A 115,343-nucleotide genomic window follows, 5' to 3' on the forward strand; every position below is an offset into this window, starting at 1 on the left:
TTCTTTTTGTCATTTAACACCTCAATAATTGGATTATATTCCATTATTAAAGTGTCCTGTTTAATTAAAGCAGATCATTCACAAAGATAATTATCAGGGTTGGCATTTTCATTCGTAAAATTACAACGCCCACCGCCTGAGATCAGAATTTTACGTCCTGGCTTTTTCCCCATATCAACTACCGTAACTTTTTTGCCTCGATAGCCAGCTGTTGCTGCGCACATTAAACCTGCTGCGCCGGCGCCAATGATTAAAACGTCAGTATGTATCAAGTTATAAGCCTTAGAGTAAATCAGGCAAGCATTATAAAAATATTTTGCTTTTATCACCAGTGTATTTACTGCGGCTTGTGTAACAGACTGCTGAGAATTACCAAAAAGTGTCAGTATTTTGTAAGGAAATACAAAGATAAAGTAAAGAAACGCAAAGCTCGAGTAAAGAAGTGCAAAGATTGAGTAAATCGTTGAACGAACAGTAAGAAGTCGCCTCTATATGCAGACTTTTGATATCAGCTTGATATCGATTAACGATGAATAAAAATGAGATGAAAAATGCTGAATTGTACGAAACAACGTAATGAAAAATTATCCTATAACAGCTTAATGATACTTTTATTATCAAGTGTGATGCTAATTATGGCCGGTTGTGGCTCTAGTGATAGTAGTGATAATAAAGTGGGTTATTTAAAATTTTATAATGCTTCTACGAATGCGCCGTCACTGTTTTTGACTGTTGATGAAAATCTAGATGAAGATGAAGACGATGAAGTTGAAATTACTTTTAGCGCTACAGCATATGGTACTGCTGATACGCGCAGAGAATTGCCAACAGGTGATTATTTTTATGAATTAGCGTGGCAAGATGAAGACAGTGCAGCACGTGCTGATTTAGAAATGATATTCCAAGATCAAATCTCGATTGAACAAGACACTATCAGGTTCGTAGTGGCTAGTGGCGATATCAGTCAACCTCAAGTAAATGTGTATGATATTCCCTTAGTGGATGATGAAGATGACTCAACGCTATCGTTATTTAATCTTCGGGTGTTGAATATGCACGGTTCTAATCAAGCGGTAGATATATACCTTTCTCAAACCGATGAAACGTTTAATGAAGCAACAATGATTGGTAGCTATACGTTTCAAGAGCTTTCGGAAAACCAAAAATTCGATCAAGATCAATATGTGTTCTATATTACCCACGCAGGTGAAGATGAGGTGTTGTTTCAATCGAACAATGTAAGCTTTTTATACCCGTCGCAATATGTCATGGTTATCCGTGAAAACTTAGGAAATAGTGACTCACCTTATATTATGGATAAAGTGTCGTCTTCGTACACTGAAACCTTTCTTGATTACAACGCAGAAGCACATTTTCGCGTATTTAATGCCATTGACCAGCATGAGCTGATTGCAGACTACAATGATGTTATTGATGTTGAAATAACCGGTGGTAATACAACATCTTCTTTATCATCGCTTGAACGCGGAACGTTTAGTGATGAAATCGTAAAAGATAATGGCGATTTTAGTGTTAAGGTGACGGTCAGTGGCAGCGAAAGCATTTTGCTTAATAATCATTTATTATCGCTACCTGAAAATGCTAATAAAACGCTCTTTTTATATTTAACAGAAGATAATGTTGATCATGATGGCGATGGTGATGTAGACGAAAATGGTGACGGCATTGTTGATGAAATTGAAATTTCTATTAACTCGTTGGTCGTTGATAACAGCGTAAGAGAAAGTATTTATGATCATCAATTACAACTCGTTAACTTAGTTGATAGTGATGATTTTGGGGTAGTTGAGTTTTATTTTGTACGTAGTGATGAAACAATCGCAACGGCTTACTATTCAAGTGCTGTTTCTTATGCAAATGCCGAATCAATTATTTTGAGAAATAATACTTACCAAGTTTTTGCCGTGGCAAAACATAACAGTAGTGAAATAGTGTTGGCTAACTTTGAGTTAACCTTAGATGAAAGCAGTGATGAATTGTTTTTAATTATTGAACAAGATGACACTTCCGCTAGCGGTTATCGGGTTACAACAGAAGAACAGCTATAGCTTAAGTACTGATGAATCAGTTATAAGAAAGGGGCTTTTTAGCCCCTTTAACATATACGAATATAATGATTATGCGGTGGGCGCATTTGTCATAATGCTAGAAGAGCCTGTTTTTGCTAGCTCTGCTAAGTCTTTATCAACAAAAAATAGTGCGTGGCCATCATGGCCAACTAAGTTAATTTTATCTAACACACTTTTAAAGAGGGTTTCTTCTTCGTGTTGTTCAGCCACATACCATTGTAAGAAATTAAAGGTAGAATAATCTTGGTTAGTAAATGCTTGATGCGCAAGTGAGTTAATGCGTTCAGTAATTTCACATTCATGCTGATAAGTTTTTTCAAAAACATCGGCAAGAGACTCAAACTCATGTGGTGGAGCATCAATGGCTCCTAAAATTGGCAAAGCACCGGTTTCACTCACATAGGTGAATAATCGAGTCATATGATCCATCTCTTCAGCAGCGTGTTTACGCATAAACTCAGCTGCGCCTTCAAAGCCTTGCTCCTCACACCAAGCACTCATCTGTAAATATAAGTTAGAAGAGTAAAACTCTAAGTTAATTTGCTCATTGAGCTTTACGATCATGTCTGATTTCAACATATTACACCTCGATAAAATAGTTTGCGCATTATCACGTATCAATCAGAGTTTTGCAAATAAAACTCAATAAAATCAATGGCATATCAATGATAATTATTTCCATTTGTGTTTGTTATAAGTTTTGTAATATTGATTCGCCACCACTGACAGATAATTCGCCTGCTTCTTCAGTCGCTAAATGAACAACCGTGCCGTTATCGATAATCATCGCATAACGTCTAGAGCGAAAACCGCCTAGTGGCTCCATATCTACCCCTAACCCTAATGAACGTGTATAGCTGCCGTCAGCATCTGAGAGCATGGTAATATGTTCAGCGTTTTTAACGTCTTGCCACGCCTTCATAACAAACACATCATTAACAGCAATACAGATAATTTCATCAACACCTTTAGCTTTAATTTGATCTGCTAAAGCAATGAAGCTAGGTAAATGGTTGTCAGAGCATGTAGGAGTAAACGCGCCCGGAACGGCAAACAATACAACTTTTTTACCTGCGAATAAATCAGGTAATTGATGAGTGATAGTATCGTTATCGGTACGTTGGTGAAGTTTTCCGCTTGGCATTTGTTGATTTACGTTAATCATAATTTTCCTTTTCGATATGAGTAAAAGTGAGTTTTATCGGTTTACATAAAAAACTTTTTGAATGAGCCGAACGCGCACAGTCTTTACATGCAAAGCGCGGCGTAAACACAATTTGTGCAATAATGTGTATATTTTTTTCTATGTCTTTTTTCTTCCATTTACAAAGCGACTTAGTCATACACTTATACCCAAAAAGTCTTGCTGTTGTTAGTCTAGTTGATACTAGCATCGAAAGCACGGTAGCTTCGCTTAACAAATCATTTTTTTAAAATGAAGGAGAATATTTGGCTCGGTATTGAAAGCTATTGTGATGCATTACAGACAATGATTAAATGCAGCTTAATTTAATTCAGCAGGGAATATTATGATACATAGAGTTAATCAGTTTTATGCCGCAGACAACCAAACACAAGCATTAAAAGAATTTTTCCAAGCGCTTGTTGATTATATTAATCAAAGTGAAGGATGTATAGGTTGCCAACTTTTACAAGATGAGCAGGATGACTCACATTTTGTGATATTAGAGCAGTGGCAAACTAAAGAAGCTCATCAGGCATCGTTAAGTCAATATCCTGCAGATAAAATGCAAGCTGCTATGTCGCTTTTTGGCAAGCCACCAAAGGGCGATTATTATACTTTGATTAAAGATTAAAGATTAAAGATTAAAGATTAAAGATTAAAGATTAAAGATTAATGAGATCTTGTCACTATCTATGATGATTTTAGACGCTGTAATATTAATAAAAGGTAAAAACTTATCAAAGTATGAATAATAAAATTGTTTTAAAAGGTATTCATCACGTAGCGATTATTTGCGCTGACTATCAACGTTCTAAAGCCTTTTATGTTGATATACTTGGGCTTGATATTATTGCGGAAAATTATCGTGCAGAACGCCAATCATATAAATTAGATCTAGCGCTACCTGATGGTAGCCAACTCGAAATATTCTCATTTGCCAATGCGCCGAAACGCCCTAGTTATCCTGAAGCTCAAGGACTAAGACATTTAGCTTTTCAAGTAGATTCTGTTGAACAAACAGCATTATTACTGACAAAAAAAGGCATTGATGTTGAGCCGATTCGTGTTGATGAATTTACTGGAAAACACTTTACTTTTTTTAGTGATCCCGACGAATTGCCAATTGAAATATATCAAACATAACAGGGTATTTTATGTATAAAGGAAGCTGCCTATGTGGCAAAGTACAAATAACGATTAAAGGTGCTATAAGCGATATTATTCATTGTCACTGCTCTTTGTGTCGTAAAAATAGCGGTACGGCTTATGCCACGAATGGCTTTGTTGATCGAGAAGACTTTGCCATTATCGCTGGCGAGCATGAACTCAGTCAATTTTCGTATAAAGCTAAACGAGTGCGCCACTTTTGCAAACATTGTGGTTCTCCTGTTTATAGTGAAAACCTAGAAGATATTCAACGAATTAGATTACGTTTAGGCCTGTTAGACTCACCGATTTCTGAAAGACCTATTTCACATAATTTTGTGACTTCTAAAGCAAATTGGGAAGAAATGGATGCAAAGCTTCCTCGCTATGAAGCGTTTGAACCTGAGCGACAAAAATAGCAGTATTTAACTATCTTCGTGAAGTTGAATTCAATACAGTAAAAAGCCGTTTTGTGCGTAACACGAAACGGCTTTTTTACTGTTAAAACTTGCTATTTACTAGCATATTATTTTTTTAGTGTTTCAAAGGTAAACTCTTTAGGTGGTGTTACCCCTTTTAAGTGTTCAACGAAATAGTCCCAACGTTTACGCAACATAAACGGTTCACGTGCAAAGCCGTGACCGCGATTCGGTAGCATGATCATGTCGAAATCTTTATTGGCGTCAATTAATGCTTCAACAACAACTAAGGTATTGTAAGGCGGTACATTGGTGTCTGTCGTGCCGTGAGCAATTAATAATTTACCTTTTAAACGATCTGCAATCAGTTGATTCGCTTGGCTGTCGTAGTTCGTAGTACCGTCTTCATTGTTCACTAACATACCATGCCATTTTTCACCCCATTCATCCGCATAGTTACGGTTGTCATGATTACCTGCTTGAGAAACAGCGACACTATAAAAATCTGGATACATTAATAACGCGCGAGTAGAGGCAAAACCACCACCTGAGTGCCCCCAAATACCTACTTTACTGTCATCAATCCAATTGTGTTTACTGGCAAGTTGTTTGATGGCAGCTACTTGGTCTGGTATGCCACTATCGCCCATGTTGCCGTAATAAAATTCATGAAACGCTTTTGAACGACCTGGCGTACCTAATGCGTCAATTTCAATGACGATAAAACCAAGTTCAGCAATGGCTTGATTATCGCCTCGTGATGCACGGAAATGACGACCTCGAATAGAGCCTACTTGCGGCCCAGGGTATAAGTAGTTTACAACAGGGTATGTTTGTTTCGGGTCAAAATTGCTTGGCTTATACATTAAGCCGTAAATATCGTGTTCACCGTTTCTATCTTTGACAATAAACGGCTTTGGTGCGACCCAGTTGTTCGCTTTTAATTGTTCGATATTCATGGTTTCGATGGCAAAACCTTTACCGTTGTTGGTGTTTCGAACATAACTTTTTTCTGGTGTAACATACGTTGAGACGCGATCGACAAAGTATTTACCGTTTTCACTTAAGGTGATGCGATGGTGTTGTTTTTCTGGCGTTAACAGCGTTAAATCTGAACCATCAAGGTTTACGCGATAAAGGTAGTGAAAATATGGGTCACCGCCTTCACGCCCAGCACCGGTAAATAAAATTTTGCCGTTTTCTTGGTCAACATGAAGTAATGAAATTACCGTCCAGTCACCTTGGGTAACTTGTTTCTTTACTTTTCCTGTATTTGCATCAATTAAATAGAAGTGACCCCAATTTGAACGTTGAGAAAACCATAATATTTCATTGGTTTTATCAAGGTACTGCCAGCTAACCCCTTGAACACCCGATTCAAAAAAGGTGTCTTCGGTTTCTGTAAACACAGTTGTTACTTTACCTGAACTAGCATCTGCAAAACGTAACGTTGCTTTTTTATGGTCACGAGAAGAAGAAACAAAAGCAAAGTGAGAACTATCACTAGACCAATCAATATCAAGTAAGCTGCCATCTCGTGCGGCAACATGGTCAGTGATAGTAGAGCGATGCTCGTCAGGCGCCATATCTAATGGAATAACCTTCGCTTTTTCTACGTCGATAACTACACGATGAATTTTAAAAACATGCTCATCGCCAGGTAATGGATATTTCCAAACATCAATTTTTGGGTGACCAACAGCCGTGGATACAATGCCCATATCGCCAACCTTACGGCCGTCATGCTTGAAGGTGGTTAGCTTGCTTGAATCAGGTGACCAGGTCACAACAGGTTTGCTACTACGTACCCAGCCAGCATTGTTTGTTGCATAGCCGAAATTTTCAATGCCATCAGTGGTCAGTTGAGTTTCTGTATTATCAGTAAGGTTTCGAAGCCATAAGTTATGCTCACGAATAAATACTGACTTGTTACCATCAGGCGAAACAAACTCACTACGCTTTATTGATGTTTCATCTTTTTTACAAAGGTAATTGCTTAATGGGCACTGGTAATTAGTACCTTTGTAGCTCACGTTGAGTACGTTATCGTCACTGATAGTTACTTGATAAAAAGGCAATTTATTATGGTTTACTTCACTTTCAGAAATACGTGCAAGTGATTCAGCAAGCTTTTGATGATCAAAGGCAGGTACTTTCGTTTGCTTGTTAGCATCTACTTTAAAAAATCGTAACCCTTCAGGGGTTTGGCTACGATAAATTAAGGTATTGTTGTTAGACCATTTTGGATAGTCGACGGTACCAGTAACCAGCTTTGTGGTGGTGGTTGATAATTGTTGTTCTGCGCGTTGATAATCGGCTTTCGTTACGTCAGCGTGTGCAACGCTTGAAACCGATATTATCGCTGCAGCCAAAGACACATATTTGTTCATGGTGAGGAAACCTGCATTTTAGTTGTTATAAATCACGATAGTTAAGCGTAATTTTCGCTGACAAAGAGCTTAGCATACATTAGGCAGAAAAAGGCTGGCACACTCGACCAAAGGTCATGAATACACGATAAAAAGTAGCATAATATTATCGATTAATAATCTATTATTCGAAAGTAAATCTCTTTTAGTTACGACTAAAGTCTAATGAGAAATGTTGCTCTTATAGACTTAGGTCTAATTTCTAAATGGCTGATTAGCCTCTACGGTTATACCCAGAAAAAAAATAACAGTTTAAAAATAACGATAAATAGCTGACAGATTGTTAAGTTTTCTTTCTCAGGCTATATACACGAAACATGGGGAAAGTAGAGATGAAAATTTATAAAGCCGGTTTACTGGCGACAGGCTTATTAACACTCGCAAGTTCAGCACACGCAGGATATGAAATTAAACTAACTGAAGATGATAAAATAACCTTCGGAGGTTTTATACAAGGAGATATTCGTTATATTGATGGTAATGCATCATCAACGTTAACCAATGATGATTTTTGGATCGGCCATGTCGTAAACGATGATATTTCAAACACTCGCTTTTCTGCCAGTTCAACACGCTTCAATACAAAATATCAGCATGGTGATATAACCGGCTTCATTGAAATGGACTTTTATGGCGGTGACGGTAACGAGCGCTTAACTAATTCTCGTCATCCTCGTTTACGTCATGCGTTTATTAAATATAAAAATTGGACCGTTGGTCAAACATGGTCAACGTTTGTCAATACTAGTGCTTTAGCTGAAGCTGCTGACTTCGGTGGCCCTTTAGTTGCAGCGGCATTTATTCGTCAAGATTTGATCCGTTATACCAACGGTAACTTTCAGGTTGCGATTGAAAACCCAGAGTCTTACGGAGGCTATACTGGTGCAGGTGGTTATGGCTCACAAGATTCAGTGCCTGATGTTATTGCTAAATACACCTTCTCGGGTGATTGGGGTAATGTGTCAGTTGCAGGTGTCGCTAAACAATTAGAAACAGTTAGTGGCGAATCAGAATCAGGGTTTGGCTACGGTATTGCCGGTAGAATCAAAACTGTGGGTAAAGATGATTTTAGATTTCAACTGCATGGTGGCAATACGGGTCGCTATGTAGGAGCGGCTGCCGCGACAGACCTTGTCGGTGAAGAAGTCGAGGAAACAAAATCTATTTCTGTTGCTTATCGCCATTTTTGGACAGAAACATTAAGAACGAATGTTTTTTATGGTCGAACAGAAACAGAAGAATCAGATCGTGAACGTACACACTGGGGCGTAAACCTGTTTAAAAGCATAACGCCAAAACTATCGTACGGTGTTGAGTTTGGTAATTTTGATGCAGAAGACCTCGCTGCTGATTCTAATTACGCACAACTTTCTGTGAAATATGTTTTATAACGTTACTGTGTTAACACGTTTTTGCGTTAGTTAGCCTCACTGAGGTTATCTTTATAGGGAAGCAATGCTTCCCTTTTTTTATAGGTAAATAATCACGTTAAGTCATAGAAATATTGGATATACGCCAATTTAATTCAGTCACTCTAAATATTCCAGAGCTGCATGTTTTACGTTAATCACAATATCAAGCGAATCGCATTAATCTCCTTTCTATGGCTTATATATCGTTATTATCCCGTAAATATTTTGTGGTTATTTTGTAAACCGTTAAAAATTTTATATTTTTTTAACAATTTGGATTTTTTGCCGATATAATCTTTACTTAGATAGACCATTAACCACAACTTCAATACGGAATTTAAAACCTTAATGAATACCACAACGAATGAAGTTACATTTTCGCCTTCTGAACAGCTTGTTTCGATTACCGACACTCAAGGTGTGATTTTATATGCTAATGAAGATTTTTGTCGAATAGCGGGATATTCACAATCTGAACTAGAAGGGCAGCATCATAATATTGTTCGTCACCCTGATATGCCTAAGGCGGCTTTTGCTGACTTATGGCAAAAACTTAAACGGGGAGACTCTTGGCGAGGCATGGTTAAAAACCGTTGTAAGAATGGTGATTATTATTGGGTAGATGCCTACGTTACTCCTTTATACGAGGGGAATAATATTGTTGGCTACCAATCTGTTCGTTGTTGTCCTACGGCCGAACAAAAACATAAGGCACAGGCGCTGTATCAACAGATAAATCAAGGGAAATCGATAAACGAATTTTCTACGAATGTGTCTTTAAAACGTAGCTTGGCTGCTGCGCTTGTATGTTCAGTTACGATATTATTAGCATGGCTTGTTTCTATGTACGCAGCAGGCGCGTTACTTCTGACGGTTGCGTTACTGGTTATTATTTTTAAAGATGAGTTTATTGATATCTCTAATCAAATTTCACAATATAAACAAGAATTCGACAGTCCATCTAGGTTCGTGTTTAGTGGTAAAGGCATTGCCGCGTTAATGCGATACCCGTATTTAATGCAGCAAGCAAAAATAAGAACAATTTTAGGAAGAAGCCGTGATTCAGGTGAAGGGCTTGTTAATCTTGGAGTAAAATTAAAAGATACCTCTGCTCGTTCTTTGGAAGGTCTATTTAATGAAAACTCGCAGCTAGATCAATTAGCAACGGCAATGACAGAAATGTCTGCCACCGTTCAAGATGTCAGTCAAAGTACTACAGATGCTTACGACAAGGTCGTGGTAATGCAGTCTGAATGTAATCAAGCAATTAGTGTAATTGATCATAGTCAGAAAAAAATCACCGTATTATCAGGTGAGGTAGAATCTGCTGCAAATACTGCAACTAACCTTGTTACAGATATCACCCGTATTTCAGATATCATGACTGAAATTCAAGGCATTGCTGATCAAACTAACCTATTAGCTTTAAATGCGGCTATTGAGGCTGCTCGTGCTGGTGAACAAGGACGAGGTTTTGCTGTTGTTGCAGATGAAGTGCGAACCCTTGCTGGCAGAACGCAATCTGCAACCGAGCAAATACAAGGTTCAGTGGTAGAGCTTCAACAAACGCTACAGCAATGGAGCGCAACCATGGTTTCAAGTCAAGGTGAAGCAGAATCATGCGTAGAAGATGCAACAGAAGCAAAAGCTGGAATGGATCGCATCAAAGGTATGATGGATGAAGTAACAGATATTGCAGGGCAAATAGCAACGGCAACCGAACAACAAAGTGCCGTCGCGGCAGAAATGACCCAAAGCGTGCATAGTATCGATGGTATTTCAAAAGAAAACACCGAAATTGCTGAGCAAGTTAACCGTTATGGTATTGAGGTGAACAAAAGTGCGGAAACGTTAGAGTCGTTAAGCTCAACGTTTCGATAATGAAAATGTTAAGCACCTTATTGATAATGGGATAGGGTGCTTTTTTATATCGAAATTACACCGTTATGACTTCAATTAATTTTATTTAAATCTGCTGCAGTGAAGTTACTTTTAAAGCTAAATGCATAGGGTGAATCCCCTCGTTTTCTTAAATGCATCAAACGCTCAATTGCCTCTTCTACTGTAGGTATATGATTAACCGGTACCCACCATAATACGTAAGAGTCTTCGGGGATGCGATGAAACCACTCTTGCTTTCTTTTGAGAAAATCAATGTGATGGGTTCTGAACATAAAATTCTTTAATGACTCAATATCTTGCCAAACAGACATGTTTACGATGATATCTGGGTCATCCATGACTTTGATATCTGTGGCGTCACCACTGTCATCTTTTAAGCGCCAAACAAAGCCATTGCTTGTTTCTGCAATAGCATTGATCGGTTCCAGGTTGTTGATAAATTCTGCTATTTCTGGTGCGTCTAGCGCGTATTTTGCTTTCGCAATATTAAGTTGTGCAAGATTCATTGTGCCTCCAGTACTAAGCAGTACGCTCTAGTTTATTTTTTTTAAGCTATTATTTTTTCAACTTTGCAAAGGCATCAGCAAAGGCATTTCCCATGGCGGCATTTTCTACCGGTTTTGGTTTTTTGTTGTGATGCTGCGGCCTGGCTTGCTGCTTACCTTTGGGGTTACTTTTGGGTGTATGGGTTGGTTGATATTTTTGTTTTGTAGGCGCTGATGCTTCATCTGTTAATCGCATTGTAAGACTAATGCGCTTTCGTTCAACATCTACTTCCGTTACCTTAACTTTGACAATATCACCTGCTTTTACCACATCGCGAGGGTCAGAAATAAACTTATTGGTGATCGCAGAAATATGCACTAAACCGTCTTGGTGAACACCTAAATCAACAAAGGCACCAAAATTTGCTACATTAGACACCACGCCTTCAAGCACCATACCAACGTTTAAATCTTTGATTGATTCGACGCCTTCGGTAAAGGTCGCTGTTTTAAATTCAGGACGAGGATCTCGAGCCGGCTTTGCCAGTTCCTGCACCACATCTTTTACGGTAATATCACCGAATTTATCATCAACGAGCGACTGAAAATCAACTTTATTCGCTAATGTTTCTTCATTAAGCACTTGGTCTATTGAGGCACTTAGCTGGGCTACAATTTTATCTACAATAGGGTAGGTTTCGGGATGAACACCAGATGCGTCTAGTGGATTAATACCATCAGAAATTCGTAAAAAACCAGCGGCTTGTTCGAAAGCCTTAGGGCCTAAACGTTCAACCGATTTGATTTCTTTTCTACTGTTAAAACGACCGTGCGCATCTCGGTAACGAATCACATTATTAGCAATGGTTTTATTTAATCCGGCCACTCTGGTAAGTAATGCCGCAGAGGCGCTGTTGATATCAACACCAACTGCATTTACACAGTCTTCAATGACATTATCGAGGGCTTTACTTAATTTACTTTGACTTACATCATGTTGATATTGTCCTACGCCAATGGCTTTAGGGTCAATTTTAACTAACTCAGCCAAAGGATCTTGTAACCGACGAGCAATGGATACCGCGCCACGAATAGACACATCAACATCAGGAAATTCTGTCGCGGCAAGTTCAGAAGCTGAATAAACAGAAGCACCTGCTTCGCTGACAATAATTTTTTTGACTTTTCCTTCGCATGCTTTTACAACTTCACCCGCTAACTTATCGCTTTCTCTTGAGGCTGTGCCATTGCCGATAGCAATAAGGTCAACCTTGTATTGGCGCGCTAAATTAACCAGAGTACGAATAGATTTATCCCAGTTATTTTGCGGCTCATGTGGAAAAATAGTAGCCGTTTTTAGCAACTTGCCGGTTGCGTCTACCAACGCTATTTTACAGCCAGTTCTAAAGCCTGGATCGATTCCCATTGTTATTTTTGGCCCAGCAGGCGCAGCCATTAATAAGTCTTTCAGGTTTTTAGCAAAAACAATAATGGCTTCTTGTTCTGCTTTTTCACGTAAGGTGCCTAAAAACTCAGTTTCTAATGATTGACTAAATTTTACTTTCCATGCCATATGTACCACTTTGGTAAGAAATTTAGCGGCTGGCTGCGAAGACAAGTTGAGCTGATAATGCTCGGTAATCATTTGTTCTGCTGAAGAATAGTGGCTATTATCTTGCTGCGGATCTACGTCAAGCGATAAGCTTAAAAAGCCTTCGTTTCTACCTCGCAATAATGCTAATGCTCGATGTGAGGGAATTTTTACAATTTTTTCAGAATATTCGAAATAATCACGGTATTTAGCACCTTCTTTTTCTTTTTTCTTTAGCACCTTACTTTTTAAGTGCGCTTGTTTGGCAATTAATCTACGTAGTTTTGCTAATAGTGATGCGTCTTCGGCGAAGCGCTCGATTAGAATGTAAATGGCCCCCTCTAACACCTTATCGGTATTTTCAAAGCCTGCGGGAATATTAATGTACTGCTCAGCTTCTATTTCAGGCACGAGTTGCCATTGCTGAAACAATGCCGTAGCTAAAGGTTCGAGGCCAGCTTCTATGGCGATTTGTCCTTTAGTTCTTCGTTTTGGTCGATAAGGGAGGTACAAATCTTCAAGGCGTGTTTTATTGTCTGCCTCAAGAATGGATTGTTTTAATTGTGGCGTTAATTTTTCTTGCTGTTCAATGTTCGTTAGTACAACGTGTCTGCGTTCTTCTAGCTCGCGTAAGTATTCAAGTCGTTGTGATAATGTTCTAAGGTGGCCATCGTCTAACCCTTGCGTAGCTTCTTTTCGGTAACGGGCAATAAATGGTACTGTAGATCCTTCATCAAGTAATGAGATTGCAGCGGTTACTTGATGAGTGTTTACATGGAGTTCTTGGGCAATTTTTTCAGCAATTGCAGACATTATGTCGTGTCCTATAAGGTAATTAGCGCTTTTTTCTATATATATGGGTGCAAATAACAATTTCTAGGCTATTGAGTGAATATCATTGAATTTATAAATGTCGACATGTGAAGTGATATAGCCTAATAGCTCTTATAATCGATAACTATTAGGCTACAAAGCTAGCCGTTATTCCATCATATTATTATCAAGGGCTTTCACGGGAAAGCTTTTTGCAAAGGCTAACACAGCATCTTTATTTGCTGAATTTGATTCAAACGCTAACATGCCACCGCTTTTTAATGAAACGGTTAGCTTTGTAGAGCCATCAGTGTGTTCTAAGCTTGCGTTACGTCTTTGAATACGCACTTTATTGTTACTAGAGGTCATACCAAATTGTGCCAGAGCAGCAAAAGCAGAAGCGGCAGCGCCTGTATTTCCTGTTGTTAATGTTACTTGTATGTATTGATCGTTGTGATGATATTCACGCTCAATAATATTCATTCCCATGGCAGATTGATGGGAAAGCTCATTACCCGAAAAATCGTTGATTTTATCTTTGAAAAAACTGCTAATTTGATTGTTTTTTAATTGCTCAAGTTGTGTAACACACCAACGAGCCTCTTCTAGCGCACCTTCAATATCTCCGCTTTCAAATAAATTAGCGGCATTTTTGCAAAGCTTTGCTGGATCTTCATCGTTGGCCAAGGTGCCAAATGTGGTCACACAAATTAGTAATGAGAGTATGAGTTTCATAGTCAATATCCTTATAAATTAATAATGGCAAATAGTATAAAAAACACACAAAAATTAATAGTGCTTTGGTGAATTTATTTTGGTAAATGTCACTTGACGAAAATTGATTAAATTAATGAGTGGTCTTTATTTAGCTTGTTATCGTTTGCTATTTTTAATAGAAATGTAATCGTTATCATTAAAAGTCACATACCTTGAGTAATTACACTATTTCACTAGAAAACAATCAAGATATGGGTATAATCAAACGATTAATAATCACACAGTGTCACCTTGTATTTGTGGCATGAAGGTAATAAAAATGCGCGCTAAAGAGTATTTATTTCATCATCCTGTTGCTTTTTGGCTGGGTTGTGTGTTGATCACTCTAGGTGTGCTGTCTCATATTCCAATGTTTATTCATGCTGCTCATATGAATTACCGTATGGCAGGCATGGCTATGGATAACACCATGCTTATTGGCATGGCGTTGATTCCATTTGGTTTAGCATTAGCTTGCTATGGTTTGATGCCCCGCTTAGCAACGTTACGACTCAATAACAGCACTGAAGAAATTCAGTTTCATGTTGCTGACAATAGCCCACTCAACACAGAACATATTAAATTAGTTATTGCGTTATTAATTGCTGTGATTGTTGATGTAATGAAGCCTGCTACGTTAGGGTTTGTTATGCCAGGGATGACTGATGAATACCAAATAAATAATGAAACAGTAGGGGTTGTAGCACTTGTTGCCTTGACGGGAACAGCTATTGGTTCTGTTTTATGGGGCAGAATGGCAGATCTACTGGGTCGTCGGGCTGCTATCCTACTCTCAGCATTAATGTTTATTGGTACTGCAATTTGTGGAGCGATGCCGAGTTTTCAGTGGAACCTTATTATGTGTTTTTTAATGGGGTTATCTGCAGGTGGTCTATTACCCATAACCTTTACCTTAATGGCTGAAATGGTACCCGCTCATCACCGAGGTTGGTTGCTTGTTGCATTAGGTGGTATTGGAACCTCAGCAGGTTACTTGCTGGCGTCAGGTGCTGCTGCACTGCTTGAACCGTTATTTAGTTGGCGAGCACTTTGGCTATTAGGCTTACCTACAGGTTTAATTGTTATTATCTTGAATAAATATATCCCTGAATCACCGAGATTCTTAGCAAATATGGGATTAGTAAACCAAGCAAAAGCGGTATTAACTAAATACAATGGCGAACTTGATGACCCCAAAATTCAGCAAACGCTGCCAGTAACCTGTGAAGAAGTTGAGCCGAGTAGTTTATCTCAAATGATGAAAGGGCCATATGCTTTAATTACACTAGCACTTATTGGCACAGGCGTAGCGTGGGGGGTTGCCAATTTTGGTTTTTTATTGTGGTTACCAACCAATTTGCGTGAAATGGGTATGAGTGCTCAAGCCACTAATCAGTTGTTAGCACAGTCAGGCTTATTTGCGCTTCCAGGCATTCTGATGGTTGTATGGTTATATCACCGTTGGAGCAGTATCAAAACGTTAGTTCTTTTTGTTGCGTTAACGGCGCTTAGCTTAAGTTTGTTTATCATTGGCGATTTACTTGGGCAACTTAATAGTACTGTGATCATTACTTCTACAGTGTTGCTGTTAATCAGCAGTAGCGGCGTTATCGCCATGTTAATTCCCTACGCAGCGGAAATTTATCCCGTACAGCACCGTGGTATAGGGGCTGGCCTAATCGCTGCAAGCTCTAAATTTGGTGGAATAGTTGGCGCATTACTCGGTGTAATGGGGTTATTTGAACAAATAGGGGTATCTGCTTTCACGATTGCAGTACCATTAGTATTGTGCGCTATTGTTCTTGCTAAAAACGGCATAGATACCCGCGGGCGCCGTCTAGAAGATATACATTTAGCGTTTGTTAATCGCACTTAGATGTCTTTATGCCAGTGCAACCTCAACAATCAAAATTGATGTAGATTAGTGAAGCATCAAAACAAACAGGTTTATCAATTAAAGCTATTCCATTTTATCGAGAAAAGGGCTGTTCATAAAACCTAGCAGGAACGGATGATGTAGAGTGAATGACGCCATTGATATTGACGTTTTAATCTTGCTTATAGAAGCCAAAGCGTCAAGCGCATCCTTGTCGATTCTTAAGGGAGTTATTATTTGCTTTCAATGTTCAAACCACTCTATTCATGATAATGCTCTACTTGCAATACTATCGTAACGTGTTAATTTCTATTCTTAATTGACCGGTCTATTTGTTGGTGGAGCTGCTAAACGCTTACTCGGCTTCACTGTCTACATTAGCATTGTAAGCACATACTGATCCGCTGTCGCGGTGTTATATAAGGATATCAAGTGAAAAAACGTTTAGTACTACCATTAATATTATGTACCTTGTCATTGCCTACCATGGCACAAGAAAAACCCATCGATGAACTTTTCAGTGTTATGGCGATGGAAAAGCAAATGGCAGGTGGGTTTGAAGCAATGCTACCTGTGATCGATCAAATGACTGCTAAGTTTAAATTAGATAGTAAAGGCAAAGCAGAGCTAAAGGATATTTTTCGTACTTGGTATAACGAAGATATTGATCGTACAAAGATGATAAATGAAATGAAAAAGCTGTATTCGCAAGCATTTACCGTCGATGAACTTAGCGAAATTATCAGCTTTTATAAGACGCCTATCGGCCAAAAATTTTTAGAAACATCACCAAAATTAATGCAACTTGGCGCTCAAATTGGTATGCAAGAAGCACAGTCTAAGCAAATTAAACTGATGGAACGTGTGAAACCTTTTCTAGAAAAGCACGGTATCAAACAGTAAAAAACCTTTTCTGATTAAAAAACGATTCGCTATCTAGTTTTCCAAAGAATATGGTTATATAAAGCTTTCGAGTAGGCACTTTAAGCCTTCGTGTCATTGAGATGCTTAAGGTGCTTTTATCTTATTGATTTATAACAAATGTCGTGTATATGTCATGTAAATGTCGTCGTTAAAATACAGCTTGTAATTGATAATTACTCTCAAACTTCAGCAAAGAGTGTATAAATGATTGTTCGAAAATTAAGAATTCAGCGTGGTTGGTCTCAAGATCAACTTGTTCAATTTAGTGGGTTGAGTGTACGCACTATTCAACGGATTGAAAGGGGGCAAAATGCTGGCTTGGAATCATTAAAATCTTTAGCTGCTGTTTTTGAAGTTAATATTCAAACATTACAACAAGAGCCTGTTATGAATGCCGATAGAGAATTATCAAATCAAGAAATCGAAATCATTGAACATGTTAAAGACATCAAAGACTTTTATACGCATCTAATTAACTATGCGATAGTGGTAGGAGCACTCTTCATCTTAAACTTTATCATGAGTCCTGGTTACATTTGGGCTTGGTGGGTGGCTTTAGGTTGGGGAATTGGTGTCATTTCACATGGCTTGAGTGTTTTCGAGGTTGTTAATTTTTTCAGCGCAGATTGGGAAAAAAAACAGATAGAAAAAAGACTAAATAAAAAATAACATCGTATTACAACGCGTATTATTGAAAGGGATTTCAGTGTATGCAACCTTTGCTTGTTTGTAATGTCTTTGGCGCAGCCAACTTGAGCCTAACCAATAAAATGCACACACATTCTAATTAGATTAGAGATTATCACATTAAAAATGCCTGTAATCACATAAGCGTTGTCGTTTATTTTGTTAGACGTTATTTTTAGGTGAAATAAATCAACAAATTGATAAGTCTAAAATGCATTCAATACATATTTTATCTTTTCTAATCGCTTGTACGATATCATTAACGGTTACAGCTGATGACGTAAGTCCGGTTACCGTTAATAAAACAGCCAATTTTCCATTGCTAGATGGCCACTGTGATAGTGCTGAATGGCGAGGAGCGACTCTGTTGCAATTACCTGCCAATATCAATATTCATATAATGCACAATGAGCATTCGGTCTTTATATGTGCTCAAGGAAAAGCAGAAGATTATACTGTGCTTGATTTGTATATTGAGCACGGTGACACGAAAACACTTTATAATTTACACGCCTCAGCCCAGCTTCTAGAGCGTAGATTAATTGAACAACAGTGGAGCAAGTCTGATTTTTGGAATCATAAAGAGTGGGGTGGGTTTTGGGTGCCTTATGCCGGTGAAGAATCTTCTGAAAGTGGCAAACGAACAAAATTTCTCACCGGATCATCGAGAGAAATTCAAGTGCAAAAGAAAAAATTTCCCGGTGATGTGTGGCAGATGATGGTTGAAATTAGTGGTATATATCAAAACGGTAAATATGGAGCTAGTTTTACCTATCCTAAAAATGCGATTGACACAAATACATCAACGTGGACAACATTTTCATTTTCAACTCATTAATCGTGTAAAAGCTTGTTAATTTTTATCAAATGGCGCGAAAAAATTAATGTTCTAGTCACAACAGGTTTACATTATATTTAAGTTTTTTGAAAATACCTGTCAGAATTTTTTACAGGAACCTCAATCATTATCTTGATAATTAAAAGTTTATTACATTTTAAAGTTATATATTACAGTATGTTATTTGGTTTGTTAACGAAACCTTGCGATCTGGTCTGATGATTGCTTAGTTGCATATTAGTACAATATCGGAATGATATTGACGTTGTAACTTAAAGATGGATGTTCAAATGAAAAAGCTTCTTAGCAAAATTACTGCAATTGCGACATTAAGTGTAGTGTCTACATTTTCAAACGCAGATTTAATCACTACAATCACGCATGATTACGGTCAACAACAATATACGCCAAACAGTTTAGCGTCTAATAATAGTTGTGATACGTTAAATGCAGATTCAGTAACGATTACCGATAACTCAAATGGTTGTGGTCGTTTTTATGACTACTTTGACTTCTCTACTGTGAATTTTAACACAATTGATAGTTTTGAATTAACATTAGATTTTGACAATGCTTCAGATCAAGGCATGTGGTTTTGGAAAGAGAATTGGGATGTTAGACCTGGTGCTTCAGCATCTTTAAATTCTGGTTATGATCGAAACCATGATCAAGGTATTGCCACTACAATCACAATTGATGCCAATACTGTTGATGCACAAATTTTTCAAAATATGATCACAAACCAAAACTTTTCATTAATGTTTTCGGAAACTTCATTTGGAAATAGAGAGTTTGAGTTAAATAGCGCCTCATTAAGTATTTTTGGTACGCCAGGTGAGCCATTAGCTGCTGAAATACCAGAGCCGGCACCACTTGCATTGTTAGCTTTAGGCATGTTTGCCTTAGGTGTTTCAAAACGTCGTAATGCTAAATAAGCGTTAACTGTCGTAATAAATAAAATGATTAACCTCTGTCATTGAATGTAACAGTGACAGAGGTTTTTTATACTTACGTTAAGATATATCATTGCTTGTCATAAAAATGTAGGAGCTCTAAGTAGCCATCACGCGACAAAAGTTAAGCTGGCACATTTCATGATTCAACAGGTATAATTGCTTTTTTGGCTGTTCAGCCGTAATCGCACTGACTTTTTCAAGGTTATTATGCCCGATTTCCTACTTTCCCAGATTTTAGTTACCTTTACATTAATTATTGAATGCTTTGCCATGCAGCTAAAAGATAAAGATCGTATCTTGGCGTTGTTATCGTTAAGTTGCTTATTTAATGGTCTTCATTATTTGTTACTAGATCAGCCAACGGCCGGTTATATTTTTCTGTTTTCAAGTATTCGTTTTTTGTTGTCTATTAAATGGAAGTTTCAATGGATGGCTGCGGCGTCATTGTGTGTTAGCTTGTTTATCACAATCTATACGTACACGGGGTTATTAAGTATATTAGGCTTTATTGCAACCGTTTTTATTACTACCGGTTCTTTTAGCAAGAATGATAAATTTCTACGCTTGATGATGATTTTAGGTGGCTCTCTTTGGTTAACTCATAACGCTATATTGTGGTCACCTGTCGGAATTCTTGTTGAAGTTATTTTTGTTGGTAGCGGTGCAATTGGCTATTATCGTTATTATCTTGCGGGTAAATTAAAAATGTCGCAGCAAGATTGAATGATGCATCTTATCAAAGTTAAGAAAATGGTTAATTATCATGAAACGTAGTCATTACATCACACGACATGGCTGGGATATGCTGGATCGTGAATTAAAATATTTATGGAAAGATGAACGTCCTCGCGTTACAAAGTCGGTTTCTGAGGCTGCAGCATTAGGCGATAGAAGTGAAAATGCAGAATATATTTATGGGAAAAAGCGTTTAAGAGAAATTGATCGCCGTGTACGGTTTTTGTCAAAACGTTTAGATGAATTAACCATTGTTTACCCTGAAAAACAGCAAGAAGGAAAAGTATTTTTTGGTGCATGGGTAAAAGTGATTGATGAACATGATAAAACATTTACCTACCGTATTGTGGGTTCAGATGAATGGGATGTTTCTAAAGGTGAAATCAGTATAGATTCTCCTGTGGCGCGTGCATTAATTGGTAAACAAGTTGATGACGAAGTGGTCGTGAAAACGCCAGAGGGTGAGCGTATTTTAGATGTAGTCAAAATTTGGTATAAAAATTAAGGTGTGCGGGTTGTTAACACACCTTATGGTAATGAATCATCATTGAAAGAACACAAACGTTAATGATTTGTATAACTGAAGCACCAGTCGCTTACTTTGATAATACCTTTACCTTTACTTTCGATTGGCAGATATCTAATACTGGCAAAGGTTTTTTATAAAAGAAAGGGTTATCACGTAATCGTTTCTTGTCAATTTTATCTGCATAGTGCGAGTTATCTGTGTTTTCTACGGCAATTTTGAGCTGTTGTGCTTTTGGTAAATCTGCCATTACCGTGATATTTTTTATCGTGGTAAACTTTTCAGGTAATACCTCAGGCATCCCTTCTATAACAGCTGTACGTTGAATTGATTGAACATGCTGCATTCCGAGTATCACTCGGCCAAAAATGGTCATAATGCGGTCTAAATAACGTGGCGCTTGACCATTGGTAATATAAAAGTGGCTGGTGCCAGTATCAGGTGCTGATTCTCTTGCCATCGCAATGACGCCTGGGCAATGTAATAACCATGCCTTTTGCTCTTTTTGCGAATAACCAACAGCAAAACCTTTTTTAAAGCCTGTTTGTGGTGCAAACATATCGTGTTGTTGAACTTGGGTAAACGACCAGTTTTCGTCGGTGGTGATTTCTTCTTCAATGGTCAACGGTGTAATGCCCTTGTCTTTATCTGATCCATCTTGTGGTCCCGCTTGTGCAACGAAACCATCAATTACACGATAGAAGCTTTCACCTTGATAAAACCCATCTCTTACTAATTTTTTGAAACGTTTTACATGGTTTGGGGCAAACTCGGGCGATAATTCCAATATTACATCACCTTGAGGTAGTGTCATGATCACAGTATTTTCAGGAGAGACAATACGCCAATCATTATCTAATTTTTCCTTCGCACTAGCCGTAAAGCAAATTATTAGTAAACACGTTAATATGGCTTTAATCATGATAAATTCCTATGTAATGTTAGTGTTTCACGTTAACTCAACTGGCTTGGCGTGATCAAGATAGCTTGATAAAATAATATAAAATTAACCAACGTATTTCACTGGAGACAACATTGAATAAAAGTTTAATAACCAATGTATTAGCGCTGTTAGTAACCATAAGCGGTTATTATTTTTCTTTGAATGTTGTTTACGCCATGGGGATTTTTGCTTTATCGGGTGCTATAACTAATTGGCTTGCTGTGCATATGCTTTTTGAAAAAGTCCCTTTTTTGTATGGTTCTGGTGTGATACCTGCGCGTTTTGAAGAGTTTAAAGCGGCCATTCGTCATTTGATGATGGAGCAATTCTTTACCGAAGATAACATTGATCGGTTTTTATCTGACAATGCTGGTAAGGCGAGTACCTTTGATTTAGTACCAGTGATTGACAAAATAGATTTGTCGCCAGCTTTTGATAATTTAGTAAAGGTAATCGAAAATTCTTCTTTTGGTGGAATGTTAGCCATGGTTGGCGGTAAAGAAGCGCTTGAACCGATGCGTGAACCTTTCATTTTGAAAATGAAAGAAACCGTGGGGGATATTTCGCAAAGTGAACAATTTAATGAAGCTCTACGAACGCAGTTAGAACAACCAAATGTGATTGCTGAAATGCGTGAAAAAGTAAGCAATATCATTGAAAAACGCTTGAACGAATTAACCCCTAAATTAGTAAAAGAAATTGTACAAGAAATGATCCGCCAGCATTTAGGCTGGTTAGTTGTTTGGGGTGGAGTTTTCGGCGGTACTATCGGTTTAATTGCCGCACTTACTGGTAATTTTTAATCACTGTTAATGGTTATATTGAATTACAAATTCATGGTGTTTGCTTAGTTAACCCCCTTAATTAATTGCGGATTATTTTCGTTAGTGCCTTTTGTACTAAAAGGTAACTGATTTTTCTGTCAAATTGCTTTAATTCTCGCTGGATAGTCGCTATGCTAGCCCTTTCAAATCGGGATTTTACTGGCATTACGTGCGATGGCGCATTGCAATGCAAAATCTCACTCTATCTATAAGGTAAATGGAGACATGTTTGGTAGCTTAAAGGCATTGCCTGCCGATCCTATTTTAGGTTTATTGGCTAAATATCGTGAAGATTCAAATCCACAAAAAATTGATTTAGGCGTGGGTGTTTATAAAGATGAGGCTGGCCATACGGCTATTTTAAAGTGTGTGAAAACCGCTGAAAAGCATCGTAACGATACCGAAGATACCAAGGTGTATATTGGCCCAACAGGCTCTCCTTTATTTAATGATGAAATGTCGAAGCTTATTTTCGGCGATCATAAAGTATTGAGTGAAAACCGTGCCCGAACTGTTTCTACCCCAGGTGGCACAGGTGCATTACGTGTAGCAGCTGAATTTATTAAGTCATGTAAAGCGGGCGCAACCATTTGGGTTTCAAATCCTACTTGGGCAAATCATACTGGCTTATTTGAAGCGGCAGGCCTTACGGTCAAAACCTATCCTTATTATGATCATGAGAACAAGTGTTTAGACTTTGATGGTATGTTAGCAGCACTGAAAGAAGTCAGTGCTGACGATGCGGTGTTATTACACGCGTGCTGTCATAACCCGAGCGGTATGGATTTAAACCAAGAACAATGGCAACAAGTTACAGAAGTTGCAAAAGATATTGGCTTTCTACCGGTTGTTGATATGGCATACCAAGGCTTTGGTACAGGTTTAGATGAAGATGCTGCTGGTTTACGTCTATTAGCTAACAATGTTGAAGAAATGGTTGTATGCAGTTCATGTTCAAAAAACTTCGGTTTATATCGTGAGCGTATTGGTGCAACTACTATTATAGGTAAGTCATCTACTGCCATTGATATTGCATACTCTGTATTACTTTCAGTAGTACGAGTTATTTATTCTATGCCACCCGCACATGGCGCAGCATTGGTTGAAACAATACTATCTTCTGATGAATTACGTTCGCAATGGCATCAAGAATTGGCTGAAATGCGCAATAGAATTAACGGTAATCGCCAGATAATTGTTGATAAACTAATAGAAAACGGCGTTGAAAGAGATTTTAGTTTTATTACACGTCAAAATGGTATGTTTTCGTTTTTAGGTATTACCCCTGAACAAGTACAACGTTTACAAGACGAATTCAGTATCTATATGGTTGGCTCTAGCCGTATGAGCATCGCTGGCATAGCAAAAAGTAATGTAGATTACTTAGCACAATCAATTGCAAAAGTGCTGTAATAGAAGTCTTTATTTTGTTGAGTCACTTTAAGAGCCGAGTATATTTACTCGGCTTTTTTATGTTTGGTGATTAGAGAACGACAGGGTTGGTTGGATGCTTTTCTGTCTAGAAAAACCATTGAATATGATCGTAATCTACTGATGCTTATGATTAGAACGCATTAACAGAATAAATATGCCTGCTAAGATAATTAAAATGGTAGAAGGCTCCGGTACTTCAATTGATGGTGAGGCAGTACGAACGGTTTGAAAATTACCAACAAGTGCATGATTGGTATAAAATCTAACATCATCTAACGTTGCACCATCGCCTGCATTAAACGCACCTTTAGTCGCTAAAAATGTGCCACTAATATTAGCACCACCAAAGTTTAATGATGAAAAGTTATCATCGATAAAATTAAACAAAACATTTGCAGACGTTAAACCATCCGATAATAAAATTTGCGCACCAGAGGCAATCTGTGCGTTGCCTAAGATGTTGATAATTAAGTTATCATTGCTACTACCGTTTATTTGTAAAATATCTGATGAGCCTAGTGTGATTGAATCTACATTTACAACATTAAGTTGACTAGCATCTAAGGTGGTTGACTGGCTAATAGCACCTTGAGTTACTCCCGCTAAGTTTTTAGCGGCTTCGCTTGCGGAAGCAATATCTATTGATAATTGATCAAATTGACTACTGCCATTTTTCTGTACATCGGCACAAATACTTTGCGTACCAGTTACTTTACTTGCTGATCCCATTATCAATGTGTTTGAACAGGCATTGCCGTAAACGATCGCCCCTGATGCAAAGCCGATATCTTTACTGGCAGCAACATTACCATAAATATAAGCCTCACTGCCTAGCACTAATGAGCCATCTACAGGCGAACCGTGAAAATCCCATTGGCCCACACCAATCGTGTATTTATCAGCAACACCAAGATCTACGCCTAAGTCGATCAGATCGGCTTGTGCATTGTTCATAATAAACACGTAAAAAATAGCGGTAGTAAAAGCTTTAAACCCGTTCACGTTGTAAGTCCTTTATTTATAACCATAATGAAAAATGACAGCGTTATCATATCATAAAAAGTAATTAGAGTAATAGCTCTTAATTAAAAAACAATCAAATAATGTGTGAAAAGCAATCGACAATTATGTTGTTCATAGCGTTGTTTATAATTTAAGTAGGGGAGCGAAAAATAGTTTTCCAATCATTTTTCATATCTACTACGTGCCAGTTTAACGCCTTGGCATAACACAGGGTATTTTTGCCCCAGAACTTAAAGCGACAGTTAGGGCTGTATTTGTATTCTCGAACACTGTCTGTGTGATGGATAAGCACACAAAGAGAATGTTTGTTGGATGTCCAACGTAACATGTCGACGTCTCCATAACTATTACCAAAAGCAGCAATGGGTCTAATTGAAATTCGTCTTTCAATACTTAATACTTTTCGCGCACGGCTCTCAATGGAAAAAGGAATCGGCTCTAATTTAACAGTGAGATTGTTGTTTCTCTTTGATAGCTTGGTTTTTAAGCTGCTACCAATGACTCGATTCACCGATACTTGATAAGCTTCTTGTGACCAAGGTCTAACGAAGTTTGCTGTACTTCCTGTAACGATATAATTGCTAAAATTGTTTTGCTGAAAGTAAGCCAGCACTTCTAACATGGGTTGATAGGTTAGGTTGGTATACTGCGTGTTGAACCTTGGGTGTTCAGCTTGGCTGATCCACCTGGCAACAGATGCGCGATACTCTTCTGTGGTCATGCCTTTACGCAAAAAGTAACAACCAACTTTCATGATATTAAAAAAATCAAAAATAGCGGTTTTGCACCAGTGACGTATTCGTTTTGAATGGCTAGTAGTGTTCAATACATGTTGATTAAAAAATTTTCGTTTAAAGTAGGCGACTTGCGCCATCACTGGTTTTTCAACAATCAAAGTACCGTCGTTATCGAATGTTGCAATGCGATTTTCTATTGGTACAAAATTAGGAGAGTGTTGGTCGCAAACCTGCTCGACAAATGAAATGATGCCTTGTTTAACCTTGCCATCGTGCCACGACGGCAAGGGATCGACGATATTACCCATTGGCCATATTATTGATTTGTTTTAGGAGGGATTAGAATATTCGTATCGAAGTTAAATAACTTACCGCTCCAAATAAACACCTGCCAAACTAAAACGCCAAAAGGAATATATCCAAAGTAACCTAATAAAGGCATTTCCGAGAATATATGGATGACATCGACATACGGAATATTATAAACCCAATAATTTGGATTTGTGATCGGCTCAGCGTTAGGGTTACTGGAACCAAAGTTCCACATTTCCCAAAATAAACCGTTTAATAAAGAGGATACACCAATAAGAACGCCTGCACTCCAGTTGCCTTTGGCGATATCGGTGAAGGGATTCCAAATGTTTAAGCGCATAAGTATACCCGTCATAACAGCGTAAGGGCCGATCCAAACAACCCAAAATAATGCATACGGCCAGTAAACCATGGCGGCAATAAGTAATGCGCCGATGAAGATCATAACATTACCGTTTAATGGCATTTTGGGGCCGTTCTGGTATCGAGCGACTAATTTAGGAAACGTATTTAATAAATTATACCAAGTAAGAATTACCGGGGTGACCGTTGAGTATGTAATAAGAAATTCAATAACAATTGTTGATCTAGACCAACCTACGTGGTTCGCGTTAGGGTAAAACCAGTTACCTAATACGAAATAATCGTAGTATTCAAAGTATGCCCAGCCAACGATTGAAACCAACGCACTGATGAACAATGTTTTTGGTTTTTCTGAAAATAAAGATGCCCCGTTATTCCGCTGATATACAATACCATCTAGAAAGAAGATAAATCCCCACCAAAGTGGTGTAAATGCCCAAAAAACCAGGTCGCCAAAGGGGGTGACGCGGGTCCACATTAACCACCAGAAAAAGCCCATTACAACGCCACCACACCAAAACCACCATGGTAGAGATACCGTAGAAGGTTGACGAGGTTTTACGGTTGCGCCTTTAAAGCCGAATAGCTTTGGAAATAAAATAAGGCCAGTAATAAAAAGCGCACTGGCTGCCATAATTAGAAAGTAGGTTAAACTAAACCCTGGTACTTTTCCGGCGAACGTTGGTGGAAATTCACCAAAACCCGGTGGAAGGTGGTTAGGGTATACAAACCAAGCGACAACCAGCGGCACTAATAAAGTGAGTAATATTGGCCATAATAGCTGCCATGGGGTAACTTTTTGCATCGTAAACGTCCTGTATTGTTATTATCATTGTTATTTTTTTGCGTATTAACTAGTACACTTTGTTCACTTTAGCGACTTTATGATTTTCTGTCTATAAAGCGAATAAAAGGAAAGTAAACGGTTAAAAACGATATTGCAAGGTTGCCCCAAACTGTCTGGCTGCGCCTTTAAGTTCAGTTACCGCGCCTAGTGCAGCTATAGAGTCAAAGCGTAACTCGGCAAATTCCGTTTTGGTCAAGTTTTTGCCCCATAAAGTCAATGAAAAATCAGGATGAAAGGCATAATGTATACTGCCATTAAAAACGGTATAGCCGTTCTGTTTTGTGTAGGGGTTCTCATTTTGATCAAAGTAAAACTCAGATTGATAATCAAAGCCTAATTGCATGGTTAGTGGGCTGGCAAATAATTGAAACTCAGTCAGTATATGGCCTGATACATTCCACTTCGAAGAGAATGGTAGACGGTTATCGTTAACAAATAGATTTTCTTGTTGAAACTTACCTATCGATGCTTCAGGTAAATAGCCAATATTTAAAACAAATTCCAGTTGGTTAGTCGGTGCATAATAGAATTCGCTATCTAAGCCGTAAATTTCTGAAGCCCCTGCGTTTTTTAATACGTGATAAGGCACTGCGCTATCTTGAATATTAATAAACACTTGCTGATCTTGGTAGTCATAATAGAATGCGGCTAAATGCCAACGAGCATTATGATCTAACCATTTCAATTTTGCACCGGCTTCATAGGCATTTAGTGTTTCAGGTGCATATTCAGAATTCATTGCTTGTTCTGGAGTGGTGGAGTAACCAGCGTTATAGCCACCGCTTTTATAACCACGGGTATAGCTGGCGAATAGGTTTATATCATCAGCGAGTGCGTGGTTAATTGCTAGTTTACCTGAAAATTCGTTGTCGGAAATGTTACCTGCTAAGTCCCATAGCTTAGGTACATTACCATACACAGTGTTTAGGTCAGCCTTTGCCTCGTAATCAGTTTCTTCTTTCGTAAAGCGAATGCCGGCAATTAGCGTAGTGTCTCTTGTTAACGTATAGTCAAGTTGACTATAGAGTGCAGTCGAGGCATTTTCTAATGAGTTGTCATAATAGAAGGTTGCTGGTATATCAGCCAGTGAAGGTATGCTTCTAAAATCTCGAAATAAGTCAAAGCTATTATTTTGTTCTATGGTTTCTTTTAAATAAAAAATACCTGTTTGCCAAAAATATTTTTGCTGTGTGATACTCAAGTTGACTTCTTGTGAATACAAATTGTTGTTGGTATCAAATGCACCTTCAATTAAGTTCCTTGCTCCATCAGAATCAAAAGAATGAAAACGTGTTAGCTTTCTCACTCCCGTGATTGAGGTTAACTGGCTGTGTTCAGTTAATTGCCAATCAAGGGTTAAGGCGCTACCCCAGCTATCGGTACTATGTTTTCTATCGGCAGTATCTGCGCGAACATCCCAATAATTATCGCCCCCCACTTGCTGGTCAAAGGCATCAACACAGTCATTACTACCAACGATACTTGGCTTACATAGACCACTGTTATCTTTTCGATAAATACCATTACTTGCAATAGGCTTTGGTTTACCCGTTGATCTTTCTTTATGCAGTTTTATAGTTGCAGTTAAATCATCAAACTGAGAGCGAACAATGAGCCTAACATTGGTTTGCTTTAAACCGCCATCTGGTTGTTCAGGCATTAAATTATTGGTAGAAAATTGATAGTCGTCGTGATCAAAGGCTATTCGAGCGGCCGTTGTATCACCAAGAGGAAGATTGATCGCGCCATCAATAGACGTCGTTTGATATTCAGCGACACCGGCATTTACATAGCCGCCAAATTGCTGTTCTGGCATCTTTGAACGCAATAAAATAGCACCGCCAGTGGTATTTCGGCCAAATAACGTGCCTTGAGGGCCTCTTAATACTTCGACTTGCTCAAGATCAAAAATATTTGTTGCTAAATTATTGGCACTACCGCTGACAATACCATCACTATATACCGCAATGGGTGATATGGTTGATGTATTGTAATCAATCATACCGATGCCTCGGATGTTAAATGCCGGCGGTGTACCTTCGCCAGCATTGTTGGTGATTTTCATGTTTGGAGTGAATTTGGCAAGCTGCGAAGTATCTTTGATCTGTTGCCGTTGAAGAGCGTCTTCACTTACTACCGTAACCGCTACCGAAACGTCTTGTAGTTTTTGCGCACGTTTTTGCGCATATACTTCAATTACCTCAACCTGTTGTAGGCTTTCTTCACTCATAACCGTCGTCGAAAAAATGATAAACAAAGAGATAAAACAACAGTTTATATATCGACCAAATTGATGCGTATTGAACATGTACAACTTTCTCACGAAACAGACTCCGCCTAATTATAAATACCAAAAAACTGCTGTAAAAACCAATTGTGAATGTTCAACAACCCTAGCCTATTAAGTTATAGCTTGTGTTTACAGAAATTGCTCATAAGTTTGATTTTTGTGCAATTTTAACGCTGAATAAACAGCTTTATTTAATACTGCTAATTTACAGTGAAGCATAGCACGGCTTCGTTTAACGCGGAATATGTAGGGGTATACATTCGTTTACTTATATGTATTTTTTTTGATGAATGAATCAAGCTTGGTTTATCATTACGATATTATATTAATTATGCTGACTCAAACCTTGTTACAGCGCTTTATGTTGAAGAATCTATCCATGTAATTGTTATTATCTTGTACTAACATTGAATTTTTATGGCTAAACGCTTATAACTATAGGGGAATGAAAAAGGATGTACAGCTCTCATGATTGCGCTTCAAGGCTATGAAATACAACGCCACTTTTTTAGCATTTCAGACGCCATAAAAGTGTATTTAGCCAAAAATAATAAACAACAATTAGTGCTAATAAAGCAATTTATCAAAGATGACAGAAGCCGTTCTACATCACTATTTTTCGAGCGCGCGAAACTAGCAGAGAAGCTCAACATATCGCAAGTAATATCACCACAACAGCAACAACAAGATCAACAAGCCTGTTATTGTGTGTACCCATATCAAAAAAATTGGTTAACACTGCAACAATTAAGTGATGAGACAGAGCTCAGCATTGAACAAAAACTAACGATATCGACAAATCTTGCCCGATTAGTTCAGCGCATTCATGATAAAAAAATATTTCTCAACGGTTTATCGCCCTATAGTATCCTTATTGATAAAGCCACGTTTGAATGCTTTCTTATTGATTTAAGTTTCGCTAGTTCAGTTGCGGTTTTACACAAAAAATCTAAACGCATCATGTTTGATAAACAGCGTTTAAAAACCCTAGCACCAGAGTCTACTGGAAGAATTAATTGGCCAGTTCAGCGTTTCGCCGATTTATATTCTTTAGGGGCATGTTTATTTAAACTTTTTAGCAGCCGGTTTCCTTTTGATATTGAAGACGACATGGAAATGATCCATGCTCATATTGCTAAATCGCCCCCTAAAGCTTGCCGAATAAATACATCAGTGCCAAAAACAATTTCGTCAATTATCGATAAATTGTTACGTAAAAATCCTGAGTCGCGGTACCGCTCAGCAGAAGGTCTACTACACGACTTGCAACGTTGTTTATTACTATGGCAAGAACATCAGAGCATTTCTACTTTCAAGCTGGCCCAAAAAGATAGTAACAATCAGTTGCACTTTTCTCGTACCTTGTTTGGTCGAGAGCAAGAATTAAAAATTCTATTGAACGGCTATCAAACCGCCAAAGAACAAGGTCAGTGTCAATTAAGTGTGATTAGCGGTTATGCGGGCGTGGGTAAATCTCGATTAATTAAAGAAATACAACAAAGCGTGGTGACTGATGAAAATTACTTCGCGTTAGGAAAGTTTGAACAATATCAAAATAGCACGGCATATTTTGCCCTCGTCATGGCCTTAAAAGATTGGGTAGATCAATTATTATGCGAAAGTAATGAATCACTTGCCAAATGGCGTATAACGTTAGAAAGTGCGTTAGCGGGTAATGGACAGTTATTGGTAGATTTGATCCCTGAATTAGCCTTGATTATTGGACCACAGCCTGTGGTGCCATCAATGGCACCAAGTGAAGAAAAAACACGCTTTAATAATGTGTTTATTGCTTTTTTAAAAGCTTTAGGAGCAACCAGTAAAACGGTGGTGATTTTTCTTGACGATGTGCAGTGGGCAGATCACGCAACCATAAAATTATTAGAACATATTGTAGAGCACCCTGATCTTGGCCACTTATATTTTATTATTTCATATCGAGACAATGAGATTGTTAAAGAGCATCCATTAAACGCATTACTTAATTCCATTGATGTTGCTCCATCATTTCATAGTCATCAACAGTTGCAGCCGTTGACTGTAGAGGCGGTAAAAGATTTTTTAAAAGCATCACTTGGTGGTAATAACAAGATGCTAAGTGGTTTGGCAGATACCTTGATAGACAAAACACAAGGTAACCCATTCTTTATTAAAGAATTTATCAAATCTCTCGTAGATAAAGGCTTTTTATACCAACACGAACATGGTGTATGGCAATGCAGTGTTGAAGACATCGAACGGATTAGTGTGACAGATAACGTTGTAGACTTAATGGCTAACCGTATTCGCCGTTTAAGCGACCAACAACAAGACGTGTTACATATCGCGGCCTGTATCGGTGTGAATACTCACTTGCCTGTATTATGTTATGTGCTTAATTGCAGTCAAGACGATATAACTGATGCTATTACCGTTTTGGTTGAAGAAGGATTTTTGTATGCCTTTGAAAATAGCGTAGAAAATTCACAAATAGATACATTGCGCTTTATTCACGATAAAGTGCAGCAGGCAGCCTATCAGCTTAATCGGCCACTCAGTAAAACCAATATTCACTTTCGCATCGCACAGTACTACTTGTTGCACCAACCTTCGACCATTTTTAAATATATTGAACATTTGAATGCAGCGTCGAGCATATTTATTGAGCGCGGTGATTTTCTGTTGTTGGCAGACTGTAACTTAGCTGCAGCTAAAAAAGGCCTAGAAAGTAATGCCAGTGCAGATGCAATGTATTATCTTGAGCAAGCAGAACACTACCTACCTAAAGATCATTGGCAAAGTTATTATCAACAAAGTGTGGATATTACTCTTGCAATGGCAAAAGCCTGTTACTTAAATTTAGATTTTGAACAAGGCAACCAGCGTTTCGATAAAGCAGTATCTTGTATCAAAGGTGATATCGAATTTGGCTATTTAGCGCGAACACAAGTATTAGCGTTAATAGCACAAAACGAGATGCTTCAAGCGTATGAGCTTGGTGTAAAAACACTTGAAAAATTAAAGGTAAACCTTATCAGTGCAGAAAATATAGCAGAAAATTATATCGCACTTGATAACAAAAAAAGGCCTGATGAAATAGCCGCCTTAATTGACTTGCCGGTAATGACGGAACCTCGATATTTAATGGCAATAGAAATATTAAATGCCATTCAAACGCCGGCATACTTACTTAATCCTATCGATTATATGCGAGTCGCGTATGCCAGCTTGTCATTATGTTTACACGAAGGTCTAAGCCCTGGCAGCAATAAAGTATTTGTTACGCATGGTTTGTTACTCTGTGGTGCGTTTTCAGAATTCACACGGGGAAAAGCATATGCTGATTTAGCATCTCGTTGTATTGAAAAATATCCATCGGAACATCTACACATTGAAGTTGAATTTGCTAAGCATGTGTCGATAGAGCATTGGAATGCTCCGCTAGCGTCCTCTTTAAAGCCACTTGAAGATAACTTTTACCGAGGTATTGAAGTGGGAAATATTGAGTATGCTTTTCACTCTGCGTTATTTTATTGTAAGCATTTACTGTTCTCGGGAACGCCACTTCCAGTGGTTAAATCGAAATATAAGCTGATTTTACCAACCGTTATAGAAAAAAAACAAACGTATCATTTAACTTTTATTCAGTTATGGCATCAATTTATACTGAATGTCAGCGAACCAACGATAAATCCAATAGTACTTCATGGCTCCGCTTTCGACGAGCATAAAGAATTCCCCATCTTGCTCGAAACCAACAACGTGACTATTCAATTTAGTTATCATTTGGTGAAAATGAAGCTAGCGTTTTTATTTGGTGATCAAACTCAAGCTTTTTCACACTTTGAACAAGCCGAGCCGTTAATGAATACGGCGCTATCATTATACAATTATACTGAGTTTTCGTTTTACGCAGCATTAGTGTTAATCGAACGATTAAGATGTGATAAAGCAGACGATGCGGTTTTGTTCGATAAGATTAATCACTTCCATGAACAACTGAGTTTGTGGTCAGAAAACGCCGCTGAAAATCATCATCATAAAGTGAAACTTGTCGCAGCAGAACTCGCAGCACTCGGCGAGCAAAACAATGCATGGCATTTATATCAACAAGCGATTGATTTGTCTTCTAATAGCGGTTTTATTGAGCATCAAGCATTGTCGCAAGAGCTTGCTGGCCATTATTGGCGTCGCCAAGAAAAAGCTTCTATGGCGAAAGACTATTTTCAACAAGCTTATCAAAGCTATGTAGACTGGGGTGCTAATACTAAAGCCAAGATGTTAGCGGATAACTATTTAACCACCAATGATAATCAAATACGTCATGGTACTCTGACGCAGCAGCCAAACAGCCTAGCGTCAAACAATGAATTAGATTTTGCTTCGGTGTTAAAAGCCTCAGAAACGTTAAGCGGTGAGATAGATCTACATGCTTTTTTACACCGCATGATGGTGATTATTATGGAAAATGCCGGCGCTCAAAAAGGCAGTTTACTTTTGATTACTGAAGGCATTCTTAATACCGAAATATCGGTGTCTATGGATGGTAGCACGCAAGAAAATGTTCAGTTACCGCTAAGCTTAATTAACTATGTATCTCGTACCTTAAAACCGCAAATTACTTCTGCTGATCATCCTCAATTCTCTCATGATATTTACTTTAAACATCATCAAGCAAAATCGATTTTATGTGTTCCCATTATCGTGAAAGGCGAGCTTAAAGGTGTGTTGTATTTAGAACATTTAGCGGTCGAGAATGTGTTTAGTAAAGATCGTATAAATGTGCTGCAAATGTTAGCGAATCAAACGGCAATTTCTTTTGATAATGCGACTTTATATCAGCAGGTCTTGTCATACAATAAGAATTTAGAACAACAAATTCATGAACGAACAAAAGAGCTTGCCGCGGAGAAAATCAAAGCGGAACAAGCCAATCAGGCAAAGTCAGACTTCTTAGCAAACATGAGTCATGAAATAAGAACACCGATGAATGCGGTTATCGGGTTAAGTCAGTTAGCACTACGTACTGACTTGAGCGCTGTGCAGCATGACTACTTAACTAAAATTCAAGATTCTTCCCGTTCACTACTCGGCTTAATTAATGATATTTTAGATTTTTCTAAAATAGAAGCGCAGAAACTTACCTTAGAGCAGGTGTCTTTTTCATTACACGACATTCTGCAAAGAGTCGTCAACGTATGTACGTTTAAAGTACATGAAAAAGGGTTAGAGCTAGTTGTTGATATTGCTCATGATGTTCCTAAAACTTTGATCGGTGATCCATTACGATTGCAGCAAATCATTGTAAATTTGGCCAATAATGCGGTTAAGTTTACTGAACAAGGAATAATCCATATTAATGTTAAGCACCTACACAGTGATGAGATAACTAGCCAGTTAGCTTTTGCTGTGCATGATACAGGTATTGGCATGTCAGCACAGCAGCAAGAAACGCTGTTTCAATCGTTTTCACAAGCTGATAGCTCTGTCACCCGAAAATATGGCGGAACTGGGTTAGGGTTAGCGATTAGTAAACAATTAACCGAGCTTATGGGGGGCGAAATTTGGCTTGAAAGCACAGAAGGCGAGGGTTCTACCTTTTATTTCACCTCAACCTTTGAGCGTGCTGAGCCAGATATGGTGGAAACTGTAGCGATTGATAAAAAATATTTGTCATCGTTAAAGGTGTTAGTGGCTGATGATATTGAAATAGCGCGCAATGTCGTGCTAGACGCTTTATTACAAGCTGATATTAAAGCAACAGGTGTGGCTGATGGAAAAGCAGCATTAGATGCAGTACTAGCAGCCGACCGTGATAAAGAACCATTCGATTTAGTTTTCATGGATTGGAAAATGCCTGAAATGGATGGCATTGCCGCGGCAACACAAATTCATCAACATACCCGTGGGTCATTACCACATATTTTAATGATGTCAGCGTATGATAAAGACGAGGCGAAAAAGCTCGCGGATCAACACGTTTTTGATAAATTTCTTGAAAAGCCCGTGACCGCTTCGTTACTCATTGATGCTGTGCTAGAAACATTAAGTAAAGAAAGCGATCACATGACAACGGTCAATGAAGAAGAAATCACTATTGATATTCCTGATTTAAGCCGTTTTCATGTGTTATTAGTTGAAGATAATATGATAAACCAACAGGTCGCTTTAGAGTTTTTATCGGATACGAAAATAAAAATCACTTGTGCAGAGAACGGTGTTATCGCGCTTGATTTACTGGCAAAACAAGCATTTGACATTGTACTAATGGATATTCAGATGCCAGAAATGGATGGCTTAACAGCAACATCTGAAATAAGAAATACGCTGAAAATTCATGATTTACCCATAATAGCGATGACAGCACATGCAATGGAAGGTGATGTCGAAAAAAGCGTAATTGCCGGGATGAACCATCATCTGACTAAACCCATAGAGCCACAAATACTCTATGATACTATGTGTAAGTACTTGCTAACTAATAGGTTGATCACTGAAACTGTTGCGATTAATGACAGTGAAGGTGAACAACAAATTACGCAAGAAGCAATACAATTAAACACGTTAAAAAATCATACGATATTAAAGGTTGAGCATGCCTTAGATAAGGTGCAAGGAAAACAAACGTTGTACTTACAATTAGTGCATGATTTTTGGCATAAACACCAAACATTATCTGATAGCCTAATGTCACTTTATCATGATAATGCTAGCGAAGAACTCTATCGTGCTGCGCACTCGCTCAAATCAACTGCGCAATATATTGGTGCTTTTGATTTATCAAAGTCTGCACTATCACTCGAAAGCGAAGTGAAACAGCAAGGCAGCTATATTGAATTAACCTTAAACGAAGTCACCACCCAATTAGACTTTCTTATTGCTCAATTAAATAGAATATACCAACATAAAGAAGAAACATCGGGTGAAGAGCAACTTGATATTGCTCAAGCTAAAATGCTCATCACTTCTTTAAAGCGTTTAGTCAGTGCTGCTGATATAATGGCTGAAGATGTTTCGAAGGAGTTGCTGATGCTGGCAAGCCATACAACGGTGTATCAAGACGTGAAAGCGTTTCATCAGTTAATTGCTGATTTCGAATTTGAGCAAGCTTTATTATTAATCGACGACTTCGAAGTTTCGCTGAACCCCCAGACAGGTATTGAACATGACTGACCAGTACCTTGATACAAATCGGCGTGCAACGGATAAGCAATTTACCCTACTTTGTATTGACGATGAGAGCGCTAATTTAAAAATACTAGCGTCAATTTTCAAAGATACATACAAAGTGGTCGTTTGCAAACAACCAACCCAGGCATTAGCTATCGCGTTAGATGTGCTACCCGATTTAATATTACTTGATGTGGTAATGCCAGATATTAATGGCTTTGAATTATACGAGCAATTCAAGGAACAGCCAGAAGTTAAACATATCCCTATTATTTTTATTACTGGTCTACAAAGTGCTGAAGATGAAGAAAAAGGCTTAGTACTAGGCGCGTGTGATTACATACAAAAGCCTTTTAACTACGGGATTGTTCGGGTGCGAGTTAACACCCATATGGAAATTATTCGCCAGCGAAAATTATTAGAATCTTTTGCGCATATTGATAGTTTAACTGAACTGCCAAATCGGCGGAAATGGCAAGAGGACAGTGCTAATCAGTGGGAATTTGCTAAGGCGAACAACAAACGCTTGGTATTAGGGATTGTTGATATAGACTTTTTCAAAAAATATAATGACTCCTACGGGCACCAGCAAGGGGATATTGTGTTGAGAAAAGTTGCCAATGCTATTCGGCGAGTGCTGTTTGAACATGACGGCGCAATTTATCGTTGTGGCGGCGAAGAATTTTATTTTTATTTTCCCTCTGAAAAGCGTACTAATATTGAAGAAATATTGGCCCAATGCTTAGAAGCCGTTAGCGGTTTAGAAATTCAACATCAATCTTCATTAGCTTCATCGATATTAACTGCTAGTTTAGGTGCCGTGGAAGTACAGCCTAATGATGCTCATTCAGTTGATAGTATGCTTGCAATTGCTGATGAAAAACTTTATCGAGTTAAAAATACCACGCGAAATGCTGTACACTTTTCGCAAATACCATAGGAATTATTGCCGACAGTCAGTGCTTTCAGGTATAGTTCGGCATTATCGTTATTGAGAAGAGAAATAGATGGCTGCCAAAGGAAATTTATTCATCCTATCTGCGCCAAGCGGTGCTGGAAAATCTAGCTTGATTTCCGCATTGCTAAAGCAAGAAAGTACACGCCCTATGCAAGTTTCTGTGTCACACACAACAAGAGCTCCTCGTCCGGGTGAAGTTGACGGTCAGCATTATCATTTTGTTTCTGTTGAAGCATTTAAACATCAAATTGCACAAAAGCACTTTTATGAATGGGCAGAAGTATTTGGTAATTATTACGGTACGTCGGCGCTCGCCATTGACGACCAATTAGCGAAAGGAATCGATGTGTTTTTAGATATTGATTGGCAGGGCGCACAGCAGGTACGAATGAAAAAACCTGATGTTACGACTATTTTTATTAGTCCCCCTTCAAAAAAAGAGCTAGAAAATCGATTACGTGGCCGAGGACAGGATAGCGAAGCCGTAATTGCTGAACGTATGGCACAAGCGCAATCAGAATGTTCGCATTATCAAGAGTTTGACTATATTATTGTCAACGATGATTTTACGCAGGCATTACAAGATTTAACCACGATTGTCACCAATCAACGCTTAAAACGTAGCCAACAAATCGAAAATTATAAACTTTTATTCACACAGCTATTGGCTAACGATTAAGCATTTAGTAAAATAGTCTGCTATTTTGTAAATTTATTGAATTCTGGAGTGACCAAATGGCTCGCGTAACCGTAGAAGATGCCGTAGAACAAGTTGGTAACCGTTTTGACCTAGTACTTATTGCGACACGTCGTGCTCGTCAAATTGCTACTGGGGGTAAAGAACCTTTGGTTGAAATAGAAAATGACAAGCCAACTGTTTTAGCATTACGTGAAATTGAACAAGGCTTGATCACAACAGATGTGATGGATCAACATGATCGTCATGAAGCTGTGCAACAGGAATCTGTTGAATTAGCAGCAGTAGCAGCAATTGTTGGTGGTCAAAACCAACAATAAACTGTTAGAAAAACGTTTAAAACGCGCAATTGTGCTTCCCATAATTGCGCGTTTTTCGTTTCTGTTCGTGGTAATTGCATTGGCAAGCGTGTTAAATCAACGTATTCTAATGTTGCGATGATTAAACGTTTGGCTAACCTACAGTAAAACGATGATCAATCATAACAACAACGTGTCTTCTAATCTGCATTGAAGGAAGTATTGAGTGTACCTTTTTGAACCACTTAAAGAGTATGTATCGAGTTACTTATCGAAAGTACAAATTGATCTGTTAAAACAGGCATACATTGTGGCACGCGATGCGCATGAAGGGCAAATGCGTTCAAGTGGTGAACCCTATATTACCCATCCAGTAGCGGTTGCGCATAATTTAGCAAAAATGCACCTAGATCACGAAACCCTAATGGCGGCACTACTGCATGATGTGATTGAAGATACGCCAGTAACCAAAGATGAATTAGCAGAATTATTTGGTCATACCGTCGCTGAACTTGTTGAAGGGGTGAGCAAGTTAGATAAACTTAAGTTTGATAACAAAGAAGAAATGCAGGCGGAAAATTTTCGCAAAATGGTACTCGCCATGACGCAAGATATTCGTGTTATTTTGATCAAGTTGGCTGATCGTACGCATAATATGCGAACATTAGATGCACTTCGCCCAGATAAACGGCGTAGAATAGCTCGCGAAACGCTCGAAATTTATGCACCTATTGCTAATCGTTTAGGTATTCATGACATTAAAAATGAATTAGAGGTGTTAGGGTTTGAAGCGCTATACCCAATGCGCGCTCGGGCGTTGAAATCAGAAGTAAAAAAAGCACGCGGCAACCGCAAAGAAATTATTAATAATATTCGTGAAGAAGTCGGGCAACGTCTGGCAGAACACGGCATTAATGCAGAAGTGTCAGGGCGTGAAAAGCATTTGTTTTCTATTTATCGAAAGATGAAAAACAAAGAACTAATGTTTAATGAAGTGATGGACATCTATGCATTTCGCGTCATTGTTGATAACAAACTTGATGAATGCTATCGCGCGTTGGGTGCCGTACATAACCTCTTTAAACCAATAGAAAGCCGCTTTAAAGATTATATTGCTATTCCTAAAACGAACGGTTATCAATCATTGCATACATCGCTAGTGGGTCCGCATGGCATACCGGTAGAAATACAAATTCGTACGAAAGATATGGATCAAATGGCAGACAAAGGGGTTGCTGCTCATTGGTTATATAAACAAGACGGTGATGATGGCGGTACAACTGCTCAAATGAAGGCACGTCGTTGGATGCAGAGTCTATTAGAACTGCAACAAAGTGCTGGTAGTTCCTTTGAATTTATTGAAAATGTAAAAACTGATTTATTCCCAGAAGAAATTTACGTATTTACCCCAGATGGTCGGATTATTGAATTGCCGATGGGCGCAACGCCCGTTGATTTTGCTTATGCAGTTCATACTGATGTGGGTAATTCTTGTGTTGGGGCTAAAGTAGATCGTAAGCCTTATCCGTTAAGCCAAGCGATTGACTCAGGCCAAACTATTGAAATAGTTACCTCGCCTGCGGCGCACCCTAATGCAACGTGGTTAAACTTTGTGGTTACAGCTAAGGCGCGTTTACAAATACGCACCTATTTACGTTCACAAGAGAAAAACCATTCACACATGCTCGGTAAACGTTTACTAAGTCATGCCTTAGGTAAAGTAAAACTAGACGATATACCGCCAGAAAAAATACAACAAGTTCTGCAAGAAACTAACAACAAAAGCTTTGATGATTTACTGATCAACATTGGTTTAGGCAATGCGCTAAGTATCGGTATCGCACGCCGATTAACCGATGAATTTACTGAAGATAGCGAGTTAAACCCACCAACCAGTAAAACAAAAATGCCGATTAAAGGCACTGAAGGCATGCTCGTTAATTACGGTAAGTGTTGTCGTCCTATACCAGGTGACAGCATCATGGCTTATTTAAGCCCTGGAAAAGGCTTAATGGTACACCAAGCGGGTTGTCGAAATATTAAAGGCACACAAGATCAGCATTTATTCCCAGTAAGATGGGATTCAGAGATAGATCGAGACTTTATCGCAAAGTTACGTATTGAAATTATCAATCATCAAGGTGCGCTAGCAAAATTAACCAATGTGGTTGCCAAATGTGACTCTAATGTTCATACCTTGAACTCAGGCGAAAAAGACACGGGTTTATACGTTATCGACTTAGAGTTAACCTGTCGAGATCGCATCCATTTAGCGGATATTATTAGAAAAATCAAAGTGATGATTGACGTACAAAAAGTAGTGCGTAATAAATAATCATTTATTAAAGTTTATCTTGAGATAAACAACAAGGAAAATTATGAAATCAATTATTCGTACGGAAAATGCACCTAGTGCCATTGGTACTTATAGCCAAGCCGTAAAAATTAAAAACACTGTTTACTTGTCAGGCCAAATACCATTAGTGCCTGAAACTATGGAAGTGGTTGCAGATGACTTTGCTACACAGGCTCATCAAGTGTTTAAGAATTTATCAGCAGTATGTGAAGCTGCTGGCGGTACATTAAATGATATGGTGAAAGTGAACATCTTTTTAATGGATTTATCACAGTTTTCAACTGTTAATGACATTATGTCAGAGTACTTTTCGCAACCATATCCAGCACGTGCAGCCGTGCAAGTTGCCCGCTTGCCAAAAGACGTAGCAATTGAAATTGACGGCGTTTTAGAATTGCCAAACGTTGATTAATAACAGTTTATAACAAGACGTATAAAGAAAATGACACCGGAACGCTTACGCCGAATTAACGCAATGCTGGATATGCGCCAGCCAGATCTTACCGTATGTATGGAAGGGGTACATAAAACCCATAATCTTGCTGCGGTGGTTAGAACCGCAGATGCTATAGGTATTAGTGATGTACACGCGGTATGGAAAAATGAACGTATGCGCGTCTCAGGTGGCAGTGCTGCGGGTAGTCAACATTGGGTTGATGTGCATAATTACTCAAACACAAAAGAAGCTATTGTTGAATTAAAAAAGCAAAATATGCAAGTGTTAGTGACTCATTTGTCAGATACGTCGGTTGATTTTCGTGACATTGATTACACAAAACCAACGGCGATTATTTTAGGACAAGAAAAGTTTGGCGCCTCTGAGCAAGCATTGGCAATGGCAGATCAAGATATTGTTATTCCCATGGTAGGCATGGTGCAATCGTTAAATGTCTCAGTAGCAAATTCAGTCGTGTTGTATGAAGCGCAAAGGCAACGAAAAGCTGCGGGTTTGTATGATACTCCACGAATTGATGAAGCACGTCGTCAACGCTTTTTGTTTGAGGGGGGGCATCCTATTTTTGCTCAAGCGTGTCAACGAAAAGGTTTGCCTTATCCAAACATAGATGAAGAGGGTCAAATTGTTGCGTCAGATGAATGGTGGCAACAAATGCAGATGACCCAAGAAGCGTGGCAACAACTCGACAACTAATTAAGTAAAAAGGATTTTCAATGGCGTCATCCGCAATCGGACTTGGTAACCTCGCTCGTATTGCGGTTTCATCGCTAAAGGGCGTTGGCCCTAGCATGGCAGAAAAGCTCGCCAAAATTGGCATTGAGTCAGTGCAAGACTTATTGTTTCACCTTCCTAATCGCTACGAAGACAGAACACGTATCACAACAATACGCGATTGTTTCCCTGGGGTTTTTACTAATATTATTGGTGAAATTACGCATAGCCAAGTTGTGCAAGGGCGACGGCGCATGCTCGTGGTATCGGTTAACGATGGCACAGGTGGTGCCAACTTACGTTTTTTTAATTTTACTGCTGCACAAAAAAATAACTTGTCTATTGGCCGTGAAATTCGTTGCTACGGTGAAATGACCCGTGGTGGGCGTGGTCTTGAGATTATCCACCCAGAATATAAATTCTTAGAACAAGACAGCGCACCAACATCCGTAGAAGAGACGCTTACTCCGGTATATCCTACTACCGATGGCCTTAGGCAAATTACTTTACGTAATTTAACCGACCAAGCCATTGTTCGCTTACAGCGCGGTGATATTGAAGACATTGTTCCCGATAGTTTTATTCATGAACCCTACTCGCTCAAACAAGCTTTAAGTTTTATTCATCGTCCAACACCAGATACTTCGGTTATTCAGCTTGAAGAAGGTAAACACCCAGCACAATTGCGGCTGATTAAAGAAGAATTGCTCGCGCATAATTTGAGTATGTTAAAGCTTCGACAGTCGGTAGAAAAATTTCAAGCAGTGCCGTTAACTATTGATAAAACGTTGGAAGATAAATTTCTAGCTACGCTGCCATTTTCACCGACTAACGCCCAAGCTCGTGTGGTCAATGAAACACGAGGTGACTTAACAAAGTCTCAGCCTATGATGCGATTAGTGCAAGGTGATGTTGGTTCAGGTAAAACCTTGGTGGCGGCCTTAGCTGCTTTAACTGCTATTGGGCAAGGTTTTCAAGTGGCATTAATGGCGCCAACTGAAATTTTGGCTGAGCAACACGCGATTAATTTTCAGAAATGGTTTCAGCCTTTAGATATTGCCGTTAGTTGGTTAGCCGGAAAAACAAAAGCAAAAGCACGCCGCGAAGCCTTAGCACATATTGCTGATGGTAGTGCAAAAATGGTCGTGGGTACGCATGCCTTGTTTCAAGATGACGTTGTATTTAATCAGCTCGCGCTGATCATTATTGATGAACAACATCGTTTTGGAGTACACCAACGCTTATCGCTACGTGAAAAGGGGGCTTTTGATGGTAATTATCCGCATCAATTAATTATGACCGCCACACCGATCCCAAGAACGCTTGCGATGACAGCGTATGCTGACTTAGACACGTCAGTAATCGATGAATTACCACCAGGAAGAACGCCAATAACCACCGTAGCGTTACCTGATAGCCGTCGAGATGATGTAATAGAGCGTATTCATCAAGCATGTATTGGTGAAAACAGACAAGCTTACTGGGTATGTACCTTGATTGAAGAGTCGGAAGTATTACAATGCCAAGCGGCTGAAGATACGGCTATTTATATTCAAGAACATTTGCCTGAATTACGCGTTGGATTAGTACATGGTCGTATGAAAGCACAAGAGAAACAAGCGGTGATGGAAGCTTTCAAAGCCGGAGACGTAAACTTATTAGTGGCAACAACCGTTATTGAAGTTGGCGTTGATGTGCCGAATGCAAGCTTGATGGTGATAGAAAATCCCGAACGGTTAGGGTTAGCACAACTCCACCAATTAAGGGGGCGAGTAGGTCGAGGCTCTGTGGCCTCTCATTGCGTCTTAATGTATAAAAGCCCGTTATCAAAAACCGCTACTAAACGGCTAGCTGTTTTACGAGAAAGTAACGATGGTTTCGTTATTGCACAAAAAGATTTGGAAATACGTGGCCCTGGTGAACTACTGGGCACAAAACAAACGGGGTTGGCGGATTTGAAAATTGCTGACTTAATGCGAGACGCAGACCTTATTCCTCAAGTGCAGCAGCATGCGTATTTATTGTGGCAACAATCACCTGACAAAGCGATGGCGCTAATCGACCGTTGGCTCGGTAGCCGTGAGCATTATTCTAATGCGTGATCAATATTATTTGCCTTTGTTGTTAAAAATACGAAACACATAGAATAACCCATTGATTTTGGATAAAAATAAACTTAACAATAAATAATTTTTAACAGCCTAGCAGGTGGAAAGTCAGATGGATGCCAATCCGCGTTTTTATGAAATTGACCTTTATCGTTTTTTAGCCGCTATTGGTGTGGTTATTTTTCATTATACATATACTGCCTTTATGGAAGGCTATGCACCTATTGCGAACTTCCCACAGGTAAGAGAAATAACACGTTACTTTTACATGGGCATCAATTTCTTTTTTGTGATTTCGGGTTTTGTGATTTTGATGAGTGTTGCTGACGGCAGTGTTAAAAAGTTTCTTATCTCTCGGTTTGTACGGTTATATCCTGCGTATTGGGCGGCATTAATTATTACCAGTATCGCGACCTTGTATTTTGGTGGCGACGTATTTTCTATTGCGTGGCCACAATTTTGGGCCAATGTTACCATGGTAAATGAAGCAATGGACTATAAGCCGATAGACGGCGCATACTGGACATTGTATATCGAATTAAAGTTTTATCTCTTTATGCTGTTTATTCTAGTAACAGGTGTAATGAAATACTTTCAATCTATCATTGCTTTGGTATTAATCGGCTCTACCGTTGCGCTGCATTACCCTTGGGCTACTCATATTAATATGTTTACCGCCATTTTCCCTCATTGGAGTGGTTATTTTGCAGCCGGTTGCATTTTTTACTTGATCCGTAGAGATGGCATTAACCTTTATCGCACTTTACTGTTGGCACTGGCTTATTTTTATATTATTAAGCAGTCAACATTGTTTGGTGATCTTATGGGCCAGTGGTTCGGCATTGGCTTTGATTCTATAACCATAATGTTGATAAATAGTGTTTTCTTTGCATTGTTAATGGTCACAGCATTAGTGAAAGATAATCCGCTGCGTAGAGCTTGGTGCTATTACTTGGGGATTTTCACTTATCCTATCTATTTAGTACATCAACATATAGGGTACATGGCGTTTAATTATTTTGGCACTGAGAACAATATTACCTGGTTAGTTGTTTTTACCGTTTTAGTCATGGCAATACTTGCGTGGTTTGTACATCGATTAGTAGAGGTAGAATTAGGAAAGCGCTTGTCTGTGATCTTGAAACGTAAATGGTTAACGAATACAGATAAAGCGGCCGATTGTCAGGCAGGGTAATAAATGGGTATTAATTATTACCCCAAACTGCGCTAAACTAGCAGCACTTTTATTATTCAACCATTGAACGTTGCCATGAGTGAAGAAAAACAACCTGTTAATGAGCAAAATGCTTCATCAACACATTTTGGGTATCAAACCGTTGATACCGCAGTAAAAGAGTCTAAAGTTGCCGGCGTCTTTCACTCTGTTGCACAACAATACGATGTGATGAACGATTTAATGTCATTTGGCATTCACAGATTATGGAAACGCTTCACAATTGATGCAAGTGGTGTCAGACCAGGTAACAATGTACTTGATTTAGCTGGCGGTACTGGCGATTTAACCGCTAAATTTTCAAAACTTGTCGGTAGAGAAGGCCGTGTTGTATTGGCTGATATTAACAGTTCGATGCTCAATGTTGGCCGTGATAAATTGCGTGATAAAGGCCTAGTGCAAAATATTGATTATGTACAAGCTAATGCCGAATATTTACCGTTTGAAGACAACACCTTTGACATCATTACTATCGCTTTTGGTTTGCGTAACGTAACCCATAAAGACAGAGCATTACGCTCTATGTACCGTGTGTTAAAACCCGGTGGTCGTTTATTGGTGTTAGAGTTTTCAAAACCTGAACATGAAATCATTAATAAAGCATACGATTTTTATTCGTTTAACTTATTACCCAAAATGGGTGAATTAGTCGCGAAAGACGGAGATAGCTATCAATATTTAGCGGAATCTATACGTATGCACCCCGATCAAGAAACACTAAAGCAAATGATGGACGACGCAGGCTTTGAGCAAACCAGTTATAAAAATTTAACCGACGGTATTGTCGCATTACACAAAGGGTTTAAGTTTTAATTCGCATGTCTACTATTATGCATCATCAAATGTTGTGCGGCTTTATTGAAAAAGTGGTAAATGCACTTCTTAGTATGAATTTATCTAGTAGTGCATCACTTGTAGCGCTTGAACAAAAAACCTTAGTGGTTTCGTTAGCGGAGCTTAATTTTCCATTATCTTTAACGGTTAGTGATAAACAACTCCTTGTCACTTGTATTACTGAGCGCAGTGATTGCCAAATTGATACGAGCCTTGCGACACTGAAAACACTTAAAGAAGAACAGCAACTTACCGAGTTAATTAAACAAGATAAATTGAATATTGTTGGTGATGTTAAAGTTGCACAGCAATTCGCTGATGTTTTTCAACAGTTAGACATAGATTGGCAGTCAGAAATAGCAAGCTATATAGGTGATGTGCCGACATATAAATTAGGGCGGTTTCATCAATGGCTTTTGGCTAAAGTGACATTTGCTAAACAGCAAGTGTCAGCTGATGCGAGCGAATGGTTGCTACATGAAAAGCGTGTATTGGTGTCAAACGGTGAACTTCAGCAGCTCTATGGTCAAATTCAACAAGCTCAGCAAGCGATTCAACAAATAGAACAACGTATTTCACAACTGGATGATGCGATTAACGCATCACATCAGGAGTCATTGTCTTGAAGAGTACACGACGGTTATATCGCATTACCGCAACGTTTTTCCACTACGGTTTAGATGAACTGATCCCGCCGAAGTTGATCCCTTGGTATGTCAAAATAATGCGTTGGTCGCTGTTTTGGCTTCGTAATAAACATAAAGAAAAACCAAGAGCTGTGCGGTTTCGATTAGCGATCGAATCGTTAGGGCCTGTGTTTATTAAGTTTGGTCAAATGCTCTCTACCAGGCGTGATTTACTACCCGATGACTTTGCTAATGAGTTAGCTTTATTACAAGATCAAGTACCGGCTTTTGATGGCGAATATGCTAAAAAAGTTATTATTAATGCGATAGGCAAAGAAGTATTTGAGCAGTCATTTTCCCATTTTGAAACCAAGCCTTTAGCTTCAGCCTCAATTGCACAAGTACATACTGCAACACTATTACAAGACGATAAACAACAAAAAGTGGTGATCAAAGTCTTGCGTCCAGGTATTGATAAAGTGATCAAGGCTGACGTGAGCATGATGGCGAAGTTGGCAAAGGTTGTGTCAAGGTGGCTGCCTGATGGTAAGCGATTAAGACCAACCGAAGTAGTTGCCGAGTATAAGAAAACAATTTTAGATGAGCTCGATTTACAACGCGAATCTGCAAATGCTATTCAATTAAAACGCAACTTTAGTTTAGGCAGAGATAACGACCATATTCTGTATGTGCCAGAGGTTTATAGCCAATTTTGTCATAAAAACGTACTGGTGATGGAGCGTATTTATGGTGTCAGTGTTGGTGAGGTTGAAACGCTTACTGACCTTGGCGTAGATATGAAGCTTTTAGCTGAACGTGGCTTAGACGTGTTTTTTACGCAAGTATACCGTGATAGTTTCTTTCACGCTGATATGCATCCAGGTAATGTATTTGTTGATGCAACCGATCCTGCAAATCCCACTTGGATCGCAATAGATTGTGGCATTGTAGGCACATTAAACCGTGAAGATAAACGCTACTTAGCAGAGAACTTCGTTGCATTCTTTAATCGAGATTACCGTAAGGTTGCGCAGCTGCATGTCGATTCAGGGTGGGTACCACCGCAAACGAGTGTTGATGAATTTGAATTTGCAATACGTACCGTATGCGAACCGATCTTTAATAAACCATTGGCTGAAATATCATTTGGTCAAGTGTTGGTAAACCTGTTTAATACTGCACGGCGATTTAATATGGAAGTGCAGCCTCAACTAGTATTACTGCAAAAAACCTTGTTGTATGTTGAAGGGTTAGGGCGGCAGTTATATCCGCAATTAGACTTATGGCAAACGGCGAAACCTTTCCTTGAAAACTGGGTAAAAGAACAAATGGGCGTTAAAGCGGTTTTTGCCAAAGTGAAAGAAAATTTACCTTTTTGGAATGAAAAACTACCTGAAATGCCTGATTTGGTTTACCAGTATTTAAAAGAGGGTAAACACGCGCAACAACAACAGGTTGATCTGTTAAAACAAATCAAACATCAACAACGAAAAAACAATCATATTTTAGTTTATGCAGTTATTGCCAGTAGTCTCATTATCAGCTGCGCCATTGTGTTGGGCTGATAAGCTGACAGGATTTTATGAGTAAGGTAAAGTAACTTGCAAAGCGCTGATTAACCACCACCTGTTCTAAGTGATATAGACATGCAACATACTAATAATAAATCATTGCCCACGTTAATTGCTGGTCCAATTCTAAGGCATGTATCTTCTACAGAAATCACGTTTTGGTTGGTAACATCTACACCGAGTTGTTTGTCATTATCGTTATATACCGAGACTGAACGAGTATTTGAACAACAATTAACTCAAGAACAACACCAAACGATTGATATTGGTAAGCATGCTTATATACACCTTGTGACATTGGCCGATGTAGCGCTAACAACTGAACAAAACTATTACTATGACTTTACTTTTACTTATCAAACGCAGAACGAAAAACTCAGTGAAATAGCACCTGCTTTATTATATCAATCGCAGCAATATTGTAGTTTTACTGTACCTGATAAAGTAGAGCGCATGTTACATGGCTCATGCCGTAAACCACATTTTCCTTCAGATGATGGGTTAGCACAAGTAGACGCGGTGATTGAGCAAACAATCTCAACACCTGCAGAACGTCCTGCTTTACTCATGATGTCAGGTGATCAGGTGTATGCGGATGATGTGGCAGGCCCAATGCTATCTGCAATACATCAAGTAATAGCTTTGCTTGGCTTATATGATGAAACATGGCAAGGGGCTGTGATTAATCATAGTCAGGAGCTGTATGACAGTGAGTTCTGTTATTATCACCGTGAACGTTTGTTACCACATACCCAAGCCAATGAGGCACTGTATGATAAGTTCTTTGCTGCCAGTAAAAAGCCTATTTTTACTTCGGTGAATGCGAAAAATCATTTAGTCACCTTGGCTGAATGTTTTGCTATGTATTTATTGGTCTGGTCGCCGGAAATGTGGCGCTTAGTGGAAGTTGATACGCCTGATTTATCAGCTGAGGATTTAGCAAAGTTTTCACAAGAACAGCAAATACTTTCTGGTTTTCAGCAAACATTGCCACAAGTGGCTAGGGCACTTGCTCACATTCCAACGTATATGATTTTTGATGATCATGATATTACTGATGATTGGAATTTAACCCGTGGCTGGGAAGAAGCGGCATACGGTCATCCTTTTTCCAAGCGAATTATTGGTAATTCATTAATCGCTTATTGGTTGTGTCAAGGTTGGGGGAATGCGCCGAAAAAATTTACCGCGTTAAATAAAGAGGCAAATAAATATTTTGCTCAGGGATACTTACAACTCGACGAACTCGTTGAACGTGTGCTTGATTGGCAAGACTGGCACTATAGCTTGCGAACTACGCCAAAAATAGTGGTGTTAGATACTCGTACGCAACGTTGGCGTTCTGAAAGCCGCTCTTCTAAACCTTCAGGTTTAATGGATTGGGAGGCTTTGTCAGAGATGCAACAAGAGCTCATCAATGAGCCTCAAGTTATTTTAGTCTCTGCAGCGCCTATTTATGGTGTGAAAATGATTGAAACTATTCAACGTATTTTTACCTTTTTCGGTCAGCCCTTAATGGTAGATGCAGAAAATTGGATGGCACATAAAGGCACAGCTAATGTCATGCTTAATATTTTTAGGCATGTTAAAACCCCACCGGAATTTATTATTTTATCTGGTGATGTGCATTACTCGTTTGTCTATGATGTGAGCCATCGTTTTCAGCGCAGCCAATCTAAAATTGTACAAATTACCAGTAGCGGTATTAAGAATAAATTTCCTGATAAGTTATTAAATGCTTTAGATAGATTAAACCGTGCTTTATATGGTCCATATTCACCGCTTAACTGGTTTACTAAGCGGCGGAATATGAAAGTGAGGGTGCGTAAACCAAGTAACAGTAAAAAAGGGCTCACCTTAGTCAATGCGAGTGGCATTGGTGAAATACGATTAACCCATGATGAACATATTGTTCAGGTAAATACGTTAACGGCTTCAGGGGAAGCGATTCATTTTACTGTTGATAAAGATGAAGCATCGTAACCCTGTTTGTTTAAGCTCAACAGTTGTGATACGAGCATATTCGCCGTAACGAAATATGCTCATCGATATATTTAAGTACTTTGTTTTTGTTGGTTAATCCAGTCTATTGTTAATTCTTCAAGTAGTGCCATCGGCAAGCTACCATTTTTTAACAGTTGATCATGAAAAGCGCGGATGTCGAATTTATCGCCAAGTGTTTGCTCTGCTAATGCACGTAATTCACGGATTTTTATTTCACCAATTTTGTAAGCGAGAGCTTGAGCTGGCCAGCTAATATAACGATCAATTTGGGCGATTACATCTGCCATACTTAATGCCGTATTCTCGGCTAAGTAATCGATGGCTTGTTGTCTGCTCCAACCTTTGGCATGCATACCCGTATCAACTACTAATCGACAAGCACGCCATGCTTCATAGGTTAAACGGCCAAAATCACTGTATGGGTCTTGGTAAAAGCCTATTTCCTTACCAAGACGTTCTGAATATAATCCCCAACCTTCGCCATAAGCCGCATGATAGAGGGTTTTACGAAACTCAGGCATATCAACTTCTTGGGCAATGGCACTTTGTAAATGATGTCCTGGCTCAGCTTCATGAAAGGTCAACGCTTCAAGCGTGTAAAGTGGCTGACTTTTTAAATCTTTAGTGTCAATAAAGTAAGTGCCTGACGTTGTGCCACTACCATCTGAGGCTACATAATAAGCCCCGCCGTTTGGTGCTGGTTTAATATCAAACGTTTGACGTGGTAGCACCGAAAACCATTTTGGCAGTTGAGCCGCCATTTTACGGGTGATATAACTGGCTTTTTCGATTAAATCTCGCTCTGAATCGGTATAAAACTTTTCGTCTGTTCTCAAATAGGCAATAAAGTCTTTAAAACTGCCATCAAATCCCACTTGCGAAATAATGGTCTCCATTTCACCACGAATACGTTTAACTTCATCTAGCCCAAGTTGATGAATGTCATCTGCTTTCATGTTAGTTGTGGTATAAAATTCAATTAAATATTGATAGTAATCTTTACCACCAGGTAAATCACTAATACCGACTGTTTTACGACAGTTTGCCATGTATTGATTAATAAAAAAATGATGGAATTTCTTATATTCAGGGATGACTTTTTCAGTAATGAGTTGGCTGGTTTTCTTGGTAAAATAAGCCTTGTCTTGTGCTGAAAATGAAGCAGGCATGTTCGTTATTGGCCCATAAAAAACACTGTCTTGAGCCTGCTCAACAACATGTTTACTGATCGATTGGTCATAACCTTCAAAAGACTGACAATAATGCACGTGACCTTGCTTTATTGCTTGGGTGAGAGTGTTAATATGTTCTTGGTTGTAACGTGGAAAATCAGCAAGGCTAATTAAATACTGTTGATAATCTTCCTTGGTTAAGAACGACATGTTTGCCGGCGCACCTGCAAAATAACTGTGGAACCCTGAGTAATAATTTAACGGGTAAAAATGATCAAGTTGTTGATAACTTTTGGCTTCTGTTTTGCGTTCATACTCAAAGAGTCGGTAGGTCACTTGCTCGTCAGAAGATAAGGCGTCTTGATCAATTTTTGCTAAACGTTTCAGCAACAGTGCGTTATATTGTTCACGGCGATCTCTGCCCGCTTTCGACATTTCAGGCAACTTGCCATTCATGCGGAATGCGTCAGGGTCTTTTCTGAAGAAAATTTGTTCTTGGTTTGCTGTTTTCCAATGATCGTTGAGTAATTGAGTAAATGCTTGAGAGGCAGTTTGTGCAGTTGCCGTGACACTTATGCCAAAGGCGATTACACTTGCAACAACAAGTTTATTTTTATTATTCATCTTATTATCCTGATTAATAGGTATCACGATTTATTATAAAGCATAAAATACCTAGGTATAATAAGCAGTATTCATTGGCGATAACAACTTAAAGTTTGCAAGTTTATATAAAGGAGCATTATGCTTAAATTATCTCGTGCAGGTTGGAACAACGTCATTATTTTTGGGGTTTTGGCTTTTATTTTATTAATTAATGCCACCCATGAAAATGTTTTTACAGATGAGCAAGCTCTACAAAAAGATGACAGCTTTTTCCCAAACTCTGCGGTTATCTTAACCATGTCGTTAAATCAACAAGTCACTATCGAGCGTATAGGAAAAACATGGCGTGCTACTCCTGCGGTCATTGAAGGACAAGCGTTGGCGCAAATGATGCGTTCTTGGCAACAGTTGTCTGTTGAGCCCACTACCCCAAATGATAATGTTGATCCGCAATTATCGTTATTAGTAAGTATCGAGATATCAGGTCAAGATGAAGCAATAAACTTACGATTAAACGCACAAACTGATCAGTTGCTAATTTATCATCAACAAAAAGAACGTTGGTACGTATTACCCTTAGCTATGTATGATCAGCTTGTTCCACAAGAAATATTCGGGTCAAAATTATTAAATGATGATGCGTAAATGTGCTTTTTTATCCATGGATTCGTTAGATGATTTTGAGTCTTACGATCACCTCGTTGAACCCCATTTAAAAGCTTTAGGCTGGCAATTGGATACCATTTCATGGCGAAAAAAACAGGTGAATTGGTCAGACTATGAAGCAGTGATCATTAGAACGCCTTGGGATTACCAGCAAGACGAACAAGCTTTTTTAAAAGTGCTAGCTGAAATAGAGCAATCGAGCGCACATTTAGAGAACCCGTTAGAAATTGTGCGTTGGAATATAGATAAAATATATTTGCAATCGTTAGAACTGCTCGGCGCCACCTTAGTGCCTACGTTGTGGCATTCACGATTAGCAGAGCAATCGCTAACAGAACAAAGGGTTGATGATTTTTTTGCCCATTTTTCCTGCGAGCAATTGATTATTAAGCCAAGAATAAGTGCTAATGCTGATAATACCTTTTGGCTCGATAGGGATTCAGCAAAGGCGCGTATCATTGACCTTAATCAGATCTTCAATAACCGTGACTTTATGGTACAACCCTTTATGGAGCACATTTTAAATGAAGGTGAATATTCATTATTTTATTTTAATGGGCAATATAGTCACGCCATTTTAAAAACACCAAAAGAGCATGATTTTCGTGTTCAGGAAGAATTTGGCAGTCGGTTAACACAAATAACCCCTGAGCCAGCGTTGCTTAAAGCGGCACAAACGTGCATGGCTGCTATAGATAAGCTGCATATTATGCCCTTGTATGCTCGTGTCGATTTTGTTCGCCATCAGCGTGGGTTTGCATTAATGGAAGCAGAACTTATCGAACCTTCTTTATATTTCAATATGGATCAACACGCGGCAAAGCGTTTTGCTGATGCGTTTGTTGAACGTATGCACCAGTTAACCTTATAAGAGTTATTATGCCTGAATTACCCGAAGTAGAAGTATGCCGTTTAGGGATCAGCCCACATATTGAAGGTCAAACCGTGAAAAAGGTCACTGTTCGTCATAAACAGTTACGCTGGCCGATCCCCGAAGAAGTATTATTGCTCAATGGGCTAACGGTATTGTCGGTTAAGCGACGTTCTAAATATTTATTGATTGAATTTACCACTGGAACCTTAGTATTACATTTGGGAATGTCAGGAACCATACGTGTTATTGATGAGCATACTCCTGTGGCAAAGCATGACCATTTTGATCTGGCATTTACCCATGGCAAGGTACTACGGTTAAATGATCCTAGGCGATTTGGTGCAGTACTGTGGTTGGCGGATCATCAAGATGAACAGGGGCTTTTTACGCGTTTGGGACCTGAGCCTTTAAACGATGCTTTTTCATCAGGGTACTTATTCGAAAAAGCGCAAAATAAACGAGTCGCGATAAAGTCGTTTTTAATGAATAACCATGTTGTTGTTGGTGTGGGGAATATATATGCAAATGAAGCATTGTTTCTCGCCGGTATTTCTCCCTTAACGATTGCGGGTAACGTTAGCCGACAGCACTTTGATCAATTAACCGAAATAATTAAACAAGTGCTATCAGCTGCTATCGAACAAGGTGGTACCACACTCAAAGATTTCACCCAAGCAGACGGCAGACCAGGTTATTTCGCGCAACAATTGTTAGTGTATGGCCGTAGCGGCAAGCCTTGCGTTAATTGCCAAACAACTTTACAAGAAGTTAGGCAATCTAATCGCAGCTCTGTGTTTTGTCCTCAATGCCAGCCGGCAGTGAGCGCATAATCAGTTTACTTGTTTGAATTTTCTTCTTCCGGTGGGTTTTTTATCGCAAATATTGCATCTTTTTGTTCTGGTGTTATCGGGTAAATTTTCTCAATACGGCAATTTAATGCTGGTTGGTCGGGAACGCCGATAGAATCAAATTTTGCGTGTAATGATGAGTCCATCGAGCGATCTAAAATGATGGAGTGCGCCCAGCGGATATCGGAACAATAGCCTGACATTTCTATTAAATATTTACGTTTTGGTGATGAGTTTAAAAGTAAAAATTCATCAGAGATACTATTCCAGCCATGAAAGCGAAATGAGGTTACGCGGCTAACATCGGTCATGTCATTAGCCGTAATATACTGGCGTATGTCGGTATTCATCTGTGTTAAATTAACGGAACGATTGGCACATGCTGTTAATAACATTAATAAAAAAAGAATGACACTTTGCTTAAACATATAAATTCTCCTTTAGGGAATCGTTAATTGTTCAATAATTTAGTTTCTAGGGCTTTTTTTACGGCAGGGTGAACAAATTCGCTTACATCACCTTGATGAATGGCGACTTCTTTTACCAGTGAAGAAGATATAAACGAATTTTCTTCAGCGGGAGTGAGAAAAATACTTTCAAGTTCAGGTGAAAGTCGTCGATTCATATTGGCTAATTGAAATTCGTATTCAAAATCAGACACTGCACGTAAACCACGAATTAATACAGTTGCTTGGTGCTCTTTTGCAAAGTTAACTAATAAACCTGTAAACCCGACAACAGTAACATTGCTCAGATGTTGCGTCACCTCTTGTATTAACTCAACGCGTTGCGATAAGTCAAACATTGGTTGTTTGCTGGGGCTTGCAGCTACGCCTACGGTAACTGATGCAAATAATTTGCTCGCGCGTTCAATAAGGTCAACGTGACCATTGGTTACTGGGTCAAATGTACCTGGATAAATTGCTTTAACGTTCATAAAAATTCTGATTTTTCAAAGGTAATGTTTATTTTAGTCAGCAATAACGCGGAAGACAACACGGGCTTATGCATTATCTGTCTTGGCTATCGCAAGTACAACTTAAAGTATTTACTCGAATATCTTTACCTCGAGTAATTTTTGATAGTATGATGTTAAAATTGAGCAATTAACAAAGCAATCTAATGAGCATGAAAACCCGTGATAAAATAATTCAAGCCAGTATCGAGTTATTTAATGAGCAAGGAGAGCGAAACGTAACCACCAACCATATTGCTGCTCATTTAGGTATTAGTCCAGGTAATCTTTATTATCATTTTCGCAATAAAGAAGACATCATTTTGTCGATTTATGAAGAATATGCTCGTAACTTGCTGCTTGAAACTTTCCCACAAGTAAACCCGAATACTAAGCCGCTAGATACCATTATTTTATATATGGATGCCGTATTTCAGGCGTTAATGAAGTTTCGCTTCTTTTATGCAAACTTACCGGTACTCTTGGCAAAAAGTCCACAGCTTCATGAAAAGTATGTTGAAGTGCAACATACCATTTCGCAACGATTAAGCGAGATGCTTATCGCGTTACGCGATGCCGATATGATGACCTTTGCAGATGATGAGCTGGCTGATATCGTGAGTATTTTACGTTTGATAAATACGTTTTGGTTAAGCTTTTATCAAACCCAAAATGAAAATACAGAAATAAATGATTCTGTGTTTTTAGATGGTGTTTTAAAAATATTAGTTATGATCAGACCGTATATTACAGAATCTGCGATGAATGACTTTTTAACGGCTAAGGCTATGTATCAGAAACGACATAGAGATGCGCTAGCTGTTGCTTAACGCCTTATTTACTCTTTAATTAAGCCAAATAGCCTGTTAACAAGGCCTGCCAATGTTCTTTATGCCAATGGAAGTTGCTATTCAGTTGCTTTTCTTTATTAAAAGATCTGAGTAATCGATTCATATTCGCTTGCTGCCATTGGTGCTCTGGTGTTCTTAGTTCTCCTCGATCAAAATCAATTAGCCAAATATTGTCGTCGCTATCTACTAAAATGTTATGTGCGTTTAGGTCGTGGTGGTAGATACCATGCTGATGAAATTGTCTTAAACAACGACCAACTTTTTGCCATTGTTGATTACTTATCGCTTCATGCTGCAATATTGCTACTAAATCTTTTGCTTGCGCTATGCGCTCTGTCAAGATGTCTGCTTGGTAAAATAACCCCTGCTTTTTGATTTGTATCGCGATAGGTCTGGGGGCTGGTAATGACAATGCTTGCAATTTTTTCAGTAATGCAAATTCACGTACCGCGCGAGTATTTTGGTGACCGGTGAAAAAATAACTATCATGAATTAGTTTGCCAATTAAGCCACCGCGAAAATAGTGTTTTAATACCCACTGATTTTTATTATGTTGGACAAAATAGGTTGTACCTCTACCTTGTGCCGTGCCAAGTACAGCGTTTTGCTCTTGCCAATAGGCTGGAGAAAGCATTGAAGGTGAGAACGTCTCAATTTGATTTGCGTCATATAGACAAAAAATATTACCTTGCTGGAAAGGTTTTTCATCACAGGGTTTTACAATTGTGGAAGGGTTCAAGATAATAGCGCCTAATATTAACATTCTACCTACTATTGTGGTGATTCCTTTATGCCGGGTCAATTAGCAGCACCAAAAACTTTATGTATTTTACGTCTTTCAGCGATCGGCGATGTTTGTCATGCTGTTGCGATGGTTCAACAAATTCAAAAACAGTACCCAGATATTAAGATCACTTGGGTCATTGGCAAAGTTGAAGCAATGTTACTTGATAATTTACCAGGCGTAGAGTTTGTTGTTTTTGATAAATCAGCAGGTATTAGCGGTTATCGCGATCTTCGTCGAGCTTTTAAGGGACGTCATTTTGATATATTGCTACATATGCAAGTTGCACTAAGAGCCAGTATTGCTAGTTTATGTATTCCGGCAAAAACAAAAATAGGCTTTGACCGCCAGCGCGCGAAAGAAGGGCAGTGGTTGTTTACTAATAAGCGTGTTGAACCACTTGAGCATCCGCATGTGTTAGACGGATTCTTAGGTTTTGCTCAAGCAATTGGAGTAAATATTGAAGAGCCGACATGGAACATGCCGCTTAGTGACGAAGATTTATTATGGGTAAGTGAAAAAATAGCGACGGATAAACCCATTGCGGTGATTTCACCAGCAGCGAGCAAAGTAGAGCGAAATTGGCATGTTGATGGTTATAGTAAAACGGCAGATCATTTATCAGCCTTAGGGTTTCAGGTGGTATTATGTGGTGGGCCTACCACGGTTGAAACGTTATTGGCACAACAAATAGAAAGCCAAAGTCAACACACGCTATGTAATTTGGTGGGGCAAACTACACTAAAACAATTATTATCCGTTTTAAAATTAGCGCATTTGGTGATCGCACCAGATACTGGTCCAGCTCATATGGCTGTAACCGTTGGCACACCTGTGATTGGGCTTTATGCTCACTCTAATCCACATCGAACAGGTCCATATTACTATCAGCACTATGTTGTCAGCTGCTATCAGCATAATGTACAGCAGCAATATGGTAAGCCCTTAGCAAAATTACCTTGGGGTATTCGTGCAAAAGGCAGTCAGCTGATGAGTGGGATATCTGTTGCGCAAGTAAAAGATAAAATTAGACAGTTAATTGCAGATCATTACCCAGAAATCGCCGGTGATGATTAGTGACTTACGAAGCTAATTTTTACTGAGTAGGTTAAGTATCGCTTGTTGAGTTTTAAAGCTCGCTCCTTGGTTCTGTTTAACCACACTTAATGCTGCTTTACCCATCTGTTGGCATTGTTCGGCGTTATTGAGCAACGAGAGAGTTTTTTCTGCTAATTGTTGACTGATGATTTCTAGCGATGAATTTACACTATATTCAAGTTGGCATATACCACTAGCGTTGTGTAACTGTTGGGTAACCTCTTTAAAGTTAGCCATGTCATGACCGACAATAATCGGCTTTTCAAATAATGCAGGCTCTAACGGGTTATGACCACCAATATTACTAAAGCTTCCACCCATCGTAACAATATCGGCTAAAGCGCAGCAAGATAATAGTTCACCAAGCGTATCGATCAACCAAATATCATGATCTTCTGTTACCGATAATTTCTCGCTACGAGACACTACCTGCCAGTGATGTTCAAGACAGCGTTGTTTTACCATTGAAAACCGTTCAGGATGTCTTGGAACCAAAACTAATAACAAGTTTGGTATCGCTTTTTTTATCATGGCGAAGGCAGCAAGAATAATGTCTTCATCGCCAGGGTGTGTACTGGCCACGAGCCAAATAGGGCGTTTATTTTCAATATGATGCTTAAGCTCATTCGTTTTAGCGCTAGTTTCTTCGGTTATGCTGATATCGTATTTTAAGTTTCCGCTTACTTTGGTGTTATCAGCATTACTGCCTAATGAAATGAAGTTTTCTTTATTATCAGTGCTTTGCGTTAATATTTGTTCGAAGTGCTGTAAGCTAGGTTTTATTAACCAAGAAAGCTTACGGTAACCGTTCATTGAACTGTTAGACAAACGAGCATTGATTAATAAAAGCGGGACAGATTGGCGAGCGCACTGAGCGATAGTGTTCGGCCATAGCTCTGTTTCCATTAAAATGAGAGCAGCAGGCTTAAGCTTATGTAAAAACAATGTACTACAAGGCCAAAGGTCTAATGGAAAGTAACAATGCTGTACTTTTTCACCAAATATTTTACTTACCTGAGCAGAGCCTGTGGGGGTAAATGTTGTTAAGGTAATTTTCGGGCAGTTAGGCTGTGCCATTAATTGTTGTACTAACGGTTTTAGGGCGATTACTTCACCGACACTCGCCGCATGGATAACAAGGGTATTTTGTTGTAAGTTTTTTGGTACCCAGCCTAAGCGCTCAAATAAACGTTGACGATAGGCAACGTTATCACGTGAACGTATCAACAGCGCTAGTAAAAGCAAGGGTGATAATAATAAAAAAATAATACGGTAAAGTAATAAGCTAAAAAAAGTGCGCACAATTCTTTAAATATTTTGCAATAAAGTACTAAGTATACTGGAAATGTTGTCGTTAAATAATCTGTGTTTGGTAGTTTAGTGAGAAAAAATAAGATAGTCTGTTAATTAAGCATAAAGAAAAGGGGATGACAGTGCGTTTAATCAAGGTGTCTATGCAATATGTAAAAGCAATGTGCCAGTATTGCGTTTTATTCTCTTTAAGCTTAAATGTATTTTCTGTGAATGCTTGGCAAAGTGAAACATTGCTTGCTACCGAAAATGAAACCCCAATGCATCAGGTAACAATTACCGCCAATGATGGTTTCGAACTGGTCGCGCAATATTACCCCGGAAAGTCTGATGCTTCAGGTGTATTGTTATTACATGATTGTCACCACGACAGCAAAAGTTATCAAACATTATTAACGACATTATCTTCACTAGGTTTACATGCACTTGCCGTTGATTTTCGCGGTTATGGGGAAAGCACTTCTGAAAAGTTTTCTCACGCAACCATCAGAAGTAACACAAAAGATTTTGCTACCTACCAATTAGAAGTAGCGCGATTGACCGCGTTTTGGCCAAGTGATGTATTAGCAGCGCATCAATTTTTACGGGAAAGGTTAAATAATAATGCCGAAATGGCAGTGGTATCTTCTGGTTGTTCTGCATTGCAAGCGATTGAGTTAGCAGAAAAAATGCGAATAAATGCTTTTGTGATGATCACACCAGAGTTGACGTACATGCAGAAAGAAAGTTTTAAAAACCTAATAGACATGCCAATTTATTTTCTGAGCTCAGTGTATCATGCGAATACTTTTTTAACCGCTAAAGAGCTTTTTGATTGGAATGGTGATTCACGTTCCCTGTCGCAAGTCTTTAAAGGTGCAAAACACGGTGACTCATTATTAAATGGTCGTCGTTATATCATCAAAAATGTAGCATCATGGTTAGAAGATACCCTTGATCATTAACGGATGAAATTTTTGTAGGGTTAGCGTTCAAAAATTGTATCTAAAATAATAGAAGAGTTTGTTCGTTCAACACCATCTAAAGCGCAGACAATATTTAAAATATCACTTAATTTTTCTAAGGTAGCTGCTTGTACCGTCACCAGTAAATCAAATTCACCACTGATGGAATAAATATGGCTAATTTGGTGCATCTTTCGTAAGGTAATACTGATGTTCTTACGTAAATTTGGGTGAACTTTCAGCGACACATTGGCCGAAATCATTTTATTGTTGTATTCACTGCCTAACACAATGCTATAGGCTTTAATAATACCGTTGTTTTCTAGCTTATTAATGCGATTTTGAACCGCTGTTCGTGAAACACCTGTAGCTCTGGCAATATCAGAAACACTCGCTCGTGCATTACAACGTAAGATTGATAAAAGCTCTTCATCTTTTTCTGATAATGTCATGCTTAGTCTTCAATTTAACTCATATTATGCTTCTATGTTACATATTGACTATTTAACCTGTCAATATGATTAAAAATAAATGCAATTTGATAATTTATGTCACTTTCTTTGTAAATTCGTCTAGGCTGATAATACTGCACATAACAGATCACTTAAGAACCAAGGAATTATTGTGACAAATTCAGCATCAACAACGACTTTTTATCATCATTTAGCAGAGCAAATTGAACAAGTAAAACAAGATGGCTTATATAAAAGCGAGCGTGTGATTACCACTGCACAACAGGCAAAGATAGCCGTAAATACTGGTGAAGAAGTCATTAATTTTTGCGCAAATAATTATCTTGGCTTAGCGAATCACCCAACATTGATTGAAGCAGCTAAAACAGGTTTATCTGAGCACGGTTTCGGTATGGCTTCTGTTCGTTTTATCTGTGGCACACAAGATATTCATAAAACCTTAGAAACCCAGCTTTCAACATTCCTTGGCATGGAAGACACCATTTTATATTCTTCTTGTTTTGACGCAAATGCGGGACTATTTGAAACTTTATTAGGCCCTGAAGACGCGATTATTTCTGATGCATTAAATCATGCTTCTATCATTGATGGCGTTAGGTTATGTAAAGCCAAACGCTTTCGTTACGCAAACAACGATATGAGCGAGTTAGAGTCGCGCTTACAAGAAGCAGATGCTGCAGGCGCAAGATTTAAACTAATCGCAACAGATGGCGTGTTCTCAATGGATGGTGTGATCGCTAACTTAAAAGCGGTATGTGATTTAGCGGATAAATATGGCGCATTAGTGATGGTGGATGATTCACACGCTGTTGGTTTTGTTGGTGAACAAGGCCGAGGAAGCCATGAATACTGTGACGTGATGGGACGTGTAGATATTATTACCGGTACGTTGGGTAAAGCGATGGGTGGTGCTTCCGGCGGTTACACCTCTGGCAAGAAGGAAGTCATTGACTGGTTACGTCAACGTTCGCGTCCCTATTTATTTTCCAACTCACTAGCGCCGGCTATTGTTAATGCTTCAATCAAAGTGCTTGAATTATTGGCAGATGGCGATGATTTACGTAAAAAATTAAGAGAAAATGCCAGCTATTTCAGAAATAGTATGGAAGCGGCAGGCTTTACATGTGCTGGTGCAGATCATGCCATAGTGCCGGTTATGCTTGGAGACGCGAAAGTGGCTAGCGCTATGGCTGATAGACTATTAGCGGAAGGCATTTATGTCATTGGTTTTTCCTTCCCTGTTGTTCCAAAAGGGCAAGCGCGCATTCGTACCCAAATTTCAGCGGCACATACACAAGAGCAATTAGATAAAGCCATCGAAGCATTTATTCGTATAGGCAAAGAAATGGGAGTCATTTCATAATGAAATCATTAGCTAAGCTACATGCAAAAGAAGGCATTTGGATGACAGATTCGCCTGAGCCAACGCTTGGTCATAATGATTTACTGATCAAGATAAAAAAAACAGCGATATGTGGTACAGATATTCATATATATAACTGGGATGAATGGTCACAGAAAACGATTCCTGTACCCATGGTTGTTGGCCATGAATATGCCGGAGAAGTTGTTGGTATTGGTCAAGAGGTAAAAGGCTTTGCGATCGGCGATAGAGTATCAGGCGAAGGTCATATAACGTGTGGCCATTGTCGAAACTGTCGTGGTGGTCGTACGCATTTGTGTCGTAACACGGTTGGAGTTGGTGTTGATCGTGAAGGTAGCTTTGCTGAATACTTAGTGATCCCAGCTTTTAATGCCTTTAAATTACCGGATGAAATTTCGGATGATCTTGCTGCTATATTTGACCCGTTTGGTAACGCCGTACATACAGCATTATCTTTTGATCTTGTTGGCGAAGATGTGCTAATAACCGGTGCTGGGCCTATAGGCATTATGGCTGCTGCAGTCGCAAAACATGTAGGCGCTCGTCATGTCGTGATCACTGATGTTAATGAATACCGCCTAGATTTAGCAAGAAAAATGGGCGCAACACGTGCGGTGAATGTTGCTACTGAAAAGCTTGCAGATGTGATGAATGAACTTGGTATGTCAGAAGGATTCGATGTAGGTATGGAAATGTCGGGTGTGCCAATGGCATTTACTGACATGCTCGATAATATGAACAACGGCGGTAAAATTGCCATGTTAGGTATCCCTGGCAGCGATATGGCAATTGATTGGTCAAAGGTGATTTTTAAAGGTCTTATAATAAAAGGAATTTATGGTCGCGAAATGTTTGAAACTTGGTATAAAATGGCAAGTCTTATTCAGTCTGGATTAGACTTAACGCCGATTATTACTCATCATTTTGATATTGATGACTTTCAGCAAGGGTTTGATATCATGCGTTCAGGCCAATCAGGCAAAGTAATTTTAAATTGGGAGTAACAATATTGTGAGTGAAGTAGGGTTTAAACATATGAATATTAGCGATCTGCACCAAGTGTTAGCAGATAAAAGCCATGTGGTTGTTGATATTCGCGATCCTGCTTCCTTTCAATCGGGTCGTATTCCAGGCGCAGTGCATTTAACTAATGATAATATCAGTGACTTTGTTCGAGAAGCAGATCTAGACGCTCCTTTAGTGGTATGTTGCTACCATGGGCACTCAAGTCAACAAGCCGCGCAGTTCTTAGCGAGTCAAGACTTTACCGATGTTTACTCGCTTGATGGCGGCTTTGTGGCGTGGCAACAGTCTTATCCTGAGACAGTTGAAAACGCATAAATACTTTTCTATTAGCAAGGTTCGTTTATGTCAGATATTCAACTTTCGCCGTTAGCTGCGGTTAAAGATCATGGGATAGCACTGCTATTTTCAAATTACTTACGCGCTCAACAAATCTCGAGCGATGTTCGTCCGCATGAGGGCGAATTTATTGTACTTTGTGATCAACAACATGTTGAGCAAGCCAAAGACTATTTTCAAGAATTTGTACAAAATCCGTATGCGGAAAAATATCAGCAAGCTGCTTGGCAAAGTGGTGAAGCGGTTCACGTTGAAAAATCAGCATTAACCACTAGCTTTAAACAGCAATTTTTATCACATGCAGGCTTAGTGACCTTAATTGTTTTTGTTTTGTGCTGGCTCGTGTTTATTGCATCAGCATTGGGCTGGAAACAATCGTTGTTTTTTGAGCTGCGCTTTTTCACACAATTATCCTTAGCGAACTTGGTCAGCGAACCTTGGCGATTAGTGGGGGCAGCTTTTTTCCATTTTTCATTGCTGCATATTGTGTTTAATACGATGTGGTGGTGGCAACTTGGCGGTGCCATTGAAAAAATTATGGGGAAAACTGAATTACTCAATGTCTTTTTTGTTTCCGCTATTTTATCCAATTTCGGCCAATATATCGTTTCAGGTCCTAACTTTGGCGGCTTGTCAGGTGTGGTGTATGCGGTTTTTGGCTATGTGTGGATTGCGGGCTGGCTAGCACCAGAGAAGGGCTTACACCTTGCTAAGCCAATTATCGGTTTTATGTTGTTTTTCTTAGTGTTAGGTTTTGTAGACTTATTGCCAATTAATGTCGCCAATACTGCACATACAGTAGGCTTGTTATCAGGGAGTTTGTTGGCATGGATGCGCTTTGGAAAATGGAGCCAGCGTTAAAGTACTTTCGCTGGCTGTTCATACTAACAGGCGTTAATTATCAAGCCATTGAGTGAAGAGTAATTTCTTAATTAATGGCTGACCTGTTTCTTGAGTCAGTAAGCTTTTCACTTTTTCTTCACACAATTTTTGAATTTCATGACGGCCATTAATCGATTTTATTTTCGCTTCAGGTTGTTGACCAATAATACTGATAATTGCGTCTCTTAAAAGGGGGGCATTATGCTCTACCGCCTCGTAATTAGCAGAATCTTCTATCATTAATTCTACGGATAAACGCACGTAGCCCATTTTCTTTTTCACTGCGACGTAGTTGGTCACAATCTGGGGCTCAAAGCCATAGTATGCGTAGTCAGCAGCAAATGTTTTTGGTGCAAAATTACATAGTAGTAACAGGGTAAAAAGCAAAAATTTCATAAAAAACAACCTGTAAATCAGTAATATCTTAATCAATATTGTTCATTATTGTAGCCTTGTTATTGTAGTTTTTCACCATTAATTATCGATCTTGTCAGAATAATCCTGATATCATACGTGCGGCGGTTTTTAACAGAGTTTATTTGAGGTAATGATCGAACAACAGCAACAAGAAATGGTGACATTTCCAATTACTTTACCAGCAACATGGTGCTCAGAACATTCAGCAAAACTAACACCACAACTGCGTGATTGGTTGCTTGACCCGGGATCATTAACCCAGCGCTTAAAACAACATTGTAAGCAGTTTAAGGTACAGGTACTCGGCCAAAAGATTGAGCCATGTTCAGCACTTGAAGCAAATGTTGATATTGTTGCAGGTGAAGAAGTATTAGTGCGGGAAGTGCTTTTATGGTGCGATAACGTACCTCAAGTATTTGCCAGAAGCCTATTGCCTCTAAAGTCGCTTACTGGCGACGAACAAAAATTAGCACAGCTAGGCACGCAGTCCCTAGGGCATGTGTTATTTACTAATCCTAAATTGCAACGTAAACAAATAGAAGTAGCATGCTTTGATTCATCTACTAAGGTGGCTCAGTTAGCACGTTCATATCAATTATTCAGTGAATTACCCATGTGGGGGCGGCGGTCAATTTTTTTGGTTGAACAAAAACCCTTAATGGTCGCTGAAGTTTTTTTACCACAAGCGTTTGCATACCAACAGACGGTGATTGATTCATGAGTCAAACGATAACCATAAAAGAAAAATGGCAAGCCGTTAAAGACATTACCCGTATGGATAAGCCGATTGGCACTTATTTATTATTGTGGCCAACATTATGGGCATTATGGGTCGCCGTGGACGGTTGGCCTTCCTTACATTTATTGGCGGTGTTTACATTAGGTGTTTATGTAATGCGCTGTGCAGGATGTGTCATTAATGATTATGCCGACAGAAAAGTTGATGGCCATGTTAAACGAACCGCTAATCGGCCATTAGTCACGGGAGCCCTTACTGAAGAACAAGCTCTTTGCTTATTTGGTTTTTTTATTGGTGCTGCCTTAGCATTAGTGCTTACATTGTCTTGGTATACTATTTCACTCTCAATAGTGGCATTGCTGCTAGCGGCGAGCTATCCGTTTATGAAGCGTTATACTCATTTTCCACAAGTCGTGCTCGGTGCTGCTTTTAGTTGGGGAATGATTATGGCTTTTGCTGAAGCAACGGGTGAGATCCCAATGGTTGCCTGGTTATTGTTTTGTGCCAATTTATTGTGGACGGTTGCATACGATACTATGTATGCCATGGTTGATCGTGATGATGATCTTAAAGTGGGAATAAAATCTACCGCTGTGTTGTTTGGTAAGTATGATAAAAAAATCATCGGTGCTTTGCAGATAACTGCGCTATTAATTTTGATGGTAGTCGCAGATATGCTTGCATTTGGCTGGCCGTTTTATTTAGCGCTGGTGATTGCGGCAGCTCTGTTTAGTTACCAGCAAATGCTTATTGTTGATCGTCAACGAGAAGCTTGCTTTCAAGCATTCCTTCATAATCACTGGGTAGGATTAGTGATTTTCATTGGTATTATAATTGAACATTTATAACATAGGTTTTTTGCCCTAGTTGTAAAACCAACAAAAACTAGGGCGATAGACTAACGAGCAATACTCTGCAATACCGAAATATCTACTAAATTGTTCACGTTTTCTTTTAAGGTAATTAACGTACTGTTTGGCGTTAATTTTCCGCTGTCGTCTTGTGCAAATATTTCTTGCTCTTTCATGCTGTTAATCAAGGTTAACTGAGCTTTCTTATCAATAAATTCTGGCGCGTTGATATTATTAACCACTGATAATCGCTTAGCAATTGATACGGCTTTTTCACTGAGTTCATTCTTACTTATCGGTGATAACCGCGTGGCCAAAGAAGTAATAATAGCGAAACGTTGTAAAGTTTCATCGGCAACTTCGCCTAGTACTTGTACATAATTTTGTGTTTCGGTATTTTCAACCAAGCTCCAGAAGCCTGCTTTACTTTGTTTGACAATATTTTCCTGGCTTAGAAAGTGCAAAACATTGTCGATTTGCTTGTTCACTTCAGCTGGGCATTGCCATAAAAATAAATCATTTTTCAATAACACAATAAATTGTTGGATCTGTGCATGTATACTTTCACTGCTAATTTTTGTTGTTCTATCGAGCAAACGACAGATTAATGCTGGTAGAATGTATGCATGTAAAACATTATTGCGGTAATAGCGCATTTCTAAGGCGGCAAAATCGCCAAGTGAAATAATATCGCCACAGCTGTCTTTATCAACAATGACTTTTTTCAGTGCGATGACATCAGCTAATAACGCGCTGCCTGATGTGTCTGGAATGGTTAATTCATCGCTATAAGGTACTGCTTTTTGTAAAGACAGAAAAAAGTTAAGTAAATATTCCAGTTCACTTCGCGGTAACGCTTTATTTTCTGTGGCATGTAACACCATAGCGACAAGCGACACACCATTTAAGGCAGCACATTTATTAATAGCAACCATGACTTGATTTGCGAGTAAATTAACACTTGGTGTTAACCAGCTAGGCTTTTGGGGATCGATTGGGTCAACATCATCTTTCCAATTTTCGACATGTTGATTTAAAAATTGGTTAATGTTGATTGGCGTACCAAAATTGACAAAACCTTTACCGTAATTACGTAGATTTTTAATCGCTTTTAACACGCCAAAAATTGATTCATTTTGCTTTTTACTACCGCTTAACTCTTTATAGTAAGTACCTACTTCCATGACATGTTCATATCCAAGATAAACAGGTACTAAAGTGAGCGGCCTATTAATACCGCGTAATAAACTTTGAATGGTCATCGCTAGCATGCCAGTTTTCGGTTCAAGTAACTTACCGGTTCTGCTTCGACCACCTTCTGAGTAATACTTTACTGAATAACCACGTTCGAATAACAGCCCTAAGTATTCGCGAAAAATTGCAGAATACATACGGTTACCTTTAAAGCTGCGGCGAATAAAAAATGCGCCAGCTTTTCTAAAAATAGGGCCTGCTGGCCAGAAATTTAAGTTGATGCCCGCAGCAATTCTAGGCGTTACTAAGCCTTGCTGGTAAATAATGTAAGTCAGTAATAAGTAGTCCATATGGCTGCGATGACAGGGCACATAAATAATTTCTTGGCCGTCATCAGCAAGCTCGCGCAGAGTATTGGCGTTATTAACGTTTATGCCGCTATATAATCTATTCCATAGCCAGTGTAATACTCGCTCACCGATGCGGATCATACCTTCTCGATAATCACCGGCGATCTCATCCATAATGATCAAGGCTTGCTTTTCAATAGCTTCTTTTGACAGACCCTTAGCCTGTCTTTCATCTTCCATCAATCGCACAATAGAAGGGTTTTTTAACAACGTTTTAAACATTTGCTGGCGGTGCATTAAACGTGGGCCCGTCGCAGCAACTTTTTGACGATGAAAATGAAAACGCGCAACTCGTAACAGCTTATGAGCGTTGCTTTCGTCACTGCCAAATTTGTCGGTCATATATCTGATAGATAGTGGCTCACTAAATCTCACCAAGGTATTACGACCAAGAAATAGCACAATAAAAAACTTTTTTAACCAGCTAGGAGATTCTTGCTCTGCTAGCACCTCTCGCACGCCGGTATTGTTTTTTTCTTTGGTAGGCTTACGACCCCAAACTAAGCTGGCAGGGATTAGTTGCGCAGCAAGGTTTTCATCTTGTTCATGCGCATTAAGAATCGCTAAACTTTGTTGCATTGCACTAGAGTTTTTTTTGTTGAATAGCAATGAACTGGGTGTATCGATACAAATTGTACGGGGTAAAACTTGTCCTTTAATCGTCACGTTAGACAAGGGATCTGGCAGTGCTAATTTTTTACAGGATTTTTGCAGTGCAAGCAAATCACTAGCAGAACGATGTCTGACAATATAAAAAATTGGCTTACGTTCACTGTCAGTGAATTGCTCCGATAGTTCATCGGCGACGATACGACATTTTACCCAAAGAAATATTGGAAATTTTAATAGAAGATAAAAAAAACTTCTCAACGCTAACATCTTGTTTACTCATTATTATGTGAACCAGAATTGTAGCATTATCGCATTGGGTTGTCTTTTCTTACGCGGGTGTTGCTTTTAATGCTAATTTCTATTGGCAACGGTTCTGTGAATATCACCACCTAGGCTTTCTAAATGGCTAACCATGACACCGTGTTTAGACACATCATAGCCATAGAAACCTTGTAGCAAGTGTTTACTGGATGAAGAAGTCTGTAATTTGCTATTCAACGGTGTTTTAAAGATGAAATAATCGCCTTGCTGTCGGGTTACATAGTATAAGTTTTCATTGAATATTTTAGGTTGGATATATCCGCGAGGCATGACAATACCCGTATCTATGATGGGTAAATCTTTGGCGGTTAATTGGTGCTTGTATCGTTCGCGGTTGGCTTTGTATAGGCGATTTGTTGTTTGTTCAATTAAATATACATTTTCAAGGTTTTGGTGATCAAGAAAAAGTTGTTTCCAGCGCAAGTCTAACGTTTGGCTATTATTCGTATTTGTAGTAATGATGGTAGGCGCTTTTTGATTCAATGAACTAATCGCCACAGTATTGTGAGCTATCCAGTCGACACTTGTGATGGGGGATTGGCTATAAAAAACATGATTTTCATCAGTAAAAGAAAGTGCGTTAATCTTGGTATTTAAAGCTGAACGTGAAATTTTCCAAACGTTATTTTGCGTCGCGATTAAGAGAGTTTGATCATCAGGACTTAACTGCATAAAAAGAAAAACATAATACTGTTCAAAGTGAGATAAAGTCGTGGCCTCACCGCTAATTAGGTTACCGATAAAAAGTTGACTTTTTCCTGAACGCTTAGAGGTGAAAATATATCGATCTTCATGATGAAATAACGCCGGAACAATATCGTATACCGTTGAATTATTGATAGTTAATGAATTTTTGTTTAACCATTGGTTACTAAAATTAGGCGATCGCGTTGAAAACACAATAGATTCATTATCATTATGCCTTACCATATCGCGCGATAAAAAATCAGAAACACTAACAATTGACTCAGTGGTTTTGCCATCAAGATCAGCCAATAGTATCTGATGTGAAGGTGGTGGAGCAAAATAATAAATATGTTGATTATCGTGATGCCAAATTGCTTCAGACACATAATAGTTAAGACGTTGATGTTTGGTTAATTTATTTGATTGTAAATGTAAAACATAAAATTGAGTGTTTCGCTCGAAATTTGTGTTCATGATTAACATTTTTTCACCATCAGGTGATATATCAAAAGCATTGTTGCCCATACCTTTAGGCGTGGGTTGAAGCAGTAAAGTTTCTTGATGTGTGTTTAGGTTGTATTCAAATAATTTAAAAGCCGTTTGCTTTGGAGGGCGCGCACTATAATAGAGAGTATTTTTGTCAAGATCGTATTGAATATCTCCCAATATTATGTCGGAGCAATCAAATATTATTGTTTTATTTTCCAATTGATTATGTATTACTTGCGCTTTAACGATGTGGCAATTTTTTTGCTGACGATGAGCAATATATACAGAAGTTTGCTTATTTTTCTCATCATAGATTCCAGCAATAAGTTTGAATACCGAAAGACCATTAAGTGCTATTTGGCTTGTCTGTTCTGTGGCTAAATCTTTTTGCCATAACTGAGTGGCTTTTTGATTTATCTGTTGTCTTAAATAAAGTATTTTATCTGTGGAAGAAATGAACTTGGGTGAATGTTCTTGTCCTGCTTGTCGAGTGAGTTCCATTGTATGGCTAGGTTTATCAAGTTGATTTTCACCTTTATATTCTCCTATTAGGAGCAATACGAACAGTATTACCAGCACTGCCAATATACTGTAATAACGGATTTTATTATTCGTTGCGTTAAGACGTTGCTCTTTTGATGTAGCGTTTATATCAAGTGCAATAACAGGACAAATTAACCGATAACCTCGCTTGGGAACGGTTTGAATATACTGAGCATTTTTTGGGTCATCATTGAGTAGCTTTCTCAGGTTTGCTATTTGCTTGTTCATGGCGTTGTCAGTGACATAGCGGCCTGACCATAAACACTCAATAATGGCTTCCCGGGTTAATACTTGATTTGGATTTTCAATGAAAAACAGTAATAACTGAAATAACTTAGGCTCAATGGCAACTTCAGTGTTTTGATAAAAAAGTTTGGCGTGCGTGACATCGACACAAAATTGACCTAATTGAATCATTCGTTGAGAACTGCTTTGCACACTAAATACTGAATAAACGATATTCTGTCAGAATTTGATTGATAGTTAAAATTAATCCCACCCAAAATCGTTAGAAAATGCGTAATTACCCTAAAATTCACTTTTAATTCAGGTTTTTTCCCTAGGTTTTCACAACATTACACAGAGTTTATGTGATGTTGAGTATTGATGAATCATTCTAATAACAGATTAAGGATATTAATTTTGACGACAATCTATAAAGGAATTTGGTTGACAGGGTTATTGTTAACCATCACGTTACTTTCAATGTTTAAGGCTAATGCAACGGAGTTAAAATACTTTTCTTCGCTTCGCTATAATCATGTTTCTTTACATGCAGGTACAAAAGGTATTTTACCTATTTCAGAACAGCAAGCAGCAAAGCAACGTCATTACGTTTTTAAATATAATGAGGTAGGCAAACTCATTGAAATAATTAACAACACTTATCAAAACGTGAAACTACATCCATTGACCCATTTTGGCGCAAAGCGAGTAAAAATAGACTATGCAAAGGGAAGAAAAACATTCACTTTTTATGACATAAACGATCGAAGAATGTTAAATATTCGCGGCGTGTTTAAAGAAGTTTATCGTATTGATGACACGGGGTTTGTTGAACAACTTAATTTTTATGATGCCGATGATAAAGCAATGGAATCTCGTTGGAATATCGCCGAATATCGCTGGCATAAACATAACAATTTAGTGATTGAACAACGATTTAATGCCGCAGGTGTAAAACAGCCGCTCTCACCTTATTTTCATTTTAATGACACTGCGATCGAATATGATGAAATAGGTAATCCGTACCGCCATTATAACATCGACGAAAAATTTAATATCGTACCCAATAGTAATGGTATGGCGTATTATCAGGATAGTTATGATGAGCAAGGGTTACATACAAAATATGCCTATTATGATCAGCACTACCAATTAACCTTAAATGCATGGGGCTTTGCTTACGCAATTAAACAATATGACACCCAAGGGCAATATACCGGGCGAACAAAGTACGGCTTGCAAGACCAAGCAATAGCAAATTTGTATCCAACGGTTAAAAAAGATAATCGCAAAGATGCCGATAAGATAAAACAAGTATCGCTAAGTTATTTGAAAGCTTTGCAAAGTTTAGACCCTGAATTAATGAAAACAGTGATACATCCTGAGCTGTCAAAACATACTGTGCCACCTTTTCCTGCGCCAAACGGTAAAATTTCGTTACGTGAAACAAGCTATAAACGCTTGATAGAGCATGCGGAACACTGGAATAAGAGTGGCATGAAATTTCCACCAGTTACGAACAACAATGTGACGATTTTGGACCAACACAATAATATAGCCACAGTGAAAATGGTTTCAGATAATTGGATAGAGTACATACATTTAGTCAAACTGAATGGCAAGTGGCAAATTAAAAATTTACTATGGGACTATAATCGCGAATAAATTGTTAGGTAATCGTGAAATTAACGTATAAAAATTTAAACAGAGGGCATATGAGACGAGTAAATATCAAGGCTGTAGTGATTCTGCTCAGTGTAATTCTGTGTGTAATTGGTTATGTGTTTACTCAACAATATAATAACCAATACACCTCTGATTATCTTGATCAAACACTATATTCTTCGGTACTTGATGAAAACAGAAAAATATTTATTCGTTTACCCAGAACGTTCGATAAGCACAAACAGTATCCGCTCATCATAAGATCAGACGGCAACTTTAATTTAAAACGTTGGGATGATTCATTACATTTGCTGCATAAACAACAAATGACGGAAGAATTCATTTTGGTCTCAATACCAAATCTATTTTGGCAAGATACCCGCAACCGTGATTTAGTTCCGCCTTATGCACGAAAGGATGTAAATATAGAAGCTCGGCCCACGACAGAAAACAACCCAGAAATTTTTGGTAAAGCAGATTTGTTTTTAGCCTTTATTGAAAAAGAACTGATACCGCATATTGAAAAGCAATTTAAAATCTCATCAAATAGAGTACTGAGTGGTTTTTCTGCTGGAGGCAGTTTTGTTTTATATACCATAGTAACAAAGCCGCAACTATTCACGGGATATTTCGCTTTCAGTCCTGCAGCATGGTATGACGATTCAGTTGTGGTTAAACAATTTAAAAACCAGTTAGCAAACACTGTTGGTAAACCGCGGTTTTTATATTTAAGTTTAGGGGCAAAAGAGAATGACATTATCACTGGCTCATTTGAAGGGTTACTTGAAGCTTTAAAAACAAAAGCTCCTGAAAATTTGTATTGGCAATCTAGCTATAGTGCTGATGCTGGCCATGCTGACACCCCGTTTATATCCGTGCCGAAAGCATTAAAGGCATACCATGAGTTTATTGAAGGTTTGTAATGGTTAAAAAGTTTTAATCACGTAGTTGCGATTATTTACAGGCTGTATATACTAACAGTGAAGCTGTCCATATATACAGGGAATAATCGTGAGCGAGTTTAAGCCATTAACCAATAGACAAGAACAAATTTTTGATCTGATTAAAGAGAAAATATCAGAAACTGGCATGCCGCCTACCCGTGCAGAAATAGCGACCTTTTTTGGTTTTAAATCTGCTAACGCTGCAGAAGAGCACTTAAAGGCGCTTGCTAAAAAAGGTTACATTGAAATGTTACCGGGCACCTCTCGTGGTATTAGGTTAGCTGACGATTTTGTTGAGGAACAAGGTTTACCTTTAATCGGTAGAGTAGCCGCAGGCGAACCTATTCTTGCACAAGAGCATGTTGAAGAACGCTACCAAATTGATGGTAGTTTGTTTCACCCTGCAGCTGATTACTTATTACGAGTAAACGGTGAAAGTATGAAAGACATTGGTATTTTCGATGGTGATTTGCTTGCTGTTCATCAAACAACTGATGTACAAAATGGTCAGGTTGTAGTTGCTAGGGTTGAAGATGATGTAACGGTGAAGCGTTTGAAGCGAGAAGGTAATGTTGTATACCTTCATGCTGAGAACGAAGATTTCTCACCGATAAAAGTCGATTTAACCAGCCAACATTTCAATATTGAAGGTTTGGCGGTAGGGGTTATTAGATCCGCCGATTGGATGTAAATATTTTTATTGCTGGTAAACAGGTATTATCGCTTTTGCTGGAGCATAATACCTGTTTTTCATTCTCTTGATTAAAAATCAACCTTTAATTGCTAAATCTTCATATTAACCAGTGCTCACTACCAAATAACCCTGTGTATAAGTGCTTTTCTGTTTAAATAATCACCATCTATAATAACGCGAAGAAAAAACTTTTTTAGAGTAAATGCTTAAAAAGTATACATTTGCGCTATGCCCTTCATAATGCACCCTCCAGTCATTTAGAGTTTATACTCAATTGTATTTATTATCTTTTTATTGTATGTGTCGATCAAATTAAAAATTGACCCAGATCAAATATTAAGTAATTCTAGAACAGAAAGTAAACAACACTAATAATAAGGCGAACTTTCACCTGTTTAAAAAATCGCCATAAAAAATAACAATAAAATCGCATCAAAAACACAAGTAAATAAGAGCTAAGTATTACTAAACTGCTTTGTTTTTGACTTAGAAAGGGTATAAGGAGATGTCGAGTGAAAAGACGTAACCTAGGTTGGCTGTTATCTGGAATTTTATTTCCCGGTATGGCTTGGGCTGATTCAACGTTAAACATGACCCCTGGGGTCACAGAGATAAGTAACGAAGTATACGGACTACACATGTATGCTTTGTATATTTGTACGGGGATAGGTGTTGTTGTATTCGGCGCCATGATCTGGTCAATGATTTTCCATCGAAAGTCGAAAGGCTTTAAACCTGCAACGTTCCATGAAAGCACTAAAGTTGAAGTGTTATGGACGGTTATTCCTATTATCATATTGATCGCAATGGCATGGCCAGCAACCAACACCTTAATCGCGATGGAAAATAATGATAACTCTGAGTTAACCATTCAAGTGACAGGGTCTCAGTGGAAGTGGCATTATAAATACTTTGATCAAGACATTGAATTCTATTCTGTTTTATCAACACCACGTGAGCAGTTCGATAATAGAGCTGGCTTGGGTGACACAAAAGGTGAAAATTATCTTTTAGAAGTTGATAAACACTTGGTAATTCCAGCCAATAAAAAAGTACGCTTTCTGATCACTTCTGATGATGTCATTCACTCGTGGTGGGTACCGGCATTTGCTGTTAAACAGGATGCCAATCCGGGTTTTATCAACGAAGCCTGGGCAAACGTACCTGAGCCAGGTATTTATCGTGGGCAATGTGCTGAATTATGCGGTAAAGATCATGGTTATATGCCTGTGGTTGTTGAAGTAAAAACTGAGCAAGACTACCTAGCTTGGGTAGAAGAACAAAATCGTCTGAAAGACGAAGCAAAAGCAGCTGAAGCGGCATCGCTAAATGCATCATTGTCGATGGATGAATTAATGACCTTGGGTGAAACCACATACATGGCTTATTGTGCGGCATGTCATCAACCAAATGGTTTAGGTTTACCACCAGCATTTCCTGCGTTAAAAAATAGCCCTATCGCAACAGGTGATGTTAATGCGCATATTGATATTGTTTTCAATGGTAAAGCAGGAACAGGGATGCAAGGTTATGGTAAGCAGCTGAGCTTGAAAGAAATAGCTGCAGTAGTAACTTATGAACGTAATGCTTGGGATAATAATACGGGTGATACAGTACAAGCTAGTGATGTACAAGCCGCATCAAGTGGGTCAGAAACCACGACTGAAGCAACACCTGTTGAATCTGCTGCGACTGAAACCGAAACAGTTGAACAAGCTGCTCCGCCGGAAGAAGATCTGAGTAAAACTTATTCATTAGAAGAGTTAATGTCAAAAGGTGAGCAAGTTTACGCAACACGATGTGCGGCATGCCATAAAGCGACGGGCGAAGGCTTATCGCCAGCATTTCCTTCCTTAATTGGTAGCCCTATTATCACAGGTGATGTTTCTGCGCATATTGATATTGTATTTAATGGCAGTAAGAAAAACCCAGCGATGGCAGCGTTTAGCAGTCAGTTAACGAAAACAGAAATAGCAGCTGTTATTACTTACGAGCGAAATGCTTGGGGTAATGATTCTGGTGATCTTGTGCAACCCGCCGATGTTGATGCGGCAAGTGCTAAGTAAGGAGGACGAATAATGACTACTGATACTATTCACGACTCGCATGGGCACGATCATCATGATCATAAAATGACGGGTATTAAACGCTGGCTATATACAACAAACCATAAAGATATAGGTACATTGTACTTATGGTTTTCTTTCATCATGTTATTAGTTGGTGGTGCGCTAGCGATGTTAATTCGCTTAGAGTTGTTCCAACCAGGTTTACAATTTGTTGAACCAGACTTTTTTAACCAATTAACCACCGTACATGGTTTAATCATGGTATTTGGTGCCATTATGCCAGCCTTTACAGGCTTTGCTAACTGGATGATCCCAATGATGGTAGGGGCGCCAGATATGGCACTACCGCGTATGAATAACTGGAGCTTTTGGATATTACCTTTTGCTTTTGCTATTTTACTGTCGTCATTTTTTATGGAGTCAGGCGCGCCAAATTTTGGTTGGACGTTCTACGCACCGCTTTCTACAACATTTTCAAATGGCAGTACTGCATTCTTTGTTTTTGCGGTGCATATTATGGGTGTTTCCTCAATTATGGGGGCAATAAATGTAATTGTTACCATTATGAACATGAGAGCACCTGGCATGACCTACATGAAAATGCCATTGTTTGTTTGGACGTTCTTTATTACCGCCTACCTATTAATTGCCGTGATGCCGGTACTAGCCGGCGTGGTAACCATGGTGTTAACTGATACCTACTTTGGTACTAGCTTTTTTGATGCTGCTGGCGGCGGTGACCCTGTGATGTTCCAACACATCTTTTGGTTCTTTGGGCATCCAGAAGTATACATCATGATATTACCGGCCTTCGGTATTGTATCAACGATTATTCCTACTTTTGCGCGTAAGAAACTGTTTGGTTATAGCTCAATGGTTTACGCAACTGCATCCATTGCCTTTTTATCGTTTATCGTTTGGGCGCATCACATGTTCACGACAGGTATGCCATTATTTGGCGAGCTGTTCTTCATGTATTGCACCATGCTGATTGCCGTACCAACTGGGGTTAAAGTGTTTAACTGGGTAGCCACTATGTGGCGAGGCGCAATGACGTTTGAAATACCAATGCTATTTTCATTAGCGTTTGTTATTTTGTTCACCATTGGCGGCTTTTCTGGATTAATGCTGGCATTAACACCCGTAGATTTCCAATATCATGATACGTACTTTGTGGTTGCGCATTTCCATTATGTGTTGGTAACAGGTTCATTATTTTCAATTTATGCTGGCGCATATTATTGGTTGCCTAAATGGACCGGCCACATGTACAACGATAAGTGGAGTAAAGCACATTTTTGGTGTTCGTTAATTTCAGTCAATATTCTGTTTTTCCCAATGCACTTTTTAGGCTTAGCGGGTATGCCTCGACGTATTCCTGATTACGCGCTGCAATTTGCTGACTTTAATAAGTGGGTGAGTATTGGTGGTTTTGCGTTTGGCTTATCACAACTGATTTTCTTAGTGGTAGTGATCAAGTGTATTCGAGGTGGTAAAAAAGCGGAAGCAAATCCTTGGGAAGCTACCGAAGGCTTAGAATGGACCGTTGCAAGTCCTGCGCCTTATCACACCTTTGAAACACCACCAAAGATTGATTAATAGATATTGAATAACGAGAGTTTAGCAACAGTAAGGGAAAAATATGTCTAAAGGTACAGATCAAAATATTCAAAAAACGGTGAAAAAGCTGATGCTGATCGTTTTTGCAATGTTTGGTTTTGGCTTTGCAATGGTGCCTTTATATGATGTGTTTTGTGATATTACTGGTTTAAACGGAAAAACGTCTAATGTTGCTGCACAAGAGAATCAAGATGGTGTTGATAAAAGCCGCTTGATCACTGTGCAGTTTATTAGTCATTTGTCTAAAGGGATCCCTTGGAAATTTGAACCAATGGTTAAGGAAATCAAGGTGCATCCAGGGGAAATGAAACTCGTTAAATTTTATGCGAAGAATGAAGCCGCCCATGACATTATCGGACAAGCAGTTCCTTCTGTTTCTCCGGGAAGAGCGGCCATTTATTTTCAAAAAATAGAGTGTTTTTGTTTTAACCAACAACCTTTAAAAGCACAAGAAGATGTGGAAATGGCATTACAGTTTTATGTTGATACTGAGCTGCCTAAAGAAGTGAGTACCATCACCTTGTCTTATACATTATTCGACATTACTGGTCGAATTGAGTCGTAACGGTTAACGCGAGTTCACAGGGGAAAAAAGATGACAACAAAAGAATATGAATCTTATTATGTGCCCGCCAAAAGCCATTGGCCCATTGTTGGTGCCGTAGCTTTATTTTTAATTGCCGTTGGTGCGGCAAATTACGTAACTGATCTTAAAAATGAACAGTCTGGTTTTGGCGGCTATATTTTAATAGCGGGTATCGCACTTGTTATTTATATGGTTTACGGCTGGTTTAGTAATGTGATCACCGAATCAATGGCAGGTAAATATAGCCATCAAATGGACACCTCATTTCGTCAAGGTATGAGTTGGTTTATTTTTTCAGAAGTGATGTTTTTCGCCGCCTTTTTTGGCGCACTCTTTTATGCGCGTATGTATTCAGTGCCTTGGTTAGGCGGTGATGGTAACAATGCCATGACCTTCGAAGTATTGTGGCCTGAATTCACTGCTCAGTGGCCGTTAATAGCAACACCCGATGGCACAACAACAACAGCAATGGGTTGGTATGGTTTACCATTGATAAATACGGTATTACTACTAACGTCATCTGTTACTGCACATTTTGCACATGTTGCTTTAGAAAAAGATAACCGTGGGCAACTAAAATTTTGGTTAGGTTTTACTATTTTATTAGGGCTAGTTTTCCTCTATTGCCAAGGCCTTGAGTACGCCCATGGTTATGCTGAAGAAATGAAGCTTTATTTAACCAGTGGTATATATGGCAATACCTTTTATTTACTGACAGGGTTCCACGGTATGCATGTTACTTTGGGAACTGTGATGTTGATCGTGATGTTTATACGAATCATGAAAGGCCACTTTACGCCAAAAAATCACTTTGCTTTTCAAGCGACCAGTTGGTACTGGCATTTCGTTGATGTAGTGTGGGTTATATTGTTTGTGTTTGTCTATATTATCTAAAATTAATGGCACGCTTAGCGTGCCATTTTTAATATGGACGAGGGTTTGGTGTGATCACACCCGTTAAAACCCCAATAAGTAATAACAACACAATGACAACAGAAGTCATCACACGGCGTCCAATAAACTTCGACATACTGGGCTTATTGGGGTCGTTTTTACTCATCAAGCGTAGGGCTTGAAATAGGTTATATATCATATATATGAGTAAGCCTATAATAATTACCTTGATGATCATTGTTCCCTCTATTTAATTAACTATCGGTGTTGTATGAAGGTAGCAAAATTAAAAGATTATTTATATCAGTTAAATTGGCTATTGGTCATTTTAACGTTGCTAGTCTTTATCGGATTAATCAAGCTTGGGTTGTGGCAGGTATCAAGAGCGATTGAAAAAGAACAACGTATCGCGCGTATCGCTGACATACAGCACAAAGAACAGTACTCGTTGACCAACATATTATCACTGATAGCTGATGAAAATATTAATGATTTACCGGTAGCCGTTGCTGGTCGCTTTGATAGTAAACATATTTTTCTGCATGACAATCAAACCCATCAGGGACAAGTGGGTTATCGAGTTTTACAAGTTTTAACTAACGAATATGGTAGCGTGTTAGTGAACTTAGGCTGGATAAAAGGTGATAGAAGCAGGCAAACATTACCAACAGTTAACCCTGTAGAGGGAACTCATAATATCAGTGGGCATATCAGAATCCTTGAGTCTGGTTTTATTTTATCGGCGCAAGATTTTTCAAACGTTAGTTGGCCGTTAATTGCTCAACAAGTCAATTTGAATAAATTTTCACAATTAATTGGTCAAAAACTGTTGCCCTTTGTCATTTACTTAGATAAAACAGAGAGCATAGGATTTGAAAAAAACTGGCAGCCTATCGTGATGCCACCTGAAAAACATCGTGGTTATGCTTTTCAGTGGTTTTCGTTAGCATTTGCTTGGCTTGTATTAATGCTAAGTGCCAGTATTTGGTTTTATAACAATAAAATCGACAATAATAATAACAAGGATCCCAATGTCAGTCGTAAAAAATAACCGAGCAAGACAAGCGTTTATCATTGTAATAGTAGTATTTGCTTTGCCTGTAATACTTGCAAAATTAGCCTTACACTTTCAATGGTTTGATTCAGGTGTCACCAATTACGGGCAATTATTTTCATCGGAAAAGTCGTTAACTGATTTAGCGATAGACCAAGAAACAATCAAAGAACAATGGTTGCTACTGTATTATCCGAATAAAAGTTGTCAACAAGTTTGCCAACATGCGTTAACCACGATTAATAGTACATATGTCTTGTTAGGGAAAGAAATTCCACGAGTAACGCCTATCATACTTACCGACAGCGTATTTTTTGACAATCACCGCGATAAACTGACTCACCATAAATGGCAAAATTGGACGTTAACAAGCGAAGCTGCATCAGAGCTAAGTGAAGGCGATTTGGTTATTGTTGACCCGCTAGGAAATTTGGTTGTGAAGCATTTAACACCTACCGAAGATAGCGAGATAGTGTCAATGGGTAAAAAGTTACTTGCTGATATGAAAAAGCTTTTAAAATATTCGAGAGTGGGGTAACGCTATGCAAGATAAAAATATTGTTACTATTCGAAAGCTTGTTTTTATCAGCATTTTGTTAGCAATATTGGTCGTGAGCTTAGGTGCTTATACCCGATTAACACATGCTGGACTTGGCTGCCCTGATTGGCCTGGTTGTTATGGACATTTAGATGTACCGAAAACTGAAGCACAAATCGCGAAAGCTGAACTTGCCTTTCCAGACCGTCCTGTCGAACCCCATAAAGCATGGAATGAAATGATCCATCGCTATTTTGCCGGCACATTAGGGTTATTTATTCTGGCTATTGCATTGTTAAGTTTTAGAGCGAGAAATGCAGGCGCGCCAGTCTTTTTACCGTTGTTTATATTATGTGTAGTTATTTTTCAAGCAGCGCTTGGTATGTGGACTGTCACCATGAAGTTAATGCCGATTGTGGTGATGGGACATTTAATCGGTGGCTTTACGACGCTGTGCTTGTTGTTCTTACTGTATTTACGGTTAAAACCCTATCGTGTACCTGGTGGTGATCCTGCCATTAGAAAGTATGCCCGTTATGGCATTATTGGCTTGGTATTACTGACAGGTCAAATAGCTTTAGGAGGTTGGACATCGTCTAATTATGCGGCATTAGTGTGCACAGAATTACCTATATGTCAGGGAAATTGGACTGAGGAGTTAACCTTTGAAAACTCGTTTGACTTAATTCCACCGGAACGAGAAAGTTATGAGTTTGGTCATTTACAGCATGATGAAAGAGTGACTATACATGTTATGCATCGCTTTGGTGCTATTCTTGTTAGTGTGTATTTATTATGGCTAGTTTTTGCTATTTTTACCAAAGCGCAAAGTCAATTTTTTAAACGTTGTGCGCTTGGCTTATTGGCAACATTACTGCTGCAAATAGGGTTAGGTGTCAGTAATATTGTCTTGTCATTACCATTGTTTATTGCAGTGAGTCATAATGTTGTGGCTGCTTGCCTAATGTTAATGTTGATTTTGCTGACATACAGCTTAAAACGGAAAACGTAGGGGAGAGTAATATGACATCAGCACAAAATGCCATTGAGCGTACTACATCGGCGTCGTGGCGAGATTATTATGAAATTACCAAGCCTCGTGTTGTTGCGTTGTTAGTACTTACTGCGCTTGTTGGTATGTGTTTGTCTGTACCGGGGGCAATTCCATGGCAAGTTTTAATCCCCTCTATCATTGGCATTGGCTTTTTATCTTCTGCAGCAGCGGCAATTAATCATATTGTTGATGAAAGAATAGACAGCGTAATGGCACGGACACATAATCGACCTGTTGCTACTGGCCGATTAACGACGACACAAGCCACTATTTTTGCAGCGCTTTTGGCATTGGCTGGTTTTGTAATGCTGTATTTCTTAGTCAATCCTTTAACGGCTTGGTTAACGCTGTCAGGGCTTGTGGGTTATAGCTTTGTTTATACGATGTATTTAAAACGTGCAACGCCACAAAACATAACTATTGGCGGGCTTGCTGGTGCTATTCCACCTTTACTTGGCTGGACAGCGGTAACCAATGAAATTCACCCACATGCATTATTATTAGTGTTGCTAATTTTTACCTGGACACCACCGCATTTTTGGGCACTAGCTATTCATCGTAAAGATGATTATGCCAAAGTAAATATTCCAATGTTGCCGGTAACGCATGGCATCAGCTTTACTAAAACCCAGATATTGTTGTACACCATTTTATTGTTTGTTGTTGGTCTTCTACCTTATCTTGTTGGCATGAGCAATTGGTTGTATCTAGTCGGGGCCATAGTACTTAACTTGATATTTTTTGTGTATGCATGGAAATTAAAATTTAATGCCGATGATAATACGGCAATGGATACTTTTAAATTTTCTATCATCCACTTAATGTTATTATTTATTATCTTATTGGTAGATCACTACCTGTTACCGGTTTAGCGTAAGGGCATTGTTGTGAATAAGTTATTGGTTGTTATTGTGGCAGTTATCGCGCTGGTTAGCGGTATATTTATTTATAAATCAGCGTTTAATAAGGTTCAGCCTGAATTTTCATTGTATTATCAAACCCCACGCGTTATTCAACCGTTTACAATGACTAAACACACCGGTGAACAATTTAGTAATACACAATTAGAAAATAAATGGTCTTGGGTGTTTTTTGGCTATACTTCCTGCCCTGATGTTTGTCCAACAACGCTACAAGAGCTTAATTTTCGTTATGATGATTTAAAAGCTGTTGCTGATAATACTCAGGTAATATTAGTGTCTGTTGACCCGCAGCGTGACTCAGCAGAACGTTTAGCGAAATATATTGCTTATTTTAATCAAGAATTTATTGCGCTAACCGCGGATCACGCTTCGTTATTTCCATTTGCCCGAAATTTAGGCTTAATGTATGCCATTTCAGATGAAGCACAAAGTTCAAGTTATTTAGTCGATCATAGCGCTTCAATAGTGTTAATTAATCCTCAAGGTAAAATCGCGGCAATATTTAAACCTAAGCATGAGCTAGGACAAGTGCCGATTATCTCTGGAGATGAATTAGTGAGCGACTTCGCTAAAATCGTAGAACTCGAAGGCTAGTGTTAAACGAGTGTCAAAGCTAATCTAGGTGGCTTACACTACGATTTTTGGTAAACCACCAAGTATTTAATTTCTGAGTGAAATGGTATTAATGAGGATACCAACTGCCATCTTCGTTTAAAATAAACCACGGTTTAGAATACCAGTAGTAACGACCAGGTTGACTAATACTTGGCGCAGTACAGTTACTACGTACTCTGCCACTGGGCAACGTTTCGGTAAAGGTAATTGACAATTGTTTGTCATCTAACCATTTAACGGGCTGCTTGCCAACACTGGTGACATAACAATTAAGTTGCTCAGTTCGAATATCATCGCTATTAATCGTCATCGTGACCTTTTTCAATGCACCTCTGGTGTAAATGGTTTGTGCATCTTGATCAGACAATGTTACCGAGAGTGGAAGAGAGTGTAATTTATCTTTTAAGCTAGATAACTTATCGTATGGTTGCGAAGCCGGAAACCTCGGTATGCTGGTTAAATCAGTATTTTGCCCAACAGCGCCACTTTGTTGCGAGAAAGCTATAAATTGATTTTGCTCTAGCAGTTGTTGAATGCGTGGAGAAAATTCACCGTAAGGATACGCAAAATATTGCCAAGACTGCCCTGTTTCAGTTTTTATTTTCGCTTCTGCTTTTTTGAGTAAAGCAATTTTCTGAGCGAGCCAGGTATTGAAGTTCGCGTCTTTTGGAACGCGCGTCCATGATTCATGTTCAAAGCCATGATTGGCAATCATTACGCCATCATCTGCCATTGCTTTTAACTGTGACCACGATAAATAATGTGCCGAGCCTTGATCAACAATGCCCGGATTAATAAAAATAGTAAACGGAAATTGATGTTGATCGAGAATGGGTTTAGCATTTTCTAAAATGTTTAAATAAGCATCATCAAAGGTGATAACAACACTTTTGTTCGGTAAAGGTTGCTGTTGTTTTATCGCATCAACAACTTCGTTTAGCGGAAGCACGGTAAAGTCGTTGTCAGCTAAATATTGCATATGTTTAGCAAACTGTTGTGGCGAAATGCTGGTGCTTTTCGGTGTATCGTCACTAACGTGGTGATATTGTAAAATAACGCTTGCATTAGTAGAGTACGTAAATAAACAAGTTGCGAGCAGCCCTAACAACATTGAGGTAAATGATTTCATATAATTAGCTTACCTATTGGTGAATTACTGATATAGTTTAGCATCATCTTTCCTGTGTCTAGAACTGAATACCTATTGTTTATAACTTTTACTTTTTACCTTTCGATTAATTGATATGACAACCGTTACCCACCGCCAACTTTTTGCGTTAGCGATCCCTATGATTCTGTCTAATATTACTGTGCCATTGTTAGGCTTAGTAGACACGGCTGTTATTGGACACTTATCTCATGCTTATTTTCTTGGCGGTAGCTCTGTTGGGGCGATGATAGTTACTGTGATCACTTGGCTGTGTGGCTTCCTTCGCATGTCTACTACGGGCCTTTCTGCTCAAGCGTATGGTAAACAAGACGTTGCGCAAAGCTGTAAAGTTTTAGTTAAAGGTGTGGTGTTAGCTATTGCGATAGCGTTAGTGGTGCTACTTTTTCAACAAGTGTATATTTCATTAGCGATTGAACTTGCCGGCGCAAGTGATCAAGTTGCATATTATGCGCGAGAATACGCAGAGATTAGAATTTGGGGCTTGCCAGCAGCCTTGGTCAACCTAGTATTGATAGGATGGCTTCTAGGTAACCATCAAGCTAAAGCGGTGATGTGGCTGTTGATCATCACAAATGTGATTAATTTACTGCTCGATTTGTTATTCGTGGTGGTTTTTGACTGGCAAGTGAAGGGCATTGCTTACGCGACACTAATCGCTGAATATTCATCCTTACTCATTGCTGCGGTTATCGTATTCTATTATCAAAAAGCTTATTGGCGTCAGCTTACTTGGCAGATAGTTTCTCAATATTTATCTTTGGTAACCTTAAAGCAATATCTAGCGCTAAATCGAGATATTTTAATACGTACTTTATCTTTACAAGCTTGTTTTGTTTTTATTACCTTTCAAGGCGCACGATTAGGCGACAATGTTGTTGCCGCTAATGCAATTTTGATGAACTTTTTATTATTTATCTCGTTTGGTTTAGACGGTATAGCGAATGCAGCAGAAGTCTTAGTCGGTAAGGCAAAAGGCGCACATAAACCAAACATGCTAAATGATGTGGTGAAAATGAGCTTACTCTGGACGTTAATCTTTGCTTTGGCTTATAGTTTAGTGTTTTTTGTCGCGGGTCATTGGATGATCCGTCTTATTTCAAACATAGAGCCGGTGGTTAACTTTGCTGAGCAGTTTATTGGCTGGATTATTATTTTACCCATAGTGGCTTGTTGGAGCTATTTATATGACGGTATTTATATTGGACTAACACAAGCAAAAACTATGCGTAATAGTATGGTGTTTTCTACTTTTGGTGTGTTTTTTCCTAGCTGGTTCATTTTCCAACACTTGGGAAATCATGGCTTATGGTTCGCTTTTACACTCTTTATGGCAGCAAGAGGAATCGCATTAGCTATTGATTACCATCGCAAAGGTGCTCGTTACCTTCAGCCATAAAAAAGCCGAGTGTCTTGTACTCGGCTAATAGAGTCTGTTGATCTTCAGTGTTTAGTTCAAACAAAATTTAATCTCAAAAGATCAACAGATCCTAACTGGGGTAGATAAATACTTAGTAGTAAGAGTGTTCGCCTCTTTCGTGCTCTGTCATATCTTTAACCCCTTTAATTTCATCACCCATCATGTCAATTAACTGTTTTTCAATGCCGTCTTTTACCGTAACGTCAATTTGACTACAACCATTACAGCCACCGCCAAATTGTAATACGGCATAACCGTCGTCGGTAATTTCCATTAACGTACATTCACCGCCATGGCCTGCTAATTGAGGATTTACTTCTGCTTTAATAAAATAATCAATTCGGTCGAAAAGAGGAGCATCGTCATCTACCTTTCGTAACTTAGCGTTAGGTGCTTTTAACGTAAGTTGCGAGCCCATTTGGTCAGAAACGAAATCAATTTCGGCGTCTTCTAAAAAAGGTTTGCTGTCTGCGTCAATGTAAGCTGAAAAACCTTCAAACGTCATCTTAATATCTTCAGGCTCTACTGCATCAGCAGGACAATATGAGACACCACATTCTGCGCTGGCAGTTCCTGGGTTAACAACAAATACACGAATACTCGTGCCTTCAGCTTGTTGTTCTAGCAGTTTAACGAAATGTGCTTGAGCATTTTCTGAAATGGTGATCATAATCTTTGTACACTCTTACTAATTGGAAAACGAAATAGCGGTATACCTGAGTAATTTAGTCAAGTATGACACCATTTTACTCTTGATAGACGCGATCTTCCAGTGGTGTTTTATTTGTCGGTAATATTTTCATCGATGAAATTAAAAATAGAGTTAAAAAAGAGATAACGATCAAGGCTTTTTGGCGCTATGAACTGGATGGGCGTAGAAGAGTTTGTTATGTTGTTGAAGTCAAAAATTATGGGAATTTATCTACAATGCGCATTCAAATCTTATTACTTGCCGTGCTGGTTACATGTTTTAGCGTTGCCGTACATGCAAAGAAAATTACTGACTACTTACCGAATCATATTTTTTTGGAAGAGATTGAAACGCCAGAAAAGCACTTAGGATTTGAATTGGGCGAGCGTCATATTCGTCATGATCAATTGGTGCAATACATGGAAAAAGTAGCGGAACAATCTAGCCGAGTACTACTTACTGATATTGGTTTTACCCAAGAAATGCGCCGTCAGGTGTTAGTGACAATTTCATCGGAAGAAAATTTAAAAAACCTGCCTTCATTGTTACAACAAAAAACTAAAGGTGATAGTGAAAATGATCCGGTAGTTGTCTGGTTAGGTTATTCAGTACACGGCGACGAAATTAGTGGTGCTAATGCATCGTTAGCCGTGGCGTATTATTTAGCGGCTAGTCAAAATAAAGCGGTTAAAGATATGCTTGCTGATACAGTGATTGTATTAGAGCCAAGCATGAACCCTGATGGTATGGACAGGTTTACAAATTGGGTGAATATGCACCGTGGCACAACACCAAACGCTGATCCTAATCATATTGAACATCACCAAGATTGGCGTTCTGGTAGAACTAACCATTTCGGTTTTGATTTAAACCGTGATTGGTTGTTATTGTCGCAAAAAGAAAGCCGCAACCGTATTCCATATTTTCACCAGTATCAACCTCATGTGCTAGGCGATTTCCATGAAATGGGGGCAAACAGTAGTTTTTTCTTTCAGCCGGGTATTCCAACAAGAACACACCCTCTGACACCAAAGCGTAATACAGAACTGACCCAATTAATGGCGACCTTCCACAGTGCTGCCTTAGACGCTGAAAATAGACTTTATTACAGCCAAGAAAACTTTGATGATTTCTATTATGGCAAAGGCTCAACGTATCCTGATATTAACGGTGGCGTTGGCATTTTATTTGAACAAGCTAGTAGCCGAGGTTACCAACAACAGAGCATAAATGGCTTATTAACCTTTGAGTATGGCGTTAAAAATCAAGTGTTAACTTCTTTGTCTACGATTCAAGGTGCATGGGAGAGCAGAGATACTTTTAGAAAATATCGTGCAAAATTTTATGACGAAGCAATGCAAGCCGCTAAAGATGAAAAAATTAATGGCTATATAATTTCAGAAGCGCACGATACGCAGCGTTTAAATCATTTTCTAGATAAATTAGCTTTACATCAAATAGATGTTTATCCGCTAACAAAAGATTATCGTCTTGATGATACAACCTATGCGAAAAATGCAAGTTTCTATGTGCCGCTAGCACAAAAGCAATATCGTGTTATCCAAGCATTGTTCAGTCAAGGCACTAATTTCCAAGACAATACCTTTTATGATGTCTCTGGTTGGACTATGCCACTAGCCATGGATATCGACTTTGCACCGGTTAAACGAAGCAGAGGCCTATCATTAGCAGAAAATACGTGGCAACAAACACAACGTACCGTTAAGCCCGTTGATCCAAATGCTTATGCCTATGCCTTTGAATGGCACCATATGTATTCAGCTAAGCTGCTTAATAATTTATTAACCAACAATATTAAGACGCGAGTAGCAACGAAACCGTTCGCTTCAACAATTAATGGTAAGGTAGTGCAGTTTTCACCAGGTACCATCGTTATTCCTGCAGGAATTCAACAGGCTAACCAATGGCGAGATCTTGTTGCCCAGCTTAGTGAAGATACTGGTATTGAAATGTTCAATATTGATACTGGGCTGACTATTCAAGGTATTGATTTAGGTTCTCGCTCAATGCATGCGTTATCACCGGTTAAGCCTTTATTAGTTGGAGGCAAGGGAAGCTCACAATACGAAGCTGCTGAGTTACGCTTTTATATTGATGACATGTTAAACATTCCTTTAACGGTTGTAGAACAAGCACGCCTATCAAGAATTGACCTTTCGGATTACACGCACATCTTGTTAGTTGATGGAAACTATAAAGGTTTAAGTAAGAAGTTTGTTGAAAGCTTCAAGCGCTGGCTAACGAATGGCGGTACCGTTTTTGCTCAAAAGCGCGCTGCTCAATGGTTAGCTGAAGAAGAAATATTGAAAGTGAAAATGGTTAAGAAAAGCGTGATAAATGATTTATTTACTACCGATGGCTTAACTTATCAAGATAAAGAAAGTTTATCGGCACGTAAACGTATAGCAGGTGCGATCTTTCAATCAACATTAGATTTAAGTCACCCATTAACTTACGGTTTTAATAATGAAGGTTTGCCGTTATTTAAAAACAGTACGCTAATTATGGAACAAGCAGGCGCAGTATTTAATACGGTGGCAAGTTACACTCCTACACCGTTATTAAGCGGTTATACCGATAAAAATTTAGTCAATAAAATTGCACGTACTCCAGCATTAGTTGCTCATAATGTAGGGCGTGGGCGTGTTATTGCTACACCAAATGTAATGGCTTTTCGAGGTTATTGGATGGGAAGTGCCCGATTGATCTCGAATAGCTTGTTCTTTTCAAAAGCATTTAGTGCTTCAGCACATTAATGTTTAGGTAAAGAGAGGCTGATTGCCAAGACGGTAATTGACTGAACTCCATGTTGCTTTAACAACTGGCTTATTGTGTTTACGGTAGAGCCAGTTGTTACAACATCATCAAATAAAACGATATGTTTAGGCAACGAAATTTCTTCATTTAACATAAAATCTTGCGCCATTAAACGTCGTCGCTCTTTACCTGAATATCCTACCTGACTCTTTTGTTGCTCTACTCTACATAAAGCATGGGGTAAATATTGACAGCCAATGTGTTTGGCAAATTGCCGAGCAATTAAATGACTTTGATTATAGCCGCGTTGCTGCCATTTTTTAATATGACTTGGTACGACTAACAAGGTGGTTTCTTGTGAAACGATTTGGCAAATATTATTAGTAGTGATGAGCAGTTTTGCTAACAGTTTGCTTAATTCGAATCTATTATGAAATTTAAGTTGCGGTAGCCATTGGTTGAACGGAAAAACATACGGAGCTACACACACAAGTTGATCAAAATCGCGTTTAGGAAATAAACGATCGATTGCCGGCCAATTTAATAAATCTGTTCCGGATAACGTGTAATTAAATAAGGGTAAATCATTGACACAATGATGACAAAGTAAGGGGATAGTAACAGGCTGTTGATGACATAAATCACAGCTACCAAGCGTGAGCAAAAGCTGCTGATAACGCTGCACGCAACGATCGATAATGCTGTTATTGTAATGCTGTAAAAATTCCATTTAACCATGTCTTTAAGTAAACTATGCCCTTTAACCGTTAAGGGCTTACGCTAAAAGCATGGCAAATAAATCAGATTTTGCGAGTCAAAAACAGGGTGTACCCATCGTATTCATTCATGGTTGGGGGTTAAATGCAGGGGTTTGGCAACCATTGGCAGAAAAGTTAGCGGATAAATTTCGTATTATCACTGTTGATTTACCTGGCTATGGAGAAAACCATCAACAGTTGTGTTCGCCATATTCACTAACCACTATCGCTGGAAAAATCTGTCAAACTATTAATGAACCCGCTGTATATGTGGGTTGGTCGCTTGGTGGTTTAGTTGCCAATCAAATTGCGCTTGAATATCCCAGCCTTGTAACCGGTTTAGTGAATGTAGCGAGTACGCCATGTTTTTTACAGCAAGATAATTGGCGAGGAATTCAACCCGCAGTGCTAACAAACTTTCATCGCCAATTAGCAAAAGATACACAGAAAACAATTGACAACTTTTTAAAAATCCAAGCCATGGGTAGTCCGCATATTCGACAAGATATCAAACGAATTCGCGCATTAATTATGCAATACCCTATGGCGAATAAAAACACGCTAATGCATTCTTTAACCTTGTTAGAAACAACTGATCAGCGCAATCAGTTAGTTAGCATTAAATGTCCGTATTTACGAATGTATGGCAAACTTGACGGGTTAGTCCCCAAAGAGGTGATAGCTAATATTGCCAGATTAGCACCAACCAGTGAGCAAGTTATTTTTGAACAATCATCGCATGCACCCTTTATTAGTGAGTTATCGTCGTTTACTGACCAGCTACAAACATGGTTAGTAAACGTAACAAATTAACGGTATTAGAACGTACCGACTAAAGGCTGCTTATTCCACGCAACGCTTTACATTTCGGCTTGTTTGGTTAATAATTAAACAGATTGCATTTGAGCTAGTATCAGCGGTCTTATTACCATGAATAATTGGTAAATGTGATATTAAGGAGAAGTAAATGAATATTGATTCTGCATTTAATTCAGGCTTACAAGGGTTTCAAAAAGCAACTGAAACGGCTAATCAGGCTGCATCTGACATAGCAAGAGCTGTGGGATACAACCCAGAAGAGCCTACCTTAGGTCAGCAAGAAAATGACAACATGATGAACCAAAATACAGGTTCAGGTGAGTTAGCTGATTTGAATAAATCTATTGTAGAAATGCGAGTAGCTGAACATCAAGCAAAAGCCTCTGCTAACGTCATTCAGACGGCTGATGAAAATCTTGGTACATTGCTAGATGTTAGCGTATAACTAATGAACATTACGACGCATACTGCGAATATCCCTGTTCCGACGGTTACAAATCCGCCTACGGAAGCATTGCGTCGTGATAATGTGCAACGTGAAATTATCACGCAACCTGCAGCAGCTCAACAATCGGCAAGAGAGAAAGGCGCTGCATCGGAAAGAGAACGCGCTAGAACACCTGCCCAAAACAATGAACAAATTGATTTCGAACAGCTGCGCAAACAAGCTGAGAAGGAAAGCTCCACCATCACTGAAGATGGCAAAGGTGATTCTGAAAACCAAGGAGACTCTTCACAGCAAGACTCTTCACAGCAAGGTAATCAAGCATCAAAGAATAACCCAGATAATCAACAAGCGTCGTCCGATGACGGTGCTGATAACGCCTCTGAACCAGACTTTGCTGATCAACAATTAATACGAGAATTACAAAATCGTGATAAAGAAGTGCGTTCGCATGAGCAAGCACATGCTACGGCTGGTGGTGCTTATACCGGAGCGCCAAGTTATAGTTTTGAAGTTGGCCCTGATGGAAAAAAATATGCGGTAGAAGGAGAGGTATCCGTAGACTTATCACCAATCAAAGGTGATCCACAAGCTACAATAGCTAAGCTACAAAAAGTATATAATGCCGCATTAGCGCCAGCAAACCCTTCTATACAAGATAGCCGGGTAGCAAATAAAGCTGCACAGCTTATCGCACAAGCACAATCTGAACTTTACGAAATAACGCAATCAGCAATAAATGCTACAAGCGGTGAGCGTGTTGTTATTGACACCAGTGATCGTTTTGCATCCAACAATGCAGAGGAAGTGTCTGGTAACGATTTTGATCAGCGTATTCAGCAAACACTTAACGCGCAAGAGGAAATAGCGCCTTTCAGACCTGCTAAAGTAGAGAAGGCTGCTGTTGTGATTGAAAGTCTCTATAGCAATGTGCATAGTGCTTACGAGAAGCCATCTCGCTCACAATTTGAATTAACGGCATAATGGTCATTGTAAAACCTATTACCTTTTAACAAATGTTTTGGCTAAAACAGCGATTGATAGTTGGAAATAGTCGAACATACCGTTTTTTGATTTTCTTGGTGCAGTTTCGGCGAACGTTTTTTTCCTTCACAATATTCTACAAAAAAATCTTTAACTGAAGCGCGCGTAGCGGTAATTTGCTTTAAGTAGTCTTGCTCACTTTCATTAAAACGCTCTAACTTGCTTTCTAAATCACGATATACTTTGCTGGGGTTTAATCGCACTTTAGTATCTGTTGCATCATTAAATTCCGCTAATAGATTCTCTTTCTGTGTTAAATACCATTTTTCAAGTTCTGGTTGTGGATAAAAGTGCAAAAATATTGCAATTGCCACGATTAAGATCAATAAATTCTTCATAGCTTGTCGTATAATATAGCCCTACAGATAGAATAGTAAATTAAGCATCAACAATACACGTATTTTTTCCAATAAAAGCATAATAAAAATTACGGTATTGTCCTTTTTCGACGTTTAGATTAGGACTTATTGTGAACAAAGAGCAAGAAAACGCTAACAATCGTTTAGATATTCCAGTTAAAAATATCAAAGTAGAGCGCCCAGATCCGGTTCAAGAATACAAACCTCGTGATCAAATTTATGTGCGAAAGGTCACGGGATTTTTCCAACAACTAAGACAAAAGATGAACTTCTTTTTCTTGGGGCTCTTTGCGGTATTACCATGGTTAACCTACAACGGCGAACAAGCCATTTTATTAGACATCGCGAACCAGCGCTTCACCTTTTGGGGGTTAACACTCTGGCCGCAAGATTTAACGTTGCTTGCTTGGTTATTTATTGTCAGTGCCTTTTTGTTGTTTTTCGTCACCACTTTTCTAGGTCGTGTGTGGTGTGGGTATTTGTGTCCACAAACAGTGTGGACGTTCATCTTTATTTGGTTTGAAGAAAAAATAGAAGGTACGGCAAATCAGCGGAAAAAACTCGATAGTCAAAAGCTCAACGCTAATAAGCTATGGCGTAAAACACTTAAACACAGCTGTTGGTTATTCTTTTCACTCCTTACATCCTTAACGTTTGTTGGCTATTTTGCCCCAGTTGAAGAAGTTTTTATTAACTTTTTCACCTTTAATAGCTCGTTTGTCATCGTGTCTGTTGTGCTGTTTTTTGCGTTGTGTACCTATGGCAACGCGGGCTGGATGCGTGAAATCATGTGCCTACATATGTGCCCATATGCGCGTTTTCAATCAGCAATGTTTGATAAGGACACGCTAACAGTTTCATATGATTATAACCGTGGTGAAACAAGAGGCCCCAGATCTCGTAAGCAAGACCCTAAAGAGCTAGGGCTAGGTGATTGTATTGATTGTAACCTTTGTGTTCAGGTATGCCCTACGGGTATCGACATTCGAAATGGGTTGCAGTATGAATGCATAAATTGTGGGGCCTGTGTAGACGCCTGTGACGGTGTAATGACCAAGATGAAATATGATACAGGTCTAATTCGCTATACTACAGAACATGAGTTAGAGGGTAAAAAAGTACACTTAATTCGCTCTAAGTTAGTGGGTTATGCGGTGGTTTTATTGGTAATGACGAGTTTATTAATGTGGGAAATTACCCACCGAGTACCTGTATCGTTAGATATTATTCGCGATCGAACTGAGCTGGCTAAAGAAAACTTTAATGGTGACATTGAAAATGTTTATACCCTCAAGGTGTTGAATAAGTCGCAAACTGATAACACTTACCGCTTGAGTGTAAAAGGCATTGAGAATATACAATGGCATGGGCCTAAAGAAGTGACTGTTAAAGCGGCTAGCGTACAAATGCTACCCATGAGCCTTTCGGTTGATCCATTTGAACTGGAAGAGTACATGACAGATATTATATTTGTTATTGAGTTAATTTCTGATGAAGATGAAGTATCATTGGAACATGAATCTCGCTTTTTTAATAAACGTTAATGTCAGTATTTAATTTTAGTTCACTGTCTCCAGATCTTATTTTAGATGGTATTGAATCAACAGGCTTGATGGTAGACAGTGGCCTGTTACCACTAAACAGCTATGAGAATAGGGTGTATCAGTTTCACAATGAAGCGAAGGAAAAATTTGTCACTAAATTTTATCGGCCGCAACGTTGGCAGCCCGTGCAAATCCAAGAAGAGCTCGATTTTGCACTAGAATTACAAGAACATGAATTACCTATCGTTGCGCCGATACAAATTGACGGACAGTCGTTATTTGAATATCAAGGGTTCCATTTTGCGTTATATCCTTGTCGAGGAGGGCGTATATTTGAGGTGGATAATTTAGATCAACTAGAATGGATGGGGCGGTTTGTTGGCAGGATCCATGCAATATCAGCCAAAAAAGCATTTCAACATCGACCAAGCATTTCTACAGAAGCTTTTATTGTTGATGCCATTACTACGATAAAAGCGTCAGGTTATGTGCCTAAAACACTACATATCGCGTTTTTTACCATATTAGAACAAGTTGCAAGTCTGTGTATTGATCAATATCAAGCTGAGCATGTTATTCGTTTACATGGTGATTGCCATGCGGGAAATATTCTTTGGCGAGATGAAGGGCCACATTTTGTTGATTTAGATGATTGTCGCATGGGGCCAGCTATTCAAGATTTATGGATGATGTTATCAGGTGATCGTCAGCAACAATGTTTGCAGCTTGATACGTTACTTTCTGGCTATGAAGAGTTTTTTGAGTTTGATAGCAAAGAACTTGCGCTTATTGAATCTTTACGTACTATGCGAGTGATAAATTATATTGCTTGGCTGTGCAGGCGCTGGCAAGATCCAGCATTTCCGATGAATTTTCCATGGTTTAATACCGAAAAATATTGGGAAGAACAAATTTTAATGTTAAAAGAGCAATACTCGGCGCTGCAGCAAGCGCCACTTTCATTGCTTCCATAAAAGAAAAGGGGTAAATAATGCGAAGAATAGCCAGTATGTTGGTGTTAATGGCATCTATTTTTAGTGCTAATGCAGCTGACTACGAAGAAGGAAAACACTATAAAAAAATAACACCACTTCCTGTAGAATCACCTGAAGTGAGAGAGTTTTTTTCGTTTTATTGTAAACACTGTTTTAACTTCGAACATATGATTAAATCGATTAAAGCAGATTTACCTGAAGGTGTTCCTTTAGTGAAAAACCACGTTGACTTTTTACCTGGTGCCTCACAAAAAATGCAACGTATGATGACCCGAGCGATGATAACGGCTCAATTACTAAACATGGAAGATAAGCAAGTGGCTTCTATGTTTAATTACATTCATGAACATAACGCGGTTCCGACTTCAGAGCGTGATATGCGTAATGTTTTTGTGCTTAATGGTGCAGATGGTAAAGAGTTTGATCGCTTAATGGCAAGTGATGAAGTTCATGAAAAAGCAACTAAAATGCAGTCTTATCAAAACATGTTAGCTTCAGCAAATGAATTACGAGTTGTACCAAGTGTTGTAGTAAACGGTAAATACATGATTGATACTCATGATTTAGATCCTGAAAACTTCATCGAAGATTATAATAAATTAGTGAAATATTTATTAACGCTAGATTAGGGCGTACTTTAACGGCACACATCGAGGTGTGCCGTTCAATTTGCTAGCATTTTAGCAGCACAACTATGAAGAAAGCTTTTCGATTATTCTTGCTTTACTACGGTTAAACTCTTCCTCACTTAGAAAACCCTGCGATTTAAGCTCTAATAACTTATTCAGTGAATTGATTAACACTTCATCATTGTCTTCGTTTTTCGCGGTTACCTTCTGTGCGGGCTTTGCATCATGGTGTTTTGGTGCTTTATGGTTAGTCATAGCTTGCGCTGTACGCTGAGAACTATCATGCTTTGGTGTTGTCTCTTGCTTGTTAGCTTGAGCTGTTGCTGATGACCGAGTGGAAGTGTGTGTTACACGCTGTTTTTGAGGGGGCTCTACGGGCTTTGGTTTAATCACACGCTTTTCTGTATTGCCTTTACATAATTGATGTGAAATCAACCAACACCAGTTAATCACTTGTTGTTGTACTTGTTCAAAGCGTGCTTTAGTTAGGCGTTGATTTCCTTCCCTTAAATATAAACATAATTGTTTTGTCTCTTGGTTTTGTAAGTGGATAACCATGACAATTTTTCGTACTTTGTTATCCACCATTTTATGACGCTTTTCTTCTTTAAATACTTGATCTATGCGTGACTCTGCTTTGTTACTAAAGGGTGAGTTTTTATTAATAGTGCTGATTAATTCACCGTTCAAGTAAAGCTCGTTCATAGCAATGTCGTTTATGGCAATATGGGCACTTGCCGTTTTTTCATGGCGTTTAAATAGCAATAATTCTGCTTTTTCTTTATCTATTGAAAACGTTGCGTAATGAGTACGTAATAGTTTTTTAGCGTTCTTATATTTCTCATCTTGTCGAAATAGTACCGCTACAATAGCACCGGCGATCACTAATAAAATCACAATAAAGTAAAGGCTATTTGACTGTTCTTTTTGTTCTTCAAGGGGAGTAGTTTGCACTGGAATCTCGCTAACATCAGTAGTGTTATTCGTTGTTAGCAGGCTTTTGTTTGCAAGATCTACAATAATAATTTGATTTGCCGAATTGATGAGTAATTGAGGCCTCGCATTGGCGTTAAGTAGCGAAAAATCGATGGTTGCTATTGGGTTACTGCTGATATTTGCCGTTATTGCGGAGGCTTTTATTAACCAGTTGTCAGAAGTTTTTTCGAGAAAAATTAATGGATAATGTTCGTTACTTAATTGCGGGTTTTTTAAATAAATACTGTTACTAAAAATGATATCTTGTTGTAGCAAATGCTCGTCAGTAGCAGGCTGTAAAAGAAAGTTATCGCCTAGTGTCGCTTTACGTAATTGTGTAGTTTTTTTTAGTTTTTCAATAATAACAAATTGATTTTCATCTTCTTTTAACCACGTTAGATCGAGTACATTGCCAAGTCCTGTGCTGACAACCTCGCTAGGAGAGTCGTTACTACTAAACAATATATTATCAGGCGGAACTGTGTATTGTCGAAGGCCAAATTTTTGTGGGTTGATGCGTAATAGTGCACCCGAAAATAAGGGGTGATTTGGGTAGTGTTTTTCTGCTGAAATAACAGCAAAAAGCTGCCCATACCCTTTTTGCCAAGATTTAATATAAGGATTAAAGCTTAGTAAAGGTATACTCACGCTGCTGTCGGGTAAGGGGATACGAAGTACTTCTCGCCGGCTCTCGGTTAATATCGCAGTTGAATCTGATGATAAACTGAGTTGCCATTCAAAAATAACCGCCTCAAAGGGCATTTGTTTGTCATCATCAACGGTAAGCTTCATTGAGCGGTTAGTTAACGAAGCAGATTCAATATGTGCGCTATAAAAGGTGGCGTAACCAATTTTCTCTTCTTGAGCAAAGTTAGGGTGTAAAGCTAATGCTGTGAGTCGTTGAAAATCATCTGAAAAATGCTTAGCATTTAATAGTGGTTGGTATGTAGATGCTGATTGTTTGATTAACCCAACATCGCCAAACGTTGAAAAACTGATAAATTGATGAGGATGGTTTGGTAACAGCACTATCGTTGAAACCTCGCCTCTAAAATCTGAGGGAAGTAAAGGCTTTTGACTAAACTCAAGCGTGTTGGCTTTCGCAAGTGAAGTTAGCAATAAGCCAACAGATATGATCAAGTATTTTATTATTATTTTAATGTTTATCATATTGAAATTATTCCGTTTGTTACGGATTCGTTAATTATATTTTAGGCAACACCAGTTGGTGCACATCGATTAATTGAGATTTATCTTTATTATTGGTATAGCTTAAATTTCCGTCAATGATTATTTCATCACCATTTTTTGCACGGTTTTCCAAATATTCAGCCTGTTTTCCCCAAGCATGTAACGTTCGCTCTATTGAAAATTGTCGATATGCTTGTTGGTGAGCAGAATAAACATTGACATGACTCAGTATTGTACATTCCGCTAATTGTGTGTTGTTTTCAGTTTCAACAATTTTAATTTCACTGTTGATAGCCCCTGATAGCTTCACTTGATTCATTGAAGGTACATAGCCTTTAGCGTACGTATGAGCATAGGTTGCATGTATGATTTGACGGTTAGATTGTTGACTATCAACAAGATGCCCTTGAATAAATACCACATCGCCTTTATCGGCAAAGTTAAGCGTTTTTTCAACCACATCTCCAATCATTTTTACAACATGAAAATGGGTCCATTCTTTTTGCTGCTGTGTTTTTTTATCGAACCATTTATGATGAGTGGCAATAGTGAATTCAGCAATAGCAACCACAGGATTTGCTAAATATCTGATATTTGGTTTAGCAACTAAGTTACCTAACAGGGTAATTGAGCAAAGGTGATTATGAGTATGCGGGTGTTTCATTGAAGTCCGTTACAATTGAGTTAACCCAATTAATTTATAAGATGCCTCACCTTATCACAAGTTTATTCTGTTATTAGGTAGTAGATTTAGTCTATTTTTAAAGGGTATTTCCAAATTAGGGGGTGAACAGGGTTAACTTGCAGATGAAGCGTATAGTGAAAAAGCCATAAAGCGAGAACATGCCACCCGTTTTTAGTGAGTGGCAATTTTAATTTAAATCATTAATTTAAATAAGGGATGAAGGTAATTCTGATACCAGCCAGCCTATAACCGTAAGAGCACCACAATACATTAAAATGCCAGCATAATTAGCCATCATCACGAGTGGAATAAAGGGCAGTACTAAGCACCACGATAGAACTTTTCTTGTTATAGGTCGCATTACAAATGCGGCATTGCCTTTTATATCTGTTTTATTAAATATTTTCCTGCGTCTAGGGTCTGTATAAGCAAGTAATAAAATAATGATTAGACTAAAAACAATAAAAGGTAATGTCACTATTAAGTGGTTCATTGAACGGCCTCCTGTGATGAAAGCGTTGAGTTTTCGATTACACTATCTTTCTTTGTCATTTGTACTGATTTGTACAGGCGATAAAAACATAAAGCAGAGCAAGCTAATAACATGCATTCAATAAATATCATCGATACCATGTGATATTGTATTGCGTCTATCCAGCTTACGCCTGAGCTAGAGAATCGAATAAAAGGTAACAGCAAGCAAAATAACCCATTGCTGGCTAATAATACGTTTGAAAGCAGTCTAATATTTTTTATCGCTAACGTTAGTACAGTGACGACGGCAGCTGCAATTAAAAATGACAAAGGCGTCCAAACACTTTGATTTAATGCTAAAGTTTCACTAATAAAAAAGCCTGATGCGCTACTTAAAGAGCACAGTGGCAAACCTAAAAATCCCCATGTACACAGTCGACTAAACCAACGCCAGTTTTGTTCGCCTTTTTCATTTCTATGTGCATAAAGTTGTAACCCTGTAATGGTGACATAGCATGTTGCAATACCTAGGCCTACCCAGATAATCTTTGAGAATAAGCCTGCAAACGTTCCATAATGAATAGGGTAGATCAGTGATAAAATAGCACTCCCTGCAGAAGGCACTGTGCCGACTAACGGCTTGTATTCTATAAAGTCGCCATTTGTTGCATCGTACACCAATTGCTCAAATCCAACCTCTCCTTCGTTAGGCATGAAAAACGTAAGAAGGCTGGCTGATTCAGTAGCAAAATGAGAGATCGAAATAAACGCTGGAACCGCTGATTGTCGCTTCGCTGCATCTGCTATCATCAGGGTTAAGTTAGCTGAATCTTTTGGTGCTTCACTTTTTTGTTGTTGTTCTCCAACAAGCGTATGCATTAATGCTTCTTGATCCCCGCCAAAAGCAACAATTCCCATTGCCGGTAAACCAAAAGAGTCAGAAAAACTAAAAAAACTCCCAGTAAAGGCAAGCAAAATGGCAAATGGTATGCTCCAAGTACCTGCAACTGTATGTGAGTCTCGCTTAAGAGATTTACCGTCGCGTTGTTTTCGAATTGAGAACATATCAGTAAACAAATGACGGTGCATCATGAAACCAGAGACAGAAGCAATTAACATTGCTAGTCCTAAAATTCCGGTGAGAATGAGACCCCATGGTGATGGGATATGCAACTCTGTATGGATAGATACTAAAAAGCGACTTAATGCATAGGTATCATCTTGAGCAAATAATTCGCTACCAAAACCCTGTTGCTGAGAGATTATTTCGCCCTTAGGGCTTACTTTATATTGAAAACCAAACTCATCCATATTTCCGCTCGGGTTTAGTTTATGAGTATGAAAAAAATATACCAATTGCTGACGGTCATTTTCATAGACAGAAATTTCATCAAGATATTGATCAGGAGTGATTTCTGCTAGTTGGTTCACTGTGTTATTTACATCAGTTGTTATTAATAAATTTTTCGGATAGTTACTGTTAGACCACTCGCCTATCTCATCTGCAATGACAGCAACCGTGCCGGTGAATATAACTGCATATAGCAACATGCCTAAGACAATGCCAGACCAAGAATGTAAGTTAAGTAAGGCTTTTGCTTGAGAACGAATATTAGATGCATTTTCAGCCATAATAGTTAACCCAAAAATTGAAATGTTAAAATAAGGCTATTAATAATAAACAGTATTACCAGTAGCCATTGCGCTTTACGTAGGTCAGTTGTTAAATAGGTATAGAAAAACAACAAAGCCCATATTAATGGGAACATGATAAGCGGCATCATTATATTATTTACATTACCTATGCCGGGTGGAAACCACACGGCCATGGCAAACATGAAAAACAGAGACACTAACAGTGTTGCTGGACCACTAAGCCAGAAACGTTTGTTTTTGAAAAAGTGTAGATATGATGTATTCATACAAAGATCCGCGTTAAGTAGTTAAGTGAGCTGCTTTAAATCAGCAAGCTAACTCACTTACATGAGTTAAGGTTATAACTTCCAGCGCAATGTTAAGCTAAAGTAAGTAGGTGAACCGTAAAAGGCTTGATCCGTTCGAACAGAGCTCAGGTATTTCTCATTGGTTATATTATCGAGATTGAGACTTAATGAAATTTGATCGCTGAAATCGTATTGAACATAGCCTCCGAGCAATGCATAACTGTCTTGATTAATGCTTCCATAGCTTGTGTCATAATACACTTCACTTTGCCAACGAAGAGATATACCAGCATTGAGTTTCTCTTGCCATTTAGGGGCGTAATCTGCAAGTACCTTGAGTGTTTTACGTGGAATAAAGGTACGAGCCTCATCACCGTTTTCATCATCCATTGTCAAGAATGTATAACCACCTTGTACTGACCACTCCTGTGAAATATTACCGGTGATTTCTAGTTCAAAACCATTAGAGTCAACGGTGACGCCTCGATATAATGAATAATTGAAGTCATCTGAATAATCATCGTCATCAATACCGTCACCATCGCCAAATTTAATGAAGTCATATAGATTTTCTTGTTCCGTTTTAAATACGGCAACACTAACGAGCAAGTTGTCTTCAAAGCGTTTCTTGATTCCTAGTTCATAACCACGTCCTTCAGCTGAGCCAAGTGGTTCAAGTTGTTCATTTAAATAGTATTGAGGTTGATAAATGTCACTGTAACTGCCGTATACATTCAAGTCGTCTAACGCTTCCCATGTAAAACCTATATAAGGGCTAGAGCCATCCTCAGAGGTTGAGGTTGATGCTCCCCAAGAATCACCTTCATTTTCATAATCGACAAAACTTGCACCTAAAACGAAATCAAAGTTTTCGGTAGCAGCTAATTGTATTGAACCATAAAACCGGTTTAAGGTTACATCAGTTATGCCTGCTTGAAACGGATCATCCCAGGTTGGTCTTGATACTTCTGTTCCTGACCAATTAGGGAATGAAGGCATAACGTCGAAACCGCTTAACGCAGTATAATCAAGATCAAGCGTTTCAGAGTCCGCTAAACTAAAACCTAGATTGAAAGCATGCTCAAATCCCCAAGCTTCGAATGTCCCTTGCAGTGTATTATCCCAGATCAACGTTTTGTCATCCGCATCAAACTTTCCGGGATATCCTAAAAGTCCTAACCCTGTATTTGATGCTAAACCCGTATTTGAATAAGTGTAGAAAAGTTCTGAGCGATCTTCGTACGTTGTATAATTTAATTTACTGGTAAAAGTAACTTCATCAGTAATATACCAACCTAATTCAGCAAAATAATTTTCATTTAATGTGTTCCAGTAAGTCCAATTCATCGCGGTAGATTCCGATGTATCGAAATCGGTTTGAGTGCCATCCGAATAAATTAATGGAGAAGCTCCCCATGTAACGCCATCACTCTTGTTGTCTTGATAGGTATAACCAAAAGTAAGGGTAACATCATCATTGATCTGTCCATCAACTACGCCATATAACACGGTGCGTTTGTTGCCATAATGGTTCAGCCAGCTTTCCTTATCTTGGTGTACTAATACTGCGCGTGCAGCCCAGCTGCCTGAGTCTGTTAAAGGTGTAGATACATCAACAACGGCACGCATATTTGACCACCGACCTACTGTGAATGCGCTACTAAGTTGTGGCTCATTAGTTGGACGTTTCCTGACATAATTGACTGTTCCCGATGGATTGCCTAAGCCAGTAATAAGCCCGTTAGAGCCTCGGATAAATTCAATTTTTTCATAGATAGCAGTATCAAGATCGCCGACAAAAATATTGCCAAAAGGAATACCTGCACCATCTACATGCATACTGGTTATGTCGAAACCACGAGCATTAAAATAGGTACGGTCTGTTTCAGTTTGATCTATGTTTATACCGGTTACTTGTTTAAATAAACTATTTATGTCACTGAAATTGTATTTTGAAATGGTGTCATTTTCGATAATAGACAATGATTGTGGGGTATCAAAACTGTCAAGACCTAGGCCAGTTGCCCCAGAGCTAATGCGTTGTACACGGTTACCGAGTATGCGAATTACTTCTATCTCTTTGTCAGTAATACGTTGTGCTTTTTCGTTACTTAATTCAGCAGAATGAGCAGTAAAGCTTAGAGCCAAAAAAATTGGCGATAATACGAAGGTGTAAGGGGATTTCATATTATTCTCGTAATAGTTGATGTCAAAAACAGGCGCAGTATAAATGCTTAGAAATACTAATGCAAATAACAATCATTATTATTTAATGGTTGTAAGGGTTGATTTATTTATGCACTGATAAGACAGTTAGCTATAGCTGATGTATTTACTGCTATTTTTGAATACGCTAACGAGAGCTTAATTTGAAAAGATCTGATTTATGTATTTATGAAGGCTCGAATAAATGATGAATTGCTCTCTTTGCCAATAATCGCGCAAACTTCATTTAAATGACCAATCAAAATACACAATTTTCGAGAACATTGTCTTCAAATAATAAAGGGTTTAAATGCGTGCATATAAACAGGCGAGAAAATGACTTGCCACATGTGTTGAACGTTGTAGATGCGATGATAGTTGCCAATATAGGAGATAGCGCAAAAAATCGTGGAGTAATAATGATGGCCCACCCGGCAGGAGTCGAACCTGCGGCCTCGCCCTCCGGAGGGGCGCGCTCTATCCAGCTGAGCTACGGGTGGATTAACTTTTTAGCCTTAGCGTTATTGTTTTGTTCAAACTACATGACACTTATTAATAAATAGAAATGATATCCGAAATGTTTTCTATTTCTTGCTGCTATGTAGTATCAGTATTAAGGCGGCGCAATACTAATACCTATCGTTTTTGTTGTCTACCGCTAAAAACGAAAAACGTGGAATAGGGAGGTAAATAAGCGATGGAATAAACACGTAAAATTGATGAAATTAATGTACTTTCAGTGACTAGCAGCTTAAAGTATCACTATAATTAATGCGGGTTGCAACAACAAGGCAGTACATTTGTAATTTTATGAAGCTACTTTTCCTCTTTTTCATCAGCTTTCTATTGCTTGGTGCGATAAATACCAACGCGCAGCAATATGCTACGCAAGAAATTGACGCTGCTACGTTTGAAAAAAATATCGTGCGGGTTGGCAAAACGCGCTTTAAAAAAACACATGTTTTATCGTTCAAAAGTCAGGGTTACTTAACCACTCTTGCCGTTGATGAAGGCGATAGCTTTTCTGCTAAATCAGTATTGGCAAGCCTTGAAACAACTGAATTAAAAGCATTGAAAAATGCTAATTACACTGAGTTATTACAGGCAAAGCGTGACGTTAAGCGTGTAAATGCATTAATCAAAAATGGTTTAAGTTCTCAGCAAGCATTAGAAATGGCTAAGTTCGCCGAAGACAGTGCGCGCGAGCGGTATCGTATTTCCTACTACAATCTTGAAAAATCAGAAATTGTAGCGCCGTTTAATGGTGTGGTGTTATCACGCTATACTCGGGTAAATGAGTTGCAATCCCCAGGTACACCGGTGCTTGAAGTAGCTTCTACCGAAAACAACTTTATTGTTGAAGTTGCTGTAACTACCGATGAAATTAGGTTTATATCGCGTGGACAACAGGTTGAAGTAGAAGTGATGGGAGTTCAAGGTATTGCCGGTATGGTTAGTAAAGTACCCGTAAAAGCAAATAGTGCCGCTAATATGTATTTGGTGGAGGTAGCCTTAACAAATTTTCCATCTACGTTAAAACCTATTGCTGATCAACTTGCTACAGTGCGAATTCCGCTATCAACTCAGCAAGCTGTTTTTGCAGTACCAAATAGTGCGCTCATTGAAATGAACAATAATGGTCATGCTGTTGTTCTGGTTAAACACCTTGATACCTTAAAGCGGCAAGCCTTTGTTGTTGTTGGTTTAGATAAAAACTTTATTTATCTTCAAGCTGACGATTTATCATCAAACCTTTCTGTGATCACCCAAGGCTGGCAACAATTTGAGTTAAGCGAGTTATAGAACATGCGTTTACCTAAAATTGCGATTAACAACAAACAATTTACGTTAACGATTGTATTGCTGTTGGTTCTGGTTGGCACCATTTCTTATTTCACTATCCCTCGTTCAGAAGATCCACAATTCGACATACCGATTACTCTTATTGAAGTGATATATCCTGGTGCATCACCACATGATATGGAAACCTTAGTGGTAAACCCACTTGAAGAAGCCTTTAATAATATTGAAGGGATCAAGGTTATTGAGTCGCAAATTAAAAGTGATGGTGCACGCGTTAAGGTGACTTTTTTATATGGCACCAATATTGATTTAGCCTTCAGTGAATTAAAGCTCGCGGTAGCTTCTGTTAAACCTAATTTACCCGCCGGCGTGCAAGATGTGCTAGTTATCAAAGCAACACCCACCAGTGTGGCGGTAGTACAAATGGCGTTGTGGAGTGAACCAACTGATTATCGAAAAATGGAGTTTTATGCTAAACAGCTCGAAAAACGTTTAGAAGCTATTTCTGCTATTAAAAAAGCTGATATTTGGGGTTATCCACAACAGATTGTGGCGGTTGATGTTGATGTTACAAAGTTGCAGCATTTTGGTTTAGGTGTAAACGATGTATTAAATACGCTTAATAAGCGTGCTATGAATATTACGCCTGGTTTTATTGATGCCAATACCCGTAGGTTTAATGTTAAATCAAGTGGTAATTATAAAGATTTAGCACAGTTAAATGACACCATAATATTGGCTAATGAACACACTGCAATAAAACTTTCTGACATTGCTCGCGTGAGCTTTTCTGGGGTTAAACCAAGTTATTTAGCTTACTTCAATGAACACCCTGTTATTTTCATTACTGCGGAACAGCGCGCAGATACCAATATTTTTGAATTAACCAAAGCAATAGAGCAGCAAGTCACGCAATTTAAAACATTATTGCCAGAAGACGTAAAACTTGATGTTTTTTTTAAACAGGCAGAAAGCGTTGAAACTCGCGTAAATGGCTTTTTTGATAACCTTTGGTATGGCTTAATTCTTGTTGGGGTAATGGCACTACTTTTCTTAGGTATACGAGAGGCATTAGTTGTTATTGCGGTGATCCCACTATCATTCCTTATTGCTATAGGGTGGTTAGACTTTGCGGGTTTTGGTTTACAACAAATGTCGATCGTGGGCTTAATTATTGCGTTAGGCTTACTTGTTGATAATGCCATTGTTGTGACAGAAAGTATTCATCGACATAAAGACCCGAGTAAACCAATGCAAATCGCCGCTGCTCAAGGGGCAAGTACGGTAGGTTGGGCGATTAGTAGTGGTACCATTACCACCTTGTTTGCTTTTCTACCAATGTTAATGCTAGCAAGCAGTACCGGGGATTTTCTTCGTTCAATGCCGATTACTGTTGTTCTTGTGCTGTTAGCCTCGTTGTTTTTAGCATTAACTTTTACACCATTATTGGCGAGTCTATTATTTAGCCAAAAACCGAGTAGAATAATTACCTTGCAAGTGGTGATAAATCGTTTTTCATCAACGTATTATGCAAAGTTGTTAACATGGTTTATCACGAAAAAAACATTACTCATTTCAATATTTTTTATCGCATTAATTGCGATGTTTTCATTGTTTAATAACGTTGGGTTAAGCTTATTTCCGAAAGCAGAGAAACCAATGATTTTAGTCGATGTTCAAGCGCCGCCTAATTCATCACTAGCATACACAAAAAAAGTAATGGATAAGGTAACTGTTTTACTAAAACAGCAGCCAGGTGTGTCACAAGTAGCTCAAAATATTGGCAATTCAAATCCACGCATCTACTATAATGAAATCCCAAAACGAGGTGTTGCATCGTTTGGCCAAGCGCTAGTTTTGCTAGATGAATATAATGCAAACGATGCTCAAGCGCTGATTGATAAACTTCGTAAAGAGTTTTCTTCGTGGTCGCAAGCACAAATTACCGTCAAAGAGTTTACCCAAGGCCCGGTAACCGATCAGCCTGTAACCATTCGCCTAATGAGTGAATCGTTTGATGATTTGTCGCAAGTAGCAGATGATCTAGCGATGTATATGGCAACGCTTGATGGCTTAATTAATATTGAAAATCCAATTGGAGTCGCAAATACAGAACTTGCCTTGTCAGTAGATTATGAAAAAGCGGGTATGCTCAATATCGATATTCAAGCGCTAGACTTAACTATTCAAACGTTAGTAACAGGTAATGCAGCTGGTGTTTTTAGTGATGCTAACGGGGAAAGTTATCCATTAGTGATCAGAGGGAATAAACAAGATATTTCGCTCTTTGAGCAAGCCTTTATTTCAACACGAACAGGCGCGTTAGTACCTTTAAGCCAAATTGTTAACGTGTCATTGCAAAAAGGTCATACCGAATTTTATCATTACCAAAAACAACGTATGGCTAAAGTATCTGCAGATGTAGCTACCGGTAAATCTACTGCAGTATTAACCCAGCAAGTTGTTGATTTTATTGAACAGTATAACTTGCCAGCAGGCATGTATTATTCTTTAGGTGGTGAAGAGGAATCGAGACAAGAAAATTTCGCAGGCTTGTTTCAGATTATGATCATTACCGCCATTGGCATTTTTGCGGTATTAGTCTTGCAGTTTAAATCCTTTTTACAACCGTTAATCATCTTTACTTCCATTCCTTTCGCTATGGCGGGTTCAGTGATTGGCTTGTACCTGTTTGATTTGTCTTTTTCGATGATGGCGTTTATAGGATTGATCAGTTTGTTTGGTATTGTGGTCAATAATGCGATAATTCTAATTGATACTGCGAATAAGAACTTACAACACAATGCTGATAAACAAACGGCAATTATAGAAGCTGCCGTGGTACGTTTTACACCTATTTTACTGACCACAATCACCACTGTTGGAGGTTTACTTCCTTTAACATTATTTGGTGGGGGCTTGTGGCAACCATTAGGCGTTGTATTAATTTCTGGGTTATGTGTTTCAGCCATAGCGAGCTTTTTATTAGTGCCGATATTGACTGAAATATTCACGCGTTCATCACAACAGTTGCGAATAGAATAAAGATGGAATTTATTGGCTTTGTCGGTTTTGTATTAAGCTTTATTGCTTATGTTATTTTTACTTTTTTACTCGTTGCAGCACGTAATACGCAGTTACTTGCTCGATGGACAATTGTCTCAGTATTAACTACCACGGTTGCCTCTGCTTTGGCGGCTTTGCAAATTAAACTTGGCTTTGGCTTACAATGGGTGCTCGTAGCTGACGGATTAAAGGTCGCCTCTTGGGCTATTCTGGTTTTGATCTGCAATACCGAATTAACATCAATTCGGCAGTTATTATCAAATTATCATATTCGGCAATATGTTAGCGTTTGGTCTGCGTTAATGTTGGTTTGTTGGTTAGCGTCTTACTTATTGAATTATTCCTATGAATATATTTACTTGCTCTTCATTGTGTTAAATCTGTGGAGTTTAGTATTGATGGAGCAATTATATCGCAGCGCTGATGATCAAATTCGCTGGGCAATATGGCCATTAATTATTGCTCTGGCGAGTATCGCGATTTTTGATTTTGTTATGTACGCCCAAGCAACAATGGTGGGCAGTATTGATTTCGACTTTTGGTTTAGTCGTGGTTATATCGCAGTTGCTGTATTGCCGTTACTCTTGGTAAGCACGAGAAGAATCAAAAATGGCTCTGTGCGTATTTTTGTCTCAAGGCAGGTAGTCTTTTATAGTTCTATTCTAATGATGGCCGGTTTGTATTTATTAATTATGGCGCTTGCTGGCTATGTTATTAATTATGTAGGCGGAGAGTGGGGCAGTGTTGTAAGTATTGGCTTTTTAATGCTTAGTGGCGTTGTGTTAGTCGCATTATTAATCACTGAATCTCTCAGGCGAAAACTAAAAGTATTTATCGCGAAAAACTTCTTTGCAAACCGCTATGAGTACCGTGACGAATGGTTAAATTTAATTGAAAAAATAGAAACAACCAACGCGGAAAATTATTACCAAATGGCGACATCTATTATGATGTCAAAACTTAATGCCGGCAGCGGCGCCATTGTTAAGCGAAAAAGCGACTTACATTTTGATATCAAGTACAGTCATGGTTTAAAGCTGACCGAGGCATTTGATTTACAGCTGACGTTTATCAGTCAATTTTGTCAGAAAAAAGGCTGGATCATTGATGTTGAGGAATATGAAATTACCCCAACAATGTACCCGGAACTGAACCTTGATTTAGATTTATGTCAAAGTTTTGATGTTCGTTTTATCATTCCAATTTTTATAGGAAAAGCCTTTTATGGTTTATTTTTAATTGGCAACATTAATGAAGCGAATCAATTAAATTGGGAAGACAGGGACTTACTTTTTGCCGTGTCAAAACAGCTAGGTAATTTTATTTCTCTCAATGAAGCGAACGACGAGTTAGCTGAATCTAAACAATTTGATGCGTTTAATCGGATGTCTGCCTTTCTGGTTCATGATTTAAAAAATGTACAAGCGCAGTTGGCGTTAATTACAACCAACGCGGAAAAACATCGAAATAACCCTGAATTTGTTGATGATGTCTTTGAAACGGTAGAGTCTGCCACAGATAGGCTGGGTAAAGTGCTTTCCCAACTACGCAATAAACGCGTAGAAAAATCAACCAATTCAGAGATAGATCTCGTTGAGTTACTTGAAAAAGTTGTGGAACAACGTAATGTAGAAAAACCGCTAGTGATAGTTACACAAGCGGTGGCTGCAAAGTTGGCAACGAATGAAGAGAAATTGCACTCGGTATTGAACCACTTAATTCAAAACGCGCAAGAAGCAAGCACAGAAGATTCAACGGTAGAGTTATCACTAAAAAATAATAAAAACATTGTCACCATCACCATCACCGACCAAGGCACTGGTATGAGTGAAGACTTCATAAAACATCGGTTATTCAAACCGTTTGATACTACAAAAGGCAATGCTGGTATGGGGATTGGTGTTTATGAAGCGAAACAATTTATTGAGAGTGTTGACGGTACGATAGAAGTCATCAGTACTGAACATTCAGGAACAACATTTACTATTCAATTACCTATTAACGCAACAGATAATGAATAAACAGGAAGAGCAAGGATCAATTTCATGGAAAAGCTACTAATCGTCGATGATGATAAAGGAATACAAAAACAATTAAAATGGAGTTTATCTGATTACGAATCAATTTTAGCAGCTGATCGAGAAAGCGCGATAGCAGCTGTACGTCGCCATGAACCTAAAGTAGTCACATTAGATTTAGGTCTACCGCCTGATGCCGCAAATGCGTCAGAAGGGTTAGCGGCATTAGATGAAATTTTACGTATTGCACCACATACTAAAGTGATTGTAATTACAGGTAATGATGACCGAGAAAACGCGTTAAAGGCTATCTCGTTAGGCGCATATGACTTTTATCAAAAGCCTATAGAACCTGAAGTTATTAATGTTATTGTTGCAAGAGCCTTTAGTGTTGCATCGATCGAACAAGAAAACCGACTAATGCGTGCCGTTGGCGGCAATGATATTGGCATTGTTGGCAATAGCAGTAGCATAGATCGGTTACGTACCATGGTTAAGCGCATCGCACCAACGCAAATTACCGCTTTATTATTAGGTGAAAGTGGTACCGGTAAAGAAGTCACCGCTAATGCGATACATATGGCAAGTGAGCGCAGTAAAAAGCCATTCATTGCGATTAATTGTGCGTCAATACCGGAAACCTTACTAGAAAGTGAGTTGTTTGGCTTTGAAAAAGGTGCCTTTACTGGAGCTGTACGCACGACTAAAGGTAAAATTGAATGCGCAGAAGGCGGTACCTTATTTTTAGATGAAATAGGCGATATGCCCTTTAACCTGCAAGCGAAGCTATTACGATTTTTGCAAGAAAAGAAAATAGAACGTTTAGGTGGTCGACAAGAAATAGATGTTGATGTGCGTGTTGTGTGTGCCACGAACCAAAATCTCGAAGAAATGGTCGCTGAGAAACAGTTTCGCGAAGACTTGTTTTATCGGGTGAGTGAAATTACCTTAAATATCCCGCCATTAAGAGATCGGGAAGAAGATACCTTAATACTGGCTCAGTTCTTTTTACAACGCTACGCAAAAGAATATAAATCAAACGTTAAAAGCTTTGCTGACGATGCGTTAAATGCGATAAGACACCACAGATGGCCAGGCAATATACGTGAGCTACAAAATAAAGTAAAAAGCTCTGTGATCATGGCAACAGGCTCTCAAGTGACGGCGATTGATCTCGGCTTTCTTGACCATGACGGACAAGAGCTACAATTAGATTTAAATTTACGTAAAGTACGTGAACAAGCAGAGTCTATCGCCATTCAAAAAGCTTATGCGTTAACGGAAGGCAACATGTCAAAATGCGCTGAATTGTTGGGTGTTACAAGGCCAACGTTGTATTCGTTAATTGAAAAGTATTCATTAACGATTGGTGCGGAATAACAAGTAAACACGTTATCAAAGAAAGGGTAGTATCAAATATTTATACTACCCTTTTAACTATCGCTATGTTGCCAAATATTTATGAAATTAGCATTAATCTTATTTTACAAAGTAGATAACTTTCTGTTTATCCACTTTTTAAGTAATGATCCATTTATAAATTTGAAATTTTGCGGTCTTTTGGCATAACATTATGCCCATCTTGCACGACAAGTAGCCCTTCTGGATGTTGACTACCCAAAGCGACACTATTAACAACTAGACCGTCGGCTTTAGATGTACCATCTATTCGATTATTTAGATCTGCAGAAATACGAAATACGGCCAAAAAGGCGTTTTTTTTGATCAATAGCATAAACTGTGTAGCGGTTATTGGCTGCGACTTATCGTGGTTGAAACTGCAAAATAAACAATGTAATGATCTTCGGAAGTGGCATGCCGTTTACCAAGCAAAAGCTGAAAATATATTTCAACTAACGCTACTAGAGCTTATTCGTCTTCAATTTTAATCAACACCAGATATCACCTTGCCAGATATCGCACGTACATTAAATACAAGTTCTGCTACGGTTAAACGTAAACTTGATGAATTGACCGTGAGCTATAGGCAATTACATCATGAAATGGGTAAACACTTAGCGATTGATTGCTTATTAGTACGAGACTGAAACAATGAGCAAAGTGCATCGGTAATGGATATTTCAGATCCAACAAACTTTCGTCGTGTGACCAAAAAATGGACAGGATACACACCCACAGAGCTTAAAAGATTATACACACGACTATTAAGTACTGAAGCTAATACACTCATTGAATGAGTCGGTGATGATCTACTGAACAGCTATCCCATGCTCAAAGCGTTATTTTTCCAGTGCTACGATTGTTACACATGGGTGTAAATCGGTCTTTATATGACAATTTAATGAAATTTATCGTATGTAGCTTGTTTCCTCAATATTGCTACATTATCATCTGGTCTAGACCAAATTAAACAACCTTGAGAATTAAAAATGGAACATTATTTACTGCTGACGCCAGGACCGTTGACCACCTCTGCGTCAGTTAAACAGGCTATGCTGAGAGATTGGTGTACTTGGGACGATGATTATAATATTGAAATTGTCGAAAATATCAGAAAAAGTTTAGTTGACCTAGCAACTCAGAGCGCTGGTTATACGTGTACTTTAATGCAAGGAAGTGGTACCGCTTCCGTTGAATCAGTGCTTGGAAGCGCAATAAGTGAGCATGATAAAGTACTTATTGTTGATAATGGCGCATACGGCCATCGCATGTCGGAAATTTGCACGTTAGCAGGTATAAATCATACCGTGGTTTCCTTTTCAGAAACACAAATGCCTGACGTTGCTGAAATTAAAAAGCATGTCATTGAAGATGGTAACATTTCGCATTTAGCGATGGTGCATTGTGAAACAACTACAGGCATGTTAAATCCTATAAAGCAAGTTGCACAATTGTGCCAGGAATTGAATTTGGTTTTTATTTTGGATGCTATGTCTAGCTTTGGGGGCTTAACATTTGATATTGGTGAATTAGATATTGGCTTTATGATCAGTTCTGCAAATAAGTGTATTCAAGGTGTGCCGGGCTTTGGATTTATTATTGCAAAACATGAACTAATGGAGCAATGCAAAGGAAATGCTCATTCACTCAGTTTAGACTTGTATGATCAATGGTACACCATGCAAACTTCAAAGGGAAAATGGCGTTTTACCTCGCCTACGCATGTTGTAAGAGCCTTTGATCAGGCTTTGCTTGAACTACAACAAGAAGGTGGAATAAATCAACGTGCTGCAAGGTATGCAGAAAATCAGAGAGTATTAGTTGATGGTATGCGAAAGTTGGGCTTTAGCACCTTATTACCTGATGAAATGCAATCTCCGATTATTACTTCGTTTATCTCGCCAACGTCTGAACGTTACGAGTTTAAATCGTTTTATCAACGATTAAAGACAGAGGGTTTCGTTATTTATCCTGGTAAAGTGTCAAATGCTGATTGCTTTAGAATCGGTAATATTGGAGAGGTGTACCCTGAGGATATTTCCAAACTACTAAATGCAATAGAAAAAGCCATTTACTGGTAATTATAATTCACGATAAGGCGAATTCACCTTATCGTTGACTCTTAGTAACTATCAACTTTAATTTCTATGGCACCATGTACCCAATATTCAATGTTATAGTCTACTAATGTTTTGTGCTGTGAAAAGCGTTGGCGAATTATTTTTAAACATGATGCACCACTGTTTAAATGTAATAATTTAGCGACGCTTTCCGGTAGTGCGGTAACATGAATACTACTTCGTTCAGCAGTTACATTAACATTGTAATCATCTTTAAAAATAGCAGTAATTGAACCTGTTAACTCTTTTTCTGCCAAACCATGGAAGTGTTCGGCTTGGCAATAAATTTCTTCCACCATAACAGGTCGATGGTCTAAAGACCGAACACGACAAATTTGATAAAATTCAGCATGATTATTTAACGAAAACGCCGATGTTATGGTTTGATTTTTTTCGCCGACAAGCGCAGCGCAATCAATAGATACTAAACGAGTATTTGCATCAAAGCTTTGTTCTTTAGCTAATTGATAGAAATTTACTTTATTAACCGGGTTCCACTCTAATCTAGGCGGGCAAATAAACCAACCTTTTCTGTTTTGACGATAAATAATACCTTCCACTTCTAACCGCATGAGTGCCTCTCGAACGGTAATTCGCGTTGAATTAAAGTGCTCCTGTAATTCACGCTCTGAAGGTAATTTCTTCAAGGTTTTGTCTTGTGCAATTAATGTAAATAAATAATCACGGATTTCTTGGTAAAGTAACATTTACCTGTTGTACTCCAATGTTGAACTTGTGCCTATTTCTTCTTTAAGAACTCGGCTGATCAAAGGTAACCAAGGCTTAAGTGTGGTGAAGCCTTTTAGCGAAACATGCAAGTTTGGCTTACCTAAATCGTCATATTGTCTTAACGTCAATGCCGCAGAAAAATAAGCTAGACGTTCAAAGTCTTTCAGCTCATCGTTCGACA

101 protein-coding genes, 1 tRNA gene and 1 pseudogene (1 of these 103 running past the window's edge) are annotated in these 115,343 nt (G+C 38.7%); 67 read left to right on the plus strand and 36 right to left on the minus strand.

Annotation, left to right across the window (positions count from 1 at the left end; genetic code table 11):
- Nucleotides 1-80 precede the first annotated feature (80 nt).
- Nucleotides 81-272 (minus strand): annotated as a pseudogene (locus Q4489_RS00005) (FAD-dependent oxidoreductase); the annotation flags it as partial.
- A gap of 279 nt (nucleotides 273-551) precedes the next feature.
- On the opposite strand from Q4489_RS00005, the gene Q4489_RS00010 reads away from it, so the two are divergent.
- Entirely contained in the window at nucleotides 552-2,069 is a 1,518-nt protein-coding gene (locus Q4489_RS00010) for a hypothetical protein (protein WP_303475418.1), read from the plus strand.
- 69 nt (nucleotides 2,070-2,138) lie between these two features.
- Here the strand turns inward: Q4489_RS00010 and ftnA are convergent, their stop codons facing one another.
- A complete protein-coding gene (gene ftnA, locus Q4489_RS00015) occupies nucleotides 2,139-2,669 on the minus strand; it encodes a non-heme ferritin (RefSeq protein WP_303475420.1) in 531 nt (176 codons plus the stop codon).
- Nucleotides 2,670-2,781: 112 nt separating this feature from the next.
- Nucleotides 2,782-3,255 (minus strand): peroxiredoxin, encoded by a 474-nt coding sequence (locus tag Q4489_RS00020; RefSeq protein WP_303475422.1) that lies wholly within the window; start codon nucleotides 3,253-3,255, stop codon nucleotides 2,782-2,784.
- Nucleotides 3,256-3,619: 364 nt separating this feature from the next.
- Between Q4489_RS00020 and Q4489_RS00025 the strand changes: the two genes are divergently transcribed.
- The 3 genes from Q4489_RS00025 to Q4489_RS00035 all read left to right on the plus strand — a co-directional run bounded on the left by Q4489_RS00025 (nucleotide 3,620) and on the right by Q4489_RS00035 (nucleotide 4,841).
- Complete coding sequence (locus tag Q4489_RS00025; protein ID WP_303475425.1) at nucleotides 3,620-3,907, plus strand: putative quinol monooxygenase; 288 nt, start codon at nucleotides 3,620-3,622, stop codon at nucleotides 3,905-3,907.
- Nucleotides 3,908-4,020: 113 nt separating this feature from the next.
- Nucleotides 4,021-4,419, plus strand: a complete 399-nt coding sequence (locus Q4489_RS00030; protein ID WP_303475427.1) for a VOC family protein — start codon at nucleotides 4,021-4,023, stop codon at nucleotides 4,417-4,419.
- Nucleotides 4,420-4,430: 11 nt separating this feature from the next.
- Nucleotides 4,431-4,841, plus strand: a complete 411-nt coding sequence (locus Q4489_RS00035) for a GFA family protein (RefSeq protein WP_303475431.1) — start codon at nucleotides 4,431-4,433, stop codon at nucleotides 4,839-4,841.
- 107 nt (nucleotides 4,842-4,948) lie between these two features.
- Here the strand turns inward: Q4489_RS00035 and Q4489_RS00040 are convergent, their stop codons facing one another.
- On the minus strand, nucleotides 4,949-7,231 hold the full coding sequence (locus tag Q4489_RS00040) for a DPP IV N-terminal domain-containing protein (RefSeq protein WP_303475433.1): 2,283 nt from the start codon (nucleotides 7,229-7,231) through the stop codon (nucleotides 4,949-4,951).
- A gap of 371 nt (nucleotides 7,232-7,602) precedes the next feature.
- On the opposite strand from Q4489_RS00040, the gene Q4489_RS00045 reads away from it, so the two are divergent.
- Both Q4489_RS00045 and Q4489_RS00050 read left to right on the plus strand, forming a co-directional pair.
- A complete protein-coding gene (locus Q4489_RS00045) occupies nucleotides 7,603-8,661 on the plus strand; it encodes a DcaP family trimeric outer membrane transporter (RefSeq protein ID WP_303475435.1) in 1,059 nt (352 codons plus the stop codon).
- 369 nt (nucleotides 8,662-9,030) lie between these two features.
- The gene (locus Q4489_RS00050; protein WP_303475438.1) at nucleotides 9,031-10,563 is read left to right on the plus strand and encodes a PAS domain-containing methyl-accepting chemotaxis protein; all 1,533 of its coding nucleotides are present in this window, start codon (nucleotides 9,031-9,033) and stop codon (nucleotides 10,561-10,563) included.
- A gap of 71 nt (nucleotides 10,564-10,634) precedes the next feature.
- Here the strand turns inward: Q4489_RS00050 and Q4489_RS00055 are convergent, their stop codons facing one another.
- The 3 genes from Q4489_RS00055 to Q4489_RS00065 form a co-directional block, all read right to left on the minus strand.
- A complete protein-coding gene (locus Q4489_RS00055; protein WP_303475440.1) occupies nucleotides 10,635-11,090 on the minus strand; it encodes a DUF3291 domain-containing protein in 456 nt (151 codons plus the stop codon).
- 49 nt (nucleotides 11,091-11,139) lie between these two features.
- Nucleotides 11,140-13,473, minus strand: a complete 2,334-nt coding sequence (locus tag Q4489_RS00060) for a Tex family protein (protein WP_303475442.1) — start codon at nucleotides 13,471-13,473, stop codon at nucleotides 11,140-11,142.
- 168 nt (nucleotides 13,474-13,641) lie between these two features.
- Nucleotides 13,642-14,208 carry a hypothetical protein gene (locus Q4489_RS00065; protein WP_303475444.1) on the minus strand — a complete coding sequence of 189 codons (567 nt, stop codon included), beginning with the start codon at nucleotides 14,206-14,208 and terminating at the stop codon, nucleotides 13,642-13,644.
- Nucleotides 14,209-14,509: 301 nt separating this feature from the next.
- Here Q4489_RS00065 and Q4489_RS00070 point away from each other — a divergent pair, with 301 nt between their 5' ends.
- The 7 genes from Q4489_RS00070 (at nucleotide 14,510) to greB (ending at nucleotide 20,750) form a co-directional block, all read left to right on the plus strand.
- The gene (locus Q4489_RS00070) at nucleotides 14,510-16,105 is read left to right on the plus strand and encodes an MFS transporter (RefSeq protein ID WP_303475446.1); all 1,596 of its coding nucleotides are present in this window, start codon (nucleotides 14,510-14,512) and stop codon (nucleotides 16,103-16,105) included.
- Nucleotides 16,106-16,537: 432 nt separating this feature from the next.
- Nucleotides 16,538-17,008 (plus strand): DUF2059 domain-containing protein, encoded by a 471-nt coding sequence (locus Q4489_RS00075; protein ID WP_303475448.1) that lies wholly within the window; start codon nucleotides 16,538-16,540, stop codon nucleotides 17,006-17,008.
- 225 nt (nucleotides 17,009-17,233) lie between these two features.
- Nucleotides 17,234-17,698 carry a 2TM domain-containing protein gene (locus Q4489_RS00080; RefSeq protein WP_368389578.1) on the plus strand — a complete coding sequence of 155 codons (465 nt, stop codon included), beginning with the start codon at nucleotides 17,234-17,236 and terminating at the stop codon, nucleotides 17,696-17,698.
- A gap of 229 nt (nucleotides 17,699-17,927) precedes the next feature.
- Nucleotides 17,928-18,554 carry a hypothetical protein gene (locus tag Q4489_RS00085; protein WP_303475451.1) on the plus strand — a complete coding sequence of 209 codons (627 nt, stop codon included), beginning with the start codon at nucleotides 17,928-17,930 and terminating at the stop codon, nucleotides 18,552-18,554.
- Between the two features lie 290 nt (nucleotides 18,555-18,844).
- Entirely contained in the window at nucleotides 18,845-19,489 is a 645-nt protein-coding gene (locus Q4489_RS00090; RefSeq protein ID WP_303475454.1) for a PEP-CTERM sorting domain-containing protein, read from the plus strand.
- 228 nt (nucleotides 19,490-19,717) lie between these two features.
- A complete protein-coding gene (locus Q4489_RS00095; RefSeq protein WP_303475456.1) occupies nucleotides 19,718-20,233 on the plus strand; it encodes a YgjV family protein in 516 nt (171 codons plus the stop codon).
- 40 nt (nucleotides 20,234-20,273) lie between these two features.
- Nucleotides 20,274-20,750: a transcription elongation factor GreB gene (gene greB / locus Q4489_RS00100; RefSeq protein WP_303475458.1), complete on the plus strand. Its 477-nt coding sequence runs from the start codon at nucleotides 20,274-20,276 to the stop codon at nucleotides 20,748-20,750.
- Nucleotides 20,751-20,841: 91 nt separating this feature from the next.
- Here greB and Q4489_RS00105 read toward each other — a convergent pair whose 3' ends face one another.
- A complete protein-coding gene (locus tag Q4489_RS00105; protein WP_303475461.1) occupies nucleotides 20,842-21,693 on the minus strand; it encodes a peptidylprolyl isomerase in 852 nt (283 codons plus the stop codon).
- Nucleotides 21,694-21,806: 113 nt separating this feature from the next.
- Between Q4489_RS00105 and Q4489_RS00110 the strand changes: the two genes are divergently transcribed.
- Nucleotides 21,807-22,517 carry a DUF445 domain-containing protein gene (locus Q4489_RS00110; RefSeq protein ID WP_303475464.1) on the plus strand — a complete coding sequence of 237 codons (711 nt, stop codon included), beginning with the start codon at nucleotides 21,807-21,809 and terminating at the stop codon, nucleotides 22,515-22,517.
- A 246-nt stretch (nucleotides 22,518-22,763) separates the two neighbouring features.
- Entirely contained in the window at nucleotides 22,764-23,951 is a 1,188-nt protein-coding gene (locus Q4489_RS00115; RefSeq protein ID WP_303476125.1) for an amino acid aminotransferase, read from the plus strand.
- Between the two features lie 135 nt (nucleotides 23,952-24,086).
- On the opposite strand, the gene Q4489_RS00120 is transcribed toward Q4489_RS00115, so the two are convergent.
- From Q4489_RS00120 to Q4489_RS00135, 4 genes are all read right to left on the minus strand, one after another.
- Nucleotides 24,087-24,974 (minus strand): choice-of-anchor A family protein, encoded by an 888-nt coding sequence (locus tag Q4489_RS00120; RefSeq protein WP_303475466.1) that lies wholly within the window; start codon nucleotides 24,972-24,974, stop codon nucleotides 24,087-24,089.
- Between the two features lie 151 nt (nucleotides 24,975-25,125).
- The gene (locus Q4489_RS00125; protein ID WP_303475468.1) at nucleotides 25,126-26,040 is read right to left on the minus strand and encodes an HAD family phosphatase; all 915 of its coding nucleotides are present in this window, start codon (nucleotides 26,038-26,040) and stop codon (nucleotides 25,126-25,128) included.
- An 8-nt stretch (nucleotides 26,041-26,048) separates the two neighbouring features.
- Nucleotides 26,049-27,212, minus strand: coding sequence for a hypothetical protein (locus tag Q4489_RS00130; protein ID WP_303475471.1), 1,164 nt, complete (start codon nucleotides 27,210-27,212; stop codon nucleotides 26,049-26,051).
- 121 nt (nucleotides 27,213-27,333) lie between these two features.
- The gene (locus Q4489_RS00135; RefSeq protein WP_303475473.1) at nucleotides 27,334-29,484 is read right to left on the minus strand and encodes a TonB-dependent receptor; all 2,151 of its coding nucleotides are present in this window, start codon (nucleotides 29,482-29,484) and stop codon (nucleotides 27,334-27,336) included.
- 528 nt (nucleotides 29,485-30,012) lie between these two features.
- Between Q4489_RS00135 and Q4489_RS00140 the strand changes: the two genes are divergently transcribed.
- The 13 genes from Q4489_RS00140 to Q4489_RS00200 all read left to right on the plus strand — a co-directional run bounded on the left by Q4489_RS00140 (nucleotide 30,013) and on the right by Q4489_RS00200 (nucleotide 50,527).
- Entirely contained in the window at nucleotides 30,013-36,696 is a 6,684-nt protein-coding gene (locus Q4489_RS00140; RefSeq protein ID WP_303475475.1) for a response regulator, read from the plus strand.
- Entirely contained in the window at nucleotides 36,689-37,633 is a 945-nt protein-coding gene (locus Q4489_RS00145) for a diguanylate cyclase (RefSeq protein WP_303475478.1), read from the plus strand. The genes Q4489_RS00140 and Q4489_RS00145 overlap by 8 nt, the downstream gene beginning before the upstream one ends.
- Before the next feature lie 67 nt (nucleotides 37,634-37,700).
- Nucleotides 37,701-38,330: a guanylate kinase gene (gene gmk / locus Q4489_RS00150; protein WP_303475481.1), complete on the plus strand. Its 630-nt coding sequence runs from the start codon at nucleotides 37,701-37,703 to the stop codon at nucleotides 38,328-38,330.
- A gap of 56 nt (nucleotides 38,331-38,386) precedes the next feature.
- Nucleotides 38,387-38,668, plus strand: coding sequence for a DNA-directed RNA polymerase subunit omega (gene rpoZ / locus Q4489_RS00155; RefSeq protein ID WP_303475484.1), 282 nt, complete (start codon nucleotides 38,387-38,389; stop codon nucleotides 38,666-38,668).
- 205 nt (nucleotides 38,669-38,873) lie between these two features.
- A complete protein-coding gene (spoT, locus tag Q4489_RS00160; RefSeq protein WP_303475486.1) occupies nucleotides 38,874-40,982 on the plus strand; it encodes a bifunctional GTP diphosphokinase/guanosine-3',5'-bis pyrophosphate 3'-pyrophosphohydrolase in 2,109 nt (702 codons plus the stop codon).
- A gap of 40 nt (nucleotides 40,983-41,022) precedes the next feature.
- Nucleotides 41,023-41,415, plus strand: coding sequence for a RidA family protein (locus Q4489_RS00165; RefSeq protein ID WP_074497359.1), 393 nt, complete (start codon nucleotides 41,023-41,025; stop codon nucleotides 41,413-41,415).
- Nucleotides 41,416-41,445: 30 nt separating this feature from the next.
- Complete coding sequence (gene trmH, locus Q4489_RS00170; protein ID WP_303475488.1) at nucleotides 41,446-42,153, plus strand: tRNA (guanosine(18)-2'-O)-methyltransferase TrmH; 708 nt, start codon at nucleotides 41,446-41,448, stop codon at nucleotides 42,151-42,153.
- A 20-nt stretch (nucleotides 42,154-42,173) separates the two neighbouring features.
- Nucleotides 42,174-44,273, plus strand: coding sequence for an ATP-dependent DNA helicase RecG (gene recG, locus Q4489_RS00175; protein WP_303475490.1), 2,100 nt, complete (start codon nucleotides 42,174-42,176; stop codon nucleotides 44,271-44,273).
- Between the two features lie 118 nt (nucleotides 44,274-44,391).
- Complete coding sequence (locus Q4489_RS00180) at nucleotides 44,392-45,474, plus strand: acyltransferase (protein WP_303475492.1); 1,083 nt, start codon at nucleotides 44,392-44,394, stop codon at nucleotides 45,472-45,474.
- A 75-nt stretch (nucleotides 45,475-45,549) separates the two neighbouring features.
- The gene (gene ubiE / locus Q4489_RS00185) at nucleotides 45,550-46,326 is read left to right on the plus strand and encodes a bifunctional demethylmenaquinone methyltransferase/2-methoxy-6-polyprenyl-1,4-benzoquinol methylase UbiE (protein ID WP_303475495.1); all 777 of its coding nucleotides are present in this window, start codon (nucleotides 45,550-45,552) and stop codon (nucleotides 46,324-46,326) included.
- A gap of 5 nt (nucleotides 46,327-46,331) precedes the next feature.
- A complete protein-coding gene (locus tag Q4489_RS00190; protein ID WP_303475498.1) occupies nucleotides 46,332-46,973 on the plus strand; it encodes an SCP2 domain-containing protein in 642 nt (213 codons plus the stop codon).
- A complete protein-coding gene (gene ubiB / locus Q4489_RS00195) occupies nucleotides 46,970-48,538 on the plus strand; it encodes a ubiquinone biosynthesis regulatory protein kinase UbiB (protein ID WP_303475502.1) in 1,569 nt (522 codons plus the stop codon). The genes Q4489_RS00190 and ubiB overlap by 4 nt, the downstream gene beginning before the upstream one ends.
- Nucleotides 48,539-48,619: 81 nt before the next feature.
- Nucleotides 48,620-50,527 (plus strand): alkaline phosphatase family protein, encoded by a 1,908-nt coding sequence (locus tag Q4489_RS00200; RefSeq protein WP_303475505.1) that lies wholly within the window; start codon nucleotides 48,620-48,622, stop codon nucleotides 50,525-50,527.
- 71 nt (nucleotides 50,528-50,598) lie between these two features.
- Here Q4489_RS00200 and Q4489_RS00205 read toward each other — a convergent pair whose 3' ends face one another.
- Nucleotides 50,599-52,344 carry a DUF885 family protein gene (locus tag Q4489_RS00205; protein ID WP_303475508.1) on the minus strand — a complete coding sequence of 582 codons (1,746 nt, stop codon included), beginning with the start codon at nucleotides 52,342-52,344 and terminating at the stop codon, nucleotides 50,599-50,601.
- A 120-nt stretch (nucleotides 52,345-52,464) separates the two neighbouring features.
- Between Q4489_RS00205 and Q4489_RS00210 the strand changes: the two genes are divergently transcribed.
- Genes Q4489_RS00210 through mutM form a run of 3 tightly spaced genes read left to right on the plus strand, consistent with a single transcriptional unit; the run spans nucleotide 52,465 to nucleotide 54,696 of the window.
- A complete protein-coding gene (locus Q4489_RS00210) occupies nucleotides 52,465-52,971 on the plus strand; it encodes a hypothetical protein (protein ID WP_303475511.1) in 507 nt (168 codons plus the stop codon).
- On the plus strand, nucleotides 52,958-53,863 hold the full coding sequence (locus Q4489_RS00215; RefSeq protein ID WP_303475515.1) for a RimK family alpha-L-glutamate ligase: 906 nt from the start codon (nucleotides 52,958-52,960) through the stop codon (nucleotides 53,861-53,863). The genes Q4489_RS00210 and Q4489_RS00215 overlap by 14 nt, the downstream gene beginning before the upstream one ends.
- A gap of 8 nt (nucleotides 53,864-53,871) precedes the next feature.
- Nucleotides 53,872-54,696 carry a bifunctional DNA-formamidopyrimidine glycosylase/DNA-(apurinic or apyrimidinic site) lyase gene (gene mutM, locus Q4489_RS00220; protein ID WP_303475518.1) on the plus strand — a complete coding sequence of 275 codons (825 nt, stop codon included), beginning with the start codon at nucleotides 53,872-53,874 and terminating at the stop codon, nucleotides 54,694-54,696.
- 5 nt (nucleotides 54,697-54,701) lie between these two features.
- Here mutM and Q4489_RS00225 read toward each other — a convergent pair whose 3' ends face one another.
- Entirely contained in the window at nucleotides 54,702-55,142 is a 441-nt protein-coding gene (locus Q4489_RS00225) for a DUF6491 family protein (protein WP_303475520.1), read from the minus strand.
- 23 nt (nucleotides 55,143-55,165) lie between these two features.
- A complete protein-coding gene (coaD, locus tag Q4489_RS00230) occupies nucleotides 55,166-55,651 on the minus strand; it encodes a pantetheine-phosphate adenylyltransferase (protein WP_074497398.1) in 486 nt (161 codons plus the stop codon).
- A gap of 185 nt (nucleotides 55,652-55,836) precedes the next feature.
- Between coaD and Q4489_RS00235 the strand changes: the two genes are divergently transcribed.
- Nucleotides 55,837-56,499 carry a TetR/AcrR family transcriptional regulator gene (locus Q4489_RS00235; protein ID WP_254849540.1) on the plus strand — a complete coding sequence of 221 codons (663 nt, stop codon included), beginning with the start codon at nucleotides 55,837-55,839 and terminating at the stop codon, nucleotides 56,497-56,499.
- 19 nt (nucleotides 56,500-56,518) lie between these two features.
- Here Q4489_RS00235 and Q4489_RS00240 read toward each other — a convergent pair whose 3' ends face one another.
- Nucleotides 56,519-57,259, minus strand: coding sequence for a 3-deoxy-D-manno-octulosonic acid kinase (locus Q4489_RS00240; RefSeq protein ID WP_303475523.1), 741 nt, complete (start codon nucleotides 57,257-57,259; stop codon nucleotides 56,519-56,521).
- Between the two features lie 51 nt (nucleotides 57,260-57,310).
- Between Q4489_RS00240 and Q4489_RS00245 the strand changes: the two genes are divergently transcribed.
- The gene (locus Q4489_RS00245) at nucleotides 57,311-58,381 is read left to right on the plus strand and encodes a glycosyltransferase family 9 protein (RefSeq protein WP_303475525.1); all 1,071 of its coding nucleotides are present in this window, start codon (nucleotides 57,311-57,313) and stop codon (nucleotides 58,379-58,381) included.
- Between the two features lie 12 nt (nucleotides 58,382-58,393).
- Here the strand turns inward: Q4489_RS00245 and waaA are convergent, their stop codons facing one another.
- Nucleotides 58,394-59,704, minus strand: coding sequence for a lipid IV(A) 3-deoxy-D-manno-octulosonic acid transferase (gene waaA, locus Q4489_RS00250; protein ID WP_303475527.1), 1,311 nt, complete (start codon nucleotides 59,702-59,704; stop codon nucleotides 58,394-58,396).
- A gap of 125 nt (nucleotides 59,705-59,829) precedes the next feature.
- Here waaA and Q4489_RS00255 point away from each other — a divergent pair, with 125 nt between their 5' ends.
- Complete coding sequence (locus Q4489_RS00255; RefSeq protein ID WP_303475529.1) at nucleotides 59,830-60,657, plus strand: hypothetical protein; 828 nt, start codon at nucleotides 59,830-59,832, stop codon at nucleotides 60,655-60,657.
- A 20-nt stretch (nucleotides 60,658-60,677) separates the two neighbouring features.
- Here Q4489_RS00255 and Q4489_RS00260 read toward each other — a convergent pair whose 3' ends face one another.
- Entirely contained in the window at nucleotides 60,678-61,109 is a 432-nt protein-coding gene (locus tag Q4489_RS00260) for an Lrp/AsnC family transcriptional regulator (protein WP_303475532.1), read from the minus strand.
- Between the two features lie 172 nt (nucleotides 61,110-61,281).
- Here Q4489_RS00260 and Q4489_RS00265 point away from each other — a divergent pair, with 172 nt between their 5' ends.
- Genes Q4489_RS00265 through glpG form a run of 4 tightly spaced genes read left to right on the plus strand, consistent with a single transcriptional unit; the run spans nucleotide 61,282 to nucleotide 64,737 of the window.
- Nucleotides 61,282-62,493, plus strand: coding sequence for a glycine C-acetyltransferase (locus tag Q4489_RS00265; RefSeq protein WP_303475535.1), 1,212 nt, complete (start codon nucleotides 61,282-61,284; stop codon nucleotides 62,491-62,493).
- On the plus strand, nucleotides 62,493-63,518 hold the full coding sequence (gene tdh, locus Q4489_RS00270) for an L-threonine 3-dehydrogenase (RefSeq protein WP_303475538.1): 1,026 nt from the start codon (nucleotides 62,493-62,495) through the stop codon (nucleotides 63,516-63,518). Before Q4489_RS00265 ends, tdh begins: the two co-directional genes overlap by 1 nt.
- Nucleotides 63,519-63,549: 31 nt before the next feature.
- Nucleotides 63,550-63,855, plus strand: a complete 306-nt coding sequence (glpE, locus tag Q4489_RS00275) for a thiosulfate sulfurtransferase GlpE (RefSeq protein WP_303475539.1) — start codon at nucleotides 63,550-63,552, stop codon at nucleotides 63,853-63,855.
- A gap of 27 nt (nucleotides 63,856-63,882) precedes the next feature.
- Nucleotides 63,883-64,737, plus strand: coding sequence for a rhomboid family intramembrane serine protease GlpG (gene glpG, locus Q4489_RS00280; RefSeq protein WP_303475542.1), 855 nt, complete (start codon nucleotides 63,883-63,885; stop codon nucleotides 64,735-64,737).
- Nucleotides 64,738-64,770: 33 nt separating this feature from the next.
- On the opposite strand, the gene Q4489_RS00285 is transcribed toward glpG, so the two are convergent.
- Nucleotides 64,771-65,154: a flagellar basal body-associated protein FliL gene (locus Q4489_RS00285; RefSeq protein WP_303475544.1), complete on the minus strand. Its 384-nt coding sequence runs from the start codon at nucleotides 65,152-65,154 to the stop codon at nucleotides 64,771-64,773.
- A gap of 151 nt (nucleotides 65,155-65,305) precedes the next feature.
- On the opposite strand from Q4489_RS00285, the gene Q4489_RS00290 reads away from it, so the two are divergent.
- Nucleotides 65,306-65,896, plus strand: a complete 591-nt coding sequence (locus tag Q4489_RS00290) for a chorismate lyase (RefSeq protein ID WP_303475547.1) — start codon at nucleotides 65,306-65,308, stop codon at nucleotides 65,894-65,896.
- Complete coding sequence (gene ubiA / locus Q4489_RS00295; protein ID WP_303475550.1) at nucleotides 65,893-66,762, plus strand: 4-hydroxybenzoate octaprenyltransferase; 870 nt, start codon at nucleotides 65,893-65,895, stop codon at nucleotides 66,760-66,762. The genes Q4489_RS00290 and ubiA overlap by 4 nt, the downstream gene beginning before the upstream one ends.
- Before the next feature lie 50 nt (nucleotides 66,763-66,812).
- Here the strand turns inward: ubiA and plsB are convergent, their stop codons facing one another.
- Together plsB and Q4489_RS00305 are read right to left on the minus strand one after the other, a co-directional pair.
- Nucleotides 66,813-69,248, minus strand: a complete 2,436-nt coding sequence (gene plsB / locus Q4489_RS00300) for a glycerol-3-phosphate 1-O-acyltransferase PlsB (RefSeq protein ID WP_303475553.1) — start codon at nucleotides 69,246-69,248, stop codon at nucleotides 66,813-66,815.
- Nucleotides 69,249-69,332: 84 nt separating this feature from the next.
- Nucleotides 69,333-71,459 carry a winged helix-turn-helix domain-containing protein gene (locus tag Q4489_RS00305; protein WP_303475555.1) on the minus strand — a complete coding sequence of 709 codons (2,127 nt, stop codon included), beginning with the start codon at nucleotides 71,457-71,459 and terminating at the stop codon, nucleotides 69,333-69,335.
- Nucleotides 71,460-71,663: 204 nt separating this feature from the next.
- Between Q4489_RS00305 and Q4489_RS00310 the strand changes: the two genes are divergently transcribed.
- The 7 genes from Q4489_RS00310 to Q4489_RS00340 all read left to right on the plus strand — a co-directional run bounded on the left by Q4489_RS00310 (nucleotide 71,664) and on the right by Q4489_RS00340 (nucleotide 79,718).
- Nucleotides 71,664-72,911 carry a nuclear transport factor 2 family protein gene (locus Q4489_RS00310; RefSeq protein ID WP_303475558.1) on the plus strand — a complete coding sequence of 416 codons (1,248 nt, stop codon included), beginning with the start codon at nucleotides 71,664-71,666 and terminating at the stop codon, nucleotides 72,909-72,911.
- A 50-nt stretch (nucleotides 72,912-72,961) separates the two neighbouring features.
- Nucleotides 72,962-73,834: an alpha/beta hydrolase gene (locus Q4489_RS00315; protein WP_303475561.1), complete on the plus strand. Its 873-nt coding sequence runs from the start codon at nucleotides 72,962-72,964 to the stop codon at nucleotides 73,832-73,834.
- 88 nt (nucleotides 73,835-73,922) lie between these two features.
- A complete protein-coding gene (lexA, locus tag Q4489_RS00320; protein WP_303475563.1) occupies nucleotides 73,923-74,546 on the plus strand; it encodes a transcriptional repressor LexA in 624 nt (207 codons plus the stop codon).
- Between the two features lie 566 nt (nucleotides 74,547-75,112).
- On the plus strand, nucleotides 75,113-76,615 hold the full coding sequence (coxB, locus tag Q4489_RS00325) for a cytochrome c oxidase subunit II (protein ID WP_303476131.1): 1,503 nt from the start codon (nucleotides 75,113-75,115) through the stop codon (nucleotides 76,613-76,615).
- Between the two features lie 12 nt (nucleotides 76,616-76,627).
- Nucleotides 76,628-78,217, plus strand: coding sequence for a cytochrome c oxidase subunit I (gene ctaD / locus Q4489_RS00330; RefSeq protein ID WP_074497444.1), 1,590 nt, complete (start codon nucleotides 76,628-76,630; stop codon nucleotides 78,215-78,217).
- A gap of 43 nt (nucleotides 78,218-78,260) precedes the next feature.
- On the plus strand, nucleotides 78,261-78,803 hold the full coding sequence (locus tag Q4489_RS00335; RefSeq protein WP_303475566.1) for a cytochrome c oxidase assembly protein: 543 nt from the start codon (nucleotides 78,261-78,263) through the stop codon (nucleotides 78,801-78,803).
- A gap of 30 nt (nucleotides 78,804-78,833) precedes the next feature.
- Nucleotides 78,834-79,718, plus strand: coding sequence for a cytochrome c oxidase subunit 3 (locus tag Q4489_RS00340; protein WP_303475569.1), 885 nt, complete (start codon nucleotides 78,834-78,836; stop codon nucleotides 79,716-79,718).
- A gap of 28 nt (nucleotides 79,719-79,746) precedes the next feature.
- Here Q4489_RS00340 and Q4489_RS00345 read toward each other — a convergent pair whose 3' ends face one another.
- Nucleotides 79,747-79,956 (minus strand): DUF2909 domain-containing protein, encoded by a 210-nt coding sequence (locus tag Q4489_RS00345; protein ID WP_303475571.1) that lies wholly within the window; start codon nucleotides 79,954-79,956, stop codon nucleotides 79,747-79,749.
- 33 nt (nucleotides 79,957-79,989) lie between these two features.
- On the opposite strand from Q4489_RS00345, the gene Q4489_RS00350 reads away from it, so the two are divergent.
- The 5 genes from Q4489_RS00350 to Q4489_RS00370 are packed head-to-tail and all read left to right on the plus strand — an operon-like array spanning nucleotide 79,990 to nucleotide 83,881.
- Nucleotides 79,990-80,769 carry an SURF1 family protein gene (locus Q4489_RS00350; protein WP_303475573.1) on the plus strand — a complete coding sequence of 260 codons (780 nt, stop codon included), beginning with the start codon at nucleotides 79,990-79,992 and terminating at the stop codon, nucleotides 80,767-80,769.
- On the plus strand, nucleotides 80,750-81,310 hold the full coding sequence (locus Q4489_RS00355) for a hypothetical protein (protein ID WP_303475576.1): 561 nt from the start codon (nucleotides 80,750-80,752) through the stop codon (nucleotides 81,308-81,310). Before Q4489_RS00350 ends, Q4489_RS00355 begins: the two co-directional genes overlap by 20 nt.
- 4 nt (nucleotides 81,311-81,314) lie before the next feature.
- Nucleotides 81,315-82,322, plus strand: coding sequence for a heme A synthase (locus tag Q4489_RS00360; protein ID WP_303475578.1), 1,008 nt, complete (start codon nucleotides 81,315-81,317; stop codon nucleotides 82,320-82,322).
- Between the two features lie 11 nt (nucleotides 82,323-82,333).
- Nucleotides 82,334-83,236 (plus strand): heme o synthase, encoded by a 903-nt coding sequence (gene cyoE / locus Q4489_RS00365; protein WP_074497466.1) that lies wholly within the window; start codon nucleotides 82,334-82,336, stop codon nucleotides 83,234-83,236.
- Nucleotides 83,237-83,251: 15 nt separating this feature from the next.
- Nucleotides 83,252-83,881: an SCO family protein gene (locus Q4489_RS00370; RefSeq protein WP_303475581.1), complete on the plus strand. Its 630-nt coding sequence runs from the start codon at nucleotides 83,252-83,254 to the stop codon at nucleotides 83,879-83,881.
- Between the two features lie 88 nt (nucleotides 83,882-83,969).
- On the opposite strand, the gene Q4489_RS00375 is transcribed toward Q4489_RS00370, so the two are convergent.
- Entirely contained in the window at nucleotides 83,970-85,031 is a 1,062-nt protein-coding gene (locus tag Q4489_RS00375) for a polysaccharide deacetylase family protein (RefSeq protein ID WP_303475584.1), read from the minus strand.
- Between the two features lie 115 nt (nucleotides 85,032-85,146).
- On the opposite strand from Q4489_RS00375, the gene Q4489_RS00380 reads away from it, so the two are divergent.
- On the plus strand, nucleotides 85,147-86,469 hold the full coding sequence (locus Q4489_RS00380) for an MATE family efflux transporter (RefSeq protein ID WP_303475586.1): 1,323 nt from the start codon (nucleotides 85,147-85,149) through the stop codon (nucleotides 86,467-86,469).
- Nucleotides 86,470-86,581: 112 nt separating this feature from the next.
- Here the strand turns inward: Q4489_RS00380 and nfuA are convergent, their stop codons facing one another.
- On the minus strand, nucleotides 86,582-87,160 hold the full coding sequence (gene nfuA, locus Q4489_RS00385) for a Fe-S biogenesis protein NfuA (RefSeq protein ID WP_303475588.1): 579 nt from the start codon (nucleotides 87,158-87,160) through the stop codon (nucleotides 86,582-86,584).
- Between the two features lie 257 nt (nucleotides 87,161-87,417).
- Here nfuA and Q4489_RS00390 point away from each other — a divergent pair, with 257 nt between their 5' ends.
- The gene (locus tag Q4489_RS00390; RefSeq protein WP_303475591.1) at nucleotides 87,418-89,958 is read left to right on the plus strand and encodes a M14 family zinc carboxypeptidase; all 2,541 of its coding nucleotides are present in this window, start codon (nucleotides 87,418-87,420) and stop codon (nucleotides 89,956-89,958) included.
- On the opposite strand, the gene Q4489_RS00395 is transcribed toward Q4489_RS00390, so the two are convergent.
- On the minus strand, nucleotides 89,955-90,689 hold the full coding sequence (locus tag Q4489_RS00395) for a ComF family protein (protein WP_303475595.1): 735 nt from the start codon (nucleotides 90,687-90,689) through the stop codon (nucleotides 89,955-89,957). The two genes, Q4489_RS00390 and Q4489_RS00395, sit on opposite strands and share 4 nt — an antisense overlap.
- Before the next feature lie 58 nt (nucleotides 90,690-90,747).
- Here Q4489_RS00395 and bioH point away from each other — a divergent pair, with 58 nt between their 5' ends.
- From bioH to Q4489_RS00410, 3 genes are all read left to right on the plus strand, one after another.
- The gene (bioH, locus tag Q4489_RS00400) at nucleotides 90,748-91,530 is read left to right on the plus strand and encodes a pimeloyl-ACP methyl ester esterase BioH (RefSeq protein WP_303475598.1); all 783 of its coding nucleotides are present in this window, start codon (nucleotides 90,748-90,750) and stop codon (nucleotides 91,528-91,530) included.
- 154 nt (nucleotides 91,531-91,684) lie between these two features.
- Nucleotides 91,685-91,981, plus strand: coding sequence for a hypothetical protein (locus Q4489_RS00405; protein WP_074497496.1), 297 nt, complete (start codon nucleotides 91,685-91,687; stop codon nucleotides 91,979-91,981).
- A gap of 3 nt (nucleotides 91,982-91,984) precedes the next feature.
- Nucleotides 91,985-92,965: a putative metalloprotease CJM1_0395 family protein gene (locus Q4489_RS00410; RefSeq protein ID WP_303475601.1), complete on the plus strand. Its 981-nt coding sequence runs from the start codon at nucleotides 91,985-91,987 to the stop codon at nucleotides 92,963-92,965.
- A gap of 41 nt (nucleotides 92,966-93,006) precedes the next feature.
- On the opposite strand, the gene Q4489_RS00415 is transcribed toward Q4489_RS00410, so the two are convergent.
- Entirely contained in the window at nucleotides 93,007-93,363 is a 357-nt protein-coding gene (locus Q4489_RS00415; protein WP_303475603.1) for a hypothetical protein, read from the minus strand.
- A gap of 131 nt (nucleotides 93,364-93,494) precedes the next feature.
- Here Q4489_RS00415 and ccoG point away from each other — a divergent pair, with 131 nt between their 5' ends.
- Genes ccoG through Q4489_RS00430 form a run of 3 tightly spaced genes read left to right on the plus strand, consistent with a single transcriptional unit; the run spans nucleotide 93,495 to nucleotide 96,552 of the window.
- Nucleotides 93,495-94,928, plus strand: a complete 1,434-nt coding sequence (gene ccoG / locus Q4489_RS00420) for a cytochrome c oxidase accessory protein CcoG (RefSeq protein ID WP_303475605.1) — start codon at nucleotides 93,495-93,497, stop codon at nucleotides 94,926-94,928.
- On the plus strand, nucleotides 94,928-95,902 hold the full coding sequence (locus Q4489_RS00425) for a serine/threonine protein kinase (protein WP_303475608.1): 975 nt from the start codon (nucleotides 94,928-94,930) through the stop codon (nucleotides 95,900-95,902). The genes ccoG and Q4489_RS00425 overlap by 1 nt, the downstream gene beginning before the upstream one ends.
- Nucleotides 95,903-95,919: 17 nt before the next feature.
- On the plus strand, nucleotides 95,920-96,552 hold the full coding sequence (locus tag Q4489_RS00430; protein ID WP_303475611.1) for a thiol:disulfide interchange protein DsbA/DsbL: 633 nt from the start codon (nucleotides 95,920-95,922) through the stop codon (nucleotides 96,550-96,552).
- A gap of 63 nt (nucleotides 96,553-96,615) precedes the next feature.
- On the opposite strand, the gene Q4489_RS00435 is transcribed toward Q4489_RS00430, so the two are convergent.
- The 7 genes from Q4489_RS00435 to Q4489_RS00465 all read right to left on the minus strand — a co-directional run bounded on the left by Q4489_RS00435 (nucleotide 96,616) and on the right by Q4489_RS00465 (nucleotide 104,525).
- Nucleotides 96,616-98,697, minus strand: coding sequence for a hypothetical protein (locus Q4489_RS00435; protein ID WP_303475614.1), 2,082 nt, complete (start codon nucleotides 98,695-98,697; stop codon nucleotides 96,616-96,618).
- Nucleotides 98,698-98,731: 34 nt separating this feature from the next.
- On the minus strand, nucleotides 98,732-99,382 hold the full coding sequence (locus Q4489_RS00440; protein ID WP_303475616.1) for a single-stranded DNA-binding protein: 651 nt from the start codon (nucleotides 99,380-99,382) through the stop codon (nucleotides 98,732-98,734).
- A 226-nt stretch (nucleotides 99,383-99,608) separates the two neighbouring features.
- Nucleotides 99,609-99,896 (minus strand): hypothetical protein, encoded by a 288-nt coding sequence (locus tag Q4489_RS00445; RefSeq protein WP_303475618.1) that lies wholly within the window; start codon nucleotides 99,894-99,896, stop codon nucleotides 99,609-99,611.
- On the minus strand, nucleotides 99,893-101,509 hold the full coding sequence (locus Q4489_RS00450; RefSeq protein ID WP_303475620.1) for a PepSY domain-containing protein: 1,617 nt from the start codon (nucleotides 101,507-101,509) through the stop codon (nucleotides 99,893-99,895). The genes Q4489_RS00445 and Q4489_RS00450 overlap by 4 nt, the downstream gene beginning before the upstream one ends.
- Nucleotides 101,510-101,514: 5 nt before the next feature.
- Nucleotides 101,515-101,799: a hypothetical protein gene (locus Q4489_RS00455; RefSeq protein WP_303475624.1), complete on the minus strand. Its 285-nt coding sequence runs from the start codon at nucleotides 101,797-101,799 to the stop codon at nucleotides 101,515-101,517.
- Between the two features lie 72 nt (nucleotides 101,800-101,871).
- On the minus strand, nucleotides 101,872-104,007 hold the full coding sequence (locus Q4489_RS00460) for a TonB-dependent siderophore receptor (protein WP_303475627.1): 2,136 nt from the start codon (nucleotides 104,005-104,007) through the stop codon (nucleotides 101,872-101,874).
- Nucleotides 104,008-104,448: 441 nt separating this feature from the next.
- Nucleotides 104,449-104,525: transfer RNA gene (locus tag Q4489_RS00465), tRNA-Arg, on the minus strand.
- Nucleotides 104,526-104,835: 310 nt separating this feature from the next.
- Here Q4489_RS00465 and Q4489_RS00470 point away from each other — a divergent pair.
- Genes Q4489_RS00470 through prsR form a run of 4 tightly spaced genes read left to right on the plus strand, consistent with a single transcriptional unit; the run spans nucleotide 104,836 to nucleotide 112,292 of the window.
- Complete coding sequence (locus Q4489_RS00470; protein ID WP_303475629.1) at nucleotides 104,836-105,828, plus strand: efflux RND transporter periplasmic adaptor subunit; 993 nt, start codon at nucleotides 104,836-104,838, stop codon at nucleotides 105,826-105,828.
- A gap of 3 nt (nucleotides 105,829-105,831) precedes the next feature.
- A complete protein-coding gene (locus Q4489_RS00475) occupies nucleotides 105,832-108,873 on the plus strand; it encodes an efflux RND transporter permease subunit (protein WP_303475631.1) in 3,042 nt (1,013 codons plus the stop codon).
- A gap of 2 nt (nucleotides 108,874-108,875) precedes the next feature.
- A complete protein-coding gene (prsK, locus tag Q4489_RS00480) occupies nucleotides 108,876-110,915 on the plus strand; it encodes an XrtA/PEP-CTERM system histidine kinase PrsK (protein WP_303475633.1) in 2,040 nt (679 codons plus the stop codon).
- A gap of 24 nt (nucleotides 110,916-110,939) precedes the next feature.
- Entirely contained in the window at nucleotides 110,940-112,292 is a 1,353-nt protein-coding gene (gene prsR, locus Q4489_RS00485; protein WP_303475635.1) for a PEP-CTERM-box response regulator transcription factor, read from the plus strand.
- A 154-nt stretch (nucleotides 112,293-112,446) separates the two neighbouring features.
- Here the strand turns inward: prsR and Q4489_RS00490 are convergent, their stop codons facing one another.
- Nucleotides 112,447-112,641 carry a phytase gene (locus tag Q4489_RS00490; protein WP_303475638.1) on the minus strand — a complete coding sequence of 65 codons (195 nt, stop codon included), beginning with the start codon at nucleotides 112,639-112,641 and terminating at the stop codon, nucleotides 112,447-112,449.
- On the opposite strand from Q4489_RS00490, the gene Q4489_RS00495 reads away from it, so the two are divergent.
- The 3 genes from Q4489_RS00495 to phnW all read left to right on the plus strand — a co-directional run bounded on the left by Q4489_RS00495 (nucleotide 112,634) and on the right by phnW (nucleotide 114,394).
- Complete coding sequence (locus Q4489_RS00495) at nucleotides 112,634-112,801, plus strand: hypothetical protein (protein ID WP_303475641.1); 168 nt, start codon at nucleotides 112,634-112,636, stop codon at nucleotides 112,799-112,801. The genes Q4489_RS00490 and Q4489_RS00495 overlap by 8 nt on opposite strands.
- 18 nt (nucleotides 112,802-112,819) lie before the next feature.
- A complete protein-coding gene (locus tag Q4489_RS00500; RefSeq protein ID WP_303475644.1) occupies nucleotides 112,820-112,960 on the plus strand; it encodes a hypothetical protein in 141 nt (46 codons plus the stop codon).
- Between the two features lie 342 nt (nucleotides 112,961-113,302).
- A complete protein-coding gene (phnW, locus tag Q4489_RS00505; RefSeq protein ID WP_303475647.1) occupies nucleotides 113,303-114,394 on the plus strand; it encodes a 2-aminoethylphosphonate--pyruvate transaminase in 1,092 nt (363 codons plus the stop codon).
- A 41-nt stretch (nucleotides 114,395-114,435) separates the two neighbouring features.
- Here phnW and Q4489_RS00510 read toward each other — a convergent pair whose 3' ends face one another.
- Nucleotides 114,436-115,140, minus strand: coding sequence for a UTRA domain-containing protein (locus Q4489_RS00510; protein ID WP_303475650.1), 705 nt, complete (start codon nucleotides 115,138-115,140; stop codon nucleotides 114,436-114,438).
- Nucleotides 115,141-115,343 carry the 3' portion of an HD domain-containing protein gene (locus tag Q4489_RS00515; RefSeq protein ID WP_303475652.1) on the minus strand. It continues 421 nt past the right edge of the window, so the window shows 203 of its 624 coding nt (coding positions 422-624); its start codon lies off the right edge, out of view — the gene reads right to left on this strand; its stop codon occupies nucleotides 115,141-115,143.

Origin of the sequence: Thalassotalea sp. 1_MG-2023 (assembly GCF_030546745.1) — a bacterium.
In the GTDB taxonomy this organism is placed as follows: domain Bacteria; phylum Pseudomonadota; class Gammaproteobacteria; order Enterobacterales; family Alteromonadaceae; genus Thalassotalea_C.

Bases quoted from the DNA above. Each gene is read 5' to 3' on its own strand.
- Q4489_RS00210 (WP_303475511.1), top strand. From the start codon at position 52,465: ATGCTTAAATTATCTCGTGCAGGTTGGAACAACGTCATTATTTTTGGG.
- Q4489_RS00285 (WP_303475544.1), bottom strand. From the start codon at position 65,154: ATGAAATTTTTGCTTTTTACCCTGTTACTACTATGTAATTTTGCACCA.
- Q4489_RS00260 (WP_303475532.1), bottom strand. From the start codon at position 61,109: ATGACATTATCAGAAAAAGATGAAGAGCTTTTATCAATCTTACGTTGT.
- Q4489_RS00315 (WP_303475561.1), top strand. From the start codon at position 72,962: ATGAGACGAGTAAATATCAAGGCTGTAGTGATTCTGCTCAGTGTAATT.
- mutM (WP_303475518.1), top strand. From the start codon at position 53,872: ATGCCTGAATTACCCGAAGTAGAAGTATGCCGTTTAGGGATCAGCCCA.
- greB (WP_303475458.1), top strand. From the start codon at position 20,274: ATGAAACGTAGTCATTACATCACACGACATGGCTGGGATATGCTGGAT.
- ubiE (WP_303475495.1), top strand. From the start codon at position 45,550: ATGAGTGAAGAAAAACAACCTGTTAATGAGCAAAATGCTTCATCAACA.
- Q4489_RS00215 (WP_303475515.1), top strand. From the start codon at position 52,958: ATGATGATGCGTAAATGTGCTTTTTTATCCATGGATTCGTTAGATGAT.
- tdh (WP_303475538.1), top strand. From the start codon at position 62,493: ATGAAATCATTAGCTAAGCTACATGCAAAAGAAGGCATTTGGATGACA.
- Q4489_RS00200 (WP_303475505.1), top strand. From the start codon at position 48,620: ATGCAACATACTAATAATAAATCATTGCCCACGTTAATTGCTGGTCCA.
- Q4489_RS00405 (WP_074497496.1), top strand. From the start codon at position 91,685: ATGAATATTGATTCTGCATTTAATTCAGGCTTACAAGGGTTTCAAAAA.
- Q4489_RS00040 (WP_303475433.1), bottom strand. From the start codon at position 7,231: ATGAACAAATATGTGTCTTTGGCTGCAGCGATAATATCGGTTTCAAGC.
- Q4489_RS00440 (WP_303475616.1), bottom strand. From the start codon at position 99,382: ATGAAACACCCGCATACTCATAATCACCTTTGCTCAATTACCCTGTTA.
- prsK (WP_303475633.1), top strand. From the start codon at position 108,876: ATGGAATTTATTGGCTTTGTCGGTTTTGTATTAAGCTTTATTGCTTAT.
- Q4489_RS00125 (WP_303475468.1), bottom strand. From the start codon at position 26,040: ATGGGTAATATCGTCGATCCCTTGCCGTCGTGGCACGATGGCAAGGTT.
- Q4489_RS00080 (WP_368389578.1), top strand. From the start codon at position 17,234: ATGATTGTTCGAAAATTAAGAATTCAGCGTGGTTGGTCTCAAGATCAA.
- Q4489_RS00020 (WP_303475422.1), bottom strand. From the start codon at position 3,255: ATGATTAACGTAAATCAACAAATGCCAAGCGGAAAACTTCACCAACGT.
- Q4489_RS00115 (WP_303476125.1), top strand. From the start codon at position 22,764: ATGTTTGGTAGCTTAAAGGCATTGCCTGCCGATCCTATTTTAGGTTTA.
- Q4489_RS00350 (WP_303475573.1), top strand. From the start codon at position 79,990: ATGAAGGTAGCAAAATTAAAAGATTATTTATATCAGTTAAATTGGCTA.
- glpG (WP_303475542.1), top strand. From the start codon at position 63,883: ATGTCAGATATTCAACTTTCGCCGTTAGCTGCGGTTAAAGATCATGGG.
- Q4489_RS00435 (WP_303475614.1), bottom strand. From the start codon at position 98,697: ATGATAAACATTAAAATAATAATAAAATACTTGATCATATCTGTTGGC.
- bioH (WP_303475598.1), top strand. From the start codon at position 90,748: ATGGCAAATAAATCAGATTTTGCGAGTCAAAAACAGGGTGTACCCATC.
- Q4489_RS00340 (WP_303475569.1), top strand. From the start codon at position 78,834: ATGACAACAAAAGAATATGAATCTTATTATGTGCCCGCCAAAAGCCAT.
- coxB (WP_303476131.1), top strand. From the start codon at position 75,113: ATGGCTTGGGCTGATTCAACGTTAAACATGACCCCTGGGGTCACAGAG.
- Q4489_RS00135 (WP_303475473.1), bottom strand. From the start codon at position 29,484: ATGAGTGAAGAAAGCCTACAACAGGTTGAGGTAATTGAAGTATATGCG.
- glpE (WP_303475539.1), top strand. From the start codon at position 63,550: ATGAATATTAGCGATCTGCACCAAGTGTTAGCAGATAAAAGCCATGTG.
- Q4489_RS00445 (WP_303475618.1), bottom strand. From the start codon at position 99,896: ATGAACCACTTAATAGTGACATTACCTTTTATTGTTTTTAGTCTAATC.
- Q4489_RS00085 (WP_303475451.1), top strand. From the start codon at position 17,928: ATGCATTCAATACATATTTTATCTTTTCTAATCGCTTGTACGATATCA.
- phnW (WP_303475647.1), top strand. From the start codon at position 113,303: ATGGAACATTATTTACTGCTGACGCCAGGACCGTTGACCACCTCTGCG.
- Q4489_RS00010 (WP_303475418.1), top strand. From the start codon at position 552: ATGCTGAATTGTACGAAACAACGTAATGAAAAATTATCCTATAACAGC.
- Q4489_RS00105 (WP_303475461.1), bottom strand. From the start codon at position 21,693: ATGATTAAAGCCATATTAACGTGTTTACTAATAATTTGCTTTACGGCT.
- Q4489_RS00235 (WP_254849540.1), top strand. From the start codon at position 55,837: ATGAGCATGAAAACCCGTGATAAAATAATTCAAGCCAGTATCGAGTTA.
- prsR (WP_303475635.1), top strand. From the start codon at position 110,940: ATGGAAAAGCTACTAATCGTCGATGATGATAAAGGAATACAAAAACAA.
- Q4489_RS00390 (WP_303475591.1), top strand. From the start codon at position 87,418: ATGCGCATTCAAATCTTATTACTTGCCGTGCTGGTTACATGTTTTAGC.
- Q4489_RS00205 (WP_303475508.1), bottom strand. From the start codon at position 52,344: ATGAATAATAAAAATAAACTTGTTGTTGCAAGTGTAATCGCCTTTGGC.
- coaD (WP_074497398.1), bottom strand. From the start codon at position 55,651: ATGAACGTTAAAGCAATTTATCCAGGTACATTTGACCCAGTAACCAAT.
- Q4489_RS00460 (WP_303475627.1), bottom strand. From the start codon at position 104,007: ATGAAATCCCCTTACACCTTCGTATTATCGCCAATTTTTTTGGCTCTA.
- Q4489_RS00455 (WP_303475624.1), bottom strand. From the start codon at position 101,799: ATGAATACATCATATCTACACTTTTTCAAAAACAAACGTTTCTGGCTT.
- Q4489_RS00130 (WP_303475471.1), bottom strand. From the start codon at position 27,212: ATGCAAAAAGTTACCCCATGGCAGCTATTATGGCCAATATTACTCACT.
- Q4489_RS00055 (WP_303475440.1), bottom strand. From the start codon at position 11,090: ATGAATCTTGCACAACTTAATATTGCGAAAGCAAAATACGCGCTAGAC.
- Q4489_RS00380 (WP_303475586.1), top strand. From the start codon at position 85,147: ATGACAACCGTTACCCACCGCCAACTTTTTGCGTTAGCGATCCCTATG.
- Q4489_RS00360 (WP_303475578.1), top strand. From the start codon at position 81,315: ATGCAAGATAAAAATATTGTTACTATTCGAAAGCTTGTTTTTATCAGC.
- ftnA (WP_303475420.1), bottom strand. From the start codon at position 2,669: ATGTTGAAATCAGACATGATCGTAAAGCTCAATGAGCAAATTAACTTA.
- Q4489_RS00375 (WP_303475584.1), bottom strand. From the start codon at position 85,031: ATGAAATCATTTACCTCAATGTTGTTAGGGCTGCTCGCAACTTGTTTA.
- plsB (WP_303475553.1), bottom strand. From the start codon at position 69,248: ATGTTAGCGTTGAGAAGTTTTTTTTATCTTCTATTAAAATTTCCAATA.
- Q4489_RS00090 (WP_303475454.1), top strand. From the start codon at position 18,845: ATGAAAAAGCTTCTTAGCAAAATTACTGCAATTGCGACATTAAGTGTA.
- gmk (WP_303475481.1), top strand. From the start codon at position 37,701: ATGGCTGCCAAAGGAAATTTATTCATCCTATCTGCGCCAAGCGGTGCT.
- trmH (WP_303475488.1), top strand. From the start codon at position 41,446: ATGACACCGGAACGCTTACGCCGAATTAACGCAATGCTGGATATGCGC.
- Q4489_RS00145 (WP_303475478.1), top strand. From the start codon at position 36,689: ATGACTGACCAGTACCTTGATACAAATCGGCGTGCAACGGATAAGCAA.
- Q4489_RS00410 (WP_303475601.1), top strand. From the start codon at position 91,985: ATGAACATTACGACGCATACTGCGAATATCCCTGTTCCGACGGTTACA.
- Q4489_RS00475 (WP_303475631.1), top strand. From the start codon at position 105,832: ATGCGTTTACCTAAAATTGCGATTAACAACAAACAATTTACGTTAACG.
- Q4489_RS00415 (WP_303475603.1), bottom strand. From the start codon at position 93,363: ATGAAGAATTTATTGATCTTAATCGTGGCAATTGCAATATTTTTGCAC.
- Q4489_RS00255 (WP_303475529.1), top strand. From the start codon at position 59,830: ATGACAGTGCGTTTAATCAAGGTGTCTATGCAATATGTAAAAGCAATG.
- ctaD (WP_074497444.1), top strand. From the start codon at position 76,628: ATGACTACTGATACTATTCACGACTCGCATGGGCACGATCATCATGAT.
- Q4489_RS00060 (WP_303475442.1), bottom strand. From the start codon at position 13,473: ATGTCTGCAATTGCTGAAAAAATTGCCCAAGAACTCCATGTAAACACT.
- Q4489_RS00190 (WP_303475498.1), top strand. From the start codon at position 46,332: ATGTCTACTATTATGCATCATCAAATGTTGTGCGGCTTTATTGAAAAA.
- Q4489_RS00045 (WP_303475435.1), top strand. From the start codon at position 7,603: ATGAAAATTTATAAAGCCGGTTTACTGGCGACAGGCTTATTAACACTC.
- Q4489_RS00180 (WP_303475492.1), top strand. From the start codon at position 44,392: ATGGATGCCAATCCGCGTTTTTATGAAATTGACCTTTATCGTTTTTTA.
- Q4489_RS00355 (WP_303475576.1), top strand. From the start codon at position 80,750: ATGTCAGTCGTAAAAAATAACCGAGCAAGACAAGCGTTTATCATTGTA.
- Q4489_RS00345 (WP_303475571.1), bottom strand. From the start codon at position 79,956: ATGATCATCAAGGTAATTATTATAGGCTTACTCATATATATGATATAT.
- Q4489_RS00395 (WP_303475595.1), bottom strand. From the start codon at position 90,689: ATGGAATTTTTACAGCATTACAATAACAGCATTATCGATCGTTGCGTG.
- Q4489_RS00450 (WP_303475620.1), bottom strand. From the start codon at position 101,509: ATGGCTGAAAATGCATCTAATATTCGTTCTCAAGCAAAAGCCTTACTT.
- Q4489_RS00050 (WP_303475438.1), top strand. From the start codon at position 9,031: ATGAATACCACAACGAATGAAGTTACATTTTCGCCTTCTGAACAGCTT.
- Q4489_RS00290 (WP_303475547.1), top strand. From the start codon at position 65,306: ATGATCGAACAACAGCAACAAGAAATGGTGACATTTCCAATTACTTTA.
- Q4489_RS00070 (WP_303475446.1), top strand. From the start codon at position 14,510: ATGCGCGCTAAAGAGTATTTATTTCATCATCCTGTTGCTTTTTGGCTG.
- cyoE (WP_074497466.1), top strand. From the start codon at position 82,334: ATGACATCAGCACAAAATGCCATTGAGCGTACTACATCGGCGTCGTGG.
- rpoZ (WP_303475484.1), top strand. From the start codon at position 38,387: ATGGCTCGCGTAACCGTAGAAGATGCCGTAGAACAAGTTGGTAACCGT.
- Q4489_RS00225 (WP_303475520.1), bottom strand. From the start codon at position 55,142: ATGTTTAAGCAAAGTGTCATTCTTTTTTTATTAATGTTATTAACAGCA.
- Q4489_RS00095 (WP_303475456.1), top strand. From the start codon at position 19,718: ATGCCCGATTTCCTACTTTCCCAGATTTTAGTTACCTTTACATTAATT.
- Q4489_RS00065 (WP_303475444.1), bottom strand. From the start codon at position 14,208: ATGAAACTCATACTCTCATTACTAATTTGTGTGACCACATTTGGCACC.
- Q4489_RS00030 (WP_303475427.1), top strand. From the start codon at position 4,021: ATGAATAATAAAATTGTTTTAAAAGGTATTCATCACGTAGCGATTATT.
- Q4489_RS00245 (WP_303475525.1), top strand. From the start codon at position 57,311: ATGCCGGGTCAATTAGCAGCACCAAAAACTTTATGTATTTTACGTCTT.
- recG (WP_303475490.1), top strand. From the start codon at position 42,174: ATGGCGTCATCCGCAATCGGACTTGGTAACCTCGCTCGTATTGCGGTT.
- Q4489_RS00335 (WP_303475566.1), top strand. From the start codon at position 78,261: ATGTCTAAAGGTACAGATCAAAATATTCAAAAAACGGTGAAAAAGCTG.
- Q4489_RS00035 (WP_303475431.1), top strand. From the start codon at position 4,431: ATGTATAAAGGAAGCTGCCTATGTGGCAAAGTACAAATAACGATTAAA.
- Q4489_RS00470 (WP_303475629.1), top strand. From the start codon at position 104,836: ATGAAGCTACTTTTCCTCTTTTTCATCAGCTTTCTATTGCTTGGTGCG.
- Q4489_RS00425 (WP_303475608.1), top strand. From the start codon at position 94,928: ATGTCAGTATTTAATTTTAGTTCACTGTCTCCAGATCTTATTTTAGAT.
- Q4489_RS00510 (WP_303475650.1), bottom strand. From the start codon at position 115,140: ATGTTACTTTACCAAGAAATCCGTGATTATTTATTTACATTAATTGCA.
- ubiA (WP_303475550.1), top strand. From the start codon at position 65,893: ATGAGTCAAACGATAACCATAAAAGAAAAATGGCAAGCCGTTAAAGAC.
- Q4489_RS00025 (WP_303475425.1), top strand. From the start codon at position 3,620: ATGATACATAGAGTTAATCAGTTTTATGCCGCAGACAACCAAACACAA.
- nfuA (WP_303475588.1), bottom strand. From the start codon at position 87,160: ATGATCACCATTTCAGAAAATGCTCAAGCACATTTCGTTAAACTGCTA.
- Q4489_RS00140 (WP_303475475.1), top strand. From the start codon at position 30,013: ATGATTGCGCTTCAAGGCTATGAAATACAACGCCACTTTTTTAGCATT.
- Q4489_RS00430 (WP_303475611.1), top strand. From the start codon at position 95,920: ATGCGAAGAATAGCCAGTATGTTGGTGTTAATGGCATCTATTTTTAGT.